112 protein-coding genes and 1 pseudogene (1 of these 113 running past the window's edge) are annotated in these 115,343 nt (G+C 48.6%); 34 read left to right on the forward strand and 79 right to left on the reverse strand.

Annotation, left to right across the window (positions count from 1 at the left end):
* The first annotated feature begins 85 nt into the window (after positions 1–85).
* Positions 86–1,275 (forward strand): IS3 family transposase gene (locus C3B52_RS12815; protein WP_103106485.1). Its coding sequence is split into 2 segments (ribosomal slippage): positions 86–374 and positions 374–1,275, totalling 1,191 coding nucleotides; the frame shifts between segments, so codons are not numbered across the junction.
* A gap of 63 nt (positions 1,276–1,338) precedes the next feature.
* On the opposite strand, the gene cysC is transcribed toward C3B52_RS12815, so the two are convergent.
* The 14 genes and pseudogenes from cysC to C3B52_RS12885 all read right to left on the reverse strand — a co-directional run bounded on the left by cysC (position 1,339) and on the right by C3B52_RS12885 (position 13,559).
* The gene (cysC, locus tag C3B52_RS12820) at positions 1,339–1,944 is read right to left on the reverse strand and encodes an adenylyl-sulfate kinase (protein WP_103106486.1); all 606 of its coding nucleotides are present in this window, start codon (positions 1,942–1,944) and stop codon (positions 1,339–1,341) included.
* A 25-nt stretch (positions 1,945–1,969) separates the two neighbouring features.
* The gene (gene sat / locus C3B52_RS12825) at positions 1,970–3,115 is read right to left on the reverse strand and encodes a sulfate adenylyltransferase (protein WP_103106487.1); all 1,146 of its coding nucleotides are present in this window, start codon (positions 3,113–3,115) and stop codon (positions 1,970–1,972) included.
* A gap of 56 nt (positions 3,116–3,171) precedes the next feature.
* On the reverse strand, positions 3,172–3,888 hold the full coding sequence (locus C3B52_RS12830) for a phosphoadenylyl-sulfate reductase (RefSeq protein WP_103106488.1): 717 nt from the start codon (positions 3,886–3,888) through the stop codon (positions 3,172–3,174).
* Complete coding sequence (locus C3B52_RS12835; protein WP_103106489.1) at positions 3,885–4,970, reverse strand: inorganic phosphate transporter; 1,086 nt, start codon at positions 4,968–4,970, stop codon at positions 3,885–3,887. The genes C3B52_RS12830 and C3B52_RS12835 overlap by 4 nt, the downstream gene beginning before the upstream one ends.
* A 28-nt stretch (positions 4,971–4,998) precedes the next feature.
* Complete coding sequence (gene cobA, locus C3B52_RS12840; protein ID WP_103106490.1) at positions 4,999–6,468, reverse strand: uroporphyrinogen-III C-methyltransferase; 1,470 nt, start codon at positions 6,466–6,468, stop codon at positions 4,999–5,001.
* Positions 6,469–6,518: 50 nt separating this feature from the next.
* Complete coding sequence (locus C3B52_RS12845) at positions 6,519–6,758, reverse strand: DUF3906 family protein (RefSeq protein WP_103106491.1); 240 nt, start codon at positions 6,756–6,758, stop codon at positions 6,519–6,521.
* Between the two features lie 40 nt (positions 6,759–6,798).
* Positions 6,799–8,415 carry a nitrite/sulfite reductase gene (locus tag C3B52_RS12850; protein ID WP_103106492.1) on the reverse strand — a complete coding sequence of 539 codons (1,617 nt, stop codon included), beginning with the start codon at positions 8,413–8,415 and terminating at the stop codon, positions 6,799–6,801.
* A complete protein-coding gene (locus C3B52_RS12855; protein ID WP_103106493.1) occupies positions 8,381–9,184 on the reverse strand; it encodes a sirohydrochlorin chelatase in 804 nt (267 codons plus the stop codon). Before C3B52_RS12855 ends, C3B52_RS12850 begins: the two co-directional genes overlap by 35 nt.
* Positions 9,185–9,386: 202 nt before the next feature.
* On the reverse strand, positions 9,387–10,154 hold the full coding sequence (locus C3B52_RS12860) for a potassium channel family protein (RefSeq protein ID WP_103106494.1): 768 nt from the start codon (positions 10,152–10,154) through the stop codon (positions 9,387–9,389).
* 54 nt (positions 10,155–10,208) lie between these two features.
* On the reverse strand, positions 10,209–10,646 hold the full coding sequence (locus C3B52_RS12865; protein ID WP_103106495.1) for a DUF350 domain-containing protein: 438 nt from the start codon (positions 10,644–10,646) through the stop codon (positions 10,209–10,211).
* 25 nt (positions 10,647–10,671) lie between these two features.
* Positions 10,672–11,913, reverse strand: coding sequence for a glutathionylspermidine synthase family protein (locus C3B52_RS12870; RefSeq protein WP_103106496.1), 1,242 nt, complete (start codon positions 11,911–11,913; stop codon positions 10,672–10,674).
* 3 nt (positions 11,914–11,916) lie between these two features.
* A complete protein-coding gene (locus C3B52_RS12875; RefSeq protein ID WP_103106497.1) occupies positions 11,917–12,183 on the reverse strand; it encodes a hypothetical protein in 267 nt (88 codons plus the stop codon).
* Positions 12,184–12,194: 11 nt separating this feature from the next.
* Positions 12,195–12,639 (reverse strand): annotated as a pseudogene (locus C3B52_RS12880) (hypothetical protein).
* Positions 12,640–12,782: 143 nt separating this feature from the next.
* Positions 12,783–13,559, reverse strand: a complete 777-nt coding sequence (locus tag C3B52_RS12885; protein ID WP_103106498.1) for an inositol monophosphatase family protein — start codon at positions 13,557–13,559, stop codon at positions 12,783–12,785.
* Between the two features lie 206 nt (positions 13,560–13,765).
* Between C3B52_RS12885 and C3B52_RS12890 the strand changes: the two genes are divergently transcribed.
* The gene (locus tag C3B52_RS12890; RefSeq protein ID WP_103106499.1) at positions 13,766–14,143 is read left to right on the forward strand and encodes a hypothetical protein; all 378 of its coding nucleotides are present in this window, start codon (positions 13,766–13,768) and stop codon (positions 14,141–14,143) included.
* 58 nt (positions 14,144–14,201) lie between these two features.
* On the opposite strand, the gene C3B52_RS12895 is transcribed toward C3B52_RS12890, so the two are convergent.
* On the reverse strand, positions 14,202–14,678 hold the full coding sequence (locus C3B52_RS12895) for a PaaI family thioesterase (protein WP_103106500.1): 477 nt from the start codon (positions 14,676–14,678) through the stop codon (positions 14,202–14,204).
* Positions 14,679–14,898: 220 nt separating this feature from the next.
* Between C3B52_RS12895 and ilvD the strand changes: the two genes are divergently transcribed.
* Entirely contained in the window at positions 14,899–16,575 is a 1,677-nt protein-coding gene (gene ilvD, locus C3B52_RS12900; RefSeq protein ID WP_103106501.1) for a dihydroxy-acid dehydratase, read from the forward strand.
* Between the two features lie 71 nt (positions 16,576–16,646).
* On the opposite strand, the gene C3B52_RS12905 is transcribed toward ilvD, so the two are convergent.
* The 4 genes from C3B52_RS12905 to C3B52_RS12920 form a co-directional block, all read right to left on the reverse strand.
* Positions 16,647–19,751, reverse strand: a complete 3,105-nt coding sequence (locus C3B52_RS12905) for an efflux RND transporter permease subunit (RefSeq protein ID WP_103106502.1) — start codon at positions 19,749–19,751, stop codon at positions 16,647–16,649.
* The gene (locus C3B52_RS12910) at positions 19,744–20,997 is read right to left on the reverse strand and encodes an efflux RND transporter periplasmic adaptor subunit (RefSeq protein ID WP_103106503.1); all 1,254 of its coding nucleotides are present in this window, start codon (positions 20,995–20,997) and stop codon (positions 19,744–19,746) included. The genes C3B52_RS12905 and C3B52_RS12910 overlap by 8 nt, the downstream gene beginning before the upstream one ends.
* An 84-nt stretch (positions 20,998–21,081) precedes the next feature.
* Positions 21,082–21,651, reverse strand: a complete 570-nt coding sequence (locus C3B52_RS12915; protein WP_103106504.1) for a TetR/AcrR family transcriptional regulator — start codon at positions 21,649–21,651, stop codon at positions 21,082–21,084.
* Between the two features lie 201 nt (positions 21,652–21,852).
* Positions 21,853–22,353: a C40 family peptidase gene (locus tag C3B52_RS12920; RefSeq protein ID WP_103106505.1), complete on the reverse strand. Its 501-nt coding sequence runs from the start codon at positions 22,351–22,353 to the stop codon at positions 21,853–21,855.
* Between the two features lie 492 nt (positions 22,354–22,845).
* Between C3B52_RS12920 and trmB the strand changes: the two genes are divergently transcribed.
* Positions 22,846–23,490, forward strand: a complete 645-nt coding sequence (gene trmB, locus C3B52_RS12925; RefSeq protein ID WP_103106738.1) for a tRNA (guanosine(46)-N7)-methyltransferase TrmB — start codon at positions 22,846–22,848, stop codon at positions 23,488–23,490.
* A 149-nt stretch (positions 23,491–23,639) separates the two neighbouring features.
* Entirely contained in the window at positions 23,640–23,825 is a 186-nt protein-coding gene (locus C3B52_RS12930) for a DUF4083 family protein (RefSeq protein ID WP_103106506.1), read from the forward strand.
* Between the two features lie 26 nt (positions 23,826–23,851).
* Here C3B52_RS12930 and C3B52_RS12935 read toward each other — a convergent pair whose 3' ends face one another.
* From C3B52_RS12935 to C3B52_RS12955, 5 genes are all read right to left on the reverse strand, one after another.
* Positions 23,852–24,712: an ABC transporter permease gene (locus C3B52_RS12935; protein ID WP_103106507.1), complete on the reverse strand. Its 861-nt coding sequence runs from the start codon at positions 24,710–24,712 to the stop codon at positions 23,852–23,854.
* Positions 24,684–25,646, reverse strand: a complete 963-nt coding sequence (locus C3B52_RS12940; RefSeq protein ID WP_103106508.1) for an ABC transporter ATP-binding protein — start codon at positions 25,644–25,646, stop codon at positions 24,684–24,686. The genes C3B52_RS12935 and C3B52_RS12940 overlap by 29 nt, the downstream gene beginning before the upstream one ends.
* A gap of 75 nt (positions 25,647–25,721) precedes the next feature.
* The gene (locus tag C3B52_RS12945; RefSeq protein ID WP_103106509.1) at positions 25,722–26,903 is read right to left on the reverse strand and encodes an anti-sigma factor family protein; all 1,182 of its coding nucleotides are present in this window, start codon (positions 26,901–26,903) and stop codon (positions 25,722–25,724) included.
* Positions 26,900–27,448: an RNA polymerase sigma factor SigX gene (locus tag C3B52_RS12950; RefSeq protein WP_103106510.1), complete on the reverse strand. Its 549-nt coding sequence runs from the start codon at positions 27,446–27,448 to the stop codon at positions 26,900–26,902. Before C3B52_RS12950 ends, C3B52_RS12945 begins: the two co-directional genes overlap by 4 nt.
* A gap of 141 nt (positions 27,449–27,589) precedes the next feature.
* Positions 27,590–28,312 carry an AAA family ATPase gene (locus C3B52_RS12955; RefSeq protein WP_103106511.1) on the reverse strand — a complete coding sequence of 241 codons (723 nt, stop codon included), beginning with the start codon at positions 28,310–28,312 and terminating at the stop codon, positions 27,590–27,592.
* A 67-nt stretch (positions 28,313–28,379) separates the two neighbouring features.
* On the opposite strand from C3B52_RS12955, the gene C3B52_RS12960 reads away from it, so the two are divergent.
* Positions 28,380–29,804 carry a L,D-transpeptidase family protein gene (locus tag C3B52_RS12960; protein WP_103106512.1) on the forward strand — a complete coding sequence of 475 codons (1,425 nt, stop codon included), beginning with the start codon at positions 28,380–28,382 and terminating at the stop codon, positions 29,802–29,804.
* A 131-nt stretch (positions 29,805–29,935) separates the two neighbouring features.
* On the opposite strand, the gene C3B52_RS12965 is transcribed toward C3B52_RS12960, so the two are convergent.
* The 3 genes from C3B52_RS12965 to tkt all read right to left on the reverse strand — a co-directional run bounded on the left by C3B52_RS12965 (position 29,936) and on the right by tkt (position 35,230).
* Positions 29,936–30,286: a hypothetical protein gene (locus C3B52_RS12965; RefSeq protein ID WP_103106513.1), complete on the reverse strand. Its 351-nt coding sequence runs from the start codon at positions 30,284–30,286 to the stop codon at positions 29,936–29,938.
* Positions 30,287–30,386: 100 nt separating this feature from the next.
* Entirely contained in the window at positions 30,387–32,948 is a 2,562-nt protein-coding gene (locus tag C3B52_RS12970) for a transglycosylase domain-containing protein (protein WP_103106514.1), read from the reverse strand.
* 275 nt (positions 32,949–33,223) lie between these two features.
* Entirely contained in the window at positions 33,224–35,230 is a 2,007-nt protein-coding gene (gene tkt, locus C3B52_RS12975) for a transketolase (protein WP_103106515.1), read from the reverse strand.
* Positions 35,231–35,357: 127 nt separating this feature from the next.
* Between tkt and C3B52_RS36425 the strand changes: the two genes are divergently transcribed.
* Positions 35,358–35,516: a hypothetical protein gene (locus C3B52_RS36425; RefSeq protein ID WP_164684771.1), complete on the forward strand. Its 159-nt coding sequence runs from the start codon at positions 35,358–35,360 to the stop codon at positions 35,514–35,516.
* Between the two features lie 20 nt (positions 35,517–35,536).
* Positions 35,537–35,992: an NUDIX hydrolase gene (locus C3B52_RS12980; RefSeq protein WP_103106516.1), complete on the forward strand. Its 456-nt coding sequence runs from the start codon at positions 35,537–35,539 to the stop codon at positions 35,990–35,992.
* A gap of 61 nt (positions 35,993–36,053) precedes the next feature.
* Here C3B52_RS12980 and C3B52_RS12985 read toward each other — a convergent pair whose 3' ends face one another.
* The 3 genes from C3B52_RS12985 to C3B52_RS12995 form a co-directional block, all read right to left on the reverse strand.
* Positions 36,054–36,626, reverse strand: a complete 573-nt coding sequence (locus C3B52_RS12985; RefSeq protein ID WP_103106517.1) for a DedA family protein — start codon at positions 36,624–36,626, stop codon at positions 36,054–36,056.
* Positions 36,627–36,811: 185 nt separating this feature from the next.
* Complete coding sequence (locus C3B52_RS12990; protein WP_103106518.1) at positions 36,812–37,018, reverse strand: YqgQ family protein; 207 nt, start codon at positions 37,016–37,018, stop codon at positions 36,812–36,814.
* Positions 37,015–37,413, reverse strand: coding sequence for a hypothetical protein (locus tag C3B52_RS12995; RefSeq protein ID WP_103106519.1), 399 nt, complete (start codon positions 37,411–37,413; stop codon positions 37,015–37,017). The genes C3B52_RS12990 and C3B52_RS12995 overlap by 4 nt, the downstream gene beginning before the upstream one ends.
* Positions 37,414–37,598: 185 nt before the next feature.
* Between C3B52_RS12995 and C3B52_RS13000 the strand changes: the two genes are divergently transcribed.
* A complete protein-coding gene (locus C3B52_RS13000) occupies positions 37,599–38,771 on the forward strand; it encodes an MFS transporter (RefSeq protein ID WP_103106520.1) in 1,173 nt (390 codons plus the stop codon).
* Positions 38,772–38,834: 63 nt separating this feature from the next.
* On the opposite strand, the gene abc-f is transcribed toward C3B52_RS13000, so the two are convergent.
* The 5 genes from abc-f to C3B52_RS13020 form a co-directional block, all read right to left on the reverse strand.
* Positions 38,835–40,778 carry a ribosomal protection-like ABC-F family protein gene (abc-f, locus tag C3B52_RS13005; protein WP_103106521.1) on the reverse strand — a complete coding sequence of 648 codons (1,944 nt, stop codon included), beginning with the start codon at positions 40,776–40,778 and terminating at the stop codon, positions 38,835–38,837.
* 129 nt (positions 40,779–40,907) lie between these two features.
* The gene (locus C3B52_RS36430) at positions 40,908–41,066 is read right to left on the reverse strand and encodes a hypothetical protein (protein WP_164684772.1); all 159 of its coding nucleotides are present in this window, start codon (positions 41,064–41,066) and stop codon (positions 40,908–40,910) included.
* Positions 41,067–41,143: 77 nt separating this feature from the next.
* Positions 41,144–41,908: a stalk domain-containing protein gene (locus tag C3B52_RS13010; protein ID WP_103106522.1), complete on the reverse strand. Its 765-nt coding sequence runs from the start codon at positions 41,906–41,908 to the stop codon at positions 41,144–41,146.
* A gap of 181 nt (positions 41,909–42,089) precedes the next feature.
* The gene (locus C3B52_RS13015; RefSeq protein WP_103106523.1) at positions 42,090–43,028 is read right to left on the reverse strand and encodes an AEC family transporter; all 939 of its coding nucleotides are present in this window, start codon (positions 43,026–43,028) and stop codon (positions 42,090–42,092) included.
* A 15-nt stretch (positions 43,029–43,043) separates the two neighbouring features.
* Entirely contained in the window at positions 43,044–43,448 is a 405-nt protein-coding gene (locus C3B52_RS13020; protein WP_103106524.1) for a hypothetical protein, read from the reverse strand.
* A 267-nt stretch (positions 43,449–43,715) separates the two neighbouring features.
* On the opposite strand from C3B52_RS13020, the gene C3B52_RS13025 reads away from it, so the two are divergent.
* The 4 genes from C3B52_RS13025 (at position 43,716) to C3B52_RS13040 (ending at position 46,934) form a co-directional block, all read left to right on the forward strand.
* The gene (locus tag C3B52_RS13025; protein WP_103106525.1) at positions 43,716–44,543 is read left to right on the forward strand and encodes an amino acid ABC transporter substrate-binding protein; all 828 of its coding nucleotides are present in this window, start codon (positions 43,716–43,718) and stop codon (positions 44,541–44,543) included.
* A gap of 117 nt (positions 44,544–44,660) precedes the next feature.
* Entirely contained in the window at positions 44,661–45,497 is an 837-nt protein-coding gene (locus tag C3B52_RS13030) for an amino acid ABC transporter substrate-binding protein (RefSeq protein WP_103106526.1), read from the forward strand.
* Entirely contained in the window at positions 45,484–46,179 is a 696-nt protein-coding gene (locus C3B52_RS13035) for an amino acid ABC transporter permease (RefSeq protein ID WP_103106527.1), read from the forward strand. Before C3B52_RS13030 ends, C3B52_RS13035 begins: the two co-directional genes overlap by 14 nt.
* Positions 46,180–46,196: 17 nt before the next feature.
* Positions 46,197–46,934, forward strand: a complete 738-nt coding sequence (locus tag C3B52_RS13040; protein WP_103106740.1) for an amino acid ABC transporter ATP-binding protein — start codon at positions 46,197–46,199, stop codon at positions 46,932–46,934.
* A 550-nt stretch (positions 46,935–47,484) separates the two neighbouring features.
* Here the strand turns inward: C3B52_RS13040 and C3B52_RS13045 are convergent.
* The 4 genes from C3B52_RS13045 to C3B52_RS13060 all read right to left on the reverse strand — a co-directional run bounded on the left by C3B52_RS13045 (position 47,485) and on the right by C3B52_RS13060 (position 50,849).
* A complete protein-coding gene (locus tag C3B52_RS13045) occupies positions 47,485–48,036 on the reverse strand; it encodes a nitroreductase family protein (RefSeq protein ID WP_213025002.1) in 552 nt (183 codons plus the stop codon).
* Positions 48,037–48,310: 274 nt separating this feature from the next.
* The gene (locus C3B52_RS13050) at positions 48,311–48,874 is read right to left on the reverse strand and encodes a GNAT family N-acetyltransferase (protein ID WP_235615698.1); all 564 of its coding nucleotides are present in this window, start codon (positions 48,872–48,874) and stop codon (positions 48,311–48,313) included.
* A 26-nt stretch (positions 48,875–48,900) separates the two neighbouring features.
* The gene (locus tag C3B52_RS13055) at positions 48,901–49,926 is read right to left on the reverse strand and encodes a phosphotransferase enzyme family protein (protein ID WP_103106529.1); all 1,026 of its coding nucleotides are present in this window, start codon (positions 49,924–49,926) and stop codon (positions 48,901–48,903) included.
* Between the two features lie 140 nt (positions 49,927–50,066).
* Complete coding sequence (locus tag C3B52_RS13060; protein WP_103106530.1) at positions 50,067–50,849, reverse strand: SagB/ThcOx family dehydrogenase; 783 nt, start codon at positions 50,847–50,849, stop codon at positions 50,067–50,069.
* A 137-nt stretch (positions 50,850–50,986) separates the two neighbouring features.
* On the opposite strand from C3B52_RS13060, the gene C3B52_RS13065 reads away from it, so the two are divergent.
* The gene (locus C3B52_RS13065; protein WP_103106531.1) at positions 50,987–51,883 is read left to right on the forward strand and encodes a LysR family transcriptional regulator; all 897 of its coding nucleotides are present in this window, start codon (positions 50,987–50,989) and stop codon (positions 51,881–51,883) included.
* A gap of 28 nt (positions 51,884–51,911) precedes the next feature.
* Here C3B52_RS13065 and pdxR (C3B52_RS13070) read toward each other — a convergent pair whose 3' ends face one another.
* Positions 51,912–53,360, reverse strand: coding sequence for a MocR-like pyridoxine biosynthesis transcription factor PdxR (gene pdxR / locus C3B52_RS13070; protein ID WP_103106532.1), 1,449 nt, complete (start codon positions 53,358–53,360; stop codon positions 51,912–51,914).
* Between the two features lie 165 nt (positions 53,361–53,525).
* Between pdxR (C3B52_RS13070) and C3B52_RS13075 the strand changes: the two genes are divergently transcribed.
* A complete protein-coding gene (locus tag C3B52_RS13075) occupies positions 53,526–54,455 on the forward strand; it encodes a DMT family transporter (protein ID WP_103106533.1) in 930 nt (309 codons plus the stop codon).
* 18 nt (positions 54,456–54,473) lie between these two features.
* On the opposite strand, the gene C3B52_RS13080 is transcribed toward C3B52_RS13075, so the two are convergent.
* Positions 54,474–55,220, reverse strand: a complete 747-nt coding sequence (locus C3B52_RS13080) for an MIP/aquaporin family protein (protein WP_103106534.1) — start codon at positions 55,218–55,220, stop codon at positions 54,474–54,476.
* A 17-nt stretch (positions 55,221–55,237) separates the two neighbouring features.
* Positions 55,238–56,455 carry a formaldehyde dehydrogenase, glutathione-independent gene (fdhA, locus tag C3B52_RS13085; RefSeq protein ID WP_103106535.1) on the reverse strand — a complete coding sequence of 406 codons (1,218 nt, stop codon included), beginning with the start codon at positions 56,453–56,455 and terminating at the stop codon, positions 55,238–55,240.
* A 253-nt stretch (positions 56,456–56,708) separates the two neighbouring features.
* Here fdhA and C3B52_RS13090 point away from each other — a divergent pair, with 253 nt between their 5' ends.
* Complete coding sequence (locus C3B52_RS13090) at positions 56,709–58,469, forward strand: sigma-54-dependent Fis family transcriptional regulator (protein WP_103106536.1); 1,761 nt, start codon at positions 56,709–56,711, stop codon at positions 58,467–58,469.
* 51 nt (positions 58,470–58,520) lie between these two features.
* On the opposite strand, the gene C3B52_RS13095 is transcribed toward C3B52_RS13090, so the two are convergent.
* From C3B52_RS13095 to C3B52_RS36435, 5 genes are all read right to left on the reverse strand, one after another.
* On the reverse strand, positions 58,521–59,606 hold the full coding sequence (locus tag C3B52_RS13095; protein ID WP_103106537.1) for a glycoside hydrolase family 15 protein: 1,086 nt from the start codon (positions 59,604–59,606) through the stop codon (positions 58,521–58,523).
* 244 nt (positions 59,607–59,850) lie between these two features.
* Positions 59,851–60,666, reverse strand: a complete 816-nt coding sequence (locus C3B52_RS13100) for an inositol monophosphatase family protein (protein WP_103106538.1) — start codon at positions 60,664–60,666, stop codon at positions 59,851–59,853.
* 204 nt (positions 60,667–60,870) lie between these two features.
* Positions 60,871–61,083 (reverse strand): CstA-like transporter-associated (seleno)protein, encoded by a 213-nt coding sequence (locus C3B52_RS13105; protein ID WP_103106539.1) that lies wholly within the window; start codon positions 61,081–61,083, stop codon positions 60,871–60,873.
* Positions 61,080–63,170, reverse strand: a complete 2,091-nt coding sequence (locus C3B52_RS13110; protein WP_103106540.1) for a carbon starvation CstA family protein — start codon at positions 63,168–63,170, stop codon at positions 61,080–61,082. Before C3B52_RS13110 ends, C3B52_RS13105 begins: the two co-directional genes overlap by 4 nt.
* 308 nt (positions 63,171–63,478) lie before the next feature.
* Complete coding sequence (locus C3B52_RS36435) at positions 63,479–63,652, reverse strand: hypothetical protein (RefSeq protein WP_164684773.1); 174 nt, start codon at positions 63,650–63,652, stop codon at positions 63,479–63,481.
* Between the two features lie 160 nt (positions 63,653–63,812).
* On the opposite strand from C3B52_RS36435, the gene C3B52_RS37775 reads away from it, so the two are divergent.
* Together C3B52_RS37775 and C3B52_RS13120 are read left to right on the forward strand one after the other, a co-directional pair.
* On the forward strand, positions 63,813–63,935 hold the full coding sequence (locus tag C3B52_RS37775) for a hypothetical protein (protein ID WP_268811885.1): 123 nt from the start codon (positions 63,813–63,815) through the stop codon (positions 63,933–63,935).
* A gap of 156 nt (positions 63,936–64,091) precedes the next feature.
* Positions 64,092–64,577 carry a hypothetical protein gene (locus tag C3B52_RS13120; RefSeq protein ID WP_103106542.1) on the forward strand — a complete coding sequence of 162 codons (486 nt, stop codon included), beginning with the start codon at positions 64,092–64,094 and terminating at the stop codon, positions 64,575–64,577.
* Positions 64,578–64,641: 64 nt separating this feature from the next.
* Here C3B52_RS13120 and C3B52_RS13125 read toward each other — a convergent pair whose 3' ends face one another.
* The 5 genes from C3B52_RS13125 to hppD form a co-directional block, all read right to left on the reverse strand.
* On the reverse strand, positions 64,642–64,971 hold the full coding sequence (locus C3B52_RS13125) for a hypothetical protein (protein ID WP_164684774.1): 330 nt from the start codon (positions 64,969–64,971) through the stop codon (positions 64,642–64,644).
* A 15-nt stretch (positions 64,972–64,986) separates the two neighbouring features.
* Positions 64,987–65,688: a pirin family protein gene (locus tag C3B52_RS13130; RefSeq protein ID WP_103106544.1), complete on the reverse strand. Its 702-nt coding sequence runs from the start codon at positions 65,686–65,688 to the stop codon at positions 64,987–64,989.
* Positions 65,689–65,935: 247 nt separating this feature from the next.
* Positions 65,936–66,727: a LytR/AlgR family response regulator transcription factor gene (locus tag C3B52_RS13135; RefSeq protein ID WP_235615699.1), complete on the reverse strand. Its 792-nt coding sequence runs from the start codon at positions 66,725–66,727 to the stop codon at positions 65,936–65,938.
* A complete protein-coding gene (locus C3B52_RS13140; protein ID WP_103106546.1) occupies positions 66,696–68,423 on the reverse strand; it encodes a sensor histidine kinase in 1,728 nt (575 codons plus the stop codon). Before C3B52_RS13140 ends, C3B52_RS13135 begins: the two co-directional genes overlap by 32 nt.
* 158 nt (positions 68,424–68,581) lie before the next feature.
* Positions 68,582–69,673 carry a 4-hydroxyphenylpyruvate dioxygenase gene (hppD, locus tag C3B52_RS13145; protein WP_103106547.1) on the reverse strand — a complete coding sequence of 364 codons (1,092 nt, stop codon included), beginning with the start codon at positions 69,671–69,673 and terminating at the stop codon, positions 68,582–68,584.
* 219 nt (positions 69,674–69,892) lie between these two features.
* Here hppD and C3B52_RS13150 point away from each other — a divergent pair, with 219 nt between their 5' ends.
* Together C3B52_RS13150 and C3B52_RS13155 are read left to right on the forward strand one after the other, a co-directional pair.
* Positions 69,893–70,582, forward strand: a complete 690-nt coding sequence (locus C3B52_RS13150; protein ID WP_103106548.1) for a class I SAM-dependent methyltransferase — start codon at positions 69,893–69,895, stop codon at positions 70,580–70,582.
* A gap of 185 nt (positions 70,583–70,767) precedes the next feature.
* On the forward strand, positions 70,768–72,468 hold the full coding sequence (locus C3B52_RS13155; protein WP_103106549.1) for a M14 family metallopeptidase: 1,701 nt from the start codon (positions 70,768–70,770) through the stop codon (positions 72,466–72,468).
* Positions 72,469–72,549: 81 nt separating this feature from the next.
* On the opposite strand, the gene C3B52_RS37305 is transcribed toward C3B52_RS13155, so the two are convergent.
* The 10 genes from C3B52_RS37305 to C3B52_RS13205 all read right to left on the reverse strand — a co-directional run bounded on the left by C3B52_RS37305 (position 72,550) and on the right by C3B52_RS13205 (position 81,970).
* Positions 72,550–73,497 (reverse strand): methyl-accepting chemotaxis protein, encoded by a 948-nt coding sequence (locus tag C3B52_RS37305; protein ID WP_103106550.1) that lies wholly within the window; start codon positions 73,495–73,497, stop codon positions 72,550–72,552.
* Positions 73,498–73,523: 26 nt separating this feature from the next.
* A complete protein-coding gene (locus tag C3B52_RS13165; RefSeq protein ID WP_103106551.1) occupies positions 73,524–74,276 on the reverse strand; it encodes a hypothetical protein in 753 nt (250 codons plus the stop codon).
* Between the two features lie 161 nt (positions 74,277–74,437).
* Entirely contained in the window at positions 74,438–74,677 is a 240-nt protein-coding gene (locus C3B52_RS13170) for a helix-turn-helix domain-containing protein (RefSeq protein ID WP_103106552.1), read from the reverse strand.
* A 98-nt stretch (positions 74,678–74,775) separates the two neighbouring features.
* Positions 74,776–75,396: a LysE family transporter gene (locus C3B52_RS13175; RefSeq protein WP_103106553.1), complete on the reverse strand. Its 621-nt coding sequence runs from the start codon at positions 75,394–75,396 to the stop codon at positions 74,776–74,778.
* 5 nt (positions 75,397–75,401) lie between these two features.
* Positions 75,402–75,836, reverse strand: coding sequence for an Lrp/AsnC family transcriptional regulator (locus C3B52_RS13180; protein WP_103106554.1), 435 nt, complete (start codon positions 75,834–75,836; stop codon positions 75,402–75,404).
* Positions 75,837–76,045: 209 nt separating this feature from the next.
* Positions 76,046–77,533 (reverse strand): DEAD/DEAH box helicase, encoded by a 1,488-nt coding sequence (locus tag C3B52_RS13185; protein WP_103106555.1) that lies wholly within the window; start codon positions 77,531–77,533, stop codon positions 76,046–76,048.
* A 280-nt stretch (positions 77,534–77,813) separates the two neighbouring features.
* Entirely contained in the window at positions 77,814–78,887 is a 1,074-nt protein-coding gene (locus C3B52_RS13190; RefSeq protein WP_103106556.1) for a M42 family metallopeptidase, read from the reverse strand.
* Between the two features lie 125 nt (positions 78,888–79,012).
* On the reverse strand, positions 79,013–80,299 hold the full coding sequence (locus C3B52_RS13195; protein ID WP_103106557.1) for an MFS transporter: 1,287 nt from the start codon (positions 80,297–80,299) through the stop codon (positions 79,013–79,015).
* A gap of 69 nt (positions 80,300–80,368) precedes the next feature.
* Positions 80,369–80,971, reverse strand: a complete 603-nt coding sequence (locus C3B52_RS13200) for a TetR/AcrR family transcriptional regulator (protein ID WP_103106558.1) — start codon at positions 80,969–80,971, stop codon at positions 80,369–80,371.
* Positions 80,972–81,040: 69 nt separating this feature from the next.
* Entirely contained in the window at positions 81,041–81,970 is a 930-nt protein-coding gene (locus C3B52_RS13205) for a LysR family transcriptional regulator (protein WP_306418813.1), read from the reverse strand.
* Between the two features lie 122 nt (positions 81,971–82,092).
* Here C3B52_RS13205 and C3B52_RS13210 point away from each other — a divergent pair, with 122 nt between their 5' ends.
* Both C3B52_RS13210 and C3B52_RS13215 read left to right on the forward strand, forming a co-directional pair.
* On the forward strand, positions 82,093–82,554 hold the full coding sequence (locus C3B52_RS13210) for a nucleoside deaminase (protein WP_201264883.1): 462 nt from the start codon (positions 82,093–82,095) through the stop codon (positions 82,552–82,554).
* Complete coding sequence (locus C3B52_RS13215) at positions 82,547–83,743, forward strand: MFS transporter (RefSeq protein WP_373419724.1); 1,197 nt, start codon at positions 82,547–82,549, stop codon at positions 83,741–83,743. The genes C3B52_RS13210 and C3B52_RS13215 overlap by 8 nt, the downstream gene beginning before the upstream one ends.
* 67 nt (positions 83,744–83,810) lie before the next feature.
* Here C3B52_RS13215 and pepV read toward each other — a convergent pair whose 3' ends face one another.
* The 4 genes from pepV to C3B52_RS13235 all read right to left on the reverse strand — a co-directional run bounded on the left by pepV (position 83,811) and on the right by C3B52_RS13235 (position 89,518).
* On the reverse strand, positions 83,811–85,247 hold the full coding sequence (gene pepV / locus C3B52_RS13220; RefSeq protein WP_103106747.1) for a dipeptidase PepV: 1,437 nt from the start codon (positions 85,245–85,247) through the stop codon (positions 83,811–83,813).
* Positions 85,234–85,965, reverse strand: coding sequence for a GTP pyrophosphokinase (locus C3B52_RS13225; RefSeq protein WP_103106560.1), 732 nt, complete (start codon positions 85,963–85,965; stop codon positions 85,234–85,236). Before C3B52_RS13225 ends, pepV begins: the two co-directional genes overlap by 14 nt.
* 890 nt (positions 85,966–86,855) lie before the next feature.
* A complete protein-coding gene (locus tag C3B52_RS13230) occupies positions 86,856–88,934 on the reverse strand; it encodes a methyl-accepting chemotaxis protein (protein WP_103106561.1) in 2,079 nt (692 codons plus the stop codon).
* A gap of 110 nt (positions 88,935–89,044) precedes the next feature.
* Positions 89,045–89,518, reverse strand: coding sequence for an N-acetyltransferase (locus C3B52_RS13235; protein WP_103106562.1), 474 nt, complete (start codon positions 89,516–89,518; stop codon positions 89,045–89,047).
* A 199-nt stretch (positions 89,519–89,717) separates the two neighbouring features.
* Between C3B52_RS13235 and C3B52_RS13240 the strand changes: the two genes are divergently transcribed.
* Positions 89,718–90,317 carry a TetR/AcrR family transcriptional regulator gene (locus C3B52_RS13240; RefSeq protein ID WP_103106563.1) on the forward strand — a complete coding sequence of 200 codons (600 nt, stop codon included), beginning with the start codon at positions 89,718–89,720 and terminating at the stop codon, positions 90,315–90,317.
* 30 nt (positions 90,318–90,347) lie between these two features.
* Here C3B52_RS13240 and C3B52_RS13245 read toward each other — a convergent pair whose 3' ends face one another.
* The 3 genes from C3B52_RS13245 to C3B52_RS13250 are packed head-to-tail and all read right to left on the reverse strand — an operon-like array spanning position 90,348 to position 93,509.
* Positions 90,348–92,036 carry a peptide ABC transporter substrate-binding protein gene (locus C3B52_RS13245; protein WP_103106564.1) on the reverse strand — a complete coding sequence of 563 codons (1,689 nt, stop codon included), beginning with the start codon at positions 92,034–92,036 and terminating at the stop codon, positions 90,348–90,350.
* A 3-nt stretch (positions 92,037–92,039) separates the two neighbouring features.
* Entirely contained in the window at positions 92,040–92,213 is a 174-nt protein-coding gene (locus C3B52_RS36440) for a hypothetical protein (RefSeq protein ID WP_164684775.1), read from the reverse strand.
* 18 nt (positions 92,214–92,231) lie between these two features.
* Positions 92,232–93,509 (reverse strand): ATP-binding protein, encoded by a 1,278-nt coding sequence (locus tag C3B52_RS13250; RefSeq protein WP_235615700.1) that lies wholly within the window; start codon positions 93,507–93,509, stop codon positions 92,232–92,234.
* 182 nt (positions 93,510–93,691) lie between these two features.
* On the opposite strand from C3B52_RS13250, the gene C3B52_RS13255 reads away from it, so the two are divergent.
* Together C3B52_RS13255 and C3B52_RS13260 are read left to right on the forward strand one after the other, a co-directional pair.
* A complete protein-coding gene (locus tag C3B52_RS13255) occupies positions 93,692–96,184 on the forward strand; it encodes a DUF3656 domain-containing U32 family peptidase (protein WP_103106565.1) in 2,493 nt (830 codons plus the stop codon).
* Positions 96,185–96,212: 28 nt separating this feature from the next.
* The gene (locus C3B52_RS13260) at positions 96,213–96,443 is read left to right on the forward strand and encodes a DUF1128 domain-containing protein (RefSeq protein ID WP_103106566.1); all 231 of its coding nucleotides are present in this window, start codon (positions 96,213–96,215) and stop codon (positions 96,441–96,443) included.
* Between the two features lie 83 nt (positions 96,444–96,526).
* On the opposite strand, the gene C3B52_RS13265 is transcribed toward C3B52_RS13260, so the two are convergent.
* Entirely contained in the window at positions 96,527–98,023 is a 1,497-nt protein-coding gene (locus C3B52_RS13265) for a DHA2 family efflux MFS transporter permease subunit (protein ID WP_103106567.1), read from the reverse strand.
* A 177-nt stretch (positions 98,024–98,200) separates the two neighbouring features.
* Entirely contained in the window at positions 98,201–99,445 is a 1,245-nt protein-coding gene (gene fabF / locus C3B52_RS13270; protein ID WP_103106568.1) for a beta-ketoacyl-ACP synthase II, read from the reverse strand.
* Positions 99,446–99,576: 131 nt separating this feature from the next.
* On the opposite strand from fabF, the gene C3B52_RS13275 reads away from it, so the two are divergent.
* Both C3B52_RS13275 and C3B52_RS13280 read left to right on the forward strand, forming a co-directional pair.
* A complete protein-coding gene (locus C3B52_RS13275; protein WP_103106569.1) occupies positions 99,577–100,449 on the forward strand; it encodes a helix-turn-helix transcriptional regulator in 873 nt (290 codons plus the stop codon).
* Between the two features lie 91 nt (positions 100,450–100,540).
* A protein-coding gene (locus C3B52_RS13280) for an IS3 family transposase (RefSeq protein ID WP_103106485.1) occupies positions 100,541–101,730 on the forward strand; the annotation gives its coding sequence in 2 pieces (ribosomal slippage) (positions 100,541–100,829 and positions 100,829–101,730; 1,191 coding nt in all).
* A 68-nt stretch (positions 101,731–101,798) separates the two neighbouring features.
* Here the strand turns inward: C3B52_RS13280 and cimA are convergent.
* The 5 genes from cimA to C3B52_RS13305 all read right to left on the reverse strand — a co-directional run bounded on the left by cimA (position 101,799) and on the right by C3B52_RS13305 (position 108,113).
* Positions 101,799–103,421, reverse strand: a complete 1,623-nt coding sequence (cimA, locus tag C3B52_RS13285; protein ID WP_103106570.1) for a citramalate synthase — start codon at positions 103,419–103,421, stop codon at positions 101,799–101,801.
* A gap of 172 nt (positions 103,422–103,593) precedes the next feature.
* A complete protein-coding gene (locus C3B52_RS13290; protein WP_103106571.1) occupies positions 103,594–104,433 on the reverse strand; it encodes an alpha/beta hydrolase in 840 nt (279 codons plus the stop codon).
* Positions 104,434–104,610: 177 nt separating this feature from the next.
* The gene (locus C3B52_RS13295) at positions 104,611–105,732 is read right to left on the reverse strand and encodes a YheC/YheD family endospore coat-associated protein (RefSeq protein ID WP_103106572.1); all 1,122 of its coding nucleotides are present in this window, start codon (positions 105,730–105,732) and stop codon (positions 104,611–104,613) included.
* 110 nt (positions 105,733–105,842) lie between these two features.
* A complete protein-coding gene (locus C3B52_RS13300; protein WP_103106573.1) occupies positions 105,843–107,036 on the reverse strand; it encodes a M20 metallopeptidase family protein in 1,194 nt (397 codons plus the stop codon).
* Between the two features lie 81 nt (positions 107,037–107,117).
* On the reverse strand, positions 107,118–108,113 hold the full coding sequence (locus tag C3B52_RS13305; RefSeq protein ID WP_103106574.1) for a PHP domain-containing protein: 996 nt from the start codon (positions 108,111–108,113) through the stop codon (positions 107,118–107,120).
* Between the two features lie 179 nt (positions 108,114–108,292).
* Between C3B52_RS13305 and C3B52_RS13310 the strand changes: the two genes are divergently transcribed.
* Genes C3B52_RS13310 through C3B52_RS13320 form a run of 3 tightly spaced genes read left to right on the forward strand, consistent with a single transcriptional unit; the run spans position 108,293 to position 109,963 of the window.
* Positions 108,293–108,478 carry a hypothetical protein gene (locus C3B52_RS13310; protein WP_103106575.1) on the forward strand — a complete coding sequence of 62 codons (186 nt, stop codon included), beginning with the start codon at positions 108,293–108,295 and terminating at the stop codon, positions 108,476–108,478.
* 21 nt (positions 108,479–108,499) lie between these two features.
* Positions 108,500–109,129, forward strand: coding sequence for a bis(5'-nucleosyl)-tetraphosphatase (symmetrical) YqeK (gene yqeK / locus C3B52_RS13315; protein WP_103106576.1), 630 nt, complete (start codon positions 108,500–108,502; stop codon positions 109,127–109,129).
* 6 nt (positions 109,130–109,135) lie between these two features.
* Complete coding sequence (locus tag C3B52_RS13320) at positions 109,136–109,963, forward strand: class I SAM-dependent methyltransferase (protein ID WP_103106577.1); 828 nt, start codon at positions 109,136–109,138, stop codon at positions 109,961–109,963.
* A 70-nt stretch (positions 109,964–110,033) separates the two neighbouring features.
* Here the strand turns inward: C3B52_RS13320 and C3B52_RS13325 are convergent, their stop codons facing one another.
* Together C3B52_RS13325 and C3B52_RS13330 are read right to left on the reverse strand one after the other, a co-directional pair.
* The gene (locus C3B52_RS13325; protein ID WP_103106578.1) at positions 110,034–110,507 is read right to left on the reverse strand and encodes a dihydrofolate reductase; all 474 of its coding nucleotides are present in this window, start codon (positions 110,505–110,507) and stop codon (positions 110,034–110,036) included.
* Positions 110,504–111,298: a thymidylate synthase gene (locus C3B52_RS13330; RefSeq protein WP_103106579.1), complete on the reverse strand. Its 795-nt coding sequence runs from the start codon at positions 111,296–111,298 to the stop codon at positions 110,504–110,506. Before C3B52_RS13330 ends, C3B52_RS13325 begins: the two co-directional genes overlap by 4 nt.
* A 129-nt stretch (positions 111,299–111,427) precedes the next feature.
* On the opposite strand from C3B52_RS13330, the gene pdxR (C3B52_RS13335) reads away from it, so the two are divergent.
* The gene (gene pdxR, locus C3B52_RS13335; RefSeq protein ID WP_103106580.1) at positions 111,428–112,858 is read left to right on the forward strand and encodes a MocR-like pyridoxine biosynthesis transcription factor PdxR; all 1,431 of its coding nucleotides are present in this window, start codon (positions 111,428–111,430) and stop codon (positions 112,856–112,858) included.
* Positions 112,859–112,988: 130 nt separating this feature from the next.
* Entirely contained in the window at positions 112,989–113,186 is a 198-nt protein-coding gene (locus C3B52_RS13340; protein ID WP_103106581.1) for a hypothetical protein, read from the forward strand.
* 96 nt (positions 113,187–113,282) lie between these two features.
* On the opposite strand, the gene C3B52_RS13345 is transcribed toward C3B52_RS13340, so the two are convergent.
* Positions 113,283–113,489: a cold-shock protein gene (locus tag C3B52_RS13345; protein ID WP_103106582.1), complete on the reverse strand. Its 207-nt coding sequence runs from the start codon at positions 113,487–113,489 to the stop codon at positions 113,283–113,285.
* Between the two features lie 185 nt (positions 113,490–113,674).
* Between C3B52_RS13345 and C3B52_RS13350 the strand changes: the two genes are divergently transcribed.
* Together C3B52_RS13350 and putP are read left to right on the forward strand one after the other, a co-directional pair.
* Positions 113,675–114,136, forward strand: a complete 462-nt coding sequence (locus C3B52_RS13350) for a hypothetical protein (protein WP_235615701.1) — start codon at positions 113,675–113,677, stop codon at positions 114,134–114,136.
* Positions 114,137–114,323: 187 nt separating this feature from the next.
* Positions 114,324–115,343, forward strand: partial view of a sodium/proline symporter PutP gene (gene putP, locus C3B52_RS13355; RefSeq protein ID WP_164684776.1) — the 5' portion only. 444 nt of this gene lie beyond the right edge of the window; only the first 1,020 of its 1,464 coding nucleotides appear in the window; it begins with the start codon at positions 114,324–114,326; its stop codon lies beyond the right edge, outside the window.

Below are 115,343 nucleotides of genomic sequence, written 5' to 3' on the forward strand. Positions count from 1 at the left end.
TGATATTATCCCCTTTGAGTAGACAGTGTAAAAAGCCCGCCCACCTAACGGTGGGTGGTACACTCTACTTGGAGGGGATTTTTCCATGGCTAAAAAAGGTCAAACATTCAAGCGATATTCCGAGGAGTTTAAGCTGAGGGCAGTAAACATGTATCAAGAGGAAGGGATGGGTTATGAAGCAATAGCTAAAGAATTAGGGATACCTAGTAAAACTCAAGTTCGACAATGGGTACGAAAAAAGAATAGCGGCGAAAGTTTTGTGGATCAAAGAGGAAGGAATCGTTCGAGTGACACCCCATTTGTTGGTCGTCCAAGAACCAAGTTTACTACTGTTGAAGAGGAAAGGGACTATTTAAAGGCGCAGGTAGAATACCTAAAAAAGCGCAATCCCAGTCTACATCTGGGGGGAAGGTATGGAAAATAACTCGGTTTATGATCATGCACGAGATGCGTAAAAAATATCCACTTACTTGGTTGGTAGAAATCGCGCAAGTGTCACGGTCGGGTTTTTACAAATGGCTTAGCACCAAAGGAAGGCCGTCAGCAAGAAATGAGTCCAATCAAAATTTGAAAAAGCATATGATGGCGATTCATTTGGAGCATCCATACTACGGCTATCCACGAATGCAGATAGCATTAAAGAAGAAAGGATTGAATGCGAATCACAAGCGAATATACCGCCTGATGAAAGAATTAAACCTTCAATCCATCATCAGAAAGAAGCGCCGCTATTTTGGTAAAGCTCCTTCCATTGTATATCCTAACTTACTTAACCGTAAGTTTAGAGTGGATAAGCCCAATAAGGTATTTGTAACAGATATAACGTATGTTGCACTTCATAACCGTTACTATTACCTTTCGGTCATTCAAGACCTATTTAACAACGAAGTTGTTGCCTGGAAAATTTCCAAGCGAAATGATTTACAACTTGTGTTAGACACTGTAGAACAGCTAAACGATGAAAGAGACGTGCAGAAGGCAACCCTACATTCAGATCAGGGCTTCCAATACACGTCTCGACAGTACAATAAGCGAATAAAGGAACTTGGCATAAGTGGCAGCCACTCTCGCAAAGGAAACTGCCTTGATAACGCCTGCATCGAATCCTTTTTTTCGCATCTCAAAACTGAGACATTGTACTTTACTGAGTGTAAGACAGAAGAAGACCTCTTTCAAGCTATTGAAAAATACATATGGTTTTATAACCATGAACGGTTTCAGAAAAAATTAAACCAGTGTGCCCCGGTAGAATACCGAAACACACTGGCTGCTTAGGCTTTTTTAATTGTGTCTACTTGACAGGGGTAAGACCACCCTGCGTCGTGCTTTTTCTATGCTCTAGATGACTCCTCGTTTTTCGAGATAGGCAATAACCATTTGAACAGATTCCTCAATCGTTTGCTCATGGCTCTCGATGACTAGCTCGGCTGAGACCGGCTCCTCATAGGGGGAAGATATTCCTGTAAACTGGCTGATTTCCCCGTTCCTCGCTTTTTGATACAGCCCTTTTACATCACGTCGTTCGCACTCTTCCAACGGGCATTTTACATAGACCTCGATGAATTCTCCCTCGTCCACCAGACTGCGGGCCAGCTCCCTGTCTTCCCGGTACGGGGAAATGAAGGCTGTCAACGTGATGACGCCTGCATCCACAAACAGCTTGGCGACTTCACCGATTCGGCGTATGTTTTCTTTTCGATCATCTGGACCAAAGCCCAATCCCCGATTCAGGCCATGCCGTATATTATCGCCATCGAGTACATAGCTCGCCAAGCCCCGCTGATGCAGCTCATACTCCACTGCGTTGGCCAGCGTAGACTTGCCTGCACCCGACAAACCGGTAAACCAAAGGATTGCGCTCTTGTGGCCAGTCCGCTGTTGTCGATCTGTTTTCGTTACAGTAGTCGGATGCCATACGATATTAGCGGTAGTATCTCTGCTCAAAAGTATCACTTCCTCTCTCTTCTCCCTATCCAACAGAAAGCGGTCGCAAGCCCTCAATCAATACCCTCGCCACCTCAGGTCGGCTAAATTCCGGCGGCGGGGCTTCTCCTCGCGACAACATCTCTCTGACTTTGGTCCCGGACAGAGCAACATGATGCTCGACTCCATGCGGGCAAGTTTTCGTCGATGCCATATTTCCGCAGGTACGGCAGTAAAAGCTGTTTTCAAAAAATAACGGGGTGATCCCCAGCTCTTCTGGTGTAAAGTTGTGAAAAATGTGCTGGGCGTCATATGTACCGTAGTAGTTGCCGACACCAGCGTGATCCCGTCCGACAATAAAATGCGTGCAGCCGTAATTTTTTCGGACCAGTGCATGAAAAATTGCTTCACGCGGACCAGCATAGCGCATCGCGGCAGGAAAAACGGCAAGCTGAACCCGGCTTTGCGGATAATACTTTTGCAGCAGCACCTGATAGCTCTCCATCCGCACATTCGCCGGAATATCGTCCGCTTTTGTTTCTCCTACGAGCGGATTTAAGAACAGGCCGTCCACAATCTCCAGCGCTGACTTTTGGATATACTCATGTGCGCGATGTACGGGGTTACGGGTCTGGAAGCCTACAATCGTTTTCCAGCCCTTCTCGCTAAACTGCGCTCTCGTTTCGACGGGGTCGTAGTAGTGACTGGCAAACTCGCCTTTCTCGGTTCGTTTTACGAGTGTAATGGGACCGCCAAGATAGACATCTGGCCGCTCCAGCAGCTTTTTCACACCAGGGTGGTTCTCATCATCTGTACCATATACCTGCTGAGCCTCTCGCTGCTTATCTGGGTAAAAAATATCCACAATATCCAATAACCCGTAAACGATTCCATGATGGGTCAAGCGCACCTGCTGACCAATCTGCAGTGCTTCGGCTTTTTCTCGAGAGACAGGGAGCGTAATCGGTATACTCCATACGCTTCCATCAGCAAGCCTCATCCTTTCGACCACAGAGTCGTAATTTTTCTGATCGAGAAAACCGGTAATCGGGCTATAGCCCCCGATCGCAATCAGCTCAAGATCTGACAAGGAAAAGGCATCGATCTCCACATCGTGGGTCTGCAGCGACAAGTCTGCTTCTGGATCAAAACGATTTACCAAAATATCGTTGCGCTTGGTACTCTGACTCACTTGCACTCACTCCTCATCCCTATTTCGTACATGTTGACGCACAGTCGTCATCGCCATCATTTGGCGAGATGAAGACCACATTCCGTTTTGCCAAGCTGTGACCAGCGACCCGCGCGAGAATCCTCTCCTTCTTTGACAGGACGTGTACACGGTGCACAGCCTATGCTTGGATAGCTTTGGTCATGCAGCGGGTTGTACGGCAGATCAAACATGCGGATGTACTGCCAGACCTCATCTGTTTTCCAATGGATGAGCGGACAGATTTTCAGCGATTGAAACTTCTCATCACGATTGACGAATTGTACATCAGCTCTTGTCGCAGATTGCTCCCTGCGCAGGCCAGACATCCAGGCGACGGCGCCTTTCAGCACGCTTTCCATCGGGTCGACCTTGCGAATTTGGCAGCAAAGATCAGGCTGGCTTTTCCATAGCTCTTCCCCATGAATCTCAGCTTGTTGTGTAAGCGAAAGCACAGGCTCTTTGATCGTTAAGCGAAGCCCCGGATACTTGGCTCGAATCTGCTCGATCAGGGCGTACGTCTGCGGGAAATGAAGATGAGTGTCCAAAAATGTGACACGTGCATCCTTTTTGACTCCACTAATCATATCCAAGAGCACCATTGCTTCTGCCCCAAAGCTGCAGGAATAGATCAATTCATCGGAAAACGTCTCGTATGCCCATTTGATTACATCGATCGTGTCACCTTTTCCCAAGCTTTTATTGATTTGTGTGAGCTGTTCATGGGTTGCCGACGAATAACGCAAACTGCTCATATGCCTCCCCCTTGATCGTTGATCGAACTATTCTCCCTGCGTATCAACCGAATCAGTGCGACGAAGCCGAGCGTCGCGATAAAGACACTGACTAAAACTGCCAGCGTATACAGATCAAATCGCAGAAAAAGATGGACAAACGCAAACGATACGACTAGCGACGATACAGGTGAAACAATCCAGACCATCATGATCTGCTTGATGATTCCCTTTTGCCACAAAGCAAAGCCCTTTTCGGCCGTTCCGACCCCAAGTATGGCGCAGGTCGTTGCCTGTGTGAGCGGGACGGGTATGCCGAACAAGGAAGCGATGATGACGAGCGTCCCACCAGTAAAAGAGACGGCACTGCCCTGAAGCAGTGAGAGCGATGTGATTTTTTTCCCGTTCGTTTCCAGCACTTTTCCACCTAGCAGCATACATCCTAAGGCAACGGCAAAGCCGCCAAGCCACACGCCGGAATTACTCGTCATCAAGCCAGCCCCAACCAATGGACCAACGGCATTGGCAACATTGTTCATCCCAGCTGAAAAGGCTTCATAAACACCGCAACCCACCAGTAAAATGGACAGCCAGCGCTCTCCCTTTGAACCGGGCTCTTGCAGATGTGGCCAGCGCTTTTGCACGCGTCTGATCAGCTTGCCGGAGAAATAGGCTCCAATAAAAGCGACAGCAGGTACGAGCAGCCAAAAAGCAACAATAACGAGCAAATGCCCTGCGAAAAGCGATTGATAGGCAAGTCCCACACCTACGATCGAGCCTACTGTTACCTCACTCGTCGACAACGGAATTCCTAGCAGATTCGCTCCGAATAAAGTAAGCGTAGCGGAGGCAAGAACAATGACGACGACCTCGACACTCATCAAAGTGACCGGAATAATTCCGCCGCTGATTGTCTTGACTACCTCTTTTCCGCCCAAAACAGCTCCCAGAAGCGCCGCAATCGCTACCAGAAGCATTGCCGTACGTCTGTTTTTGATAGCACCACTACCATATGCTGCGCCCATAGATGCGGCTGTCCCGCTCGCTCCGATATTCATGGCGAAAAACAATGCAATGGCGATCGCGACATAACTCCAATCCACGAGCTGTACTACCTCCTGTCATGCGAATCTAGCAGCTTACCGTCTTTTCCGGTTCGAGTGAGGTCTGCTCAAGCTGTTCGAGTGAGAAGACATGCCAGCCTAGCTCTCTCGCTTTCCTCTCAGTCTCCTTGCCGGCGCATATCATCGGCTTTGTTTGCCAATCTGCGCCCGCAAATGACTTCAGCGCGGGCAAGTCGTAGCTGTCATCTGTCGCAAGCCAGTCAACCGGTTGCTTCAAAAGCCATTTGGCAGCTGGATGTGTCTGGCTCCACTCTAGCTCTCCTGCTTGGACAGTATGCGTTACCGTTCCGAGTGCGTGCAGCACAACCATGCTATCTCCATTTCTGAGATAGAGCAGACGCTCCCCTTTTCGCAGAGCGAGGTAGTGATGCAGGTGAGCCGGCTCCATCGCTTCATCCACAATTTCATCGGGGTAAAGTCCGTTTTGCTCCAAAGCCTCTGCTGTCTCCGCCCCTCGTGCTGCCAGCTTGCCTTTGAGCTGCCTGAGGTCGAATTTGCGACGACGCAGCTCTTGCAGGAAAAACGAAACTTGCCGCGCATCATCAAATACAAGCCATTGGTAGGAGAAGAAATCTGCAGGAATCCCCCTGTCGCTAGCTATTGCCCCTGAGCTTTCCACTAGTGGAATCGAGATCACTTCTGCTCCCAGCTGCTCTAGCCTGCTAGCGAGATTTTCAGCGTTTGATTCAGCCCGCTTCGATGCAACCGCGATCCTCTTGCCAAACAGCGGCCGTGACTCAAACCAATTCAGTGACTCCCGCAGTCGGACTACCTCCCCGATGACAATTATGGCTGGCGCTGTAAAGCCCGCAAAAGCCACCTCCTGATCAATCGTTTCCAGCTTACCCACGAGTGTTTGCTGCTCCCCCAGCGTGCCCCAGCGAACCAGTGCGACAGGAGTTTCCTTTGCCTTGCCGTGTGTCAGGAGACGTTCTTTCATACGCGAGAGATTTTTTACGCCCATATAGATGACGATCGTTTCTACTGAGGACAGGGCAGCCCAATCAGGCTCCTTCCCCGCATTTTTGTCGCAAAGATGACCCGTAACAAACGCAACAGAGGAGTTGTAATCCCTGTGCGTCAGCGGAATTCCAGCATACAGCGGAGCTGCCATCCCGGAGGTGACCCCGGGTACGATCTCAAACGGAATGGCATGCGCTACGCAAATCTGTGCCTCTTCGCCCACTCTGCCGAACATGCTCGGGTCACCCCCTTTCAGGCGAACCACTGTCTGCCCCTTTTGGGCTTCCTCAATCAATAGACGGTTGATCTCATCCTGTGGCAGTGTATGACGATCCGCTTCCTTGCCGCAGTAAATCAGCTTGGCTTCCTTATTGACATGAGTGAGGAGCAACGGATTGGCAAGTCGGTCATAAATGACAACGTCCGCCCGTTCCAGCGCTTCTTTTCCGCGGATCGTGAGCAGCTTTGGATCACCGGGCCCTGCTCCTACAAACAAGACACTGCCTGTCTTCATCCTGTCGTACCTCCTTGGTGCCATTTATGACCTGAATGATTACTCATGAATTAGCTGAAATGGGAGGTTTCCACTACGTACCCAACGCCTTGGCGGCCAAGCGGCTTCTTCTCAACCAGACTAAGCTCCTTGATGCGTGGGGGAGCTACCGTATGTCGCAAAATATTGTTCTCGGCGGTCGAAAACGCACGCTCATCTGATTTTGCTATCACGACTACTGTCAGCAGCCTGCCTTCCTCCAGCACGGCTTCTAGCTTGTAAAGATAGCTCTCTGCCTGTTCTTCTGCCATCGCATGTCCCTCTTTTCGTATGCCTTGGTCGCGGACGCTTTTACGCCGTTTGCAAAATGCTGTCCACCTGCTCCTGGATATGTGTTAGCCCTACACGTTCTACATAGCGCCAGTACTGCTCGCCTTCTTGACGTTCTTCCTTGTAGAGCGTAATCAATTGAGCGAGGAATGGGCCTAAGCGATCTACCGTAATGCGGGCATTCAGCTTGCGGTTAAATTGGGCTTCCTCCAGCGTTCCTCCTACATGGATGTCAAACGCCTCCACCATTCCGCTCGGAGTCTTCACGAGCGCACCTTGCAAGCCGATATCGGCAATCTGCCTTTGACCGCATGAATTTGGACAGCCAATCATATGAATGCGCAGTGGCGTATCCAAAACAACTGTGTCATCCAGATACTGTGCCAGTGAACGCATCCGCTCTTTCGTTTCGACGATAGCCAGATTGCAGTATTCTGTTCCGGTGCATGATACTGCATACCCGACAAATGTACTTGGAGTTAATTTGAATCGATTGACGATCAGCGTTTCTTCACGGAAAGCTTCGACTTTATCTTTTGCAATATTGCGAATCAAAACATTTTGCGTGTTGCACGTACCGATTGTTCCATCCCCGTACTCATCTGCGAGACGCGCCAGCTCGATCAGCTCTTCTGCATTCATCCGACCAACTGGAACCGACAAGCCCGCATAGTACAGACCCTCCTGACGCTGTTCATGAATCCCGTAAAAATAGCCACCATTCCAGCCCTTGAGCAAATCCTCACCGCCAGCCTCCAGCTCACCTACCAGCTGGATCAGCTCGTCTTTGAATTTCTCTGCGCCCCAGTCGGCTACGAGGAATTTTAGACGGGCATGAGTCCGTTTTTGCCGATAACCGAAATCGCGGAAGAGCGTCGTTACTCCTTCGGCTACCTTCACCACTTCTTCTGGGCGGACAAATATATCGAGCTGTTTGGCAAGATGGGGCTTTGCAGATAATCCCCCGCCTACCCATACATGGAATCCGATGATTTCCTCACCTGCAATCGTCTTCTTCGCAGGGGTGAAGGCGAGGTCGTTGATTTGGGCGTGAGCAGCATTGTGTATATTAGCCGATATGGACATTTTGTATTTGCGTGGCAAGTTGGAGAACTCGCGATTTAGCAAAAAGAATTTCTCCAGCTCTGATACGAGAGGACGTGTATCGATTACTTCGTGTGGATCAATCCCTGCCAATGGATTCCCCATAATTTGGCGCGGGCAGTCTCCACATGCCTCGAACGAGGATAGCCCGACAGAGGCCAGTCGATCAAAAATATCAGCCAGTGTCTCTACTGTTAGCCAGTGAAACTGAACGGCCTGGCGAGTCGTGACGTCTACCAGATCGCGTCCGTAGTCCTGGGCGATACGCGCAAGCACCCGTGCCTGCTCACTGCTCAATATCCCGCCGGGAATACGCACGCGCATCATAAAGTGACCGTCTTTTGGCCGCTGCTGGTAGACACCCGCCCATTTGAAGCGGTCCATATCAGAAGATTCAATCGATTGAAAGCCTTCTTTGGAATAGGTATTGACGATCGTCTCGATAACATCCAACCCGTCCTTTTCCAGCTTGGTGAACTCCATCTTGTTCAAGGAAGGATCATCTGCCCATTTCCACTGCTTTCTCTCTGCCATACTCATACACGCTCCTTTGTGTGTTTACTAGCGCCATCCGAATCGATTGGGCAATCCATTCTGCAATCAATGGATGGGGCAAATATGCACTACCCTCATAGCGATACGACAAGCCTTGCAGCCGTTCAGGGATCGCTCGACGAGTGAAGTAGCCTTGGCTGACGAACAACGGAAGTACAATGACCTCTCCTTTTTCCGCAAGCAGACGTGCCTGTTCCCGCAACGTATCGGGACGCAGGGTTGCATAGCCCGCCGCCGTGAAAGAATAACGATTTTGCAAGCGAAAGGTTAAACGCAGAAGCAGCTTCTCCCAGCGTTCGTGACAGCCTGGCAAATCACTGCCATGGCCCACAAGCAGCAGGGATTCGTGCGCAGGCTCGCTGGATAGTTCAGCTATTCGCTGGGCAACAATTTGCTCCACTACAGGATGGTCCTCAAGCGGGGGACACCAGAGAATCCGTGCACGTGTCTCCACCGGAACTAGCTCTGTCTCTCCAGTGGTCCAGGCATCCAAGCCGAGCATACTGCGAATTTCCCCTACATGGTTACTCCCAGCTGTGGCAAATAGTGGCACAACTACAATCCTGCGTGCTCCTGCAGCCTCCAATCTCTCCCATTCATCATGAATGCTTCGCCCCTCTACTCCTCCCAGATAGGCTACCCGGATTGGCAAATGAATACGGCACTGCTGGACGGCTGATTCCACAAGGGCCAGCCAATCTGGATCGGGTGAACCATGAGCAATTACCAATACCGCTGTTTTTGACATCGGATAGTCCCCTTAATCGAATTTAATTTCTATTTCATATATGTTTACTCGGAATTATATAGGCGATTATTTTCCTCGTCAACAGCAATTTCCAATCTCCCATCAAGTTCATCCTTACTGCCTATTTCAGTTAGTTTGCACATAAAGAAACCAGTCCTACCCCGGTTAGGTATAGGACTGGTCCTCGCTTACATCTTCTTTTTTACTCCTCATCCTTTTTCCTCGTTCGACGATAGAGTAAATCTATGCTTTCCTTCAAGGTTTCATATTCTTGCTCGTTCAAGCTTTCGATTTGCTGTATGTGTCCGATCACCTGCTGCTTCATCTCTGCTGTCAATCGATCTGGCTCTTTCGGGGCTTTGGAATCATGCGTTTCTGTCCAATGGGTGGCAAAGTTAGCGGTCAATGCCCCTAGCATGCCGATTCCCGTCAGCATCAGAATCGCTGCCATAATCCTCCCGCCTGAAGTCACTGGAGAAATATCGCCATACCCTACCGTTGTTGTGGTAACGATCGACCACCAGAGTGCATCCTGAAAGCTCTTGATATTATCATTCACGCCGTATTCCAGCAAATAGATGGCGGTCGAGCTCCACAGCATGATAATCGTCACGACACCAAACACACGGCGCATGTTGCCGGACCGAACGATTCCCCACAAAAACGGGGATGCCCGAACAATACGAATCAATCGGACAACACGCATAATTCGTGCAATATAAAAGTACGAATCCAGTGGAATCATCGCAACCAGATCAAACCAGTTGGTCACTACGAATTTTCGCTTATTTGGCGCCAGCCATAGCCGGACCACGTATTCCACAACCAATAAGGCAATGAGAGCGTTGTCTACCACATGCATGAGTTCGTCCGTCAACAATGGATGATTGGAAAAGTCCGCAGACAAAAGAATCGCATACGTAATCACGAGCATGATCACAAAAATCTCATACATGATGCGCCAAAACACTTTTGACTCCTCCTAGATTCTCAGGTGTCTCACAAGCTGCCGCTAGTCGCTTACTTAGTAGCTGATGAGCGCTGCCATCAACAAGCCAGCTGCAATGCTGAGACGGGAGGCGAAAATGCCGACAGATACGTTTCCATTCGGAATTTCGGAGACGACTTTAAAAGGGGTAACCCATTCAAATAAATAAAAGATAAGCACTTGGAAAACCATGCCAACGAATCCCCATACGACCAGATCCAGCAGATTGACCGAGTGATACACAGCCGAAGCGAGGACAATGGCTAGACCAATGATCTTGCCTCCCAGATCGTGCGCGGCTGCTTTTGCAGCTGCCATTTTCTTTGGATCGTCAGTCTGTGAGCCTTGTTTGATCAGATCAAATTCCTTGTAAGGAGTGGTAAATGTAAAAACAAAAATCCCGATAACCAAAATCGGCAGCGTCACCGCCAAATACATCAAAAAATTGAGGATATACCCCCATTGAGAAAGCATACTGCTCTCCTCTCCTTTCCAATCCTTATCCGTCGATGCCTACCGGCAAATAATAGGACATATTGTTCGTAATGGGACCTCCGACACGGGCGACTAGTGCTGACGCTTTTCCGCCTATCCAAAAAGACCCCCAGAGCAGATGACCAGCATATGGCCCTTGCGCTGTTTGCACGCGAATATCCGGCAGCACCACCCGTTTTTGATAAATCATGGGCTGCTCCCAGTAAAACTCCTCCTGATCTTTTTCCAGGACGTCACCTTGTGCATCAAAAATCACGACTCCGCCGCCCTCCCGTCCAAAGATAGGCTTGGTTACGTAATCCGCAATCCCCGCAAAACGATTTTCAAAGTAAGTCGGCAGCATGTACTTCTCGATACTGTCCTGCTCCTCTGACGTAAAAAACTGATTGGTCTCATGCAAATTCCAGATGAGTGCCTGAAGTGCTTTTGTCTGAATAAGAAAGGCCGATGGCGGATTGATGATCGCCAGCTTGCGCTTCTCAATCAGGGAAAGAACATGCTCCCCAGTGGGATATCCATCTTCGTCCTGCTCCGTCGCCAGCTTTTCCAGCGCATGCAATCGATAGAGGACATCTACCGGAATCAGCTCATCGCCCTCTTTTACGTACAAACGATCTTCCCACACACGCAGCTGTTCCAGCGGAGCAAATCGCGCCGGAAGACCCGAGACGCCTAGCAAATACTGAGTCGTGCCTTTATCCTCCTCATGCCAGTCCAAGGAGCTAAACCAAATATTCTCAGTCCGGTAGCCACGAAGCTGATAATCCTTCAGAGCACCTGCAAATGCGGAGGTGAGATCAGCTTCCATCCCGGCATTTGGATCTTCGTGCCCAAAAAAGCGGCAAGCACGAGCATTCACATAAAAAGCTTCGACAATGCCTGTCGGGGTATCGCTGTTACATTCCAGCATTTTCAAGCCTTCGTTTGTTTGCGCAAAATCAAATCTCCCAATCACGGTTGGCTGTATCTCGTTCACGACTGTCCGGACTGCACCCAATGCCTCTCTCGGCACTCCCAGCTCAAGCAACAAAGAATCGTCTGCCCGCTGTAGCACAGGGACGACTTTGGAAAAAATATGTCCCAAACACTCGGTTGCCATAGACAGCTCTCGCCTGAAATCGCGTGTGATCAGGTGGATATCTGCCAGCGCATATTCTTCTCCATACATCCAGTCCCATGTAAATACGCCTTCCTCACGCATCGGTCTATACAGCTGTTCACGCCGATCCTGATCAGATGTCTTCATGAGTCACCCCGAGCTGGACGAGCCAGAGCTGCCGATTCCGCCTTTGGAGCCGCTCGTAATACCAGACGAATTGCTGTTGTACTTGCTGCCGCCTGAACCTACGTAGGTGGATGAGCCTCCACCTCTGCTGCCGCCATCGTCACAATATCCATCATTATTGGAATCGTAGCAATCATCGTCATATCCGTTCGCTCCAGACGAGCAGCCACTGACCGTCAAAGCAGCAGCAACGAACAGGCCGACTACTTTGGCAGACTTTGTTTGTGCCATTTTTCTTCCCCCTACGCTGTCGGCTGTGCGTAATAAATATACACATGCCTGTCTTCATCCACTTCTGCCGATGTTTTTTCCCATTCCATTTAGGAGCAAATAATCGCTTTGCAGATGCAAAAGCGCATCGTCATCATCCTTGAAATAATAGGTATGAACCAGTGGATAATCAGCTGTTCCTTCCTTATAGTGCCGCAGCTCGATCTGAATGCTCCCCCAACGTTTTGCCGCGTGGTGGAAGTAATCGACTGCTTGTTCCTCTGTTGAGCGCTTCACATAAATTACGTAGCAATTCGGCTCAATCGCGCAGGACGTTTTTTCATAGACGACATGCCCCTTGACCAAATAATCGCAGGCAAAACGCAATGATACCTCGTCCTTATTGATGTGATCGTAATAAAATAGCAACGGAAAGCCGTTTGCCTCATCCAGAAGCCGGTATTCTAGCCTCGCCAACCTATTCACCTCTTTGTCTCAAGTTGAAGGATAACCATATATACGCACCTCGAAATAAATGGTTGCCCTCAATTGAAAAAATCTGGAAAATCAGGAAAAAACTGATTCGCCAGACCTAATTCACTCGCGTCGTTCCTGCTTCTTTATTCGTGGATCATTCCGCGAATCTCCTCGTGCAGCGGTCCATTGCTGGCAACTAACGAACGCATATGCTCCGATTCAAATGCCTCATGCTGATAAGGAACTCCCTGCCAATCTGTGATGGTTGCTCCTGCTTCCTGGGCAATGACAATCCCTGCGGCGACATCCATAATCCCTGAGCGCTGCATCACGATATACTCAATCCAGCCATTTGCCAGCAAGCACCAATCAAGCGCTGGACCTACATTGCGCAAAACGCGTTTCGTTTCCATGACGAACGGCTTTGTAAACGCCAGCTCCTGTTCCTTGGTAATACTGTTTCGTCCACGAATGTACGTGCCCACAGCTCTTGTTTTATCCGTTCTTTTATTAACCGAGATACGCTTTCCATTTAAATAGGCACCCTTGCCTTTTTCCGCCCAAAACATCTGACCCGCGACCGGATTGTAAACGACCCCGAGGACAAGCTCCCCACGGTGCTGCAAGGCAATCGATACCGAGAAATAAGGGTAACCGATAAAGTAATTATTGGTCCCATCGAGCGGGTCGACGATCCATAAATACTCTTCATCTCGTGAAACCATTCCCACTTCCTCGGAGAAAATCGTATGGGTAGGAAAATGACGGTGCAATACCTCGATGATCCGCCGTTCGCTTTCTTTGTCCTCTGGCAGCTTTACATCGTTATGCAGCTCCTCGTCCGGAATGAGCTGTTCTAAAAAGCGTTCCTTTAGAAATTCTCCCGCCACGCTCGCTGCCTCTTTAGCAATCTCCAGCAATGATTCCATCTCCTTCTTCGTTTCCCGATTGTTTTCCCTTGCACTTATGCAGCAAGCTTTTCTATTATAGAGAGATACCCAGCGCCATGTCGATGAAGCGATCCTTCATCAGCCATAAAAACGATCCTATTTAAGGATGTCACGGCGTATTTGCGAGGGGCTAGACAAATGATAGAGATGCCCGACGCTGATCAAGGAGGGGAATTATGAACAGTAACTTCATTCGTCTGAAAAACATGGAGGGTGAGCTCAAATTCACCCAAATGAACAATAGTCTTGGCTGCACGGTCACGAGCAAGGAGCTGGTGTTTTTCAAGCCGCACATGACGTACCACCTGTTCCTGCACGATATCGTGAGTATGGTTCCGATCAAATTAAACGCAGCTCCCGTATCATTTCGCCAGCAAAGTGAAACGATTCAAGCGTCTTTCGGCTCGGATTATTACAAGCTCAACGTAAAATGGGTGCGTCTCATCTCCCGCTCTGGCATTGTCGAAAAGGAAAATATGGAATTTATCGTTCCGCTCTCCCCTAAATTGTTGTCCTACATTTCCCAATACAGCGGGCTGGTTGTGATTCGCTAAGCAAGCAGGAGAGAAAACAGGAGAAAACGCTCCTGGCTTTCTCTCCCCAGCTTTTCCCCTATTTCTTCAGCACGATAAAAGTCCCCGTTCCATGCGCTACCCGCTTGTTCCGCTCATCGTAAACGGTACTTTCCATGACGACCAGTGTTTGTCCCCGATGCAAGAAAGTCGCCTCAGCGCGAAGCCTCTTTCCTTTTCCTGGGCGCAAGTAATTGATTTTTAGCTCGGTTGTCACAGCGTACTCAGCAGGTGACAAGGACCGATTGATCAATGATCCCATCGCCGAATCAATCAGCGTGGCGAGGATTCCACCATGAACAGCCCCGCCTGAGTTGTGCATGTAAACAGTCAAGGGCACGTCGAATTGGTAGGTCTGCTTGGCTTCATCGACAAACTCGCCCTTTAGCCCGAGAAAACCGGATACATAGGAGCTACTGCGCTCGCGTTTCTGACGGATGGCTTGAACCGCCAGTTCTAAAATTTTGCGCTCGTCCTCTGTCCCTTCTTCCCATATATTTTTTAATTTCTCTATCATTTCGTTCACTCCAACAAAAAATATATTCGTTTTTCTATTTTAGCTCAAACGCACGATTTTTGCTATGATACCAAAGCTTATCTCGGTCGGAAGTGCCGCTGTCAAAGTGCTGGACTGAGCAAATGTTCAGACTTTTACGGTTGTTTCTAGTAATAAAAATTGATAAGATAGTCAAAACAAAAAGACAGGTATTTTTCTAACTGGAAGGGAGATTTTCAAATTGGCTAGACAACGCAGCGATATGATCAAAAAAGGCTTTGACCGTGCACCACATCGTAGCTTATTGCGCGCAGCAGGCGTAAAGGACGAGGATTTCGACAAACCGTTTATCGCGATTTGCAACTCGTACATCGATATTATTCCAGGTCACGTGCATTTGCAGGAGTTTGGTAAAATCGTCAAGGAAGCTGTTCGTGCAGCGGGCATGGTTCCGTTTGAATTCAATACCATCGGAGTAGATGATGGGATCGCCATGGGACATATCGGTATGCGCTACTCCCTGCCAAGCCGTGAAATCATCGCAGACAGCTTGGAAACCGTTGTAGCCGCTCACTGGTTCGACGGCATGATCTGCATTCCGAACTGTGACAAGATCACTCCTGGTATGATCATGGGTGCCTTGCGTGTGAACATCCCTACTGTATTTGTTACTGGCGGCCCGATGAAAGCCGGTAAAACAAGCGATGGCCGTTCCATTTCCCTCTCTTCTGTATTTGAAGGGGTAGGTGCGTATCAGGCAGGTCTGATTGACGATAAACAACTGGACGAGCTAGAGCAATATGGATGTCCGACTTGCGGTTCCTGTTCCGGTATGTTTACTGCCAACTCGATGAACTGCCTGCTTGAGGCTATCGGTCTGGCACTGCCTGGAAACGGTACTGTTCTCGCGGTTTCTCCAGAGCGCAAAGAACTGGTTAAAGCATCTGCTGAAAAACTGAAAAATCTGATCGAGCGTGATATTAAGCCACGTGACATCGTGACACTCGAAGCGATTGATGATGCATTCGCACTCGATATGGCGATGGGTGGTTCTACTAACACCGTTCTGCACACGCTGGCGATCGCGCAAGAAGCTGGCTTTGAATACCCAATCGAACGCATCAACGAAGTAGCGAAGCGCATCCCGCATATTTGCAAGCTCGCTCCTTCCTCTGACTATCATATCGAGGATTGCCACGAGGCTGGCGGCGTGTCTGCCGTTCTCAACGAAATCGCGAAAAAACCAGGTGCGATCCATCCAGACCGCATCACGGTTACTGGTCAAACACTGGCTGAGAACATCGCCAATGCCGAAATCAAAAACGATCAGGTAATCCGTCGTTTGGACAACCCGTACAGCGCTTCCGGCGGACTGGCGGTTCTGTTCGGAAACCTGGCGGAGCAAGGCTCCATCATTAAAACGGGTGGCGTAGATCCTTCTATTAAAAAGCACGAAGGTCCGGCGATTTGCTTCGACTCCCAAGAAGACGCACTCGCAGGAATCGCAGCTGGCAAAATCAAATCCGGCCATGTTGTTGTCATCCGCTACGAAGGTCCAAAAGGCGGCCCAGGTATGCCTGAAATGCTGGCTCCTACCTCGCAAATCGTAGGGATGGGACTGGGTAAAGAGGTTGCTCTCGTCACAGACGGACGCTTCTCTGGCGCTTCTCGCGGTATCAGTATCGGTCACGTATCTCCAGAAGCGGCTGAGGGTGGTCCAATCGCTTTCGTACAAGATGGAGACATCATCTCGATCGATCTGGAAGAACGCACGATTCATCTGAACGTAGACGAGAAAGAGCTGGCTCGTCGCGCAGAAGGCTGGAAAGAGTTTGAGCCAAAAGTGAAGACTGGTTACCTGGCTCGTTACTCCAAAATGGTTACCAATGCGAGCATGGGTGGTATTTTGAAAATCTAATCCGTGCCAATCACAAAAGCTCTTGTATGACGGGATCTCCCTCATGCAAGAGCTTTTTTTGATGCAGCGGATTAAACCGTGGCTTCAACCTGCCCGTCAGCCACTTGATCGCCTCGCCCCTTCTTCTCCTTTTTTTGCTTCTGAATGGCCAGTACGGTATACAAAGCAGGAACAACAACGAGCGTGAGCATCATGGAGAACAGCAGTCCCGATATAATCGTAATCGCCAGCGGTTTAAACAAGACGCTTCCGGCGATCGCCATAGGCATGAGTCCTGCGACTGCTGCAAAGCTGGTCAGCAGGATCGGCCTCAACCGAGCTTTACCCGCCCCAATAACGGCTTCTTTCAGCTCAGTACCAGCATGTCTTGCCTCCTCGATAAATTCGATCAGCACAATCCCGTTACGCACGACAAGACCTGCCAAGGAGATAAAGCCTGCTACGGTCATAAATCCAATCGGAATTCCTGTAAGCCACAGCCCAATCAGGCTACCAGCAATCGCCAGATAAACGGTGCTCATCACTAACACAGGAATCGATAGCGAATGAAACTGCACGAGTATAAGCAGGAAAATCAGGCATACTGCAACAACAGCCAGCATCCCCAAATCCAATAAAATATCTGTTTCCTCTTCTGATTCTCCTGTGACATTCCACGCGTAGCCTTTTGGCCAATCCAGTTTGTCCAGCTTTCCTTTCAGCTCCGTCATCACATCATCTGCGGTGCGGTCTTTCACATCACTCGTAATCGTTACACTGCGTGACATATTGTAGCGGGGAATACTCTGTATCGTTAAGGCTGGCTTTATTTCTGCCACCTGCGAGACAGGAATGAGCTGCCCCCGGGCATTTGGAACTGTGAGCTGAGAAATGACTTGCTGTGTATCCATTCCCGACTGTTCTGCAAACAACGTGATATCTATCAAGTTTTTGCTGTTATCGAATTGGCCTACAGGAATCCCTTGGCTAACAAGACGCAAGGTTCTAGTCAAATCAGCCTCATTGATAAATGCTTGATCCATTTTTCCTTGGTTCAGATGAAATTGGAGAGCATATTGTTCATTGCCAAGAGTGTCTGCTACATTGTAAGTACCCTTGGTCTCCAAAATCAGCCGCTTCACTTGTTCGGAAAGAGAGTACAACTCGTGCAAATCCTCTCCATACACCCGTATGGCTACAGGGCTGCCCGAATACATCCCCGCCTTTACACTGTACGGAATGATATTTCCTTCCGGGTACATTTGCTTGAACTCTTCCATCCACGGTTCTACTATTTTTCTCGCATCCATCCGTGTGTTATCGAAGGTCACGATGATTTGCGCTACATTTTCTCCTGATCCAACCCGCGGCGCACTTGTAAGCATTTGCGGTGCGTCCCCGCCGACAAAGGCAGAAACCTTTTCGATGTGTGGCTGCTGCTCTATCCAGTCTGAAACCCCTCTGGCGATCCGATCCGTTTCTATTAAATTACTTCCGATCGGCGTAGTAATATTGACAACCATCTGTGGCCTGTCATCATCGGGAAAAAGCTGAATCGGGATGAACGCAGCCAGTCCATAGAACGCGGTAGCAATCAATACTCCTGCCATTCCCGTTTTTAACGGGTTCTTCAGAATGATCGGCATCATCCGATCCCCGTACCAGTTTGTCAATGAAGTAATTTGTTTCCCCAATAACCCGGCTGGCTTGCGATAGTCCTTCTGCTTTCTGTTCCGCTTCTCGTTCCATTCTCTGTAAATCGGAATAATCGTGAGCGACATGAGCATAGACGCGAGCATCGTAAACATGATGATGACCGGAACCGGGTAAATAAACTGACCTGCGTCACCAGTCAGGAACATGATTGGTCCAAATGCAGACATGGTGGCAAGCGTCGCGGTAAGAATTGATACCGAAACCTCTTTCGTCCCCAGCAAAGCCGCCTTGGACGGTTCTTCCCCCAAGACAGACAGCCTTCTTTCAATGTTGTCATTCACAACGACAGCGTCGTCCACCAGGATACCGAGTACGATGATCAGTCCAAACACTGTCATCTGATTCAGCGTAATCCCCAAAAAAGGCAGGACGGCCATTCCAGCAGCCAATGAAATCGGGATCGCAAGTGCTACCATCAGCGATGTCGTCACATTCAAGCCTAATGTGCAGATGAATAATACGGCGGCAATGGCAATCACCATTTCATGCAGCAGATCGGAAAAGAGGTCATCAATGCGCTCCACCTGAGCATAGACAGGTTCTTTCTTGGCCCAGGATGGCAGCATCTCCTGCAATGTCTCCAGCTTTTGATCAACAGCCTTCTGGACGCGGGGAACGTCGCTTCCCAATTCGGCATTAATACTGACCGTAGCAGCAGGCTTTCCATTATAGTACGTTCGATATTCCAGTCTCTTTGTACCGTCTACGATCGTGGCAATATCCTGTAAATAGACGGGTGCTCCCTCGCTTGTACGTGACACAACGACTTTGTTAAAGATACTTACATCGTAGTTGACTGGCAATGTAAGCTGATACTTGCGGCTATCGATATTGACATCCCCGAGAGGTGTCGTTTCATTTTTGGTTTGAACAGCATTCATGACCTGTCCCCACGAAATGCCGTACTGTTGCAGTTTTTGTGCATGGACGCTGATTTTGACCTCCTGCTTGGGCAAACCAAGGATAGAGACATCCGAGACACCAGGCACTGTCCGCAGCTGATCCTTCCATAGATCCAACGTATCTCTCAGCTGTAAAATTTGTTCAAACGATTGCGCCGTAATCTGGAAGGACTGAATGAACGTTCTGCTCATGTCATCATTGATCGCTGGCTGCTCTGCATCCTCTGGTAAATCAGCTTCGGCATCCTTTACTTTTTTTCGCAGCTCTTCAAATACTTTTTTCGGCACGACGTTATTTTCAGTCTTGATCTCAATAATCGAGACACCTGAACGGGATTCGGATTGAATCGACTTGATGCCCTGTACCTCATTGATCTTTTGTTCAAGCTTTTTCGTGACGGTCTGCTCTACCTTCTCCGGAGTCGCTCCCGGGTAGATAGTCGTGACTACTGCCGTTCCGACAATGATGTCAGGCTGTTCCTGCTTCGGCAGAGTAAAGGTGACAAAAGCCCCCATCAAAACGATCATCGCAAAGAAGACCAAGGTTATTTTTCGCTTTTTGATGAAAAACTCAATCATGCTGGTTTCCTCCCTTTAAAGAAACCGCATCTCCATCGAGCAATCGATCCGCTCCTTTCAGAATCAACTGATCCCCGACGTGTAAACCAGCAGTAATTTCGAATTGATTGTCAATGAATTTCCCCAGTGAAACAGGTGTCTTTACTGCCTTGCCCTCTTTATATAGAAAGACAAATGGTTCGGAACCACGGCTAAACACGGACTCTGAGCGAACGAAGATCCCTTCTGCTTTCGCCATGCTGTGCACCGCGCTGACTACTTGCCCAGCAAACCAGTCCTGCTTAGTATTATTCAATACCACTTCTACACTGATCGTGCCCGTCTGCTCGTTTGTAGAAGGATAGATTTTGGTGACCTGCCCCGTTCGCCCACTCTCATATAATGTAAGCTCAACAGCATCACCCACCTTCCATGACCCGATTTGACTATCCAGTACAGGGAGTATCGTTTTCAGCTGCGTGATCGTACCGATGCGATAAACGGGAGTCCCAGGACTTGCTAGCTGGCCTACGTCCGTTAATTTTGACAAAATGGTACCTGCAATAGGGGCTTTTAGCTGGGCTTTTGCCAAGGTGCTTGCTGCTTGCTCCCTCGTCACAACGGCTCCCTGGTAGCTCGCTTGCGTCTGGCCGACATCCTCCGTGCGCGCCCCTGATGCTACAAGCGCGTATGCTTCCTCGGCTGCTGCTACGTCTTTTTCCGCAAGCTCGACTGCATTTTTCACATCTTCAAACTCCGTCTGGGAGATCGCGCCATTCTTATAAAGCTGCTCCATTCGCTGATAATCCTTTTGTACTTTGGCAAGTGTGATGCTCTTTGCCTCTACTACCACTTTTGCTTGCTGGATTTCTTGAAGCCTGGCACCATTTTTTACTTTCGCCAAATTAGCCCCTGCACCGTGTACATCCGCATTCGCCAAGGCTAGCTGGAGCGAGTAGTCAGTAGCATCCAGACTAGCGAGTACCTCACCCTTTTTTACAGTGTCTCCTTCTTCAAAGGGCAGTGAATTGATCTGTCCCGAAATTTCAAAAGACACAGTCGTTTCTTCGATCGGGGCCAGCGTTCCTGACAATTCGCTTACTTGCCCCAGCCTTTGCAGCTGGATCGGTACTGCTTCCACCAGCTTGGCTTGCAATTGTACCTCTTCAGTAGCTGCTGAAGACCCCTTCGTATTGCATCCCGTCCCTAAGAGGGCAATGGAGACAATTAATACAAGCCCAGCATATTTTCTCGCAGTGAATTTCATGATCTCCTCACTCCTGTTTTTTCTCTCTTCAAATCAAACGGAATGAACATTCATTCCGTTTTTACTTAAAAAGGAGGATCAGAATTAAATAACTCTGATCGCATCCCAGCACGCCTCTTCAATACCTGCCAGCAGTTCTGGCGACTCGTTCATTTCGCCATCCTGAAACGCTTTGCACAGTGCAATAAAGGTACCTCCAACGATTGCAATCAGCGCCTCAGCAGGTAATGGACGAATCTTATTCTTTTGCTGGCCTTGATCAATGAATACAAAAAGAAACTCTTTAAATCTCTTGTAAGAATCACGGCTGGCATCGTCCAAAAAATAACCGTTTGCATGTGCATCCAGAAACAGCACCGCATTCATGTTTGTTTTGGAGTAGGTAATCACGCTATTGAGAATATGATGGAACTGCTTGCGCACGTCATCAGACGAATGCGGATAGCCATTTTTCAAAGCGTCCAGCAGATCATCCATGCATTTTTGAAACAGCGTATTGACCAGGGCTTCCTTATTTTCAAAATAGCGATAAAGGGTGCCTGCACCGACTCCCGCTTTTTCTACAATCATCGGAACGGTCGTTCCGTCAAAGCCACGTTGTTCAAAAAGGACAAGCGAAGCATCCAAGATCAAATCTCGTTTCGTTTCCGACACACTCAATGCCCCCTCAAGTAAATCGGAATGAATTTTCATTCCGATTCGAATTATATAAAAGGATGCCCTCGTTTGTCAAATATCGCCACGCAAAGAGGAGAACCCTTCTCGGATTCTCCTCTCTCCTGATTATTTACAAATATTACTTTCGACCTAGACGCAACATCTTGCGTTTTCAGACGTATTATTAAGTAGAGTAGATTACAGGACGCGACGCGCTGAGACAAAGCGCTTCTCCCAAGACGTTCCTTTGAAAGAAGAGAAGGTAACGCCAGGTTGTCCATAGGTATGTAAGAGCTTGTTGTTACCCGCATAGATCGCCACATGTGTGATGCGCTTGGAGGTCGTAGTCTGGCTCGCCTTGAAGAAGATCAGATCGCCCTTTTTCAAATTGCTTTTGGACACGCTTATCCCCTTTTTTGATTGGGCACGTGAATCACGAGGCAATTCTTTTCCGACCGCTACACGAAATACGCGTTGTGTAAAGGATGAGCAGTCAAATACAGCCGTTGTATTTTTGCTCGCACCAAATTTATAAGGTGTACCCAAATATCTTTTCCCAGTCGTAATGACTTTGTCAGCCTTCGCTTGTGTCCAAGCTGCATGTGCTACGTTTTGATCTCCCGGCAATGGCGCTACGATAGCGGTCATACCTAATGTTAGGCCCATCAGGATTCCTACGAATGCTTTATGTAATTTCATGTTGTTCATCCTCCCTTTTGTTCGTGTTGAAAAGGTATCGTACGTGTATCGTACAAAAAGCTGCTAAGCTTCCCTTTCCGAAACGCGTTGCATGGTTTTATATGCAAAGTTTGGCTGACCTCTCACTTGTTCTCTACTTTACCAAAGCTATCACGCCTTGAAATTACCAAATTATTGCCAAATTACGTAACCACTTCTGGATATTTTTTCCCCTTGACGGCCTGAAGCCTTATTTTACAGGCATTCCTCAAATTTTCAGTAAATTTTATTTCCAAGATGTTCCTCGCAATTGTGCTAAATTTATCCTGCGCTTTTCCTCAAAACCCACTCGTCATGCGACTTATGTCCTAGTGCTCTTTGTAAAAAATTCCTAACTATCGATGCGGTCGGTGGACTTTGCTGGAATCCATAAACTCTTTCTTCTCTAGGCTTGCAACCTAGCAAGACTCATCGTAAAGTAGATAGGAGTTCGTTTTCATGAAGGAGGCACATATGCGACTGCGCAACATTCCAGGTGCCGAATCGGCCCTGCGTGAATATCCGACATTCGTTGATAACCCCGTTAGCTACAAGGGACGGTGGAAGGATCGCTTCGGAAATGACAATCCGATCCACATCGAAATCGGCTGTGGAAAAGGACGTTTCATTAATACACTGGCCGAGCGCCACCCTGACGTAAACTTCATTGCTGTTGAGCTAAAGGCTGAGGTCGTCCTGCGCGCTGTTCAGCGTACAGAATACCGTGAGATTCCCAATCTGGCTTTTGTTCAGTTTGATGCTTCAAAACTGACTGAACTGTTCGCTGATCATGAAGTTTCTCGTCTTTATCTCAATTTCAGCGATCCTTGGCCAAAAACACGTCATGCCAAGCGCAGACTTACCTACGCGAGCTTCCTCCAGACGTATCGCCAAGTGTTGAAAGAGGACGGCGAGATTCATCTCAAGACAGACAATGAGCCATTGTTTGAGTTCTCCCTCAACCAATTTGCTGGCGAGCGTTTCCAGATGCGCAATATTACGTTCGATCTGCATCAGTCCAAGCTCGCAGCAGATAATGTAATGACCGAGTACGAAGAGCGCTTCTCCTCTCGCGGACAACGCATCTACCGCGTAGAAGCCAGCTGTCAGATCAAGTAAACGGCACCAAAAACAAAATCGCCTGATCATCCAGAAGAGTGAAAATCTCTTCCAGTGAGGTCAGGCGATTTTTATTACTTTTTTCCCCATATCAAAGAAAGAAATGATAGAATAATGGGAACCTAAATTTTCCAGTTGGAGGTTGCATTATGTCATCACTCGGATTCACTCCTTTTCTCCCAGTAATCATTATGCTGGCGTTTTATGCGCTGGTTGTGTACTTGATCATCTGCGTCATCCGTTTTATGAAAAACAAGACCTTACACGACCAACAACAAAATGAGAAGCTGGACCAATTAATTCAGCTACTAAAGGAAAGAGAACGGCAGCAATAGCCGTTCTCTTTTTATTGATCATCCGCCTACACATCGCGTTTCTGAAAAACCCGAACCGCCAAGAGCAAAGCAACTACACCATAGCAGAGTGTGTAAATAAACATCGCCGTGCTCGGAGCAGACGCTGTCCCAAAAATTCCTTGTGACGCAAACGAAATAGGGTCATCAGCCGTATCAAACAACGCAATGGTCGATTGTCTGAACAGCGAATCGGTAGGAAATAGCAGGCTGGAGATGATACCTATATTCATCAACGAGCTATTGCCAATAATCGTGCCCAATTGCTCAATAAAGCCGCCAATAAAGCTGATGCCGTACAGGATGATCAAGATAATCCCGCCGGTCACCGTAGTTGTCATACTGCTGAGAAGCAGGGAGACGCATACAAGAATGACAGGCATCAACACAAAGTAGAAAAGGGAAGAGAAAATTTGTCCCACACTGACATCAACAGCCAGAACTCCTCCACCGACCCATTGATTAATCCCTAGCAGACCGACAAACATCAGAGTCGAATAAATGATGAGCATACTAGCGAGTCCGCCAAACTTCCCGAGCAGATACTTGTGCCGGGGCAGAGCACGCGCGAGCCATGTATCGATCTGATGACTTTCTACCTCAGACGCGATGCTGCCAACACTGCTGAGTATCGCCAGCAACGCCGTAATAAAGGAACCGAAATACAATCCCATCCCAAGCAGTTGGGTAGAGAAAAAGCCCTGCTGCAGCAGCATATCGCTGCCTCCGGTCATTTCGCCCATTTCCCGAGAAGCGTACCAGGTAGCCACCCCAAACAAGATCAGAAAAGCAATTGACATCAGGATCGTAATCGCAAATATCCGCTTGGAAATCATCTCTCTATACGTGATTTTTACGATCGGCCACATGCTCTTCCCCCTCCTTTTTCTGCACCCAGTACAGGAATACTTCCTCTAGCGACTGCTGCTTCTTGATCACCTCATGAACGGCGGCACCGGCTGCAATCAATTCTGCCAAAAGGGCTGGGACACGCCCCTCTTCGTCCAACGTGAACAGCCACGTCGCCTGCCCTTCGTTCTGCCTGAGCAGCCGCATATCCGTGACATAGGATGGGACATTGGCTGGCAGCCTGTCACTCACTTGCTCCAGCGTCAGCTCAATTTGCGGCAGAACCGCACTCAGCTTACGCCATTCCCCGTGAACGACCAGCTCTCCTCGATGAATAATGCCGACATGATCACACACAGTCTCCATTTCGCTTAGCAGATGACTGTTGAGAAAAATCGTCTTCCCTTGATCACGCAGCCTCGCTATCAATTCACGTACTTCCTTTCTCCCAATCGGGTCCAAGGCGGACGTCGGTTCATCCAAAAAAATCAGCTCCGGGTCAGACAGTAGTGCACATGCGAGACCGATACGCTGCTGCATACCTTTTGAAAAGCCACGGATTCGCTCTTTTTCCCGCCCTGCCATGCCGACCAGCTCTACGACATCGCGAATGACCGTTTTGCGCTCGCTGCGGGACAATCCACATAGCTCCGCATGATGCTCCAGCAGCTGCGTACCGGTCAACCAGTCAGGATATCGGAACAGCTCTGGCAAGTACCCGACCTTTTTGCGTGACTCTACACTCCCGATCGGGTGCCCAAGCATGACCGCTTTTCCATTCGTCGGATGCAAGAGCCCAAGCATCGTACGGACAAACGTACTTTTTCCCGCCCCATTTTGTCCAAGAAAGCCAAAAACAGAGCCTCGTGGTACTTGAAGGGTAATGTTTTTACAGCCTGCTTTGCCGCCATACTGCTTGGACAGCTCCCAGGTTTCGATAACGAAATCAGACATCCGTCTCCTCCACTTCCGCCAAAAACAGGATAAAGCAGAGTCTCCCTGATGGAAAACTCTGCTATCTCACTGTATTTACTTCAAATTTTTTGCCAATGCCAGCAGCTCTTCTTCCGTTGAATTACTGCCGCCTAGTGTATGGATTTGACCATTTTCCTGCCAGATCAACTGCTTGTGATACGAATTCGTGATCAGAACGCCTGCCTGACCGTGTACTTTTACTTCTTTCATTTTGCTATCGCCGTCTTCCAGATACGGAAGCGGGAGAGTGTGCTGCCAATCATCAATGCTTAGCATTTGTTTTTTCACGTTATTCGGGATAAAAGGCAAGGACAGCATGGTGTCTCGAAGCTGCGCCATGTCTACTCCCTCTGGCGCCTGCAGCTCAGGTGCGCTCACTACGGAATAAGCGATGCTATCCTTATCGTTTTTCATCCAGATGTTTTGCATGTTGGCTACGTGGAGCGAGAACCGTTTTCCGCTCAAATTTTCGTCAAAACGGTTTTCAACCTTCAGCTGTGCCAAAAGCTTGTTTGCTTTCTCGACATTCATTTCAAAATGGATCGTATACGGTGTGCTGACGTCTACACCCTCGAACGTCATATCACTTGGGATGGCTGGCAGCTTCACACCTGCTTTTTCCGCTGATTCTCTACTATTGTAGTATTTATTGTGCTCGCCTTTCTCGATCTTACCCTGTTCAGCCTCGTCAATCCACAGCTTGCCGATGCCCGCAAGCTCCATCTCGCCTGCCTTGCCGCTATTCAACCAGCCTTCAACCTGCGCCAGATCTTCTTGCGTCACTTTTACGAACTCGACTTTATCCATTCTGAAAATGGACAGGAAATCACTCGCAGCCGCCTGCACTTGTGGAAACGATAGCGATACAACGAGAACCGCTGCTACTGATGATCCTGTTACCCATTTCTTTGTCTTTTGATTCATGTTCTTCCAGCTCCTTTTTGCCACATGCTCTTGATTCGTAGTCTGATTTTGTGGAACAAAGCTTGTATTTTGCCCGATTCGTTGTGAAAAGGTCTGCCAGGCTGCCTCTGTATTTACCTTTACTTGATCGGTCGGACGAAATAGCTGCTGCTTAAGCGTCCCGTGGGTCCAGGAATCAAGCGCAGACAATGCTTCCAGCTGCTCGCTGCATTCTGTGCATGTCTCCAAGTGGGCGATGAACCGCTCGCTTTCCTGAAGTCCGCATTCTCCATCCAAAAATGACTGCATAAAGCCCGTATCTGCACATTTCATCCTTCTTCCCCCCTTAGCAGGTCGTACAGCTTGCGGAATTTACTCTTGGCTCTTGATAGGATCGTCCCCACGGAGCTGACCTCAACCCCTGTGGCCTTTGCCAATTCCGTATATGGATAGCCTGAGTATTTCATGACGAGCAAGGTTCGCTCTCTTTCGTCCAGCTGTGCCAGAACGTCACGCACCTGATCAATCGCTTCCTTTTCCAAGCACATCTCTTCTGAGGAAGGAGACACCCTCTCCTCTTCAGCTGCTCCACGCTCTTGTCTATCGTACCTGCGCTTTTCTGAACGCAAGTAGTTATAGGACGCATACAGGGCTGATTTAGTGAGCCATGCCGGGATGTGCTCAATAGCCGAACGATCTGTATGATAAAAGGAGAGGAAAACGTCCTGGGCGATATCCTCAGCCGTTTGCTGGTCTTTGACAATCCGCATGATCTGCCTGACGACAAAGGGATAGTACGTCGTAAACAAATCCTTGAAGGAATCTGTCTCATCTTGGACATGCACTCGATTCATCATCAGTTTTGCATGCACCTCCACTAGCTCTCCCTCCCCTCACTCATTTGCCTGCCATACGCTACTGACTCGTGCCAGCCGTGTATGGAGAGGCTGCTTTTTTGCTTCGTTCATCTAATAGAAACCGCCGAAGCCTTTTTTGTGACAGTCAGGAGAGAAATTTTTTTATTCCATCAGAAATTTGGCGGGATTCTCGAGAAATCGCCTTGTAATTTGATAATGCTCCGTCTCTTCGTAACGAATCTCTGTAAGCGGAGAAGCATCGAAGTTTAAGATAGTAGCACCCGGCAATCCCATCAAAATCGGAGAGTGAGTGGCAATCAAAAACTGCGCCCCCTCTGCAACCAGATCCTGCATGACATACAGGAATGCTAATTGACGCATGGGCGACAAGGCAGCCTCGGGCTCGTCCAAAAGATAGATCCCTCTTCCTTCGAATCGATGCGAAAACAAGGAGAGAAACGATTCCCCGTGTGACTGCTCGTGGAGGGAGCGACCGCCGTAATTTTTATAGCGTGTGGGACGAGGACGAGTTCGCTCCGTTTCATCTATATGACTGGCAAACTGATAGAAGCTCTCTGCCCGCAGAAAAAAGCCATTGGTCAGCTTGGGCATCCAGGAGAGGCGTATGTAGTCGCCAAGGCTCGCGTCTGACTTGTCTACGTCGTAAAAATTGTTCCTGGACCCGCCCGCAGTATGAAACCCGCATTGATAGGCGATCGCTTCAAGCAGTGTCGACTTGCCCGATCCATTCTCCCCCACAAAAAAGGTGACCGGATTCTCCAGCTCGATTTCCTCGATGGACTGCAGAGAGCCAAGTCCGAACGGATATTGTTTCGTATCGGGAAATTCGTCTCGAAGAAGCTTGATCGTTCGCAAGTAAACCATCTTTTTCTCCTCCATCCTCACTATTTTGCTCATCTGTGCCGATACAACCTAATAAGGGGGAGTATCGGTGGACAAGGTTTCGTTTTTACAAGAAAAAAGCGCGTTTCATATGAAATATCCGGATCAAAGCGACCTCTCCTTTTACCGGTGGTTTACCGAACAGCATCCCGATGAGGCGATCGGTTGGTATCATCTTGGCCGTGAGCGAGAAGCGCGAGGAGAGCCAGAGCTGGCACTTGCCGCACACAGACGCGCATTGCGCGCAGGGCAAGGCCCCTTCTACGATGATGCAAGAGAAGCTTATCAAACACTACTGCGAGCAAAACGACAGCAGGACATGAGAAAAAGAATGCGTTTTCTGCTGGCCTCGATGCTCTTTCTCTTCTTCCAGTTTGCCTATTCGCCAGGACTGTTGACCGAGCCTGACCAGGAGGCAACCTCTCCACAAACGGCTATACCAAAACCGGCGGCGGTTCCTGACCGGCCCCATGTAGAAGTCATTGCCGTTCCATCGAATCTCAGCATAGAAGAGAGAGCAAAGCAATTACGTCGCTATATGGAAGCACGGCGTCCGGTGCTCTCACAGCCATTTACAGTAATTGCTGTGCCTGAGGTTCCTGGCAGCCCATTATTTACGCCGCTTTTGTTTTATCAGCCAAGAGAAGTGCTTGGAGTCATGCAGTACAATCCCGTGAATCGAACCGTCACGAATCAAAAATGGTTTGACCATCCTGGTCGTTACGAACAGGAGCCGTTAGTTCTCGCGGCAAGAGCCGCACTTGAGCAGGAGCAAATGACACTCCAGCATGTTCTGACACTGCGCAACGCACTGTATCGAACGTATCAGCAAACAGGCTCGTTGCCTGCTCGCTTGGCTGATTTGGCGGCAGCCTACCCGAGCAACACACTGCCACAAATCCCAGCGCCACTAACGGAATTAGGTCTGCTCTCTTATGAATATCGACCGGGATTGTTCCGCCCTGAGACTGCCTGGGCAAGCATACGTGATGTTCTGCCTCTCCCTGGGTATCCCGAGCCGCTGCATGCACTGGAGCCGCTCCAGATTCAGCTGTCACAGTCGACCCGAACGATGCGGCTTGTAAGCGGCTCACATGTGGTTCGCAGCTATCCTGCTGGTATCGGTAAAAACGGCTCTACACCTGAAGGCTATTATACGATTCAGCAAAAAATCAGTCGCCCACGTGGTCATGACAACATCTATGGCACACGCGGCATGGTTTTTTCCGGTGATGGATACGCCATTCATGGTACCAATCATCCCGAGAGCATCGGGAGTGAGGTCTCACTCGGGTGCATTCGCTTGCTTAATAAAGATGTCGAAGAGCTATACAGCTTTGTCTCATTGGGAACAGAGGTAGTCATTTCAGATATAACGGCACCCGCTAAGCCGTGGAGCAACCCAGCCCTTTTCATACTGGCCGCAGGTCCAAAAGAGGAAACACCAACCATTACGTACAATTGGCTGCATTGAGGTACTTCACTCGCGCCCCCTTTGTAGGAAAGACGAGAGAGAATGGATTTCGTTACGCTAGAAAGTTTCTCCAGCAACCAGGAATCAACCAAAAAAGCGCGCTCCCTTTTCGTGGGAACGCGCTTTTATTATTATTTTTCTTCCTCAAGCTGGCTTATCGTTTCTTCTTGTTCTTCTTCCGCTTTCCAATAATCGAGCACTTTTCCTTGTAGAACTTTCCCTTTGATGAATTCCACTTGCTGCTCACTGAAATCCTGTGTCCATTCGACGCCCAGTTCCTCAGCCAGACGTACCACAGTCAATAGCTCCGACCATGCGACGTATCGTTTGTACCAGAAAAACTGAGGCTGTTCATTCATGTATGGGTATAGATCGTCAAAATCGGTGTGTTTACAGTCGAGAGCTCGCTCAAAATTCACCTTAGTTTGGCGCAATTGTTCAATGAAAAATGTGGGTAAATCCCTTTTTGCGTAGTCAGACATGGACTGTCCCCCCTGTCTCCCGATTTATTGGTATTGTACCACGCGGAAGAAGATGTGCAAATAGGTGAATCTGTTTGAGTGGTTCATTCTATGCTAGACGTCACCCATTTGTTCCTTCGGGAAATGTCTGCTGTGAGCCATCCTCAGGTGGTGGAGGTAATTCAATCCCCCCGGAGGAAGATCCTGGTTGATTTCCATTCGGATTCCCGATATCAGGTGGCGGTGCTTCTCCACCATTTGAGTTTCCTTGATTGCCTTGATTTCCCTGGTTGCCAGAATTGCCTTGGCCATCTGTTGGCTGACCATTTGTCTGGTCGCCGTTACCTGTGTCAGGCGGAAGCTGGCCGGAATCTCCATTTCCATTTTCTTCTGGTATACCACCTTGATTATTGCCGTCCTCGTGATGGTCCTGGCCGTCATTTATCAAGTTTTCCAGCTGCTTCGTGTTGATATCAACAATTGGCGAAGGTGTCTGTTCCTGCCCGTCCTTATTGCGTGGAATAACCATGTAGCGATATTTCACTGGGCTATCCAATACGTCTATATAGATCGTATCTTTAACATCAGCGGCGATTTTTTGGCTTTGACCATTCTCTTTCACTCGGTAGACGTCATAGGTGTAGTCAGGTTCGCCACCAATCCAGCTTAAAAGGACTTGCAGCTGCTGAGTGTTGCTATCCATCGTCATGGTCGCTTCCAATTGAATCGGCGGAGTTGTTTCTTCCTCTGGCTCTTCTTCTACTGCTCCACCAGGTCGGACAAAGTCTGTAGACTTCACGCCTTTAAGCCCCTCTGCCAATACTTTGGAAAACATCTGAGCTGTCAGACTGCTACCTTGACGCATCAAGTGATTTTTATCCTCTTTATCAAAGCCCATCCATACTGCACCCACGTATTCAGGGGTGTAGCCTACAAACCAGGCGTCCTTGTTGACGCTGCTGTCTCCGATCGTGGATTGGGTTGTACCTGTTTTCCCTGCTACATGACGCCCGGAGATACGAGCTGCTTTACCGGTCCCCTCTTGAACGGCCCTTTCCAGCATAGTGTGGACAGTCCACGCTGTCTGCGGCTTCAGAACCTCGGTTTGTTTTACTTCATACTCGCGCAAAATACCAACGGCTTTGTTTTCAATCTTGGTGATGGTGTGTCCCTCAGAGACGACGCCTCCATTCACAAAAGCCGTGTAGGCTTGCGCCATTTTCAACGGAGACGTTCCTTTGCTTAGACCACCCAGCGCGATAGCCAGGTTGCGGTCCTCAGGCTCCATTTCAATGCCGAATTTCTCTAAATATTTTAATGCAGTCGGGACTTTAATCTCGTTCAACAGCCAAACAACAGGAATGTTCAGTGAGTCAATCAATGCCCGGTTCATGCTTACAGTCTCACTGTACTTGTTGTTGTAGTTGCGCGGCTCATAGCCGTTAAAGCTCTGCTTTTTGTTGCTGAGAGATGAATTTGGACCCCATTTTTTACTATCGATATCAATCGCCGGAGCGTATACCGCGATTGGCTTGAAGCTCGAGCCTGGCTGACGCTTCATATCTGTCGCAAGGTTGAAGCCTTTTACAGCGTAATTGCGTCCGCCCATCATGCCTGCAATCCCGCCATTTTTAGCATCTAACACAATCATGGCAGACTCTACACTGCGCTCTGTTCCGTCTTTCGGGAAGTTTTTCGGATTGTCATACTCTTTGACCATGGCATCCTGGATTTTTGGATCAAACGTCGTGTATACAGACCAGCCGCCGCGGTACAGTTCTTCCTCTGTCACGCCATACGTCGCTTCTGCTTCCTCTACCATGTGATCAAAAAATGCCCGATAGCCTTTTTTCAGTCCCGATGAGCCTGGCACTTCAGACGGTTCCGTCGGCAGTGGCTCTGCCTGTGCCTCGATCTTTTGTGCTTCCGTAATGATGCCTTGCTCTGCCATCAGACGAATAACTGTATCCCGGCGAAGCTTTGCCTTTTCAGGATTGTTGAATGGGTTGTAGGTGGTCGGTGCTTTTGGGATCGCAGCCAGCATCGCTGCTTTTGCGATCGTAAACTTATCACTGTCAACAGACATTCCAAAGTAATAGCGGGAAGCATCCTCGACCCCGAATTCCCCTTTACCCAAATACACGCGGTTCAGATACATCTCCAAGATTTGATCCTTGGAGTATTTCCGCTCCAATCCGATTGCGATACTCATTTCTTTCGTTTTACGCCAAAATGTTTGATCTAGGGTGAGAAATACGTTTCTAGCTAATTGCTGGGTAATGGTGCTGCCGCCCTCTGCCAACGACCCTTTTTTGATGTCATTGATGATGGCTCCACCAATCCGAACCATGTCCACGCCTTTGTGATCATAAAAGCGTCGATCCTCAACGGCGAGGAAGGCATTGGTTAATATTTTTGGCATTTCACTAATCGACTTGTACTCACGGTTTTTTTCACGTATCAAGCTTGTGAGCTCGACACCGTTTTTGTCATAAATTACGGTTGGTTCTGCTTTTAGATCCTTCAGCTTTTGCTCATTTTCCGCAATCATCCGGTCTCCCGCGTACAGCAGCGAAAAGTATCCCCCGATGACGCTTAAAAGAAGGAAGACTGCAAACGATACGGCAATCATCAGCAAGCTGCTTTTTTTCTTCTTGACCTTCTTCTTGGCCTTTGTTGCCATTTTTTACCTCCTGAATTCTCTCTCCCCCACATCATTATAGACGATTGCATTCGAAAAAAGTTTCTTTGCGCGGGTAGCTATCTATCACTTGGTTGTATTTTGGCTGCTCAAACGAGGCTGCGGGCTGCTTTTTGGCTACCACGGGCTTCCTTTATGGTCGGCCAAAGACTGGCTGCCTATATCCTACCATTCTTTTTCGCGTTGTACGGTGGAAAAGTATTGGAAAAAGCCTATCTTCCATAATAGAAGATAGGCCTGCCCAGGAATCCGCTCGTTTACTTCAGCAATTTTTCAGCTTCTGCTACTACATTTTCAACCGTAAAGCCGTATTCTTTCATGATGCGATCTCCAGGTGCAGATGCGCCAAACTGGTTGATGCCGATTACTGTACCGCCATCTCCCGCATAGCGCTCCCAGCCCATTGGGGAGCCCATCTCTACTGCTACACGCGCTTTAACAGCTGGTGGAATTACGGAGTCACGATATTCCTTGGATTGACGCTCGAACAGGTTCCAGCTTGGCAGAGAAACCACGCGCGTTTCTACTCCACGAGACTGGAGCTGTTCACGTGCTTGCATCACTAGGGATACTTCTGAGCCAGTCGCAATCAGGATGAGCTGTGGCTTGCCGCTTGGTGCGTCTGCGAGTACATAACCACCCTTGCTCACGCCTTCTGCTGCTTTTTCCAGCGTTTCTGGCAAGACTGGCAGGTTTTGACGAGTCAATACCAAAACAGTTGGCTCATCTGTGCGAGATACTGCATATTTCCATGCTTCATTCGTTTCCACCGCATCTGCTGGACGCAGTATGTTCAAGCCTGGCATCGCACGCAGAGACGCCAATTGCTCGATAGGCTCATGGGTTGGTCCATCTTCACCGACAGCGATGGAATCGTGCGTGAAGACGTACACCACTGGCTGCTTCATCAGTGCAGAGAGGCGGATAGCTGGACGTACATAGTCAGAGAAGACGAAGAATGTACCGCCGTACACTTTTACGCCCCCATGCAGCGCCATACCATTCAGAGCCGCTCCCATCGCGAACTCACGAACCCCGAACCAGATGTTGCGGCCTTCGTATGTGCCCGGCAGGAAGTTGCCAGCGTCTTTGATCACAGTATTATTGGAATGTGCCAGGTCTGCAGAACCGCCCAGGAAGAACGGAACGCTCGTTGCCAAAGCGTTGATCGCATTACCGGATGCTACACGGGTAGCCAGCTTTGCGCCTGCTTCATACGTTGGCATATGGTTGTCCCAGCCTGCTGGCAGGTGACCTTCCCCAGCAGTAGTAAACTGTGCAGCCAGATCAGGATACGCTTTGGCATATTCAGCAAACTGGTCGTTCCAGGAAGCTTCAGCCTTTACGCCCGCTGCTGCCAGTCCTGCATACAGTTCTGCTACTTCTTCAGGCACATGGAATTCATTTTCATGTGTCCAAGCGTAACTTGCTTTTGTCAATTTTACTTCGTCTTTACCCAACGGTGCACCGTGGGAAGCACTGGAACCGCCTTTATTCGGGCTACCATAACCGATCACGGTTTTTACCTCGATCAGGGTAGGACGATCCAAATCCTGCTTCGCCTCAGCAATCGCTGCTTCAATCGCAGCCAAATCATTTCCATCCTCTACACGCAGGTACTGCCAGCCATAGGCTTGGTAGCGTCCAGCTACATTTTCGGAGAAGGAACGAGACAGCTCGCCATCCAAAGAGATATCATTAGAATCGTACAAAACGATCATTTTGCCCAATTTCAGGTGAGCTGCCAGTGAAGAAGCCTCGCTGGAAACACCCTCCATCAAGTCGCCATCGCCACAAATCACGTAGGTGAAGTGGTTTACAATGTCGAATTTGTCACGGTTGTATACAGCAGCCATATGCTTTTCAGCCATTGCCATCCCTACAGCCATCGCGATACCTTGTCCAAGAGGACCAGTCGTGGCATCAACACCAGCAGTATGACCAAACTCAGGATGCCCAGGTGTTTTGCTGCCCCATTGGCGGAAATTATGTAGATCTTCCAGAGAAACATCGTATTTCATTAAGTGCAGCATCGAGTATAATAGCATGGAGCCATGTCCTGCTGACAGGACAAAACGGTCACGGTCAATCCACTTCGGATTGCTCGGGTTTACCTTCATAAAACGGCTATACAGCACGTGTGCCATGGGAGCTGCGCCCATCGGCATTCCTGGGTGGCCGGAGTTGGCCTTTTCGATGGCATCGATAGCCAGCGTGCGGATGGTATTAATGGAAAGCTGATCAACAGATGTATGCTGAGTCATCTCGAAAAATCCTCCCTGCTTGTTCTTGAAATCACTACCTGTAACCGAATGAAAACATACTGTGCAATTATAGCACAGTTCAAGCCCATAATCATGTCTGCTTTCACGAAAAAAGGAGGTACCTATTATGTCTACTTTATATCTTATTATCGGAATTGTGCTGGGTGTCGCAGGCTTTGGCATGCTGCTTTTCGCCATGACAAGCTCCCCACTCGTGAAACAAAGGAAGCTGGAGCGCCAGCGCAAAGCGGCTGAAAATCACCGTCCAGAAGAAGGCGGCTTCTAAAAAGGGAGAGATAAAGGCACATGAACAAGGATCGCTTTACCATGCCGGTAGCCGTTCATCTTTTTCTAGTACGCGGCACCGAAATATTGCTGCTTCGCCGTTACAACACTGGCTATGAGGACGGCAATTACAGCGTGCCTGCTGGTCATTTGGATGGAGGCGAGGAAGTGGTGGCAGGAGCCATCCGTGAAGCAAAAGAAGAATGTGGCATCGCAATCGAGCCTTCAGATCTGCAAGTCGCAGGCGTCATGCATCGCCGTTCTCTGGACGAGCGAATTGACTTTTTTCTGGTCACCTCCCGCTGGAGCGGTGAAATCAGCAATTGCGAGCCTGAAAAATGCGATGAGCTGCGCTGGGTGGACATGGATCAACTGCCGACTAACGTCATTCCTTACGTTCGCCAGGGCATCAGCAATTACAGAACTGGGCAATGGTTTGACAGCTTTGGCTGGGTAAAGTCCTCCTCTATCGTATAAACCGAGAAAACGAAAAAGCAAACAACCACAATGGGATATTCGTTCCCGGTTGTTTGCTTCTTTATCCTTTCTCTATCCGATGAAGCTGCCGAATCACGGTATATACAGCGCCAATCACGCAAAGCCCGACCAGAGTAATTTTGCTGTACGCATAGACACCCGCCACCATTTCATCCATCCGATCTGCGAACAAATAACCTGCCAAATAATAATGAAAACTCCACAAGATGCTGCTCGGGAAAAAATACAGGCAAAACACCCGAAGCGGCAGACGGGCTGCCCCGACTACAAACGGAACCAAATGACGAACAACCGGAAAAAAGAAGCCAAGGCAAAGCATCCACCCCAGATATCGGTTCCACTCTTCCCGAGTTCTCTCCAATCCTGCCGGGATGATCCTTCTCATGCGCAGCCAGTCGACGATGGGGCTTCCTATTAATGCCCCGACTATGTATCCTGTTACTAGCACTATCGACACTCCCGCGTAAACCGAGAAAAATGCTAGCCATACATGTAAATCTATATGGGCAACCTGTGCACCTAATGACATCACTGTGATCTCATCTGGAATCGGCTTTTCTACCATACCTTTTACCATTGTGGCGAAAAGAGTAACATAGTCTGCTCCTACCACGATTTATCCCTCCCTTGCTCCCTGTCTCTATCCTACCGGGGAAACCTTTCAAAAAGAGAGAGATTCGTTTAAGAATGTTTAAAGGATTTCTGAAGAATTTCTTACGGAAATGCCAGTCCGGTACTGAAACGGAAAAAGGCGTGCTTATCGCCAGACCCCTGCCTGATGATAAACACGCCTTTTCTTTACTGTCGCCCCTCTGCCTTTCGCCTGTCACGCAAAGCAGACAATGCCTCCAGAAACTCTTCCTTGTCGATGACATTCAACTCGTAAAGCTCCCGGATTTCATCTTCTATCAGCAGCAAATCCCCCTCGGGATCTCCCGTATAAATGAACAGACCGAAGCGGTGCAAAAACGCTTTTAAATCGAAATCATTCGAGCCAGCTTTCAATTTGCTCCCTCCAGATCGCTTTCCATCCTAGCGAGGACGGCGTCGTAGTCAAATTCGACAGCAAAGCCAGTAATTACAATGATCTTTGCGGTTGGATACGCTTCGCGCCACGCCTCCTCCTCTTCTGGCTTCAAACCGACGATGTACAAAGGATCTGATGATAGCTGTTCATGCTCTAAACAAAGCTGTAAAAATGCGCGGCATCTTTCTTGTTCCTCTGCCGCATTCAGGACGAGTACCGCTCGTGTTACCTCCCCTGACTGCCTTTTCTCGGCTAGCATCTCAAAGGTTTTCGCGGTCGGGACAAGCGCATTCACCTCGGGAAAACGATCGAGGACTTCATCCAGCCAATCATCTTCATGCCAGGCCAGGTAGTACATCATCGCAGTAGACATGATCACAAACACCTCATGGATATATACTTGACAACATTCTGAACGATTCTTGTTTCTTTTCCATTATAACATGGATCATGCCCACATGCTTATGTTGCTGGCTTGACTTCCCATGAACCATCACGTAAGGTGGAAAAAGTAAACAACATCCTGAATCGATTTTTGTGTGAAAAGAGGTATTTTTTGTGAATAAGAAGCATCTGGCCCTCTTGTTCTTGATTGCTTTTCTCACGATGCTGGGCTTTGGTATTATTATCCCGATCCTACCATTTTTTGCGGAACAGCTGGGCGCGTCTTCCTTTCAAATCGGCGTCCTGTTCGCCAGCTACAATATTATGCAGTTGGTGTTTGCTCCGATCTGGGGAACACTTTCAGACCGCATCGGAAGAAAACCTTTAGTTGCGTTTGGCCTGCTTGGATTTTCCATCACCTTTATCCTGTTTGGAATCGCAGGCAGTTATACAGAAATGCTCATTTACCGGATTTTGGGTGGAATCGTCTCTGCCGCTGCACTGCCTACTGTGACTGCGATGGTAGCTGACCTGTTCCCCTCCAATGAACGCGCAAAGGGCATGGGTGTAATCGGCGCAGGGATTGGTCTCAGCTTTGTTTTTGGACCAGTGATCGGCGGATTGTTAAGCGCTTACGGATTTGCGGTTCCATTTTACGCTTCCGGTATCGTGGCCCTTCTCACGTTTTTTGTCATTTTGTTTGCGCTGCCAGAGAGCTTACCAAAAGAAAAGCGGGCTTCCTACAAGCGCGAGGCACAAGGAAATCCGTTTGTGTCTTTATTCGGCTCGTTGCATCTGCTTTATGCCATTCTGTTTATTGTCTCTTTTGCTTTTTCGGGACTGGAGACGACTTTTGCCCTGTACATTCATGATCTGTACGGCTTTACCTCCAAAGATCTGGGCTATATGTTTTTGGTCATGGGGATTATTGCTGCCTTCGTCCAAGGCGGGCTGATCGGCAAAATGGTGAAGCGACTAGGCGAAGCGGCCGTTCTTACTCTGGGAATGATCCTGTACGGAATCGGTTTTTTCGCTATTCCGCTCTCCGGGAACTTCTGGGTCCTCGCCCTGATACTCTCCCTGTTTGGAGCTGGACAAGGCATGATCCGAGCAACAGCTACGGCCATGATCACACAGAGAACCACGCAGGGCCAAGGCGTTACGTCTGGAGCCATCAGCTCTATGGACAGCTTGGGCCGAATTTTGGGTCCGCTCGCAGGTGGTGCTGTCTATCAATTCACGTACAGCGGTCCGTTCTTCCTCGGAGGAGTATTAATGGTCCTGATCCTACTCTGGTTCAGAAGTAGCTACCGTCGCTTGCCAGAGCCGAGTGTACATCAAGCGTAAATACATACAAGAAGATCCGCCAGTGTTGAGCATATGCTGGCGGATCTTTTTCTGTTCTTTTCTCTATGCTTCTTGCAGCGCAAGCCAAGCTGAATACGTGGCATCCATCTCGTTTTGCACCTGCTCCATCTCTTGCTGCCATGCAACAAGCTGCTGATAGTCTGCTGCATCATTGTGGAGAAGATCTGTTAATTCTCCCTTTTTCGCTTCCAGACTCGCGATTTTTTGTTCCAGCTCTGCCAGCTTGTAAGCGTTGGGACGCTTGGCTGGAGCTTGTGCAACGGCTTGCACAGGCGCGCTTTCGACTACTGGAGCTGGCTTTTCGGGTACGACCTTTTTCGCTCGCTCCTCACTTTCCACCGTCTGGGCGAGGCTGCGCTGCTTTTGCTTTTCCCGCGCTTCTTCATAAGAACCGACATCGTGGACCAGCGCTCTATTTTCCACCCAGAATACACCATCGACCATCTTTTGCAGGAAATAGCGGTCATGCGAGATGATAAACAGCGAGCCTTTAAAATCAGCCAGCGCTTCCTCCAGTGTTTCGCGAGCCTCGATGTCTAGATGATTCGTCGGTTCATCAAGAATCAGGAGATTGATTTCCTGATGCATCATCTGGGCGAGCCGCAGACGCATCCTCTCCCCACCGCTCAGCTGCCCAATTCGTTTAAACACATGCTCTCCGTAAAAAAGGAAACGGGCAAGCAGATGTCGTGCTTCAGGCTCTGTGACGCGAGCCACCTCCCGAAATACGTCAATCAGCCTTTGATTCTGGTCACCCTCCAGTGCTTGCTGTGATAAATAGCCGACCTTTACGCTGCTGCCTATCTTCAGCGTACCGCTATCTGGTGCCAGCTCGCCGAGTAACAGCTTGATCAATGTGGATTTGCCGCAACCGTTTGGACCGAGCAGTGCTTTTCTTTCGCCAAAACGAAGCAGGAAGCTCGCGTCTTCAAACAGGCGTTTCCCTCCAAATGACTTGTATACGCTATTTGCTACCAGCACATCCTGACCGCTGCGCTCCGTCTTTTGAAATTGCAGGCCCATGCGATCTGCTTCCATCCTCGGTCTTTCGATTCTTTCGATCCGCGCCAGTGCCTTTTCCATGCTTTTTGCCCGGCGATGAAATGCTTCGTTTGGCGGATTAGAGCGATTTCCCCATTCCTTCAGCCGCTTAATCGTCTCTTTCATTTTCTTGATTTTCTTCTGCTGCTCTTGGTAAGCAGCAAACTGACGCAAAAGCCGCTCTTCGCGCTCCGTCACGAACGCACTGTAGTTCCCGATATAAAACTCTGCCTCGCCTCCGTCTACATGATAGACCGAGGTTACGACCGCATCAAGGAAGTAGCGATCGTGAGAAATAATCAGGACCGTGCCAGGATAGCTTTTTAGAAACTCCTCCAGCCATTCCATCGAATGCACGTCCAAATGGTTTGTCGGCTCATCGAGCAAAAGAACATCACTGCGCTGACACAGCAGCTTGGCAAGACCCGCTTTGGTTTTCTCTCCGCCACTTAACTGGGCAAAAGGGGTAGCCAGCAGCTCAGGGGAGATTCCCAAGCCTTCTGTCACTTGCGCCATTCTCGTCTCCCATTGATATCCGTCCATTTGCTCAAATTCGTCCTGCCATCTCTGATAGCGCTGCATCAGGAGGTTCAGCTCTTGTTCGTCTTCATAGGACACCCCCATCTGCTGTTCCAGCTCGCGCATTTGCTGCTCAAGCTTGCGTACTTCCGTAAATGCACTTGCAACTACATCTTCTCCTGTCCACTCTGCTGGATAAGAAGGGGTCTGCGGCAAATAAGCCCATACCGTCCCTTTTGCGCGGTACAGCTCACCTGCGTCAGGGCTTTCGATTCCTGCCAGCAGCTTGAACAACGTGGTTTTTCCAGCACCGTTTGGCCCTACGATTCCGACCCGCTCGCCTGCTTTTATTTCCAAAGTAATATCCTGCAAAACCGGATCTGCTCCATACGATTTCTGGATCTGTTGAGTAGCTACGATTATCATGATAAATTCCTCCCTGGTATGGTGAAACGACTAAAAATGGACGCAAAAAAGCCGCAGGCATAATACCTGCGGCATCGTGAAAGGCTGACTGCACAGCAAAAAGCTGGTGCTAGTCAGTAGCCTTAAAATTTACAAGAACAAATTGTTCCCGCTAAGATGCATGGTACGCCTCTGGATACTCCGTTCAGTTGTATGACTGAAAAAGGACAGACTGATCCCGTTAGGCGCTACATCATGCGTCATGCTGGAAGTTTCTACCACAAACCAAGCTTGAAGAGTTCCGAACACGTACCTACACCTCCATTCCAAAAAAGTAATCTTATCCCACATCATACATCAGGGAGTGGAAAATAACAATAGCCATGTTACTTAAATGGTTGATTCGTATCTACATCGATGACAACCAGCGTCGTGTATGGCGCAAGCTTTGCCTTTCCTACCAAATACGGATAGGTGATTACCTGCGGATACATCCGATCAGGATCAGGCGAGGTCTGCTTCACGTATACGATCAGCTGCTCCCAGCTTTGCTGAACCTTGACCACTTGCAGGCCATAACCCGGATGCGGGGATTCGCCTCGGGCGATGACATACAAATCGCCCTGATTATGCACCCCCTTTTCCTTTTTCACAGACTCAACGAAAGCCTGCTGCTCTGCCGTCAGCTTCTCGGCATCCACAAGCACAAATTTATCTTCAGACTGCGCTGCGATGATTTCCACCGCCCTTTTTTCGGCATTCCATTCGATTTTGTAGCCTGCTTGTTCTGCCATCCATCTCAGCGGCAAGTAAACCGTACCATCACGAACAATAGCGGGCTGCCCATCCTCTTTCCACGTTCCGTTCACTGCCACTTTCCCCGAATCGAGCTGAAACATCAGGGTAGCTTGCCCACGTGTTAATTTTCCTGTATTTCCTTCCTGCTTCCATTCTGCCTGCAAAAGGCGCTTCGCATCCTCGGCAGACACATAGGTACGCTGGTTAGCGAGAATCGAAGCCTTTTGCATCGATGCTTGCTTTCCGTCTACCATGATCACCGGAGTAGCAGACGACGCTGGTGCGGCCATGATCGGTTGTGCTGCGAATAGCGACATCCCTAGTACAGCAGCGAGTGCAATCTTTCTTTTCATCGCCATTCCTCCATTCCTGTATTTTCACTGTCTCTATCTTGTTAGACAGAGCGCCCCTCTTATTCGTTTCAGTGTCAAAAGAAATAGTCGCACCTGTACAAAAAACCCGCTCTTCTCCCAACTGCGACAAGACCGGGTTTCTGTTGTTCGAATTTGATTGGCAGCTGCTGCTACTGCGCGTTTAATGCAATAGCCAGTTTCCCATGAGTACAACTGCCGGTATTGAGAGCAGTGCAAGCAGAGTGGAGAATACCGTCGTCATCGCACCCATCTCTTCATCCGCAGAATAGCGTGCAAACAGGATGGAGGCAAGCGTCAACGTAGGCATCGCTACCTGCACCAGCGTTACGCTGACAATGTCTTGATTCAGCGGAAAGGTCGACAATAAAAACGCAGTGAGCAACGGGAACAAAAACAGTTTAAACGCAATCGGCATCCCAAGCAGTGGCAAGGATACTTGCGGCTTGTTGCGTAAAAAAAGCGGCAGCAGCATCCCGATGTACATCATTGCCAGCGGAGAAGCCAGCTTGGACAGCGTACCGAACAAGCTTTTGACCGGTTCTGGAGGAGCAAAGCCGATCAATGCCGAGCCGAGTCCGAGCACAATTGCGATCATCGGAATATTGACGAGTGTTTTCAAGCCCTTCAACGAAAACGAGCCTTTTTCCTGGAGCATCATAACCCCTACAGTCCACAGGACAACATCCACACCCGCATCAAAGATTGCTGCAAGCAGTGCCCCCTTTGGACCAAACAGGGCGGCACAAAGCGGCAGGCCGATAAATCCCGTATTGCCTAGACCCGACAGAATCGCAATTTCACGCCGTTTTTTAGCCGGCAAGGGAAGAGTCCGCGCGCCTGCCCAGCCAAGAAAAATTCCTAAACAATTTAAGAAAATAGAAATGAGGAATATTGTGAAAATTTGCGTGATGACTTGCTTGTCCATCGGCGTTTGAAAAATCCCGTCCAAAATAATACAGGGCATGGCCACATTAATAATAATGGTGATAACCAGCTGGCGGGAATCGGCCGTCAGTGGCTGTCGGTAACCAATCAGGCTACCGATCCCAATAATGACGGCCATCACAAGTATGGACTGTTGCAGTGTTTGCAGTTCCATCGTACTCTCCCCCGCCTACATTTCTACAGGGAGCCATTGCAGCTGCTTCGGCTCACCTTTATCGCATGTACGCAGCACATCACCACATAAAGGCACTACCTGTTCTAATGGTACGCACCAGGAGACCGGGAATGCCACTTCACTTCCCTCGATCACGAGCGATGCCATCACCGCAGCTCTTTGCTCGTCTGTCGTCAAAACAAAATGCTTCTCAGAAGGCTCATGCTCCTTCCACTGAACGAGCACCAAGCCGTTATTTCCACCTGCAACCACAAGGTCTACGTGGTCGCCATAGGCAGCATGCACCAAAGTCCGATCGACACCGTTTAGTTGGGCAATCTCCTTTAAAACCTCATGCCAAGCGACGTGCTTTTGCTCGACGCCACTCTCATCTGTATAGATACGCCAATCGTTTAACATAATTACGAACTCCTTTTGAAAAACGCCCAAGATTCGTACCTAATTGTACGCTTCTTCTGTAGGAACCTCAACCACTAGTTGTCCAGTCCCCGCTACTTTTCAACATAACCTGTGAGGAAAAGGCAAATCCTTATGAGGTGGGCAAACACAATCGGATCACCAAATACATAGTATTATGATCGGAATTTAAATATTTTTCGTTGACAAAGCCTTTGTCTGCCACTACTATGAATCCATGAAATCAGATCAACAAAAGGGGATTTTCAAATGAAGAAGGTCGTTTTCTCCACTCTATTATCTTGTCTGCTCCTGGGAATGGTTGGTTGTAGCAGCTCCAGCGCCCCTTCCCAGCCTAATAACGCTACACCTCCAACCGAGCAAGCTTCTGCTCAAAATTTGCTCGAAAAGGTCAAAAGCGAGAATAAGCTCGTTATCGGAACAGAAGGAACATACTCTCCATTTACGTTCCATGATCAGTCCGGCAAATTGACCGGCTACGATGTGGATGTTGTAACCGAGGTAGCTAAACGTCTCGGTGTTGAACCCGAATTTCAGGAAACCCAATGGGATGCCATGTTTGCAGGTCTGGATTCCAAGCGCTTTGATGTGATTGCGAATCAGGTAGGCATCCGTCCTGACCGTCAGGAGAAATACGATTTTTCCAAGCCTTACTCCATTTCCCGCGCCGTTCTCGTGACGCACAAGGACAATACTACTGTAAAAGATTTTAAAGACATTAAAGGATTAAAAGCAGGACAATCGATGACGAGCAACTACGCTGATCTCGCACGCGCCAGTGAAGCAGAAATCGTCGGTGTAGACAACTTTAACCAGGCCATCGATTTGATTGCGCAAAAACGCGTGGATGTCGTCATCAATGATAACTTGTCCGTACTCGATTTCCTGAAGCATAAGCCAGATACGCCAATCAAGGTCGTAGCGAAAAACGAACAAGGACAGCCAACCGGCTTTATGTACCGCAAAGGCAGCACCGAGCTGGCAGATGCCATGAACAAGGTGCTGGATGAAATGCAACAGGATGGCACACTCAAGTCGATCTCCGAAAAGTGGTTCGGTGAGGATATCTCCAAGTAACTTCCTTGTTGGTTTCATGCCATCAAGCATTAAATTTTTCTTATACGTTGACAAAACAGCTTGGCCCTTTTAGTATGGGTCTAAATTAATTCACATCGGTTTAGTGGGGGATCATTTATGAAAAAACTATTGCTTTCCGTTCTCGTTTCTGGATTATTCGTCGCACTTACAGGCTGCGGTGCTTCATCTACCGATCAATCTCAGCCAAATAACAATGCTTCCACCCCAGCAAAGGAAGAAAAGAAAGAGCAAAGCTTGTTGGATAAAGTAAAAGCAGACGGCAAAATACTCATCGGTACAGAAGGAACCTACGCTCCATTTACTTTCCACGATCAATCCGGCAAGCTGACTGGCTATGATGTAGATGTAGTAACCGAGGTAGCGAAGCGGATCGGTGTGGAGCCTGTTTTCCAGGAAACGCAGTGGGATGCAATGTTTGCGGGACTCGATTCCAAACGCTTTGACGTGGTAGCAAACCAAGTAGGTATCCGTCCTGATCGCCAGGAAAAATACGATTTCTCCAACCCGTACACCGTTTCTACCGCAGTTCTCGTAGCGCATAAAGACAACACCACGGTAAAAGGCTTCGAAGATATCAAAGGGCTGAAAGCTGGTCAAACCTTGACGAGCAACCTGACTGACATCGCTAAGAAAAATGGCGCTGAAATCGTTGCTGTTGAAGGCTTCAACCAAGCAATCGATCTGCTCGTTACCAAACGGGTAGACATCACGATCAATGACGGATTGTCCTTGCTCGACTTCCTGAAGCAAAAGCCAGACACTCCAATCAAGGTCATTGCTAAAGATCCGAACGTATCGAAAAACGGATTCTTGTTCCGCAAAGGCAGCACTGATCTCGTAGAAGCTTTCAACAAAGCCCTCGACGAAATGGAAAAAGACGGTACAAGTGCAAAAATTTCCGAGAAATGGTTTGGTGCAGATGTTTCTAAATAACTTTTTTGACAACCCTGAACGCCTGAACCGTTGGATCGATATCGCGCAAAGCTCCTTTCTGCCTCTTTTGAAAGGAGCCTTGCTCTATTCTTTGACACTTGCCCTCGTTTCCTTTTTCTTTGGTCTGATCATTGCGATTTTGACAGCGCTGGCTCGCCTCTCCGGGATTAAGCCGTTGATCGGCCTCGCTCGATTTTATGTCTCTCTCATTCGCGGGACGCCTCTATTAGTCCAGCTGTTTATCATCTTCTTTGGTTTGCCGAGTGTCGGAATTATGATTGATCCGTTTCCTTCTGCAGTAATCGGCTTCTCACTCAGTGTCGGTGCTTATTCCTCCGAGGTCGTGCGCGCGGCGATTTTGTCTATCCACAAAGGGCAATGGGAAGCTGCGTACTCGCTTGGAATGACGTACTGGCAAGCGCTTCGTCGTGTCGTTCTGCCACAGGCTGCCCGTGTCTCGGTTCCGCCTTTGTCCAACTCGTTTATCAGCTTGGTCAAGGATACGTCACTGGCAGCTGCTATCCTCGTTCCAGAGATGTTTCGCAAAGCTCAGGAGATCGTGGCCGCTACATACGAACCGCTTTTGGTCTATTCAGAGGCCGCTCTCATTTACTGGATGATCTGCTTTGTCCTCTCGATCGTTCAGGACCGTATCGAAAACAAATTGGACCGTTATGTATAAGAAGTAGGTGAATGCTCATGATTACGATTACGAATTTGCATAAACAGTTTGCCAGCCTCGAAGTATTAAAAGGGATCTCGCTAAACGTCGAAAAAGGAAAAGTAGTCGTTATCATCGGTCCTTCCGGCTCTGGCAAAACGACTCTGCTCCGCTGCCTCAACGCCTTGGAAATCCCCACGAACGGCAGTGTCCAAATCGGCGAGGTCAAGCTGGATTTCTCTCAAAAGGTTGAACGATCAAGTATTCCGCGCCTTCGCAAACAAACCGGGATGGTTTTTCAGAGCTACAACCTGTTCCCCCACATGACTGCACTGGAAAACGTCATGGAAGGTCCTGTGACCGTAAAAAAGGAAGACAGGGAGAAAGCAAAAACAAAAGCGGCTGCATTGCTTGCAAAAGTAGGACTGGGAGACAAGCTGGACCATTTTCCGGCCCAGCTCTCTGGCGGTCAGCAGCAGCGCGTAGGTATTGCCCGTGCATTGGCGATGGACCCGCAGGTTATGCTGTTTGACGAGCCTACCTCTGCTCTTGACCCTGAGCTGGTCGGCGAGGTTCTGAAGGTCATGAAGGAGCTCGCACTGGAAGGCATGACGATGGTCGTGGTGACTCATGAGATGGGATTCGCTCGCGAGGTTGCTGATGAAGTCATTTTCATGGATCAGGGTGTTATCGTGGAGCGCGACAGCCCTCAACAGCTGTTTAGCCAACCACGCGAGGACCGGACTCGCCAATTTCTACAGCATCTTAAATCGTAAATTGCTTAAGTAAAAAAGACTCTGCGTTCGCTTTTTGAACACAGAGTCTTTTTCCATTTCGATTAGGCCTTAGTCATCCAAGAAACTCGCTACCAGAAGAATAATCAGAATGATCCACAAAAAGCCGCCGTTACCGAATCCAAAGCCGCGTCCGCATCCCATCTGCTTCACTCCTCTCGTCTCATGCCATGATAGAAGCACCTCGCTCTTGAATCAAAAGCGCTTCACGTTAGCATATGACGAACCTTGCTTGCCTGCATGGATGCCTGTCTATAGAAAAAGGATTTACGAAAAAAAGGGTGCTTGCCCTCTTTCGTGGGATGAGTCTAAAAATTAACAAATGCTTTATGATGTCTCTACTCTACCTTAATATCCAGCATCTATCATATAAATTGTCAGACCCTACGATGGACATAACGTCCTCCATTTACCGCCCGTATAGCCCCCTTCTAGATCGGGCGGGCTTTTTTATTTTTTCTGGATTGCAAGCAAAATGCATCAATTGCACAAAAAAAGCGAGATCTCCCATGGGTGGCCTCGCTTCTTGTGTTTATTCAAATCGGGTGAATTTCTCTTCTGCTGGTGTACGCGTTTTGGCAGCAGGAGGATTCTCTGTGTCGAAGAAGCCCAAGTGCAGGAAGCCGACAATTTTCTCTCCTGGCTGTACCCCGAGAATCGTATGGGCTTTGGGGTCCCAGTTGTGCGGGTTCGTTTTCCATACGACTCCCAGACCTCGCTCCCATGCAAGCAGCTGGAAGTTTTGAATCATGCAGCACACTGCGCTAAAATCTTCCTCCCATTGCTTTTGGCGAGGGTCCTCTTTCATGATGACGATCAAATATGCCGCTGGCTGGCTATACATTTCCCTGCGCTTGTCATGGACGTCAGGAGAATATACCGTAATCAGGCGCTCTACGAAAGCTTCCTTCTTTTCCGTAGAAACAAAAACGAAGCGCCACGGCTCGCGCAATCCATGGTTTGGCGCATATACTGCGTCATTTAACAGCTCCAGAACGAGCTCTTCTGAAACAGCATCTGGTTTATAATTGGTTTTGATAGAGCGGCGCTCTCTAATTACTTTGGCAATGGACACAGTCTTCACCTTCTTATGCATAGACATTGTCTTTTATTTTGATAATGGTTATCAATATCATATGTTATCTGTTACACGAAACAAAATCAAGTAAAAGTTACCTTTTAAAGCCACTTCTCTCCTACTTTCACTTTATTCAATCCCAGTCAAGCCTGCGACTTAATATGAGACAATTGCGCGTTTGTACTGTTATCCTTAAATATAATCACCCAACAAATGAAACAGCGGCTGAGCAAGACCTGAAAAAAGTCTTAGACAGCCGCCATTGTTATTAAACTAGCGTTTATTCATTCGAATTATTAAATCTAAAGACTAACTTATATCCATCAAATGTCATCTCAGACTCTTCATTGTATTTACCGCTCGTATAATTTGACACGGTTTTACGCCAAAATTTTTGTCCTATTGTATTTCGTTCTGATGGGTTGGTATGTAGCTCCCAATTACCTTTGAATTTATCAAACACTTGGATTGCTGAGTATTCTGCAACACCTTTTCCTCTGAATGGTTGCATCAGGAAAAAATCATTTACAAAATAGTCAGTTCCTTTTGCGCAATGTGGTGGTGTCGCAATGAGTGCAAATCCAGCAGGAATATCATCCACTCTTATTAAAAAGGGGTAGAGACAATTTGTTTTTTCCCACCAAATTTTTTGTACATCATATTGATCGGTAAGGGTTCTATACTCATTACTTTCTTCAAAAATTCCATGCAAATTGGGAATATGTCCAGGAATTAGTCCGTAATGCCCCGATAAATCATGTAGATAAAGAGGATACATATTTTTAATAATATATGCTTCATCTTGATCGGTTAACTTTACATTGATATTCATGAATCCTGTCATGGTCATCTCCCCTAAATCTAATCAAATTATGGTTGATCAACTTCTATGGGATCTATCCCCTTGAAAAGAAAGGTATTACCATGTAAGTACTCTTTGATATATGCCTGGGCATATTTTTGTTCATGGATCAAATTCGAAGTTTCAGTGGGGTCAGAAGAGTGATGACTATAATTTTCAATCATGATCATGACAAAAAAGCACTCTAATTTGTGAATATAATCCATATCTAAACTTTTAACGCTCTCATAACCTTGAATATATAATTGACGCTGTTTGGGGGAAAGTTCTAACAAAGCACCCGCCATGTCATACAAATAGTATCCGTAGCCACATCTTCCAAAATCGATTGGGTGTGGTTGTTCATTACAAAAGACAACGTTTCCTGAATGTAAGTCAGCATGAATAAGACCATAGTTCTGATCAGTCTGATCCATACCTTCAAGGTGGTCTATAATCTTATCTATAGCTAATTGATATTGATTCCAAGCACTGCTTGATAAAAATTTTGCATAATAACGTTCTAGTTTGCGGATATCGGAAAGAAAGCTAGTGATGCCCCAATGAGGTCGAACAAAATGATATGGTGTAACAAAACGAGAAGAAGCTTCGTGTAGTTTCCCCATCAAAACACCCATGCTATATACAAGGCTATCCGTAAATTCTCCACTTGAATGCTCTCCGTCCACCCAACTCATTAAGGTGACAAAAGGTCTATTATATCCCTCTTCAGTAACACACTCCAACACATAAGAATCATGAATGCTTGCAATTCCTACAGGGACAATGAAATCATGTGCGCTTCTTAGTTCATTAAGAAATAATAACTCAGAATAGATCTCTTCTTGATTCATTCGGTCCGAATGAATACGAAGCAAATAACTATTTGACGTGTTTGTTTCAATTTTATATGTAATGGTATCTGACAATTGAATGAAGCGGATGCAATTCCATTCTAGTTCATACTGTTGTAGAGCTGTTAAAGCAACTCTTCTCGCACGCGCGAGCAAGGCTTGTCTACTTTCCTCTGAATCAAAATGAAAAAATTTTTTCAAATGATTATTCTCCTTCTCTGTTTAGTTTAGAGCCTAACAAAAGTCACCATACAAAATGTTCGCGAAGAAACCAGATTTTCCTTTATTTGTAATTAAACAAAAAAGGATAGCTTGCTTCACACAAGCCATCCTCTACCTCCTTATTCCGGGCGCCGATCCTTCCGCCAATCTCCGCCCGCTATTTTCCCTACCGATGCCATCAGGACCGACAAGTGCGAGTTCCCATCGATTCCTAAATATTCGTTCATATCATGATCCATCCAGTGGCCGATTGTGCTTACTCCAAGGCCAAGGCTGTTGCCTGCCACATGCAGGTTTTGCGATACATGCCCGACATCCCACCAAATATAGCGATAGGCACGCTCTTTATACTTATCCTTGGTTCGGTCAACCACGGCTGTCCAGACAAAATTGACAGCTGCACGGCGTGTCATCTCTTGCTCCTCGGTAAACAAATAAACAGTTTCTGACGTGTCCTCCTGCTTCAATCCCTCCAATGTCCAGTTTTCAACATCGAGGTGATAGAGCCCCTTTTCCAAGCCTTCTACTTGATTGACAAACAAATACGTTTCGATCGGGTACAAAGCACCTGCAGAGGGTGTCGTCCGCAGCTGGTAGTCTCCCATGTCATCTGTAATGCCTTGGGTTGCCCAGAGCAATAGATTAAGCTCATTCAACGTCAATGGCTGTGGCAAAAAATTGCGCTTGGATCGCCGATTTGCCATTACCTCCCACACATTTGCTGCTGTAGGAAATTGTGGCTGACCTAATGGTACTCTAACGAATGCCTCCTCATATCGCATATAGGTTGCCGGTCGTTTGGAAAAATCGTAGCGTGAAGCCCATCCTTTTTCCAGCTCTCCTACTCGGTAAGAGGTTGCTTGGATAAAATCATTCGCGATTCGTTGCCAGTCGGGATGCAAATTATTCTCCTCCTTAGAATACCTGCTTGAAATGCTGCTTCTCGCCTTTTACTATAAGTAACTGCCTTCCATTAGTAAAACAATCGTTTATAATAATTAGTATTAGTTTTTACTAATAGTCAAAAGGAGGAGTACTCGTGACACTGGCACAATTGCAGGTGTTTGTCGCCGCGGCCAAGGCGGGTAGCTTCACAAGAGCTGCGGAGGAAATCGGCTTTACGCAATCGGCTGTCTCACAAATGATTCACGCCCTGGAAAAAGAGCTGGGCGTCTCCCTCTTTCACCGTAGTAGAAGCGGAATTACCCCCACTAGCATAGGTGAGCGTATGCTACAGCATGCGCGGGACATTTTGAACATCACCTCCTGCATGACTCAGGAAGCGAATATGGCTCGTGGTCTTGCCTCTGGGACACTTCGCATCGGGTCTATTCCAAGTGTAGCCTCCCGATTTTTACCTGGGCTACTCGGCAGCTTTCGCAAACGGTTCCCCGCTGTGGAAATTCTCCTGTTGGAGGGTGAAAATGACGAGATCAATTCGTGGTTAACCAACTCTGTCGTCGACATCGGCTTTACTGTTCACGCAGACAAAGACCTGCAAACCATTCCGCTGTTGCAGGACGAGATGATGGTCATTCTCCCCGATACGCATCCGTTAAAGGATCATGCCACTCTCAGCTTTTCGCAGATCGCCAATTACTGCTTTATCATGCCAAAGGACGGCTGTATCAAAAACATGCTGCACAAAAACAGCATCAGTCCCTCGATTACGTTTGAAGTTCGTGACGTCACCACCATTTTGACCATGGTGCAGGAATACGTCGGAGTCACAGTCATGCCTGAGCTCTACATTCCGCAAATTATCCCAAAAGTGATCTCCATTCCCCTGCATCCCACTATTACGCGTGAGGTCGTTCTTGCCGCGAGAGACTGGCAGGCGGTCTCTCCGATCACGGCGGAATTCGTTGTACACAGCCAGAAGTATGTAAAAGAATTGGAGCCAATTCACATAGCAAAACAGGGACAAAACCAATAGCCGTTTTGTCCCTGCCTCTTTCTATCTGTTATACACTTTGTAGACTGCGAATAATCTCGCTAAGTCGATGGATGCCTGTCTCCATATCTTGCAGCGACGCGTAACCATAGGAAATTCGCAGGTACCCCTCTGGCTCTTGTCCGTATATATTTCCTGGATTTAAAAGAATTCCTTGACGCAATGCCTTGCTAAACAGCTCCATCATGGATATTTTCCCGTTGATGTTCAGCCAGATCAGGAACCCTCCCTGCGGTATTTCCCACGTCGCCAGATCACTCATGTGCTTTTGCAGGGCGCAAATGACAGCTTCTCTCCGCACCACAAGCTGCTCCCGTACTTCACTCATATGCTTCTCGTACAGTCCGCTTGCCAGCCATTCTGCGGCAACACGGGAAGAAAGCGAGCTTGCACCATAATCCGTTTGCATTTTCAAATCGGACAGCCGCTCGATTACTGGCTCCGGCCCGACTACCCAGCCGATGCGAAGGCCCGGTGTCAGCGTCTTGGACAGGCTGCCCATATAAAGCACATGTCCGTGCCTGTCTTTCGCTTTTAACGGCGGAGGTGGTGGAGCATCGATCCATAGCTCGCGATAGATGTCGTCTTCAATAACCGGGAGCCGCTCAGTCTCGCAAACGCGCATGAGTTCTTCCCGACGACTATCAGACATCAGGATGCCCGTCGGATTATGAAAGCAGGGTATTGTGTATAAAATCGAGCTGTTTTCCTGCTTGCGCCGCTTGATGATCTCATCAGGCTTCAGTCCATGCTGATCGATCGGCAAGCCCGCCAGCTGCATGCCCGCAGATTGAAAAACGTGCAACGAATATAGGTAGGATGGCTGCTCCAGTAATACGGTAGAGCCTCGCTGCAAAAGTCCGACAGAGATTAGTTGGAGCGCTTGTAATGCTCCCGAAACAATCAGGATGGACGATGGTGATGCCTCAATTCCTTGTCGTCGCAAATAGTCGCTCAGCGCCTGTCGCAGAGGGTAGTATCCTCTAGGCTCCTCATACCCGAATCTCCCCAGCTCTCTTGTGACCTTATCCATAACATGCTTCATCATTTCCAAGGGAAAAATATCGGGAGAAAGCTCTCCTTTGCTGAGCTGAATCAAATCAGGATCAAATTCATCCTGATTGATCTTTTTAACAGCTGTCAGGCTCGGCTTGTGCAGCCCCGATTTGACGTACTCATTCCAATCGGGAGGAGGCGTCGCAGCAAGCAATGTCCACGTATTGTTGACCACGACCGTTCCCATCCCCATTTTACCCTCGATCAATCCGTCCGCCGTCAGCTCCTCCAATGCTGTGATGACCGTGCTTCTATTTACGCCAAACTGTTCTGCCAAAACACGTTGACTAGGAATTTTACTGCCAATTGGCCATTCCCCAGTAGAAATTTTGCCTCTGATATAGTCGATGATTTGCTGATATTTAGGCAGCTGACTTGCTTGGCTGCGCCGCTCTCTCGCCATCTCATCCCATCCCTTTATAAATTCGTCTACGTGCGAGTGGTTGGTTTTTTTGTCACGCAAGTGGTTGCAGATATTTTATCACTTGTTGATTACGATGGTAAAAAGAATGAGGCAATATGCACAAGGTGGTTGGTTTTACTTTACGTAAAGAGAGGAACGAGAGGCATGTCCAATCATACCCGAATTCGAGTTTTCGCTGCGCATGGAATCAGTATTTTTCTTTGGGCATCCGCCTTTGCCGGAATACGTGTTGGACTTGAGGCATACTCACCAGAGCATCTGTCCGTTTTGCGTTTTCTCGTAGGCTCTCTTTTCCTGGCAATCCTGGCGCCCTTTTTTCGTGTTCGCTTGCCTGCGCTACGAGATGTACCCTTCCTGCTATTATTGGGGGCTTTGGGCTTTACAGTCTACCATACGGCGCTCAATTACGGAGAGCAGACGATCAGTGCGGGGGTCGCAAGTCTGTTCGTAGCCACTACGCCTATCTTTGCTGCACTGCTTGCCCTCCTGTTCTTTCGAGAACGCTTTGGGATAAAAGGGTGGATCGGCGCTCTGATTGGTTTTACTGGTGTGGCACTGAGCTCTATCGGCACAGGTAAACCTATCCAGCTAAGCAGCGGAATCTTTCTGATTCTTTTGGCTTCTTTTTCGGAGAGCATTTACTTCGCCTTTCAAAAAAAGTATGTAGAAAAGTACGGATCGTTTGCCTTTACCGCTTACACGATTTGGGCGGGAACGCTGTTTATGCTCGTGTTTTTGCCGGGACTGGATACGGCAGTGATGCAAGCACCGCTTGACGTGACACTCAGTGTTTTGTATCTCGGCATTTTTCCGAGTGTCGTGGCTTATTTGACTCTTGCTTACGTGACATCGGTAGTCGGCACTTCGGAAGCAACCAGCTCGCTTTATCTCACTCCGGCTCTTGCCTTTTTGATTGCGTGGGTTTGGCTAAAGGAAGTGCCCTCGCTTCTCACGATCATCGGGGGAGTAGTTACGCTCGGGGGAGTTTTGCTCTCCACTGTTAAAACTGGCAAGACTGGCACTACGATACCCCAGACAGAAAAAAGAGGCACTGCTCACGTTAAAAATGTGTGAGCCTGTGCCTATGCTTTCTTATTGCTGCAAGGAATGATCCCTCCGACGAGAAAATGCGATTTTGTCATAGGTGAGCGCAGCCAGAATCGCTCCTGCAAGCGGTCCTATGAGATAAATCGGAAATTGGCTCCAGTAGACCTTGCCGCCCATCAACGAATCGATGACATATGGTCCAAATGTGCGAGCCGGATTGAAGGAAGAACCTGTCGGACCTGCCGTCATCATAATAATTCCTGCTACTGTCAAACCGATGATCAGACCCGCAAATCCTGCTGGTGCTCGCTGATCAACCGCAACACCCATGATCACGAGCATCAGTACGTAAGCCTCAATCGCTTCGATTACCATTCCGCGAATATAGCTCGTGTCTGCTGAAAGTACCGTTGCACCCAAATTTCCAATGACGGCGCCATCGCTGCCCAGTACAGCCACGATCCCTAGAGCACCAACTACCCCACCCACCAATTGGGCAGCGATATAAGCCGGGACCTCCTGCCAGGAGAACCGCCCGACAGATGCCAAAGCCACTGTGACAGCAGGATTGATATGGCACCCGGAGACTTTGCCAAACGTGTAGATCATCGCCGCCACAATCAATCCAAATGCCAGGCTAACCACACCTATATCTGCGAGAGTGGCCGCCTGATTGCTTTTGGCTGTCAAAATCCCTAAAAAAGCCGCTGTTCCTGGTCCGATCAGAACTAACAGAGCAGTTCCTATCAGCTCAGCAGCACTCCGCTTCCACAGAGAAGGGGGATGCTCCATTGTCCCCACCTTCCTCTCTAACGACGTACCAGCCCGTGCGGATCAATGACGAACTTCTTGGCTGCGCCACTGTCAAACTCGCTGTAGCCTTTCGGTGCATCATCGATCGAGATGAGCGTCGCATTGACAGCTTTGGCAATTTGCGCGCGTCCACTCAAAATGGACATCATCAGGCTATGGTTGTATTTCATGACAGGAGTTTGCCCAGTCACAAACGTATGCGCCTTTGCCCAGCCCAGTCCGAAGCGAATTTTCAGTGTTCCTTCCTGGGCATCGGCATCAATCCCGCCCGGGTCACCCGTCACGTACAGGCCAGGAATTCCCAGTCCTCCGCCTACACGCGTAACTGTCATGATCGAATTCAATACAGTTGCGGGCGCTTCTGAATGATTCGGTCCGTGACCATGCGCTTCAAAGCCCACGCAATCGACTGCGCAATCCACCACTGGCTCGCCCAGTATTTGCTCGATCAGCTCACCGAGATTGTCATGCTTGCCAAGGTCCACCGTCTCGCAGCCAAAGCTTCTCGCCTGCGCCAGCCTCTCTGGGTTGAGATCGCCGACAATCACGACCGAGGCACCTAGCAGCTGTGCGGAATGAGCTGCTGCCAAACCAACGGGACCAGCCCCTGCGATGTAGACTGTTGAGCCTGGCTTCACGCCTGCACTCACAGCACCGTGGAAGCCAGTCGGGAATATATCAGAGAGCATGGTCAGATCGAGAATTTTTTCCATCGCTTTTTCTTTGTCCGGGAATTTGAGCAATTGGAAATCGGCGTAAGGAACCATCACGTACTCCGATTGACCGCCTACCCATCCGCCCATGTCCACATATCCGTAGGCTGATCCAGGACGATCCGGGTTGACGTTTAGACATACATGTGTTTTTTGCTCCCGGCAGCTACGGCAACGACCACACGCAATATTAAACGGAACAGAAACGAGATCGCCTTTTTTAATAAATTCGACATCTCTGCCTACCTCGAGCACTTCCCCGGTAATTTCATGCCCCAGCACCAAGCCCTCTGGCGCGGTTGTCCGTCCACGTACCATATGCTGATCGCTACCGCATATATTAGTAGTAACAACCTTCAGAATCACTCCATGATCACACTTGCGTCCGACGTTCAGTGGGTTTACTCCAGGTCCATCGCGCAGAACCAAATCTGGATAACCAATGTCCTCCACACCTACTCTGCCCGTTCCTTTGTACACGACTGCTTTGTTTCCTGCCATCTATACCCCTCCTTAGATCGTTTCGCTCGTTAGGAAGCGATTACAGTGACTAGCTATAGCAGATTTTGTACCAACGGGAAAAATAGCAGTCAAATCCGCTTTCGTACACGCCCTGCTTCGCATAGTGTTACAAAACAGGACAAACGAGTGTGGATTTTCGTGACAACTGCTCAACTTTTGAAATTTTCTTACTTTTCTTGTGTTATACTATCTTTGAGTTGAGACATTCCATTTCCTGTAAGGAGGTGTAATTGTGTCTTCAGTCGTGTATTCCCATGAATTTGAAATGATTCGGGAATCATGGCAGCGCTGCTATGCCCAAGGCTTTCTTCCTACAGATTCTGTACGTGGTCAGTTGCTGTCTGAGAGTCAAATCCTCTCCCTACAAAAAGACTCCCGTTTCCTTTTGGAGCACGCAATCCCCGTTTTTGATTCCCTATATCCACTCTACAAGCATGCCGAGTACATCGCTGTTCTCACTGATCGCCACGGCACCATCATCCACACTGTTTCCACTCCGGAATTTCAGGAGCTGGCTGACTCAATCTACATGCTACCTGGAGCCAATTGGCTGGAGAATACGATGGGAACCAATGCCATGGGCGTAACGCTACTTGAGAAAAAGCCTGTTCTTGTCTATGGTGAGGATCATTTTTACCGGACCAATCATTTTCTCGCGTGTGCTGCCAGTCCCATCTTCAACTCTATGGGAGAATTGCTTGGAGCAGTAAACATCAGCTGCCGCATCGAGCAATATACGTCCTCTATTCTACCTTTGGTAACGATGCTTGCAGACAGCTTGCAAAATCGACTCTTGCTCAGCGAAGCCCGGCAAGAACACTTGCTTACTCTCAGACACATGGAAAAGCTGGAAAATGAACATCCCACTCCTCTACTCACTCTCGACAGCGATCAGCGTATCGTTCGTGCCAATCGTGCGGCAGAACGGATTATTGGCCGAGACTGTCTGGGTAAGGAGTTTAGCATAAAGGATGGCTACGTCATGGAAAGCATCTCGGACCATTCCCAGAGATTATGGCGTTCGATCACCATACGTCCGCGATCCACCGCCAAGCAAAAGCATTATGTGTTTGACGATATTTTTGGTACATGCCCGACCATCACACGTGTGAAGCAGCTTGCTATTAGAGCTGCCTCCATGGAAACGCCCCTTCTGCTCAGCGGAGAAAGCGGTACTGGCAAGGAATTATTTGCCCAAGCCATTCATTCCGCTAGCCCACGCAGTGATCAGCCCTTTATTGCCGTCAATTGCAGTGCGATTCCGGAAGACTTGGTTGAAAGCGAGCTGTTTGGTTATGAGCGCGGTGCATTTACCGGAGCAAAAGCCGAGGGCAGTATCGGAAAATTCGAAGCTGCTCACAACGGCACGCTGTTTCTCGATGAGATCGGTGATATGTCGCTTCGTGCCCAAGCCGCCTTGCTGCGAGCGGTGCAAGAAAAAGTCATTACGCCAGTCGGCAGTGTAAAAAGTAAGCATGTGAATGTGCGCATTATCGCTGCCACACACAAACATCTGCCCGACGAGATTCGCTCCAAGCGTTTTCGTGAGGATTTGTACTATCGGCTAAAAGGAATCCAGCTGACACTGCCTCCTCTGCGCAAGCGAAGCGACATCGGCGCACTGGCTACCCACTTGCTGCACAAGCTTGATGCTAGCACCTCTCTTTCTCACGAGGCGTTAGCGCATTTGCACCACCATTCGTGGCCTGGGAACGTCCGGGAGCTAAACAGCATCCTAGTCCAAGCTGCGTTTTTAGCGGAGGGAGGACAAATCGAGCCTGTCCATCTACAATGGGAGCAAGATTTACCCGAGGGAAACACCCTGTCTCCCCATCCTTCGCATAGACTATCGCTCGAAGAAACCGAGAAGGAAACGATTTTGCGTACATTGGATTCCACGCGCTGGAATATTAGTCGCGCGGCCCAGCTGCTTCAGGTTAGCCGCAATACCCTATATCGCAAGCTGACGGAGTACGGCTTTCATCGGCAGTAAACAAAAAATGCGGCACCTCCGAATGGGAGTGCCGCTCTTTACATATATGCTTCAGGCAAGCCCAAGCTCAGCTGCCAGAACAAGATACATCGCGTGAGACCAGAGCAGCGGGACAGCTGGTTCACCCGAGCGCTCTACCCAGGACGAATAGTCTGGCGGCGAAAGCAAATGCTCCTGCACTTGCTCAGGCAAGCCTGCATCTTTTCGCTGAGACACGATCCATGCGGCGATATCATATGCCTCCTGACCTCTACCTGTCCGGGCGTAGTACCATCCCAGCCACGCTGACAAAAGCAGCCATTGCCCGCCGCCATAGTACGTATCAGACGCGTAGCGATGAACACCGTGCCCTGCCAGCAGCTCCCTTTCAATCGCCTGTACCGTCTGAATCATACGTGGATCATCTACCTCTACCAAACCAAAGGGAAGTGTCAGCCATAAAAGACTGGCATCTACAGCAGTATTGCCGATCGACTTTACAAATTGACCGTTTGCCGTGCCGTTCGCAAAAACGAATTGTCGAATCGACTCTGCCAGCTGCACCAGCTCAGGTGCTCTTTCAGGCAAAAAAGCTTCCATTGCCTTGACTCCTGCAAAAATAGCTGCCAGCGTCACTGGATGCACCCGGTCACCTGCTTCTTCCCAGCAATCAAAATTGGGCAGCTGCCAACAGGCCGTCAAATAATCGAGTGTCAGCTCAATCGATGGCATCAGCTGCCTGATCAAATCGGCTTCTCCGCTATCGTGTACATGACGAGCCAGCCCCCACAGCCAGGTTCCGTATCCATCGAGTTGAAAGCTGCCCCAATCCCCGATGACTTCCTCTCCGTCCACAGTGTAGCGGGTATGCAAAAAACGGTCACTCCCTGTTTCTCCCCCGCGGTCCCCTGCCTTTACTGCATCTATCGCCGCTCTCGCCTTTTGTTCATGCCTGTTAATGACGCGATCACACCACTTATAGAAACGGCTTGCGCTCTCGTGCTGGCCAACACGATTCATTGCGTAAGCCGTAAAGGCTCCATCACGAAGCCATGCATACTTGTAATGAGTAAAGGCCGGTGAGGCGATATACGCCCCTGACGTAGCCTGGTGCCGCAAGATCAGCTGAATACTTTGTGTGCACAGGGTATTGGTCATCACACGATCCCCCCTCAGCAAAAGACAAGCCTGCGTCATAAGCAGCCTATGCGCGCTCGTCTTTTAGCCATGCTGCTATAGCATATGCGTCAATTTACATCATGTGTCCATGATGCCCTCTTCACAAGCATAGAAAACCTGACTGCGTCATTCCTTTGGGAAGGCTGCGACTGCACCTATCTGCACAAAAACCCCACTGGAAGAACTTATCCAGCAGGGTCACAGTGTGCTCTTGTATTAAGTTTTACGCGTCCGTCGACTCTGACAAATTCAAGTAATGCTGGAGTTCCTCGTAAAAAGTTGGATTGCAGGCCATGACACTGCTTTTTTGGTCATATGGCAACGGCTCTCCCATCATGTTGGTCACGCGGCCTCCCGCTTCCTCCACAATGATTCGTCCTGCTCCAAAATCCCACGCATTGAGCGAGAGGCTGACATAGCCATCCAGCCGTCCAGCAGCAACATAGGACATTTCCAGTGCTGCACTGCCCAGCAAACGCATCCCGCGTACTTTTCCAGCCAGCTTTTTTACAATCAGGTCAATACCCATCTGCTCGGCGCGCTTGTTCCAAAACACGCTTGTGCATAGAATAGCTTCCTCCAGACTCACAGTCCTGTCCAGATGAAGGGGACGGTCATTGAGAAATGCTCCCTCTCCCTTGACTGCGTAAAAAAGCTCGTCTCTGGATGGATCGTAAACGGCTCCGACGAGTCCCTCACCCTTATGGTAAACGGCAATGGAAACGGCAAAATTGATTTGCTGATGGACAAAATTAGTGGTGCCATCTATCGGATCAATGACCCACAGCGTATCGTAATTTCTGTAATCCTCGGCAAAGGTACTTTCTTCACCCAAGATACCGTGATCGGGAAAACGCTTCAGAATCATATCGATCACATGCTTCTCCACTTCTTTATCTACAGCTGTGACAAGATCGGAGGCAGATGTTTTATACTCGACAGTAAAAGGCTCCTTCATTCGCTTCATACTCAGCTCACCCGCTGAACGGGCGCAGCTCAGAGTCAGCTCTTTTAGCGCCGCCAGTGTTGATGCTTGCACTCGTATCGCCACCCAAAACATGACTTTTTTTTAGTGTACCATACTTTACCTGCTGTTACACTACACCTAAATGCCTGTAGGTCTGACTTCTTGCACCCGGAAAATCATGCAATAGGTATAGGAGCTATTGATACGAACAAAACAGGATGCCCCATCATCATTTTACTGACTGATGGGACATCCCTTTTCTCCTTCACTTGCTTCTTAGCAACAGCGTGTCACGCCGCCTTTTTCATATCGCTCTGTAAGTGCGTACATGTAATACTCTCGCTCCGTCATCGGAAATATGCCCGGAGCCGCATGTGTCACTAGCCAGTGCTGCAAATAGCGATCGTAGTCTGGCATTCCAAAAATAGTCTTGATGGCAGAGCTTACGCGGCGTAACGACTTTCGCATCGCTCTCCATTTACGCCTCATGCTACATGATGCCCTTTGCCGTCGATGAAGTCTCCTTTGGAATCGATATAAGGCGCTTCGTACAATGGGTACTTTTTACCTCGCAATATATTGATCCACAAGCGCGCACCATCGAGAATAATTCCAATCGTGATCACCATGAAAATTGCGCACACGGCGGCGTCGATCTGGTCGTTGAGAATCATTTTTTGTGCAGCCTCAATCGTTTTTACCCCGTTTGGCAACGTTCCTGCATCGAGTGCCTTTTGGAACGCCTCTGCATGCGCCAGGAAGCCGATTTTCGGATCTGTGTGGAACAGCTTCTGCCAGCCAGCTACGAGTGTAGCCGTCGTGAGCCACGCCATCGGGACCAGTGTAACCCACGAGTATCGTGCCTTGCCCATTTTAAAGATGAGGGTCGTTCCTACTGTAAACGCAATCGCGGCAAGCATCTGATTCGCGATACCGAAGAGTGGCCACAGGGTATAGATGCCTCCGAGCGGGTCCATGACACCCTGGAGCAGGAAGTAACCCCAACCGATTGTAATTAATCCAGAGCCGATCAAGTTTCCTGGAAGCCAGTTCACTTCCTTCATTTTCGGGAATACGTTGCCGAGCATATCTTGGACCATGAAGCGACCGACACGCGTCCCCGCATCAATCGTCGTCAAAATGAAAACGGCTTCAAACAAAATCGCAAAGTGATACCAGAATGCCATCAGTGCCTTGCCGCCCAGAATTCCGGAGAAAATGGTTGCCATCCCAATAGCAAGTGACGGTGCCCCGCCCGTTCGGGAGAGAATCGTTTTTTCCTGAATGTCATCCGCTAGCGTAGTCAGCTGATCAGGAGTGACGGTAAAGCCCCAGCTGGAAATCGTCGTCGCCGCTGCTGCTGCGTCTGCGCCAATCACGGCCCCCGGTGAGTTAATCGCAAAATAAATTCCTGGTGTAAGCACGCATGCTGCAATCATCGCCATGATCGCTACACCTGATTCCATCAGCATACCGCCGTAACCGATCAATGGAGCGTGCGATTCCTTGGCAATCATCTTCGGTGTCGTCCCTGAAGAAACGAGAGCGTGGAATCCCGACACGGCACCACAGGCGATGGTAATAAACAAGAACGGGAACAGATTACCCGCAAATACAGGACCCGTGCCATCGATAAACTTGGTCAATGCTGGCATGTGCAGCGGCGGCAGCGTGAGTATGATACCAACCGCCAAAATGGCAATGGTTCCGACTTTCAAAAAGGAGCTGAGGTAGTCACGCGGTGCCAGCAAGAGCCATACGGGAAGCACCGACGCTACAAAACCGTACACGATAATCATCCACGCAAGCTGTACTTTGGAAAACGTAAAGGCTGGACCCCATGTTGGCGACGCAGCTACAGCCTGCCCCAGCCAGAGAGAGAAGAACAGGAGAGCCAGACCGATCAGTGACCCCTCCATGACACGCCCTGGCCTGATATAGCGCATGTACAGTCCCATCAGGATCGCGATCGGCAGCGTCATAAATATCGTAAAGGTAGCCCATGGAGATTCGGCAAGCGCATTCACAACAACCATCGCCAAAACGGCAATCAAAATAATCATGATCGCGATGATGCCGACAAGCGCTAGCGCTCCGCCAAACGGACCGATTTCTTCTTTTGCAATTTGTCCGAGCGATTTCCCATTGCGGCGCATCGAACCAAATAGGATAATAAAGTCTTGAACCGCACCACCGATGACCACTCCGACAATGATCCAGAGTGTCCCCGGCAAATAACCCATCTGCGCAGCCAGGGTAGGTCCCACGAGTGGTCCTGCACCTGCAATCGCAGCGAAGTGATGTCCGAAGAGTACCCATTTGTTTGTGGGAACGAAGTCTTTTCCATCATTGTTGACTTCGGCTGGAGTAGCTCTCTTGTCATCGAGACCCATCAATTTTTTGGCAATAAAACGGCTGTAAAAACGATAAGCAACGGCATAAGTGCAAATTGCAGCTGTCAATAGCCAAAATGAGTTGACGGACTCTCCACGAGTCAGAGCTATAATTCCAAATCCAATTGCTCCTAGAGCGGCAATCCCACCCCAGATGAGGATGGAAAGAAGCCATTTCTTCATACATGCGCCTCCTTATCTATTTCTATAAAATTCAGGCAATTAGCCCTAGAACAAGGTATCATAAGGAAGAAGTTGTCTAAACGAATCTTGGCTGAACCGTACAAAAAAAGGCATGAGCGGTACCATTCTCGTATGAGTGAAAACGCATACAGGACAAATCGCACTTGCTGCGATACCAAGATCTGAAACCTTTCAGCTGGTCTATCGTATAGCATATCTACAGCATTTTTCTGCTTAGGAGGGACAAGATGCCATCTCGCCCCAACTCTTTCATACGTATTTGCTGGCTTGCACTTCTGGTTACGTGCTTATGCTTTTTCCCCAGCAGCTCGATTTCTACCGAGCCTACTGTTCATGATGCGCAGGCATCCTATACAGCTCTGCATAAAGGCGTGTTTCACCTCGTCAGCTACCGTCAGCACGCCCCTGTAAAAGTTTTCGTGCAAAAGCAGCAGACCCATTTTATGCCGGTCAAACAGCAAAGCACGCTATATTTGCTGCTTGCCCTTATCGTCAGCTTTTTGTTCATTGTCCAGACGAGACTAAAATGGATGATTCTGATGCCGATCAAGTACGGGTCCAAATTTGTGGACGATCTCCTCAAAGGAATGGCAAGAAAACCTGAGAGGAGAATGAATAGCAATGAGATATACAAAAAAAGAAGCAGACATGATTCAAGGAACGATCAGAGACATCAAAATTTTTTCTATCGCCCTAGTCGTAGTGGTGATCGGGTTGTTCGCTTTGAAATACTACATCGGATAGCTTGAATGCATTCTATCATTCCTCCCTTTTCCTCTTGGATTGGGAGGGTTTTTATGAGGAAAGGGAATGTCTCCGCCCCGAGACTGATTCTTGCCTTTACAACGTATGATAAAATGATACAAGAATTGGAAGGTTGACCAAAAGGAGAACATGCTCATGAGACATATCGGCGGCTATCTATTAATTGGGATCGGCGCGATGTTTGTAATGGCCACGTATTTCAACATCCCGCTTGCCATCGACAAGCTTTGGCCAGCATTTTTGCTTATCCCTGCCATCGCTTTTCACATTTTCTTTTTCATGAATCCAAAGCCCAATCGTGCAGGCTTACTGGTGCCAGGAGGAATCCTGCTTGTTTACGCCCCGCTCTTCTTCTTCAGTCAAATATTTATGGATGGCGACATGAGCACGACTTGGCCGTTCTTTCTGATTGGTCCCGCGGTCGGTCTTACGGAATTATACATTTTTGGCGGACGGAAAAAGGGTCTGTTGATCCCGATTGGTATTTTGACCACAGTAGCTGTCGTATTTTTGGCAGCGAATCTGTTATCGAGCCAGGTCGGTGGCCTTCTCGGATTGCTGTTGATCGTTTTGGGTGGTTACTTGGTATCACGAAAAAAAAGCGACGATTATTCGGTGTAAGTAGGAAAAAAGACCAGCTTGGCACAGGAGGTTTTCGCTCGTGTCATTCTGGTCTTTTTTTATTTTACAGCTGGGCATTAAACTGCTCGGGAATGTACTCGATTTTCGACTGCGCCACAATCGTTAGCTGACCGGATGCTGCATCGTATGCAACAGGACCGTTCTTCACGTAAAACCAGATCTTTTGGATAGGCTGTCCCTCTTGCTCCTGGAACAAAAAGACATTCAGCTCGTCTTTCCACTTCATGATCTCTTGTACGCGCTCGGGTGGTACCGACAGCACGAAGCGTGTCTCCTCGCCTGCTTGCTCCCATTGATAGGAAACGCCATCTTTTCCCGAATCAATAAAGGTTCTGCCTCCAACGGCATGCTTGACCAGTAATGTTTCTTTCATCATGCGTATCCTCCTTTACGGCAAGTCAATCAGCATGAAAAACGCCGCTTCTTCTGCTGCTGTAATCGTGAGGCTCTTCTCTGCCTCGATTCGTGCCGAGTCTCTCGTCCCCATCGCTTGCTCGTTCACAGAAAGCGCTCCTTCGATCACGAACAAAAACGTCCTGCGATCTTCTTTTTGCGAAAAGGAGAGCGTTTTTGCCGTCTCAAGCCGGCTCAAATAAATCGTCATATCCTGATGAATCGCAGCGATTTTCTCTCCCCCCTCGGGAGATACGACAGGAAGCAGCTTATTTTGCAGCCCTTGTTCATCGTAACGCTTTGTTTCAAAGGATGGTGTCAGCCCCCGCTCGGATGGCATAAACCAAAGCTGTAAAAAGTTCAGATCGTCCGTTTCCGATGCATTGTACTCGGCGTGGATAATCCCGCTTCCCGCACTCATCCGCTGAACCTCTCCGGCTGAAGTCACCTCGACATTTCCCAAATTGTCTTCATGCTTGATCGCCCCGCGCAAAACGACGGTTACGATTTCCATGTCACTGTGCGGATGCGGCCCAAAGCCTTTGCCACCCACTACCTCGTCGTCATTGCACACGCGCATGACGCCAAAGCCAGTATTATTCTCGTCAAAATACTCGCCAAATGAAAAGCTGAGATGACTGCGCAGCCATCCTAGATCAACGGAATATCTCAAATTTGAAGGATATAGTTGTATCATACCAATCTTCCTTTCCTCGCAGCTCTCTCTAGTTTACTAGGAAAAATCCGTTTCGACCAGTTTTTCAGCTGTGCGCGTTGCGAGTGCTGGGGTAATCAGCGTTAGTCCATGACCTCACAGATGCTGTTGATCTGGAGAGCGAGAAAGATGGGAGAGGAAATGAATGCTCCGGCTCCCTATCACATACCGTCTACTTGTAAATCTGTGGTTTTCGTCCCTGTATTTGTGTATCATCAGCCCTTGAGCTTCAAAACCCTAATCTTCTTTTGAGCTCCTTTACCACATTGCGGCTAACTGGCACCTCGGTTTTCCGAGTATCCTGCATCACCAAATGAATCGAGCCCTTGAACCATGGCACCAGCTCAGCTGTTCTGGAAAGATTGACGATATAAGCACGATGGGTCCGGAAAAATTGCTGTGGAGATAGCCTGCTCTCCAGCTCCTGCAAGGAAAAGGAGGTCGCGTATTGCTCGCATCCGGTATAAATGCTGGCGTATCTACCCTCCAGCGTAGCAAAGACGATTTCATTTGGGTCGATCAGTATGATTTTTCCATTTTTCTCTACCGGAACTCGACGTGGCTGCTGATCCGTCAGTACGCTCTGCAGCAAAAATTGTAGTCTTTCCTCAAATGGTGGCGTTTCTACCGCTTGCGCACCACTTGCTGTCCGCAGCAGTCGACGCACACGATTCATCGTCTTCTCCAGCCTCAGTTCGCTAAAGGGCTTGACAATATAATCGACGGCTTCTGTCTCAAACGCACGGACTGCGTGGATTTCATAAGCACTCGCAAAAATGATGACAGGGGGCTTCACCATAGATTCCAGCAGCTCCTGCCCCACATCAACACCATCGCGATCTTGCAAATGGATATCCAAGAAGACGGCATCAGGCTCAATCTGAACGATCGCATCGATTGCCTCTTCCCCGCTACTTGCCTCTCCGACTACAGAAACTTCGGGAAATTGTTCGATTAAATAGCGCAGCTCTTCTCTCGCTGGTGCTTCATCATCCACGATGAACACTTTTAGCACTCGCATTCACCCCTACCGGTAATTGTATCGTGCAGGTCGTGCCCCGCCCCGCTTCACTTTCAATGACGATTCCGTATGGCTCACCATAAATGGAACAAAGTCGGCTTCTTACGTTAGTAAGACCGATACCAGACAAACGCCGCTTTCCATCCTTTTGCGTCTGGGCCGTAAGAAAAGGGTCCTGATCCATGCCCACGCCATCATCAGCTACCGTCAGCTCCAAAGTCTGCGTGTCCAAACGCCGCGCCCTGATCTTCACCGTTCCGCCTTCCCGTTTGGGCAAAAGTCCGTGCTTCACCGCATTTTCAACGAGCGGCTGCAAAATGAGTCCTGGCACCGTTACTCGCTCGACTCCAGCTTCAATGTCGTACTCCACATGCAGCTTGTCTCCAAATCGGGCACGCTCGATTGCGAGGTATGCTTCGATATGCTCCAGCTCTCCAGCCAGACTGACATAGCCTCCGGAATCGTGCAGATTGCGTCTGAAATATTCCCCCAGATGAATCAACAGCTCACGTGCCTGCTCCGGACGAAATCGAATAAACGAAACGATTGTATTGAGTGCATTGAATAAAAAATGCGGATTGATCTGTGCATGTAGGGCCTTGATCTCTGCATCTGCCAATAAACGAGACTGCTTTTCCAGCTCTGCCAGCTCCAATTGGGTAGAGATAAAGTTCCCCAAACCACGAACCAGCTCCAGATCAACAGCCGACAGCTTGCGTGAACGATCCTGGTACAGCTTTAGGACACCTGCTACCTCCTGTCTGCGCATCAGGGGAACGAGAATCGCGTAGCGCAGCAAACAGTTTGGCTCCTTGCAGCCGATCTCCTCTTTTGTCCGGGCAATCATCATTTCCTTGGTCAAAATGACTTCCTTGGTTGCTTTTGTCGTAATTCCTTCTCCGACTACATGATGGGAGGAGCCCGCTCCGACATGCGCAAGCACCGTGCGCGTATCTGTGATCGCGACAGCCGCTACTCTCGTCGTGCGCAATATTTCCTCTGCCACTTTTTTCGCAGAATCGTAGTTCAAGCCTTGGCGCAAATAGGATAACGTCTTGTCAGCCACCTGCATCGTCCTTTGAGCCTGCAGCGCGCCGATGCGGTCTTCTTCCTTTTTCACCAAATCAATGATAATAATCAGGATCGCCACGCCTAGTGAATTCACGACGGACATCGGGATGCTGATCGACTTGACGAGGGCCAGTGCTTCTGCATAGGGACTTGCCAATAGCAAAATAATGCCCATTTGCATCCATTCGGCGATAAACCCTACACCGAGTGCTGTCGTCCAGCCAATTCCCTGATTCCGATTTCGCCGATACTGATAGATCAAGCCTGCGATCAGACCCTCACTGATGGTTGATACGGCACAAGCCAAATCGGTAAAGCCACCGAGCGAATAGCGATGGATTCCCGCTACCAGCCCCGTTAAAAGTCCTACCCAGGGTCCGGCCAATAGTCCGGCTACCACCGTTCCAATCACCCGCGAGTTGGCAATGGCATCCTGATACCAGATGCCATTGTAGGTACCCAAGATAGAAATGGCGGAAAAGATCAGCACCATGACCGCTTTTTCCCGCCAGGTTGCCTGTTGGTTCAAAATGCTGCGAAAGGCTCGTACACGTGTAAATAAAAGGGCGGCAACGATCAAGACAGCCGTCCGCTCTGCCAAAGGAACCATCAAGGCTACATTCATAACGCTTCCTCCTATAAACCACTCTTTCCTCATTATCCACATCAGACATATAGACGGTCAAGCGAATTGTCTGACAAGACTGACTACGGACAAAAAACCATCCTCAGTGCGCACGTGCCACGTTGAGGATGGTTTCCTTGGTCGAGGAAAAAGATGGCTTACAGATTCCCGCGTCTCTCTTGCTCGCGCTCCAGCGCTTCAAACAGCGCTTTAAAGTTGCCGTTGCCAAAGCCCCGTGCACCTTTACGCTGGATAACTTCAATAAACAAGGTCGGGCGGTCTACGATTGGCTTGCTGAACAGCTGCAGCAAATACCCCTCATCGTCTCGGTCTACGAGGACGCCGAGCTTTTTCAGTGCTTCAATATCCTCGTCGATTTCGCCCACACGGTCCTTCAGCTCTTCGTAATACGTATCTGGTACGGAAAGGAAGTCGACGCCATTGTCCTGAAGCTTGGAGACAGTTGTAATAATGTCATTGGTCAAAATCGCGATGTGCTGAACACCAGGCCCTTTGTAGAACTCGAGGAACTCCTGGATTTGCGACTTGCGGCGTCCTTCCGCAGGCTCGTTAATCGGGAACTTGATGCGTCCTGTTCCGCTTTGCATCACCTTGGACATGAGGGCGGAATACTCCGTCGAAATATCATCCTCGCTGAAGTTTTGAACAGCGGTGAAGCCCATGACCTTTTGATAATACTCGACCCACTCATCCATTACTTCCACGTTGCCTACGATGTGGTCAATTCCAACGATTCCTGTGCCTTCTGCTTTGATCGGGGATTCGTAGGAGATATAACCAGGAAAGAACGGCCCGTTGTAGTTTTTGCGCTCGATAAAGGAATGAATATTTTCACCGTACGTGCCGATGATTGCTTTTTTTACTGTGCCGAATTCGTCTGTGTATTCGGTTGGCTCCATGATCGGAATCGCGCCACGTGAAACCGCTTCTCGATAAGCTTGTTCACAGTCTTCTACACGCAGGGCAACGTCCTTAACTCCATCTCCATGCTTTTTCACGAATTCAGCAATCGGATGGTCGGGGTTTAATGCTCCGCTGATCACAAACGTCATATGATTTTGCTTCAGCACATACGAAACCTTGTCGCGAGAGCCTGTCTCCAGTCCGGAATAAGCGACTGCTTCAAAGCCAAATGCTTTTGTAAAATAGTGCATCGTTTGCTTGGCGTTTCCTGTGTAAAATTCGAGATAATCCCAGTCTTGAATTGGAAAAAAATCGGTGTTGCTCATTACTACCCCTCCATTTTTCCTGCTTTTTCAATTAATAAGACTTTTTGGGTTATTATGATTATTTTGTCGACATATTGAGATTACATTGGAAACGCTTACTCATGCAAGAACGTGAAACACCGCGAAAACGCTCAACCGCTTTTATCGATTAAAGTACGCATTTGAGCGGGCGCTTGGTACAATAAAGGTAAGATAGATTTGGAGGGGGACACATATTTTATGAGCCAATGGAGTGAACAAGCAGCCAAACAGTGGGATCAATTCGCAGCAGATTGGCATTCGAGAAGTGATGCTATGTGGGAAACAGGAAGTCGCCGTACCATTCTCCCCTTTTTCATGCAGCATATCTCCTCTCAGGTCGGACCCGTACTGGACGCAGGCTGTGGTGACGGATACGCGAGCTGCAAGCTTGCTGGGCAGGGCTATACGGTGGAGGGCGTAGACATTGCCGGGGAAATGATTCAACATGCCAATGACCGGGCAAAAGCAGAAGATGTCCACGTTCATTTTCAAACAGCAGACATTAGTCGCCTGCCTTTTTCTGATGAAAGGTTCGCAGGAGTACTCTCTATCAATGTGGTCGAATTCACACCCTCCCCACTGCGAGCATTGCAGGAGCTGCATCGTGTCCTCGCACCAGGAGGAATATTGGTTTTAGGCATTCTCGGCCCAACAGCAGGACCGCGTGCACATAGCTACCGGCGACTCTATGAGGAAGCGACGATCCAGAATACGATGATGCCATGGGAGGCCAAACAGCTGGCTCGCGAAAACGGCTTTTTGCTACTAGCCGAGGAGTCTGTTTACAAGGAAGGCATAACCCCTGACATCGCCGGTCGCTTGAGTGTGGAATTGCGTGAGGCAGTCAGCTTTTTGACACTGTTTGCCCTGCAAAAAGAAGCGAACTAAACTTGTACAGCAGCGGGCTGTTGGCTCCTCTACCAACGGCCAGCTCCCTGTTAGCCCTCTTTATGCTCACACGTTAGTCCTAATTTTCACCACCTAAAAATGGATAAACAGGCTGATTAACGTTTTTGTAATTATCTGATAATTCGTTATTAGATTTACTTTCATTCATTTTTAGGAGGGACGCAATGGGTAAGAAAATAGGTGTTGCTGTTTCAGCCGCTCTCATCATGTCCATGTTCGCCAGCGGTTCTGCCACTCCGACGATGTTTGCTGTCAGCCGAGCGCAAGCGGCAGAAGCCAAAACAGAAAAACAGTTTATCCCCTATTACGGATACGGTCCGAGTTATGTGCAGCCAGAGACCATCCAGACACTCTTTCCTAAACCAGAGATAGATTTTAAGACCCCCGCTTTTCAGTCAGGCAAGGTAGCCTTCACTTCCCAACAAGAAATGATCGATTACATAACGAAGCTAGCGGCAGGCAATAAGCAAATGAAGCTCGTCACGATCGGTACCTCTCTGGAGGGGCAGGACATTCCACTACTCCTGTTCAGCAAGGATCTGAATTCCATCAAGAAAAACAAAGAGAAGCCGCTGATCTGGCTGCAGGCGCAAATCCATGGCAATGAGCCAGCTGCAGGTGAATCGGCACTCGTTATCGCCAAATGGCTTGCAGAAGAAAAGCTTGGTACTGACCTCTTGGACAAGGTGAATATCGCGATCGTGCCACGGATCAATCCAGATGGGTCCTATGGCTTCAAGCGATATATCGCTACAGATTTGGATGCCAACCGCGATTACATGAAGGTCGAGTATCCCGAGGTGCAGGCGATTCACAAAGCCATTAACGAGTACGAGCCAGACGTCATTCTCGATGCTCATGAGTATGGCGTAAACTACAGTCAATTTGCCAATGTCGGGCCTAAAGGGGCGATTTCCTCGTACGACGTGCTGATATCATCGGCGAAAAACTTGAACATTCCGGAGTCGCTGCGCAAAATGTCTGACAATCTGCTACTAGCTGATGTGCAAAAAGCACTGGATCAGGAAGAGCTGTCTCACCACGCCTATTTTACACTCGCAAAAGGCAAGGACGGCAAAGTGACCGCCACTGAGGGCAGCACGGAAACCCGGATCGGACGAAATGCTCTCGGACTAAAAAATACACTGACATTTCTCGTAGAGACACGAGGAATTGGCATCGGACGTGCCGATTTTGAACGACGCGTGTACAGTCAGGCCGTTACGCACTCTTCCTTTATTCAGTCCGCCGCTGCCCACGCAAGCGAGATCAAAGCTACCGTTGCCTCTGCCCGCCAGGAGATCACAGAGAAAGGCAGAAAAGCAAATGACAACGACAAAATCGTGATTGTAAGTGAAAACAAGCGAGTGCCTGACCAATCACTCATGGTTGTTGATTTGGCTGCGGCAAAAAAAGTTTCTGCTCCGATCGATTGGGTCAGCTCTACTGATGCGTTTCCCGTGCTGGAGAGGGAGCGTCCGACAGCCTATTTGATGCCTCCTGCCTATCATGACATCGCGAGCAAGCTGGAGCAGCTCGGCGTCAAGGTAAGCAAGCTAGCCCAAGACACGACGGTTCCCGTAGAGAGCTATACGGTAAGTGAAAACAAAGTAAACACAACGTATGAAAATGGACATTTTACAAATCAGGTGACCACCAATGTATCTGAGCAAACCAAAACATTCCCGGCTGGCAGCTATGTGTTTCAGATGGACCAGCCAAACGCCAACTTTATTGCCTTGGCTCTGGAGCCTGAATCGGTCGATAGCTACGTTGCCTTTAATTTTATTGCCGTGGAAAAAGGAGACGAGGTGCCCGTATACCGTTACATGCTGGAGCAAGCCCTACCTCTCACCAAGCGTTAAGTTAACAAATGCCAAAAACGTCCCTCTCCTTCGTTCTGGAAAGGGACGTTTTCATATAAAGGGATAGATAGAAGACGAAAATTAGGCCAACACTTTTTTCACGTCTTTGAGGCTTGCTTGCAGAAGCTGGTCTACCTCACCCGCTTCTCTTACATGGCTCAGTAGATCATCATTCAGCTCGTCCAACAAGCTTTTCGCTTCATTCACTTGCTGTGATACTTCACTCGCAAAATGCTTTTGCTGCTGAATAATTTGCAAGACACCTGTAACCTCGTCATTGACCTTGTGAAAAGCCTGGACAATGCCTTCCATTTTGCCGGAAGCATCCTTGCTGATTGACAGGCCGTCTTTGATCGCCGCACTGCTCTTTTCACTGTTCGTCAGTGCTTCTTTTGTTTCTTCTTGTATTTTTCCAATCAAATCTGCGATGTCTTTGGTCGAATTTGCTGTCATTTCGGCCAGCTTGCGAACCTCGTCTGCCACCACAGCAAAGCCGCGTCCCTGCTCGCCTGCACGCGCTGCCTCGATCGCAGCATTCAGCGCCAGCAGGTTCGTCTGATTGGCAATATCGCTAATTACTTTGACGATGCTCGTAATTTCTGACGAACGATCCTCAAGCCTGCTCATGGAACGCGAGGTGTTCACCGAATCCTGTTCCAGCGTACTCATGACCTGCACGACTTCATTCATCGCTTTTTTGCCCGCATCTGCACGTTCAACCGATTCCTTGCAGATCGAGGTCAAGCGCTCCCCGCGCTGCAGCAATTGGTTTGCTGACTCGTCATCGCTCTCATTAATACGCTGGATTTTTTCTACCACCTGCATCATTTGTGAAGCCAGCTGCGCGAGACCGTCATGCTGTGCGTTTACTCCATCATGCGAGGTGATGATAGTACCCATCTGTTCATAGATTGCTACTAATTCTTTCTTCATCTCACGCTGCATTTCTTCTGCTTGGTTTACCTGAGTCGCTACTGCCGTTGCTGCTGTTTCCTTTTCTGCAAGTCCCTTGTCCTTTTTCCAAAACATGCCCGTCCACTCCTTTGTGTCCACAGTTAGTCATCACGGCGTGAAAACATACGGGATTCCACGATACCCGGATGCTGCTTCGCCAAGATCAGCAGATTCTCCAAAAAAAGGTAATGCCCTTCCAACAACTCCACGTCCTTGCGCTGAAATTGCTTCACCTGCAAATACTGCTGCATTTCGAGCGCGTAGCGTTCTAGCTTATCGTGAAAATCGTTGGCCCTGAGCATCTGCTCCACTTCAGGATACTCTGTTTTTAACCGGGTAATTTCCCCGTATACCTTGCTGCCCTCCAAAATCATCTGATAAGCAATCCGCTCCATGGATGCAGTCGTCGCAGCTTCTTGCTCCTCGCGATCTGCACGCACATCGGATAAGTAGGTGATGAAGTGGTAGACGGTTAAAAACAGTGGTCCCAAAAATAAAATGATCCCCGCTTTGTACACATGCTGATTGGACAAATTGCTGATGAGCAGGAACAAATGAAATAAGATCGCGCCCAGCCATACGTAAATGATGATCTGGTGGTTGACCTTCCCGGCCTTTTGATGGCGCGAAAAGGCAAAGGTTAGGCCTAGCAAATAAAAAGCGAGCAAGGTAAAGCTAGCCGAAAACAAGGCCATCTCCATCTCTTGCAGCCAAGTTGCATCAGCGGGAATCTCGATCAAAAATTCAAAAGCGAGCACCAGCAGTGAGAAAAGCAACCCCATGATCCAAAACCGGCTAACTTCTGTATCGTTCCTCCGCCGGGAGCGGTAACGTTCTGCACGGGATCCCTTCATGATCTTCTCACCTCAATCACTATGATTCGCCACGATTCTAGCTTTTCCTTTCATGTTCGGCCAAATTCTGACAAGATGAGCTTTTGTAGAAAAAAGCCCTCCTGCCTGCAATATACTTTCTTGCTTACTGGCAGTGGGCTTTCCCTAGTACCTATGTGCAGTTATCTCCCTCTTCGGGGGTGGTTGTCCACGACAGTCAAGGAACCATCCTTGATATAACGCAATATTTTCGATACGGAAATACCTGTCGCATTAGCAATTTGCATCGCATTCGAATTCGGGTAGCTTCTCACATAGTTTCGAATCATCCGATAGTCTTCCATATCGTTTTGCCCGCAAACCTGACAAGTGTACTCGCCAGGATTTAGTATATGTCCGCATTTAAAGCATTTATCCGTCATCGCTGGTTCTCCTCATACCCTGTACTTGGCATTATTTGGTCCAAAGGGCTCTATCTACCTATATATTACCCACAATATAGTAGGAGGAAAACACTATTTCACATAGAAAGTCCTTTTTGCAGCAATAGCAGGGCAAAGCCGATCAAGCATATGCCTACCAGCCTATTTACTATCCGCAGCCATTTGGGTACAAGATACCGCGCTAGCAGTTTTCCGAGCATCGCAACCAATCCGAGAAATACGAGCGTCGATAGCAAGCACCCAGCCGCAAATAAAAACAGCGTCGACATGTCTGGCAACTGACGTGAAGCCATCAAGGAACCAAAAACGCCCGACCAGAACAGAATCGTTAGCGGATTCGTTAGCGTCAGAGACAGTCCATACACAAAGCTGTTCTTCTCTGCTCTTGCCGTTGCTCCTCGTTTTGCCTCTGCACCTCCATCAGCTTGCTGGGAACGAAGGCTGTCTACTCCAAACCAGGCCAGTGTAGCAGCCCCTCCAATCAGCACGATTTGCTTGACCCACGTCAGCTGTAAAACAAGAGAAATCCCTCCAATCGCACCCGCCATATAAAAGGCATCCACCAACGCCACACCTGCAATCATCTTCCACGCATGAGCAATTCCACGTCTGATCGACAGCTGCAAGATCGCCAGGCATACGGGTCCTACAGAGAGCTGAAGAAGCATCCCGAACACGATGCCGTTCCATAAAGCCATTCGCCTCACAGCTCCTCTTTCATCGTTGACAAGGCGATCATCGTATTCGTCTTGCTGACTCCCTCGATTTGCTTGAGTGTCTCCGATATGAGCCGTTCCAGCTCGGCCGTTCCTTTTACCGCAACTTTTAACAAGTAATCATAGGAGCCTGCAAGATGATGGCATTCCAGTATATGATCGGTCTCTAAAATCTGCTTTCGAAAGCCCGCAATATGCTCTGTCTTTTCAAGCTGCACCATAATAAATGCGATCAGATGAAGCCCCATTTTCTCGCGATTTATTTTCAAAGTGAATTGGTCAATGACTCCCGTTTCCTCCAGCTTACGGATGCGTTCGGATACGGCTGGCACGGAGAGATGGACCAGTTTGCTTATTTCCGAGCTGGTCATTCGGCTGTTTTCTTTTAGCAATTGCAAAATTTGTTCATCGATACGATCCACGATATCCCTCCTTTCCTCCATTATACCAAGGAGTTAAATTATTTAAGTAATTTTCCACAAGAACGAAAAATATGTAGTTCTCATACCATTTTACCATTATTTTATTTTGTTTCGAGTTGCTTTACAGGCAGTTACTTAAAAAGATTAAGTCGGACAAAAAAAGACTGCCTCGATACAAAACGTATCAAGACAGTCTTGAGTGAGCTGAATTAGCCTCTTCCTTTGCCATTGCCTTTTCCCGCAGACGATTGAAACGGTCTTCCGCCTTTTGCTGGACGTCCAGCTCCGCCTTTGCCTGCTTTCTTGGCTGCAGGCTTCACGGTTTTTCCAGCTTTCCGTGCAGCGATTGCTTCCGCCTTTTTGCGGTTTTGCTCGTACTTGGTTTGCAATTCGTCAAGCTCACGAGCGAGCTTTTTCTTGTAGCCTGGTTTTACCTTTGCCTTTTTCTTCAAGGCTTCACGAACAGGAGCAAACTCCTTGTCCTTTTCCTTCTTTTGCTCCTTTTGCTGCTGCTGACGCAGTTCAACAAAATGCGCTTCCCGCTCCTCTGCACGCTGACGACGACCTGCATCCAAATGACGGCCTGCTTGCAGGATGCGTTCCTCAATGGATGCCTTGGTTGCTTTGGCGAAGCGGCCCATCAGGTTTTTCTGACGAGGAGAAATGAGCGAGATCGCTTTTCCCTTTTGTCCCGCACGTCCTGTACGTCCGACACGGTGAATGTAGCTCTCTACGTCGTTCGGCAAATCGTAGTTAATGACATGCGTCACGCCTTCTACATCAAGCCCGCGCGCTGCAATATCTGTGGCGATCAAATATTGGAAACGAATTTCGCGGAATTGCTTCATCAGCTGTTCACGCTTGTTTTGGGACAAATCTCCATAAAGCGCTTGGGCAGACAGTCCGTTCTCCTGCAAACGTGCAGTCAGCTGCTGCACACGAACTTGTGTATTGGCAAATACGATTGTTAAAAACGGCTGCTCCTGCTCCAGTACGTCCACGAGTGCATCCGTCTTGTCGCTTTGATTGGTTACGTAGTAAAACTGCTCGATTTGCTCAACTGTTTTTTGCTTGCCCTCAATCTTGATGTGTGGCGGCTGCTTCATGAAGCGATGCGCCAGCTTTTTCACCAGATCAGGCATAGTTGCGGAGAACAACAGAACCTGGCGTTGGGACGGCGTGTGGACGATAACTTGCTCCACATCCTCCAAAAAGCCCATCTCCATCATCTTGTCTGCTTCGTCCAGTACGAGCGTCGAGATACGTCCAAAGTGGAGCGAGCCGCGCTTCATATGATCCAATACACGTCCAGGTGTACCGACAACGACATGTACGGTCTCTTTCAGCTTGTTCAGCTGTCTGTCAATATCTGTTCCGCCGTGCAGCGACAGAACATTGATATCGAGATGCTTCCCTAGCTTTTCTACTTCTTTCGCAATCTGAATCGACAATTCGCGTGTCGGCGTCAGGATCAGCGCTTGAATATCCCGCTTTCCTGCCTCCAGACCGTTCAGGATCGGCAGCATGAATGCCGCTGTTTTTCCTGTACCCGTCTGTGCTTGTCCGATCACATCTTTTCCTTCCAGAATCAGTGGAATTGCTTCCTCCTGAATGGGGGTTGGTTCTTTATAATACAGGTCTTGAATCCCTTGCATCAGCTCCGGTCGAAAGCCAAAAGACGCAAACGATTTTGCCATGGAGTCCACTTCCTTTCACAAGCGGTCCGATTCGCCACACCAAAGACTGCATGGACAGTGGGGTGCGAAAAAACCGGCAACCGTCAATCACAATCATCCCAGGCAAAAGTACGCCCGCTCAGATTCCTATCCTACCTATACTAAATGAGTCGATGCAAAAAAACAACTGCCATATCGAAGCCTCCTCAAGGAGGAGCGAGGTAATGCAGAACGTCGACAAAGCCCTCTCCTTCACGTAGCTATCGCTGTACATGAAATAGAGAGGGCTTTTTTCAATTACCTAGTCTAAGAGATCCGCAACAGTTTCACGGTCGAGCTTCTTGATGACCGCAACCAGTAATTCAGCTGCCTGCTCAAAGTCTTTCTTGGCCATGATCGAATTATGACTGTGAATGTAGCGAGTGGCAAAACCGACAACGAGAGATGGACAGCCGATGCCGTTCGTATGGAATTTAGCCGCGTCTGTGCCTCCGCCAGCGAGTGCATCCACTTGTACGTTGATTCCGATTTCCTCTGCTGTATCCATCACCAGATCGCGCAGTCCAGTATGAGGAATCATCGTCGCGTCAAACAGCATGACAAGAGGTCCGTCACCGACGTTGCAAGTCATCGGGTACGATTCATTGCCCGGCGTATCATATGCAATCCCCACATCGAGAGCAAAAGCAATATCTGGATCTACCAGGTGCGCTACCGTTCCAGCACCGCGCGACCCTACTTCCTCCTGTACCGTTGCACCGGCGTAAACGACATTCGGGTGCTCTGTGTTTTGCAGTCGGTTCAGTACCTCTACTGCGAGCGCACAACCTGCCCGATTATCTAGAGCTTTTGCAACCCACAGCTCACCATCGCGCATGGTGGTAAAATCACTCACCGGAACGATCCAGTCACCGGGACGCACGCCCATCGCTTTGGCATCAGCTTCGTCCTTTGCCCCGATATCAATGTAGAGGTCCTTGAGCTTCATGACTTTTTCACGTTCTTCTTTTTCCAAAGCATGTGGAGGCTTGGAGCCGATGATTCCCAAGTGCTCCCCTTTTCGGGTCTTCACTTTGACACGCTGCGAAAGGATGTTGTGCGGCCACCATCCACCAAGCTGGATAAAACGCAGATAGCCTTTGGAGGTGATGTGTGTAACCATGAATCCGATCTCATCCAGGTGGCCAGCCAGCAAAATCTTTGGTCCATTCTGGGCACCTGCCTTTTTCCCGAGCACACCGCCCAATTTGTCCTTTAGCAGCTGTTCACTCAGTGGCTCCAGTAATTGCTCCATCTTTTTTCTGACTTCGCGCTCGTGTCCTGGAACGCCGTCTACTTCCGTCAATTCCTTGATCAATTTGGTTGTATCGTCCATATTCAGTCTCCTTTTCGAATCAGACCTATCCTCCTATCATTTCGCTAGCCGCCAGAAAAAAACCTTGAATTCCCAATTCTTTTTTAGCGCCAGAACTTTTTTGCTACTCATGTTGTCCTCATCTTTCATAGTCCTACTGCCTCTGCCTTCACTTCTTCAGGAGAGCTCTTCGTGATGTGGTGAAACAGCAGCATACTGATCAAACCCATCCCTGCAAAAACTCCGGTGATGACAAAAGGTGGCACCCACCCGCTCAAAAGAATGAATATCCCGGCACTGCTGGCTCCGAGAATGGACAGAAGTGAATACACGGCCATATACGTGCTACGAGCATGATCAGGTACCATGTTGGCCAAAAGCGCTTGTTTGACGGGAATATGGATGACCTCACCCAAGGTTGCGAGGAACATCGCAAGCAGCAAAATGACCGGAGAATTACTGAAGCTGATCACTGAATATCCTAAAAAGAACAGAAGCAAGCCAGACATCAGTACGACTCGCTCTTTGCAAGCCTTCAGTAGCGAAGAAGCAAGAACTGTTAAACAAACGACGAGAAGCGTATTTTCGGTTTTTAATATTCCTAGCATATTCATTCCGTCTACCGACAAGTCAAGAAACGAAAATAGGGGCTGTGGCTCTGGCATTTCCTGCACGAGTCGAATTCCGATCACGTTTGTCAATTGCTCTTCGACTGAAATAATGAGCAGATTGGCCAGTGCAAATAAAACAAACCAGCGATGCTTCAGCACATTCTTGTATGATCCGAGGATATCTTGTAAAAAGCTGCCACCCCTCTTTTTTGTTCCCTTCGTTTGTAGGGACAGCCCCTGTTTTACCGGTCTGTAGGTCTCCTCAATGAAAAGAACCGTAATGCCAAGTGATAGAGCCGTACTAAAAGCAACTCCCAGAAACAGATAAAAGTGATGCGTTTGAAACAGAAATGCGCCAGCCAATCCTCCAATCGCGACTGCCAAATTATTCAGCCAGTACGAAACTGTGAAAATCGTGCGTCTATTTTCAGGATGACTCGCATCGATGATCAACGCCTGATAAACCGGCCCGACAGCACCTATACACAAATGAATGAAGAGAAACAGAACAAAAGTCACATAAGGTAGCTGAAGCCAGGGAGAATTGACGAGAGCCACGCATACAAACCCGACAAAGACAATTGCTTCGCAGCATACAATCACTTTTTTCCTGCCGATCCTGTCCGCTGCATAGCCACCTGCAAAAGAACCGACAATACTCGCTGCCATCACCCCTAAAAACATAAAGCCTGTCACAAAGGTTCCGAGCTGCTTGGAGAAAAACACGATTAAATAAGGCGTCACTGACATGGTTGCCATGGATGTCACGAATTGGAGAGTAAGCCTGATTTGGATGTTTTTATTAAATGTCCAGAATTTCATGTGCAATCACTCCAGCTACAGAATAACGATTGATTAATCAATCATTTATAACCCAAAAAAATAGACCGACTAGCTCTTCTTCGGTCCAAATAGCTGCATCGCAAACGGAACAAAGTTCGTCCACATTTGACTTTCTGGCGAATCAGTCAAGTTCACCCGCAGCCCAATCAACAGGCTCATATACGCTGTTGCCACGTATTTGGTGTCTTGCTCATATAAGGCCCCCTGCTTTTGCCCATTTTTTAAAAGCTCCCCAACTTTCGCCCGAAATGTATCATGAAACTGATCCAGCTCCTGAAACGGCTCGGGAAAACGATTATGGTAGCCAATGACTTGAACGACCAGACGTAGATAAGTATCAAATTTAGCGATTATACGCAGTTGATTTGTAACCATTTTCTCCAGCTCCAAAACAGCGTCCTGAGCTGCAGGATCAAAGTCTAGCAACTGCTCGGAATACTCGCGAAGAGGCTCCACGACGGCTGCGTAAAAAAGCTGGTCTTTATTTTCAAAATACGTAAAGACACTTCCAAAGCTGACGTTGGATGCCTTAGCGACTTTTGCAATCGTCGTATCGTTATAACCGTGCTCAGCAAACAGCTGGATGGCTTGCTCTAAAATGTTTTCACGTTTCTGCTTCATTTTTTGTACCTGTTGATCAGATAGCGGCATACTACAAGCTCCTCACAAATGATTAATCAATCAATCGTTATTAGCATTATAAAAGATTCTCCATTTTTTTCAAGCATTTTGCTCGTTTGCTTGTCCGACTCCCGGTGTCGACGCTCTCAGCTGTTCAATAAAGTTTCTCGCCGCAACAGATAGGTAGTGGTCCTTCAGCCAAATCAGACCCGAGCCCGCACTCAAATTCGGCTCCGCAATTCGGGTGACTTTTAGTGCATGTCCCTTGTGCATTTTCAGAACGACCTCCGGAACGATGGTTGCACCAAAACCCGAAGACACCAGCTCCAGTAGCAAAGGAATATCCGAGCATTCGGACAGTAGGTTGATTTCAAGCTTGCGACGGGCGAATTCCTCCAAAATCAGGTGGTACACTCCTAGTCCCCCAGTGCTCGGCAATATCATCGGATAAGCTTGCATTTCCTCAAAGCTGATCGTATTTGCGTACCGAGCATCCTGCGCCGAAGAAACGAAGAAAAAAGGCTCCTGTTTCAAATGCAAAATCGAAAAATCCTCAAGTGCAAGCGGAAAACGCACAATGGCAAGCTCGATCGTACGTTCCTTTATCAGCTTGCAGAGCTGCGCTGACTCGTTTTGTTGAATTTTATACGTCATGAGCGGATAGCGCTCACTAAATTTGCGTAATTGTGGCGCGAGTAACTCCGAGGAAAGGGTATTGACGCCAATGCTTAGTTTCCCGCGCACGCCCTCACTGACCTCTTTTACCTCCATACGCGACTCTTCCATGTATTTCACCATTTGCAAGGCGTGCTTGTACAGGTTATTCCCTGCTTCCGTCAGCTCCAAGCCTTTTTGATGCCGGATCACCAATTCTACTCCGAGATCCTGCTCCAAATTTTTCAACTGCTGGCTTAATGGAGGCTGAGCCATATGCAGCTTTTTGGCTGCTGCCGATATTTTTTTCTCCTCTGCAATGACGATGAAGTAGCGCAGTTGCTTGATATCCAGATAGAAGCACCTCCAATCCACTATACGAAAAAGATTATCAAAATGAATTTCATTAATATTTTTCGTATACCTTTCTCCATGGTAGCATAATGACATGGAGCACAAAAGGAGTTTTCCATCTATGCCATCAGGAGGAACCCATTATGAAAGCCAATTCATTCATGCAGCAAGCAATCGAATTAGCGTACGAAAATACACGCAAGAATCAAGGAAAGCCGTTTGGTGCTGTGATTGTAAAGGACGGTGTGGTGATCGGAACCGGAGTCAACGACGTTCTCGCAACACATGATGTAACCGCTCATGCGGAAATGCAGGCGATCCGCGAGGCGTGCAAAACATTGGACAGTGTTTCACTCGAAGGCTGCGAGGTATACGCAAGTGGACAGCCTTGCCCGATGTGTCTTGCTGCCATCTATTGGACAGGAGCCAAAACCGTTTATTATGCCTACACGGAAAAGGATGCAGCTGAGGTAGGGATGAGCACCAAGCATGTGTATGAGCAGCTGGCGCTTCCGTTTGACAAACAGGTGCTGCCCATCGTGCATATGGAAAACGAGGACGAGGGTAAAAATCCATTTGCCCTCTGGAAGCAAACTCGTGGGTAACCAGAAAACGTTTCCTCTCCTTTTAGTAAATATGTTTCTCGCCATGCTTGGTATCGGACTCGTCATCCCGGTGCTGCCTCAATTTTTGCATGAATTTGGCGCAGGCGGACAAGCAGCGGGATATTTGGTTTCCTGCTTCGGGCTGACCCAGTTTCTTTTCTCCCCCATTGCGGGCAATCTGGCGGACAAGTACGGTCGAAAGCCAATGATTGTTCTTGGTCTCGGCCTGTTTGCTCTCTCCAACCTCTGTGCTGCTATCGCTGATAATCTGTGGTTTTTGTTCTTGTCACGCCTTATCGGCGGTGCTGGCTCTGCTGCGTTGGTCCCTTCGATTATGGCATACGCAGCAGATATCACAACAAACGAGCAGCGGACAAAAGCCATGTCCTACATCGGAGCATCCATGTCCTCCGGTTTTATCATCGGGCCAGGTGTCGGAGGCTTGCTCGCTGAGTTTGGCATGCGAGCGCCTTTTTTCGCATCGGCATGCATTGGTGTACTGGCGATGCTCGGCAGCATGATCGTGCTGCCGGAGCCTCTTTCGCTAGAAACGAGATTGAAACGGCAGCAGTCCACTGTAAAAAAGCCAAACGTTTTCGTTCAGCTCGCTCTTTCGATCAAATCCCGGTTTTTCGTCCTGCTCTTTCTCGTTTTTGCCCTTACCTTCGGGCTTACACACTTCGAAGCGATTTACCCGCTGTACGTCGTGCAGAGCTATGGCTTTACTACCCTTGATATCGCCATTTTGTTTACGGTCTGCTCCTTGATCGGCACGGTCAATCAAGTCCTTCTCACAACTAAACTGATTCACCGCTTCGGGGAAAAGAAGACCATCAATTACACCTTGCTGCTGTCCTCGATCTCGCTAGTTTTTCTGCTTTTCTCCGGAAATTTTTGGTATGTGATGTTCGTTACGATGATGTTTTTCACCTGTAACAACATTTTACGGCCGACGATTAATACGCTTCTCTCCAAGGGAGCAGGAGAACAGCAAGGCTTTGTCGCAGGAATGAACAATGCTTACATGAGTCTTGGCAATATTTTCGGACCCGTACTAGCCGGCATACTGTTTGACATTCAAATTAATCTGCCTTATTTGTTTGGAGCCTTTGTGCTGCTCATCGCCTACTTCGTCTCCGTCAAATGGATCGAGAGCAAAAGAGCGATCACGAGCCTCGAAATGAGCTAGAACGGTACATGCAAAAAAGACGACTGGAGTGTGCGATCTTGCTGCATCTCCGTCGTCTTTTGTTTTTTTACTTTGCCAGCTCGTAAATCGCTTGGGCGTAAATCGCCGTCGCTTTGATCAAATCATCTACAAGGATATGCTCATCGCGCTGATGGGCACTGTCTGCACGTCCAGGGAACAACGGTCCGAATGCAACTCCTACATCCAGAGAACGTCCATAGGTTGCACCACCGATGGCGATAATACCTGCTTCTTCGCCCGTTTGCTCTGTATATACACGCTGCAGGGTAGTGACCAGTGGATGCTGTGGGTCAACCCGATGTGGTGTCAAATGCTCCGCTACTTCCAAAACAAATCCCGCTTCTGCTCCATGGCTTGTCAGCAATGCCGACCATTTCTCAAATGAAATCGAGTGGGGGTAACGAATATTGAGACGGAACAGAGCGTCCTTGTCTGCCTCGTATTCCAGCACCCCCGTATTTACTGTCAGGGCTCCCATTTCCTCATCGACATGGGCGATTCCCAAAGCCTCTCCGCCATGCTGACGGTACAGATAGCGGTCAGCGAAGTCTATGTAGACAGCGCCTCGCTCATCCAAGACAAGTGTTTGCAAGAAATGCGTCAGCTCTGTACCTGCATTGACACCTTTACTAGGGTCCATCCCGTGTACAGAAACGCCCTCCATATGAAGCTCGACTGAGCCATCTTTTTCCACGGCTTTGCCCGTAAGGCCGTTTTCCTCCAGATGTTTCTGATAACGCTCTATGATAGCCTGAGCTTCCAGCCCACGTGGCTCAAGCACAGCTACGCCTTTATCCGGCACCATATTCATGCGCAGGCCTGCCTGCAAGGAAATGAGACTCGCCTGAACATTTTCCGCTGCCGATAGCCCCAAGCTCTGGAAGGCTACCTTTGTCTGGCGCAGCGTGAGGTCTGTCAGTCCTTTTTCAGCATAAATGAGCGGGAAATCTGCGTCCGGTGTAAAGCCCATCGTCGGCATTTCCTCTGTTTCAAAATAGGTTTTCACGCATTGCCAGCTCGATTCCTCATCGGTTCCCAAAATGAAGCGGACTCGCTTGGTGAGCGGCAATCCCAGCTCCATCACGATCTTGGCTGCAAAAATGGCTGCCATCGTTGGTCCTTTGTCATCAATCGCACCACGAGCCACCAGACGGCCGTCTACAATCTCTGCTGCATACGGAGGCGTACTCCAGCCATCGCCCTCCGGCACGACATCCACGTGGCTCAAAATCCCGATCAATTCCTCGCCTTGACCGAACTCTGCATGTGCTGCATAGCCTCCAACGTCTTTGATTGTCATCCCTGCTTTTTCGCAGACACCCAGGGCATAGTCCAATGCTTCGCGAATGCCTTCTCCAAACGGCGCACCTTCACGCGCGGTTGCCGGATCGAGTACACTTTTAATTCGCAAAAAGGCTTGGGTAGTAGAAAGGAGGTCTTCCTTGCGCTTATTCGTTTCCTCCAGCCAATTAATGGTTTTCATCATCTTGTTCTTTCCCTTCTGTTATGCTCATATCGTCCATCCCCGCATCGATGTCCAGGTCCAGCTCGACCAAGGACAGTAGCGATTCCATCGGGACTTCCTTTTTAGTAAATTCGGCCTGCGCCTCTTTGATTTCGTCTCGGATGTTGTTCATTTCACTATCCAGCTTATAAGATGCCTTGGCAGCCTCGAATAATCGCTGACGAACATTTGACGGGATAATGCCCTCGTACTTGTAATTCAGAGAATGCTCAATTGTCGCCCAAAAATTCATCCCTAGCGTGCGAATCTGGATTTCCACCGGGATGGTCATTTGCCCGCCCGCCATCATAATCGGATACTCAACCGCCAGATGATAGCCGCGATACCCGCTTTCTTTTGGTGTGGACACGTAATCCTTTTCCAGGTAGACTCGCATATCTCCGCGCTTGCGTATCATTTCGACAACAGCGGGTATGTCATCAATAAACTGGCAAATAACACGGACACCGGCGATGTCGCGCAGCTCCCAGCAGATGTTCTCATCAATCGGAAATTGCAGGCGATTTGCCTTGTTATATATGCTAGGGATTGATTTTACCCTGCCAACAGCAAACTCAATCGGCGAATGTTCCTTGCGCTTGCGCAGCTCATTACGGATATTTTTAATTTTGACTTTGATTTCTTCAACAGCTTGCTCGAACGGCAGCAAATATAGTTCCCAATCTAGTTTGTGCACGCTTACGTCCCTCCGGCCCAAAACTCTCCATCGTCCTTATCATTCAACATTTTGGTTAAGATATCCTTCAAAATCGTAACAAAGACGTCTTTCTTCTTGAAAGCGGCGTCTTTGTTTGCTGTTGTACGCGGCTTCAGTGGCGGGGAGGAAACAGGAGAAAACGCTCCAGGTACTTGGGCCTCTAGCGGGGAGGGGGCTCTGCCCGCTTACAGGGAAAAAGGGAAACCGCGTCCAAAGTGAGATGATTGTTCAGAGGTGGACGCTTAAGGGCGTGTTTCCCTTTTTCCCCTCCAGCTTGGTAGGAGTCCCAAAGACCTTCTCTTTTTTCTCCTGTTTCCTCTGCAAGCTTTAGAGACATTTGAAGCTTGAATGACATTGCTTGTTAAACACGGATGAATAGCTTGGGTCAGCCAAGACAGTGAAGCATTTTTCAAGGGTTAGGGAATGTGGCTATCGAAAGCTCTTTTAATGGAATCTTTGCAAGCTAGCTTCGTCCCAAAAAGCAAATCTGCTGATGAGGAAAGAGAAGAAAAAAGTAAGAGCTCTTTGGGATACCAGCCGATGCGGAGAAATGGACGCGGTTTCGTTTTTTCTTCGGAGCTGAGCTCGGACACTCCCAGCTAGTATCCTAAGAAGCTAGAGCATTTTCTCCTCTTTCCTCTCCTCCACCAATAGCAACGATCCAGTATTCTTTACTTCCTTCGCCTGAACCGCTGTACAAGTATTCGAGGGTAGAGAACGAGCAGTTCGCTTAAGAAAACCTAAATCGAAGCTTCCTCAAGGGGGAGCGGACACTGAGGTACCTTGTCATGCGCTCCAGAATTCATAAGCCTCACGCTTATAAATTCCTATACGATAAAAAGAGACCAGTCTCCCGGCCTCCATATTTCTTAATTTTCAGTTAAAACAAATGATGATAACGATAAACGTAAATCCTCCGCCATTTTTGCCAGCTGATCAGCAGATTGTGCGATGAGCTCCATAGCTGCGCTCTGCTCCTCTACTGCTGCGGAAATACTTTGTACCCCTGCGGCAGCCTGCATCGAGGCTGACGACACTTCTTGCGCGACCGTGACTACCTGCTTGGCATCAGGAGCCATACGGGTAAAGGCATCACTGACTCTCTCCATCTCCTGTGACACGCGGATAATGTTTTCCTCGATCCGCTGGAACATTTCTCCCGATTCTCTTGCTGTTTTCATTCCGTGCGCTGTTGTTTGAGCGCCCTCCAGCATTTTTGCCACGACTGCTTTTGTATCTTTTTGAATATCGCCGATCATGCTCACAATCTGTTGGGTTGCCTCATTGGTACCCTCTGAAAGCTTGCGCACCTCTCCTGCGACGACTGCAAATCCTTTGCCGTGCTCTCCGGCACGTGCCGCTTCGATCGCTGCATTCAAAGCTAGCAAATTCGTCTGTCTGGCAATCTCGGTAATGACGGAAATGATCCGGGAAATGTCTTGTGACCGTTGCTCCAGCGTATGTATGACATCCGTAGCCCCTTTTACCGAGCGATCGATTTCTTCCATACTGTCCATGACGGCAGTTACTGCTTGTCTACCTGCCTCTGCATGGTCCTTCATCTGCTGGGAAGACACAAAGACCTGCTCTACATTTTCTGTTACGCCTGCCACATCATTCGTCAAATCAACAGCGAGCTGCAAGGTCATTCCCATTTTCTCCATCTGACTTTCAGCAGACGAGGCTACTGTATCCACTACCTGCACGATTTGCTGACTCGACTGTGCGATCTCTCCCGTATTTCCATGAATGTCGCGTACTGCATGAGAAACGGATGTCGCTGCTTGCCGCACTTGCTCAAGTATCGTATGCAATTGATCGCGCATCACTTGGAGCGAGCGTGCCAGCTCTCCCAGCTCATCCTTTCGCTTCAGCAGCTTTTTGGGGAATGGACTGGAAAAATCCCCATGCCCGATCCGATCAGCTATCAAGAGAAGCGCACGAAATGACTTACGCAGCCAATTCGCTGTAAACAAAGAGATCACGACAATCAGAAAGAGGACGACGCCATTAAATACAATCATGGCATTTTTGATCCGGTTCGGTCCTGACAATATTTCGGTCATGCCCATCTCCGCAAGGATCGCCCACTTTGCATTTCCTACCTGTACCTGATCGTAGGAGACAAGCACCTGCTCCCCCAAATAATCCACACTCTGCTCGGTTCCGGAAACCTGTTCTTGACTCATCATTTTTTCGGTAATCGGGGTTTCGACCTTTTGCGTCAGGAGCATATCTTGTCCCGATCCAATCTGGGAGCGCATCAGCTTGTCAGAGCCAACGAGATAAATTTTACCCGTCTGCCCCAGTCCTTCTCGTTGATTCAGTTGACGAGAAATGTACTCGAGTGGAACCTCGACAGCCAGTTGTCCGAGAATATACCCTTTTTCGTAAATAGGAGCCGCGATGTACACACTCGGCGTATCACCGGAAGGCTCATAGCGTCCTAAATCCGACATTTCCGCGCTTTGCACCTTCAACACCTTTTGTACGGTTTGCCCGAGCACCGAGCTAGCATGCTGTCCGTTTAGCAAATTCGTCCCCAGGTCAGCCTGTGGTTTCGTCTGGTAGACGATGTCGCCCTTGTCGTTTAAGAGAAAGGCGTTAGCGAAGCCGTAGCGAGCTACCTCCATTTTCAATTCTTTCGTATAGCTGCTCTCTGCCTCCTGATAAGCTGCTGAATCCTTGCCCTGCTGCCAGATTCCTTCGAAGGAAGAAAGGGCAGATATGACAGTGCCTGATGCAGCCAGCGTATCTACGTTTCGTGCCCGCTCGCGAAAGTAATTTTCGACCTGCTCCTTCTTGCTGTTCCGCAGTGCTTCCAGGGTAGCCGCACTTTCACCTAGCAATTCCTGCTTGGTTTCTTGATAAGCAAATACGCCTGCCGCTGTTAATGGTAAGATACCAGCAAGCAACAAGACTATGAGTACGCGCGCCCCCAATTTCATAGAAAAGCCCCCCAAATATCAATCTGTTCTGGCAAACTATTCTCTATATTTGTGTACTTCTCATAAATATAGTCGCTGAACAGAAAAAATGGAAGGCTCTACCTTAAATATCAAGCAGTTTCCATTATCATGGCAATTTCATCACACATTGGCAGCTTGGAGCAATTGATACAATCCTTCCAAGTCTTTTGGGGTAATGTTTCTTTTGCAACGATCCAGAACCCGCATTTTTCAAAGAACTCTTTTTGGTACGTCAAGGCCAGTACGCGTTTGATGCCGATCACCCTGCATTGTTCAACCAAATGCAAGACGAGATGTTTTCCAACGCCTTTTCCTTTTGCCTTTTCAGAGATCGCGAGGGAACGGATTTCGGCCAGGTCTTCCCACAAAATATGCAGTCCTGCTACACCGACTACATTGTCCCCGTCATGAGCGACGATGAATGACTGCAAATTTTCACAGACAGACAATTTGGTGCGCGGCAGCATCAGCCCTTGTTGTGCATATTCATTAATGATTTCCAACATCGCATCGACATCTTTCATAGTTGCCTGACGTACCGTCAGCGCTTTAGTGACACTCATTCTATTCTCCTCCACTCCATGCTCTGGCAGCTTGGTTTGATTTAATATTTATTCATTATAGTATATAAATATACAATCGACTTTGGCAGAAGTCTATCCCTTTTTTTGGCGTTTTTTGCCCGATCTTTATGGATCAATTCTTTTGTAGGTAACGGTTGTGTTATAATCAAGCATACGTACCTTGGGAGGTGTTTCTTTTTTGACGACTAGACGGGAACGAAAAAAGCGCGAGACTCGCGATAAAATCTTTAGCTCGGCGATCAAGCTATTCAAAACATATGGCTTTGAAGCAACCACCATCGACATGATTTCAGAAGAAGCAGATGTCGCTCGCGGCACGATCTTTCTGCATTTCACGTCAAAAGAAGCAATCCTTGCCAATTGGGGCTATGAACGGCTGCACGAGATCGAGGAGCGGCGAAGTGAGTGGGATTTCGGGGACGATTGCAAAGCGAAGGTATTGCGCATTTATAAAATCATGAATGAAGTGACAATCACAAACTTTGATTTTATCAAGGTAGTGGTTGAATCTTCGATGAAGCATCGCAAAGTGCTGGAAAATGAGAAGAACATGTACTTTGAGCTACGCCAGCTCTTTGCGGACTTAATCGAGGAGGCCCAGGAAAAGGGACAGCTGAAAAGCAAATTCAATTCTCTGGTAGCTGCCAACATGCTGGAGAATATTTACTACAACGCCCTGTATGACTGGGTTCGCAGTGAAGGTGCCTGGGCTTTGGAAGAAATCATGGAAGAAAAGGTCTCAATCGTATTCGAAGGGCTGGTCGTGGAAGAATCCTAGCAACCAGCCCTTCATGTTCTCATTTATTCCTTATTCAAAATAAGCCCATTTGTATTGAACATTCCCCAGTCCTGAAATGACGACGCCTTTCAGATTGGGGTTTTTTGCATATACAGTTGACTTGAAGTAGAACGGGATTACCGGCATATCGTCAACTAACAGCTTTTCTGCATTCTGCAAAATCGCTTTGCGCTTCGCCGCATCCCCTTCCTTGGAAGAAGCTGCGAGCAAGTCTGCATATTCTTTCTTCTCCCATCCTGTATGGTTGTTTCCTTCCTTAGTTCGGAAAATCTCCAGGAAGTTGATCGGATCATTGAAGTCACCCGTCCAGCCCATACGCGCTACCTGATACTTGCCGTTTTTGATGTTTTCGTAGTAAACGTTCCATTCCTGGTTTTCCAGCTTCACATGGACGCCAAGATTTTTTTGCCACATGTCCTGTACAGCCTGAGCAATTTTCGTTTGCGCTTCTTCTGTATTATAGGAAAGGGTAATTGGCGGCAATGCTTCCACGCTTGCATATCCTTCTTCTTTCATACCCTCTGCCAGCAGCTGCTTCGCTTTTTCCACATCATTGTCCACGAACAAGCCCTTTTCATTCTCCGCAAACATCGTTGGCGGTACGATTGCCGTAGCAACCAGCTCGCCACCCTGTGTCACGTTGTCTACGATGTCTTTCCGGCTGATCGCGTAGGCGAATGCCTGTCTGATTTTCTTGTTGTTAAACGGCTTCTGCTCCGTATTGAACTCATACCAGTACGTACCTGCCTTTGGCGTGATTTCGAGCAAGCCTTTTTCCTTGAGCGTTTCCATGGCATCAAGCGGTACGTTTCCTGTCGGAGCACCCGCCCAGTCCAGGTCTCCGTTTTCCAGCATGGACAGCTCGGTATTGGCATCGTTAATGATATTCATTTCAATTTTGCTTAGTTTCACATTTTGCGCGTCCCAGTAATGCTCGTTCTTTTCCAAAACGAGTTTGGTCTTATGCTCCCACTGTGTCAGCTTGAATGGACCGTTGGATGTATACTTAGGACCGGCTTCCTTGGCCCAGTCCGGATTTGCACTCACGACCTTCGTATTCAATGGAAAATAGCTGTAAAAAGCTGTAAGCTCCAGAAAGAACGGAGTCGGATTTTCCAGTGTTACTACCAAGGTTTTATCATCTGTAGCCTTGACCCCGATATCCTCTGGCTTCGCCTTGCCGCTAAAAGCTGCTTCTGCATTTTTTACATAAAAGAGCTGATAGGCATACTCCGAGCCATTTTTCGCATCCAACACCCATTTCCAGGCGTTTTCAAAATCATGGGCAGTAACCGGGTCACCATTGGACCACTTGGCATTGTCCCGAATCGTAAAGGTGTAGGTCAAAAGATCGTCCGATGCCTTGATTTCACTTGCAATCGCTGGCTGCGGCACACCGTCTTTATCGGTTCGAGTCAACCCTTCAAACGTCTGGAAAATAACGTTGGAGGACCATACATCCGTAATCAGCCCCGGATGCAGAGAAAGCGGCTCTGTAAAGTTGTTTAGACGCAGCACTTGATCGGGAGTCTTGGCAGCTGGTGCTGGCTCCGTTGTTGTCGTGCCAGGTGCCTGCGGCTGCTCCGCCGGTTTTGCTGCTTCATTCGTTTGTCCGCATGCGGCAAGCGATACAGATAGTCCTGCGACGAGGACTGCCTTGATCGTCTTATTCCACCATGCATTTTGTGATTTACCCATCTGTTATTCCCCTTTGTCTGGGAGCCGTTGTTGCGCTGTTCGTTGTTGCCATTCTTTCAGCTCAGCTTTGATTTGATAGAGCTCTGCCCTGGTTTCTAGCTTGAACGCCTTCATTTCACTGCGTATGCAGGCAAGCTCGTAAAAAAGCTTGTCCCACAGCTCTTGATCCTTCTCCATGTTCGCCTCCTTTCCAGGTCAAGGTACAGCCGGTAGACGCACCGTCACCAATGTACCTTTCCCAAGCTCGCTTTTGATTTGGACACTGCCCTCCATGGACTCGATGATGCGGCAAGTCACCATGAGGCCAAGCCCGGTTCCCTTTTCCTTTGTCGAGTAAAAAGGAAGACCGATTTGGGCAATCTGCTCTTTAGACATGCCTGATCCTTCGTCACGTATGGTGATGATGATGTGTGCGTCGACTTGCTCTACCTTTATATACAACACGCCTCCATTCTCCTGCATGGCCTCAATGCCGTTTTTCATCAGATTCATCAAAGCCTGCTTCACCTTGGAGGAGTTACTGTATATAAACATCTCCGCTTTCGTGCTGGTGACGATCTCTATTCCATTAATCACGGCATATGAAGCCATGAGAGCAGATACTTCCTTGACGATCAGCGTAATATCCAGACGGTCCTTTACCTCCGCCTGAGGCTTCGCCAAATTCAGATAGTCTGAGATGATGAATTCAGCTCGGTCCAGTTCGTTTAAAACCAGTTTTATGTATTCATTCTTATGCGGCTTGGTCTCTTCCCCCAGCAGCTGGACGAAGCCGCGCACAACCGTTAGCGGATTGCGGACTTCATGAGCTACACTGGCAACCAGCTCACTAATCAGATTCAGTTTCTCGGATCGCTCCACCTGAATGCGAATGATGTACGATTCCCGGATGTATTCCATTAAATAAGTAACGACACCCAATACAACCAGGCTGAGAAGCCCTATCTCTGCAATCGGCTTGAGATGCGCGTACATTTGAATCGTGGTGTACCCCTTCACAAGTTGTATCCAAAAGAGGCCGATCAATATGGACACTTGCTTCACGAAGCCAACAAACAGGATGACGCCCATTCTTTTTCGAAAGGAATAGCTAAACCATCCCTTCACCCAAAAGCTCGCAGCGCCAGCATAGATGATGCAGCTAAAAATCGTCAGAAAGATGCCTGCCCCTGATCCTCCCTGAGAAATCCGAAAAGCAATCATGACGAGAATCGTTAATAAACCTGGGATATACCCAGCGTAAAGAATGGTAATAATGATAGGTAAGGCACGAAAATCAAACACCGAGTCTTCGCCAAACTGTATAGGAAAGCTCATGCATAAAATGACACTTATCGAACTAAGCAACACGACGAAGGATGTTTGGACATCCAGTCTGTTTAAATTTGAACGATCCAGCCAGACACCCTTAAACAATAGGACAGGGACGATAATGAATAAAAATTGCAATAATATGTCTTTGATGATTGGCATATCGGTTCCTCTGATCGTTATCAAATTTTTTGCACTTTTCTTTCAGAATACCATTATATCCAGTCTGTCTGGAAGCGACATTTTCAACATCTGGCAGAGACGATGTTTTCCTTGCGGTGACCTGCACATTTCCCTATGATGAAGAAGAGCTTGTTTGAAGACCTTGGAGGTAAGACATACACATGCGAAATGGTATCAAGCGTGAAGATATTGAATTGTTGGCCCCTGCCGGTAACTGGGACTGTTTGAAGGCTGCTGTTGCAAACGGCGCCAATGCGATTTTCTTTGGTGTAGAAAAGTTCAACGCCCGTGCGCGAGCAGAGAACTTCCATATGGCGGAACTGCCTGAGATTATGTCCTATTTGCACATGTACGGTGTAAAAGGATTTCTTACTTTTAACATTCTGGTGTTTGAAAACGAATTGGAGGATGCTCGTGAGCTGATTGACGCCTGTATTCATGCCGGGGTAGATGCGGTTATCGTGCAAGACCTCGGTCTGGTAAAGCTGATTCGTGAAATCTCTCCTGACTTCCCGATTCACGGCTCGACACAGATGACGATCACCTCACCAGAAGCTGTTGAGTTCACCAAGCCTTTTGACATTGAGCGTGTCGTACTTGGCCGTGAAAACTCTCTGAAAGAAATTAAAAAAATCGGCGAAAAGGCAAAGCTACCGATGGAAGTGTTTGTCCACGGTGCCCTGTGTGTTTCCTACTCAGGCCAATGCCTGACCTCGGAAATGTGGGGAGGCCGCTCTGCAAACCGCGGTGAATGTGCACAAGCCTGCCGCTTGCCGTATGATCTGATGGTGGATGGCGTACAAAAAGAGATGGGCAACATCGCTTACGTGCTCTCTCCGAAAGACCTGGCTGCTATCGACCTCGTACCGGAGCTGATCGAGGCTGGCGTCACTTCCTTTAAAATCGAAGGACGTCTCAAATCTCCGGAATATGTAGCTAACGTTGTGAGCAAATACAATGCAGCGATTGAACGTTATTTTGCAGGACAAGACACAGGACCAAGCGAGCAGGAGGTTCGCGAGCTGCAGCAAAGCTTTTCCCGTGGCTTCACTCATGGCTTCCTGACCGGAACCAACAACAAACAGCTGGTCGACGGGTCGTTTCCAAAAAGCCGTGGCGTGTTTTTGGGTACTGTCAAAAAGCTCCTGGGCAACGCTGTGCTCGTTGAAATCACATCCCCTGTCAAACGCGGGGATGGAATCGTATTTGACGCGGGCGACCCGACGCAAAAAGAAGAAGGCGGACGCATCTACGACATTCTTTCCCGTGGCAAAAAAGTAGAAGGCGAAGTCCAAAAAGGCATGTACGAAATCGTGATGGGTCGAAACGATGTCAACCTGAAGCGTCTTCACGTAGGGGATCGCGTCTGGAAAACGAGCGATCCTGAGCTGGACAAACGACTGCGTAAAACATTTGAGACGGAAAAGCCGTACCACACCTTCCCGTTAGCCGTGCATGTGAGCGGCAAGCTTGGCGAAAAACTGAGTGTCACTTGGGTAGACAAGCTAGCTAATCATGCAGTCTCAGTCCCATCTGAAAAGCCTGTGGAGGCAGCTCTCAAACGGCCATTGACCACAGAGCTGTTGCATGATCAATTAAGCCGTCTCGGTGGCACCTTGTTCCATCTGGAGCCAGGTGATTTGACTGCTGATCTCGATGGTCATCTAATCGTCCCTGTCAGCGAGTTGAACCGGATGCGCCGGGAAGCAGTAGAGCAACTGACGTTCCTGCGTTCCAAGCCACCTGTCTATCGCCATCAGGATGTGAACGTGTACGCGGATGTTCCGAAAAAGCAGCAAGTAGAAAAGCCATTGTTGACCGCTCTGTGCCGTTCCCTGGAGCAATTGGAGGCCGCTGCTCAAACAGACGTAGATTTCCTCTACGCTGACTTTGAGTTCGTCAAGCAGTATCCAGAAGGGGTCAAGCTGGCACATAAATACGGCAAGAAGATCGGAATCGCGACCATGCGCATTCATATGCCGGATGAAAACGGCGTTCTGGCACTGATCGCCAAAAGCAAGCCGGATGCGATTTTGGTGCGCAATACCGGGGCACTCTACTACTATCTCTCTCGTCGGGACGAAATTGACATCCCATTGATCGGCGATTTTTCGCTCAATGTTGCCAACCATAAGGCCGTCGAGCTGTTCCTGGAGGCTGGTCTGTCGCGCGTCACGCCGTCGTATGATTTGAATATCCAGCAGATGGTTGATTTGCTCGGCCGCTCCAATGCAGCAAACATGGAGCTCGTCATTCACCAGCACATGCCGATGTTCCATACCGAGCACTGCGTCTACTGCACCTTCATGAGTGAAGGAACAGATCACACCAACTGCGGAACGCCTTGTGAGACGTCCCGTATCTCCCTCAAGGACCGCGTTGGCTTCTCTCATCCGGTTCGCGTCGATACTGGCTGCCGCAATACGGTCTACAATGCGATCGACCAGTCTGGTGCGGAGTATTTGAAGGAATTCCAAGGCCTTCAGGTTGGAAGCTATCGGATCGAGTTTTTGGAAGAAGAGCCTGAGCGGGTAAAAGAAGTCATCGACCTTTATCGCAAAGCATTGCGCGGAGAAGTAAGCGGCACACATGTATGGCGCACCCTCAAGTCAACTAACCAACTGGGCGTCACGCGTGGACAGCTGACGAAATAAACACCTTTTCTCGGGAGGAGAGAAAACAATGGCTGATCTGAACCAACCTACAGTGGAGAACCTCACTGTCATCATCGAGGGCATCAAAGCAAAGCTGAATATGGCAAACACAGCTGTCATGCGCCCAGAGGATTTTGATTTGGAGCATTATGAGGACCTGTTGTATCTGTACAACATGGTGCAGAAAAAAACAGCTTTCGGCATCAACGAAATGACTGCGATCGTCGAAGAGCTGGGTGCTATGCGAAAGCAAGCATAATCATAAACGAAAAAAAGCGTCGCTCCCTGATTGGTGGGGCGGCGCTTTTTCCTTTTGAATGATGACTTTTGGCAACTAATCGCTCAGGAAAGCTGCGGGACGCGTTTTTTCTCTGTGACCTCATTTCTGCGCGGGGTGTTGTTACGCATAAATAGAGCCAATATCAGTGCAATGACCGTAAATAGCGTCGCGATCCAAAACGCATCGCTCGTTCCCATCGCCATGCCCTGCATGGTAGCCAGGCCCATATGTGCCTGATCGGCTGGATTGATATGCTCACTTCTGACGATGTCCGCTGTATGTGCTGCACTTTTCGTCGTCATGATCGTCACGAACAATGCTGTCCCCAATGCTCCGCCAATCGCATTAATCGTATTGGACATAGCGGTTCCATGCGGATTCAATTTCAGCGGCAGGGCGTTCAAGCCTGAGGTCATGACAGGCATCATCAGCATCGACAGACCAAACATGCGAACGGTATACAAAGTCACTAAATAAGTGTAGGTCGTATACAAGCTCAGCTTGGTAAACCCAAAGGTCGTGACGATGGTGATGACAAGTCCAGTCAGTGCCAGACCCTTCGCCCCAAACTTGTCAAACAGCCTGCCTGTTATCGGCGACATAATCCCCATGATAATACTGCCGGGCAATAGCAGCAGACCTGATTGAACAGGAGTAAAATGCAGGATATTTTGCACATAGACAGGCAGCAGAATCATGCCTGAATACATCGACATGTTGACCATCAGGCTGATGAGGACCGCCAGTGTATAGGTCGGTGTCTGGAAAATACGGAACTCCAGCATGGCATGATCAATCGTTAGCTGCCGCCACACAAACACTCCCAGACTGATACAGCCAATGGCCAGCATAATGATTACTTCCGTATTTCTCCAGCCCAAGCCTCCCGCAGAGCTAAATCCGTACAACAAGCTTCCAAATCCGATTGTCGAGAGCATGACTCCCCACACATCCAGCCTTGGACTGCTTGTCTCGGTGACATTTTTCAATACAAAAGAGGAAATGATCAGGACGATAATAGCTATCGGCAGGACAATGAAAAACAACAGTCGCCATGAGTAATGCTCCACAATCCATCCGGAAAGCGTAGGACCAATCGCCGGGGCAAACACCATCGCGATACCGACGATGCCCATAGCCGATCCCCTTTTTTCAAGCGGGAACATATTGAAAATCACATTCGTCATGAGCGGCATGAGAATGCCCGCGCCTGATGCCTGTACGACACGCCCGACCAGCATGATTGAAAAGCTTGGCGAGATGCCGCAAATAAGTGTTCCGGCGGCAAACAGACTCATGGCGGTAATGAACAGCTGTCTCGTCGTAAATTTTTGCATCAGAAAGGCTGTGGTCGGAATCAAGACACCATTGACCAGCATGTAGATCGTAATGACCCATTGTGCGGTCGAGGTCGTGATATGGAACTGCTCCATCAGTTTCGGCAAGGCGACATTTAATAGCGTCTGATTGAGCAAAGCGGCGATGGCACCCGCAATAATGACAGCGAGAATCGGCCCTCTACGTATCGAATTGCCTTCCACTGCTTGATGTTTTGCCATGATCGTCTTACTCCTTCTCCGCCTACAGGTAATGGTTTTCCAATCCTCGATAGTATGTAACGAGGAAGTGTTTGCCATTCTCATTCAGCAAAAAAGGACAGGCTGCTTAAATAAAAGCCTGACCAATACGGCCAGGCTTTCCCAATATCTTTTTATAGAGTTTGATTGTGACTTAGACTATATTGTTTCATACTTTTTCAAAACAATCACTGCATTATGCCCACCAAAACCGAATGAATTGGAGATGCCAATATTCAGATTCGGTTGTCGGCGTACCTGATTCGGCACATAATCCAAATCACAGAGAGGATCACGTTCTTCCTGATTGATCGTAGGCGGAATCAGCCCTTCCTGCAAGCTTTTGGTAAGCGCAATCGCTTCAGCGCCACCAGCAGCTCCAAACATGTGCCCGATCATCGATTTATTCGCAGTAACAGGAATCCGGTAGGCGCTCTCCCCAAACAAACGCTTGATGGCTGCTGTTTCTGACCGATCACCGATTTCGGTGCTGGTAGCGTGCGCACTGATCAGATCTACCTCCTCTGGCCCTATCTGCGCTTCCCGTAGCGCCGATTTCATCGCTAGATAAGCACCGGTGCCTTCTGGATGAGTCGCGACCATATGATAAGCGTCCGAGCTGGCTCCGTAGCCAATCACTTCAGCGTAAATACGAGCATTGCGGCGCTGTGCATGTGAGAGCGACTCCAGAATCAGTATCCCTGCGCCTTCTGCCATCACGAAGCCATCTCGATTGGCATCGAATGGTCTGCTCGCTTTGGTAGGCTCCTCATTTCTCGCGGACAAAGCGGTGGCATTCCCAAAGCTGGCAAGAGAAATTTCGGTAACTGCCGCTTCCGCCCCGCCTGCTACGACGACATCCGCTCCCCCCATTTTGATCAGCCGAAATGCTTCCCCGATCGCTGTATTGCCAATCGAGCAGGCTGTTACAGGTGACATCGTTGGACCCTGGACACCGAGCTTGATGCTGATCATGGCCGCAGCCATATTAGAGATCATCATGGGCACAAGTGTAGGGCTGACACGCTCCGGGCCTCTTTCCTGCAAAACGGCATGCTGGTCGAGAAGCGTTTGCACCCCGCCAATTCCAGAACCAACATAGACGCCTACACGCTCACGATCTAGCTGGTCAAGATTCATACCTGAGTCGGTTATCGCTTCTTCTGTTGCTGCTAGCGCATATTGGCAAAAACGGTCCATTCTCCGTGCTTCCTTGCGTCCGAAACGCCCCTCCGCATCGAAATCTCGAACGATCCCCGCTATTTTCGTTTTAAATCTCGTAGTATCAAATGTATCAATGCGGGATATGCCCGACTTCCCTTGAACCAAGCTATTCCAAAATTGGTCAACCTGATTTCCATTTGGTGAAATGACTCCTAGTCCAGTAATAACGACCCGTTCCATCGTGATCCCCCTATCGTAATTATCCTTATGGACACCATCTTGTCACACCTGTTATCCTATTACAAGTTGTTGTTTATCCTAGTATAATGAATACCAGAATGACCACCACTACCAAGGATTGGATGAAAACGATGAATCATCAGACAAGATTGCAGGCTTTGTCTACGTTTTTAAAAACGCAACGAGCGAAAATATTGCCCCAATCAGTCGGACTTGCTCCCGGGACCCGCAGACGCACGCCTGGTTTGCGCAGAGAAGAGGTAGCCCAACTAGCAGGTGTTAGTGCTACTTGGTATACATGGCTTGAGCAAGGACGCGACATCAAGGTGTCTGCGTCTGTTTTGGACGCGGTCGCCAAAGCATTACAGCTAACCGTAGATGAGCGAAAATACCTGTATGCACTCGCAATGGAAACAGGTACCGGAGTCAGTATCCAAAAAGAAGAGGCCCCGCAGATCAGCCCCTCGCTTTCGCGGATTTTAAAGGAGCTACGCTCTTGTCCGTGCATCATTTCAGACAGACGCTTGCACATCGTCGGGTGGAATGATGCCGCCTCGCACGTGTTTATGGATTTTGAACAGATCCCATATGAACAGCGAAATATGCTGCGCCTTTTGTTTTCGCGAAAAGAATTTCAACGACTGGCTGTCAATTGGGAGCATTTTATGAGCGGCTTTCTCGCCATTTTCCGTGCCTATTACGGACAGTATGTGGAGGATGAGTGGTACGAGCAATTTTTAGCAGAAATGAAAGAAGTACATCCTGATTTTCTCGCTCTCTGGGAAAAAAGTGAAGTCAGCTCGGCTCCTGAGGTTTCGATTGAATTTCGTCATGCAAAAGCCGGAAAGATGCTTTTCCATCTAACGTCACTACAAGTACAGGGCAGTGCAGATTTGCGCTGCAGTATTTATACGCCGGACCCAGACTCTGCTACTGAAACGAAGCTGAGGCAGCTAATGGAACGGCCCGAGCAAACAAATACCGCTTATGAAGAAAAAGCCTGACCACAGTGATATTATCCCCTTTGAGTAGACAGTGTAAAAAGCCCGCCCACCTAACGGTGGGTGGTACACTCTACTTGGAGGGGATTTTTCCATGGCTAAAAAAGGTCAAACATTCAAGCGATATTCCGAGGAGTTTAAGCTGAGGGCAGTAAACATGTATCAAGAGGAAGGGATGGGTTATGAAGCAATAGCTAAAGAATTAGGGATACCTAGTAAAACTCAAGTTCGACAATGGGTACGAAAAAAGAATAGCGGCGAAAGTTTTGTGGATCAAAGAGGAAGGAATCGTTCGAGTGACACCCCATTTGTTGGTCGTCCAAGAACCAAGTTTACTACTGTTGAAGAGGAAAGGGACTATTTAAAGGCGCAGGTAGAATACCTAAAAAAGCGCAATCCCAGTCTACATCTGGGGGGAAGGTATGGAAAATAACTCGGTTTATGATCATGCACGAGATGCGTAAAAAATATCCACTTACTTGGTTGGTAGAAATCGCGCAAGTGTCACGGTCGGGTTTTTACAAATGGCTTAGCACCAAAGGAAGGCCGTCAGCAAGAAATGAGTCCAATCAAAATTTGAAAAAGCATATGATGGCGATTCATTTGGAGCATCCATACTACGGCTATCCACGAATGCAGATAGCATTAAAGAAGAAAGGATTGAATGCGAATCACAAGCGAATATACCGCCTGATGAAAGAATTAAACCTTCAATCCATCATCAGAAAGAAGCGCCGCTATTTTGGTAAAGCTCCTTCCATTGTATATCCTAACTTACTTAACCGTAAGTTTAGAGTGGATAAGCCCAATAAGGTATTTGTAACAGATATAACGTATGTTGCACTTCATAACCGTTACTATTACCTTTCGGTCATTCAAGACCTATTTAACAACGAAGTTGTTGCCTGGAAAATTTCCAAGCGAAATGATTTACAACTTGTGTTAGACACTGTAGAACAGCTAAACGATGAAAGAGACGTGCAGAAGGCAACCCTACATTCAGATCAGGGCTTCCAATACACGTCTCGACAGTACAATAAGCGAATAAAGGAACTTGGCATAAGTGGCAGCCACTCTCGCAAAGGAAACTGCCTTGATAACGCCTGCATCGAATCCTTTTTTTCGCATCTCAAAACTGAGACATTGTACTTTACTGAGTGTAAGACAGAAGAAGACCTCTTTCAAGCTATTGAAAAATACATATGGTTTTATAACCATGAACGGTTTCAGAAAAAATTAAACCAGTGTGCCCCGGTAGAATACCGAAACACACTGGCTGCTTAGGCTTTTTTAATTGTGTCTACTTGACAGGGGTAAGACCACAGTGGCCAGGCTTTTGGTTCCAATTTTGTTTAGTGATTGATGATGCCTACACGCGCTCCTGCTGCAGCGTGATTGTCGGCTTCCACACAGCCTTCCTTCCACAGCATGTAGCGAATACTGTCAGCCAATGCTTCCCAGCTCGCTTCGATCACGTTTGTAGACACGCCGACTGTACTCCATTTTTCCCCGTTGCTTGCCGATTCGATCAAAACGCGAACCTTTGCTGCCGTTGCACCATTCTCATCGAGTACGCGTACCTTGTAATCGGCGAGATGCATATTGGCGATGCAAGGATAATAGCCTTCCAGCGCTTTTCGCATGGCATTGTCGAGGGCGTTGACCGGACCGTTGCCATCTGCTGCTGTATGAACGGTTTCGCCATTGACGCTAAGCTTTACTGTAGCCTCCGAAGTGATCGATTGCACAGCCGCTTTTTCCATCAAAATTTTGAACGAGTCGAGTGTGAACAGGTTTTTCAGCTTGCCTGCTGCTTCCAAAAGCATCAGTGTTAGTGAAGCTTCCGCCCCTTCATACTGATAGCCCTGGAACTCGCGCTCTTTAATCCGGGTAATCACCTCGCGTGCTTTTTCACGATCCAGCGAGAGATCGATTTCCAGCTCCTCCATTTTTGCCAGCAGATTGCTTTGACCCGCCAGCTCGGAAACGAGAACGCGCCTTTTGTTGCCGATATTTTCCGGCTCGATATGCTCATACGTTTTTGGATCACGCAGCACGGCGCTCACGTGGATACCACCCTTGTGCGCAAATGCACTATGTCCAACAAACGGTTGATTGTTAGGCAGTGTCATATTAGCAATCTCTGCAACATAACGAGAGAGCTGCGTTAAATCTTGCAGTTGTTCATTCGAAATGCAGGTAAACCCGAGCTTCAGCTGCAAATTCGGTACAACAGAGATCAGGTTGACGTTTCCACAGCGTTCGCCGATTCCATTGATCGTGCCCTGTACCTGCTTTGCTCCCGCCTGAACTGCTGCCAGAGCGTTCGCGACCGCTACCCCGCTGTCGTTGTGTGGATGAATCCCAATCGGAACACGCAGCTGGTTCACGGCGTTTTTCACAATATCATAGACCTCATGTGGCAGGCTTCCGCCATTTGTATCACACAGAACAATCCAGTCTGCGCCAGCTTCCTCAGCAGCCTCGAGTACCCGTAGGGCGTAGCGAGGGTTCGCCTTGTAGCCATCAAAGAAGTGCTCCGCCAAAAAGAGCGTCGTCAGGCCTTTTTCTTTGAGGAAAGCAACGGAATCAGCTACCATTCGAATATTTTCTTCCAGTGTCGTTTTTAGAGCGTCTGTAACGTGCAAATCCCAAGACTTCCCAAAAATTGCAGCTGCCGAGACACCACTGGCGATCAGCGCCTGCAAATTCTCGTCCTCGGATGCAGCTACGTTCGGACGACAGGTGCTACCAAAAGCCGTAATCTTGGCATGCTGCAGCGGAATCTCCCGGACGCGCTCGAAAAATGCCATGTCCTTTGGATTGCTGCCTGGCCATCCACCCTCGATAAAATCGATACCAAACTGATCCAGCCGCAGTGCGATCTTTATCTTGTCTTCCACTGACAGGCTGATCCCTTCCCCCTGCGTACCATCTCGCAGGGTCGTATCATACAGATACACCTTGCTCTCCATGTCTCCACCCATTTCCATTGTTTTTAAGCTTTTTATACGCTCCAGAATTTATTAGCATTCACGATACTGAAATCTGGAACTTTCAGAATAATCCCACCATTTGAAACTTTGGATGTTACCCAGTATAACATAGCCTAAATGGAAAGAAAACGCGCGAAATCACTGGTTTTTTCTATGTCCTTGGGTGGAGGACAAAAGCTGCCGTTTGCTCGATTGCTGCCTCGAGCTGAGGCGAAGTTCCCGAAAACGGATGACGCGTGTTAAACGTATGATCGGCGCCCTCTATCCAGTGCAGCTCACTGTTTTTGGCAACCGCGTGCAGGCGTTTTGCACCCTCTACCAGACGGACAAAATCTTTTTCGCCAATGATGATGCACAGAGGCTGCTGCATCACAGAAACCTTTTCCAAGAGGTCGTATTCCTGCTGATTGTTATCCACATCATCAATAACTACGCGTGTAATAGGCATGTTTTGGCCTGTACGCGCATTCGGTATGTAGCCTACTCCGTTTTCCTCAATTTGCTGGCGCAGCTTTTCATCAAACAAATTGACATGGGCGATTCCGTTCCAGGTGACGATGCCTGTGACATGCGGGTTGCCTGCACCAAACAGAATCGCGTCTCCTCCGCCCTTGCTATGCCCGAGTACATATAGGCTTGTTTTGTCTACATAGCTCGGTAAAGGAATTTTGCCAGCTGTAATCCATTCCGTCAGCACGGTTAAATCTGCAATCTCTCGTGCGTATGTATTGCGCCCGAACTTCTCCAGCTCGTCAAAATCAGTCAAGCTCTCCCCTACACCGTTGCAGCTAAAGTTGAACCGGATCGTCGCAATTCCCCGTTTTGCCAGCTCCTCTGCTACATACGGAAAGCTACCCCAATCCTTGAAGCCCTTAAAGCCATGGCAAAAAATAAGCAGTGGCTGTTTGGACCCACTGGACTCAATTGCGTGTAGATCACCACGGATGATCAAATCGTCTCCTGCCGGAATGGAAAAAGTAGTATGGATCATTGATCGTTCACTCCTTCATGAATATGCCTCGATTTTACTTTTCTTCTAGTATGCTATGTTCCCTTCATAAAAGAAACAACAGCAATAAGAAAAGCTCTAGATGAGCAGAAGGTTATGCTTGCTTGATCAGGAAGCGAGTATGCAAGAAAAAAAAGACCTTCCGTTGACCGGAAGATCCTAGTATTGTGAACGGGCTTGAGCTTGCTCTTGCTCTTGCTCTTCTATTTGATTGGCGAGGTATAAAGCGTACTCCAATGGTCTGCGCACAGCCTGCAAGTATCGCTTATGCTGTCCCAGCTGTCGAAATATTTCCCGTCCCGGCTTGGGATTGATCTCGATGATCCATACTCTACCCTGAATATCGATACCAAGATCAAATCCAAATTCCATCATCTGTCCATAATGCTTCTCGATGCGTGACACCGTTTTAAGCGCCAGCTCCTTGCACTCCAAAATGATGCGCTCTGCTTCTTCCCGCCCGAAATGATTAATCAAAAAAGCAGCCGCCGGCACCGCAGAACCTCCCCCGTGCAGATTGGAGGTCGATGAACGACTTGCCCCTATGCGTATGCCCATGCCTGTCAGGCGCCATTCGCCACTGCCGTCCTTTTGTACCAGCAGCCGTGCATCCACCGTTCTCCCTGGTATTAAGGACAGCTGAAGTCCTTGCTGCAAGAAAAACTGCTCATTCCCGCTCTTCTCTGAATCCATCCAGCTCTCCAGTCTTTTGCATAAATCAGCAAGGGTGTACAGTCTTTCCCTGCTTTTGGCCTGCTGCTTGGTCCTGCCGTGTAGCACGTATCCGCTCGACTGTCGTTCCACTCGCAAAATACTGCGTCCTCCCGTGCCGTTCGTTGGCTTTAAGTAAACCATGCGGTGCTGCTCAAGCATGGAAAACAACGTTTCTTTGGAATAAGGACACGTCTCTGGCAACCATCGCGCAAGCTCTGGGTCCTGCACGAGTACCTGGTGTACGCGATATTTATTGGAGAAGCGATTATTCGCATAGCGAAACCATGGCTGCTTGCGAAAAGGCAGATACATACTATGCTTAGCTAACGGATAATAGCGATATCGGTCGATGACTATGTCGGGCCAATCGTACCAGTCACTCGTCCAGCCGGTCTCCAGCGGGACATAGCCTCTGATTTGGCGGATTGAATAACGGACATCCTGCGGACTGAACAAAAAGACCTCAGCGCCCATTTTCACTCCTTCCTTTACCAGCCGGCTCAGAAAACCTGGTTCAACAAATCCTGTTTCTCCTCGGTAGGTTAGTATGCCAATCCGTTTCCGCACCGGGGGCAACACCCTCCTTTGTGTACATTCGCCCTATCTCCCTATCAGTTTATGGCTGAAAGTAAAAAAAGCGCCTTTACCCTTGATAGGCAAAAGCGCATTTTCATAGGTTAGCCCTGATGTTTTTCCAAATAGTGAAGCGCTGTACGTCCCAACAGCTCCCCAGCAATCAGCATGCAATCCTCGTCAATATCGAAGCGAGGATGGTGATGTGGATATTTTGCCAGTTTGTCCGGATTGCCAGCACCGACGAATAAATAGGCTCCCGGAACCTTTTCCAAATAGTAGGAAAAGTCTTCACCGCCCATCAACGGCTTCATCGGCTGCACACGATCTGCCCCAAACGCAGCAATAGCCGCTTCCTGGGCGATTTGCGCTTCTTTTTCATTGTTAATTACTGCAGGATAGCCGCGCTCATAATACACGGTTGCACTACCCCCGAGCATCGCCGCGGTCCCTTCTGCAATCTCTGTCAAACGCTGTTCGGCACGATCACGAACATCCGGCAAGAAGGTGCGGACTGTTCCCGTGAGGCGGCAGCTGTCGGCAATAATATTGTTGTTGTCTCCACCGTTAAATGTACCCACGGTCACGACTACACTAGCCAGTGGGCTGACGTTGCGGCTGGCAATCGTCTGCAAGCTGCCTACGATTTGCGACCCGATCACGATGGAGTCAACTGTTTCTTCCGGTACAGCACCGTGACCGCCCTGTCCTTTAATTTCGATCACGAAATCATCCGTGTTTGCCATAATCGGGCCTGGGCTGATAAATACTTTGCCCACAGGCAGCATGGACCAGAGATGAACACCAAATACTGCATCGACCCCATCAACCGCTCCATCTGCAGCCATCTGGATCGCTCCGCCTGGCGATTCTTCCTCCGCATGCTGGAACAAAAAGCGAATCTCCCCGGCAAACTGATCACGTCTGGGTGCCAAAACACTGGCCAACCCCAGCAACTGAGAGGTGTGCGCATCATGGCCACAAGCATGCATTACACCTGGAACCGTCGATTTGTACTCGACTTCTTTTTGGTCCTGGATTGGCAGAGCATCGAAGTCAGCGCGGAGGGCAACTACTGCTCCCGGCCTGCTGCCCCGAAGGACGCCTACTACGCCTCGTCCGCCTACACCTGTGCGCACTTCGTCAAAGCCTAGTCCTGTCAAAATTTCTGCTATCATCGCCGGCGTTTTCTCTTCCTGGAAAGACAGTTCTGGATGTTGATGCAGATGGCGTCGCCAGCTAATGATTTGTGGCTCCATCTCTGCCAGCAGCTCTTTTAATTGCGCTTGTAAAGACATCGTTTTTCTCCCCCCACAAGGTGCACTTTTCGTTTCTCGTCCTTTTATCATAACAGAAACGAAAGCGAAATGGGGGCTTGACTAATCGAGCGGCAGGAGACTGCGCTTTCTTCTTTCAAATATGGAAATGGCTGCAATGCCTGAACGTTTGAGCAGAGCATGTACTTCATCGAGATGCTTCCCCACCTGATCAGGGAAAAACGCATTGGACGATGTCGTGATCGGCACCTCATGATGGGCTAGCATTTCCAGCAGGCGATAGCTGGACGAAGTCTCCCTCACTGGTTGATGAAAGCCGCCTGTCGTGATTTCTGTCGCAACATTCCACCGACTGAGAGCTCGCGCCACGCGCTGGTAGTACGGCAAAAGGGCTGTCTCATCAGGGCGATAGCCGAATGCCTTGATAGCGTCTATGTGCGCAATCACGTCAAACAGTCTGCTTTCGATCGCTTGCTCCACGAGATCAAAATAACGGCTGTACAAGACAGACAAGTCCATTCGAGCAAACTTGTCCTTTGCTTCGGGATGATGAAGACAAAGGCCTTGGATGAAATGGACGGAGCCCATACATACATCCCATGGGTGAGCTTCGATGACGCCCGCTAGCACATCCTCTGCGCCCGGAAAATATTCCAGCTCGATGCCAATCCGCAGCTCCACTCCATCGTCTCTCCAGCGCTTTTTTTCTCCCTCCAAAAAAGCCGTGTAGGCGCCCAAGGAATCGTTCATTACACAATCCAGCCAGCTGCGCTGTATTTGTCCTAAGCGATCCTGAGCGAGGTGCAGCCTTTGCTCATACAGCGATCTGAATTCTTCAAACCGGTATAGATGTTCAACCATACATACCACTTCAATCCCTGCTTGCTTTGCGCGTGCCCGATACAGATCGAGCCACTCCCTTGAATAAGGACCTTGTCTGAGCCTTTTGGCAAGCTGACCGACCATCTCGTATGCCCATTCGCGTTTGCCCTGATTATGCTCATCGCCAAGCGTCGGTCCAAACGATTCAGCGAGTTGATGCAGCCACTGCGACGAGTATGGTCCTTCTTCTAGATGCACATGAAAATCAACTCTCATCCCGATCCCCTCCATGGGATTGTCCACAGCTATTTTCTATTGTTTTTATGCTGACAAAGCAGGACATATGTCGCATATCTATAGCAGGAAAATGGTGGATGAAGGGCGTATAATGAGAAATGGAATAAAAAGGAATTTGTTTTACATGAGGAATCGATTCGCAAAAAGGAGGACCTGTCATGTTGTGGATGGTTTTCGGAGGCATACTTGCATGTATTCTTGCACTCTCCTACGTCAGCAGTCTGATGAAGCAAAACCGTTATGGGCAGCCCGAGCATTTGTCTGGTGAAAGCTTACCGCGGGCACACACCATGGCGACCGATACAGAAGCACAGAACGCGAATCATTCCGTAGACAAGCCTTGATAGCGAAAGGAGGATTTGACGATGGAGACATACGCACAGCTGCGAGAAGGCTGGCTGCAGGTTCATGATGTTTCTACCGATTCAGAAAGCTTGCTGCGCCTGCATGGTTGTGAGCATACTGCCCTACATTCCAAGCACGTAGCCGAGGAGGCTGCTCGTTTGGCTAACCGTTTTGGCATTGATCCGATTTGTGCCAGGATTGCTGGATACTTGCATGACATTAGCGCGATTATCCCTAACCATCAGCGGATTGCGATTGCAGAGGAGCTCGGCATCAAGATTTTGCCCGAAGAGCGCACCTTTCCCATGATCATTCATCAGAAAATTTCAAAAGCTATAGCGCGTGATTTGTTTTCCATACAAGATGCGGCTGTATTGGATGCCATTGAGTGTCATACCACATTAAAGGCGCAGCCCTCGCGTATGGACCTTGTCCTCTTTGTTGCTGACAAGATCGCGTGGGATCAAGCAGGCACGCCACCCTATCTTCATCAGCTTCAATCTGCTTTGGACAAATCTATAGAGCACGCCGCTCTTGTCTACCTATCCTATATGTGGGAGCAGCGGGAGAAGCTTCGGGTCGTGCATCCCTGGTTGAAAGAGGCGTATAGCTACCTTTGTCAAACGAAACCATCCTTAGAAGGCAGGTGAGCACAGGTGAGTCATGTAGTAGATTACTATTCTTTCTTTGGGGAAGGGGAATGGACAAGACTTGATCGCGAGCCGCTTGAGTTTCTTATTAACTGGCACTACATGAAGCAGCACTTGCCTGAATCAGGAGCTGTGCTGGATATCGGTGCTGGCCCAGGAAAATACTCCATGCAACTAGCGAAAAAAGGCTATCAGGTAACACTTGCTGATCTCACCCCCAAGCTTGTGGACATCGCGCGTCAAAAGGCAACTGAATTTGGATTGCTGCATCAGTTTCAAGGGTTTCACGTGTCAGACGCTTGCAATCTCAGCCAATTCTCTACTGAATTCTTTGATTCCTCTCTCATGCTTGGTCCTATGTACCATTTGCAAAAGGAAGAGGATCGTGTCACTGCTGCAAGCGAGTTGTACCGTGTTACCAAAAGCGATGGGATCGTGTTTGTCGCCTTTCGCTCGAGGACTAATCAGATCATGTCCTCGTTAATGGCTCCAGAAAACTGGAAGCCCCATCATCAAATAGATGCCGTCTATGATTTTTATCAAACAGGAACCTTTAATCACGCAGAGGAAGGTCGCTTTACAGGGGCCTATTTTTATCATGTCGATGAAATTAGGCCATTTATGGAGTCTATCGGTTTTCAAACTATGCAGTTGATTGGTTCAACAAACATCGGGGCCGTTTTGACTCCGGATCACTGGCGTTATTGGCAGGAACGCGGGGAAGCAGAGAAAGTCATACAAATATTGATTGAAACAGCAAAGGATCCTGCTCTACTCGGGATGTCTTCACATCTGCTTTATATTGGGAAAAAGGGCAACTGGCTAGCAAAATAGACCTCTTGAACAACCGTGCAGCTGTTCTAAGAGGTCTTTTTCTTTTCCTATTTTCAAAGCCATTCAGAACTTATTTCTTCCGATCAAACGTATAAAACGTATGCGGAACCTGATTTTTCTCATCCACAATCCCTTCACGCTTGTCCACCATGGTGTACGCCTCGCGATCCCACTGTGGGAAAAACGTGTCGCCCTCTGTTTCCAGATCAATCTCGGTAATGTACAGGCGATCGACGACATCGAGAAATTGCCGGTAAATCTCCGCTCCCCCAAAAATGATGACGTCTCCAAGAGCCATTACCTCTTCCTTGGTATGCACGACAACGACGCCTTCAGGGTGAAAATCACGACTTCTCGTCAGTACGACATTACGCCGGTTCGGCAGTGGCTTTCCGATTGATTCGAATGTCTTGCGGCCCATCACGATCGTTTTGCCTGTCGTCAATTCCTTGACGTTTTTCAAATCAGCGGGCAGATGCCATGGCATGTCTCCATCCTTGCCAATCACTTGACCTTTCGCATACGCGACGATGAGACTGATCATACAGCCACCTCGCCTTTGATATGCGGATGAGATTCATAGTCGACGATTTCTATGTCATCAAAGGTAAAGTCAAAAATTGATTTCACGTCCGGATTGAGCTTCAGCTTTGGCAATGCCATAGGCTCACGGCTAAGCTGCAGCTTGACCTGCTCCAGATGATTCGTATACAGATGTGCATCTCCGAGCGTATGGACGAAATCGCCTGCTTCCAGGCCTGTCACATGCGCAATCATGTGAGTGAGCAGTGCATAGCTTGCGATATTGAACGGTACCCCCAAAAACGTGTCTGCACTGCGTTGATACAGCTGGCAGGAAAGCTTGCCATTTGCCACATAAAACTGAAATAGCAGGTGGCATGGTGGCAAGGCCATTTTGTCAAGCTCGGCAGGATTCCACGCGCTGACTACCAAGCGGCGCGAATCAGGGTTGCGCTTGATCTCGTCAATCACCCATTGGATCTGGTCTACCGTTTTGCCGTCGCGCCCTGCAAAAGAACGCCACTGTTTGCCGTAGACTGGCCCCAGTTCGCCGTTCTCATCGGCCCATTCGTTCCAGATGCGAACACCATTTTCCTGCAGATAGCGAATATTGGTATCTCCTGACAAAAACCACAAAAGCTCATGAATGATCGATCTCGTGTGTAATTTTTTGGTTGTTACCAAAGGAAAGCCCTCACTCAGATCAAAGCGCATTTGGTGCCCAAAAACGCTGATCGTGCCCGTACCTGTCCGGTCTTCCTTGGTGACACCCTCGTCCAAAATTCGCTGGCACAAGTCCAGATATTGTTTCATCTCGCAACACTCCTTCCACCCATCTATACTAAACCAAACCGCGGCAAAATTGAATGATGAAATCCATGCTATAATGAGCAGGATAGTTATGGCATACACACCGTATTTTAGAAAGAAGGCGTGATGGTCATGGATGAAAAAATGACGTCGTCAACCAAGCCGATCTACAAACAGATAGCAGAGAGAATTGAACAACGGATTAGCAGTGGAGAGTTTGGGCCAGGCAGCTTTTTGCCATCAGAACGCTCCTTGGCCAAAGAGCTTCACGTCAATCGTTCCACAATTGTAGCGGCGTATGATGAATTGCAGGCGGCTGGCGTCGTTGAACGCAGGCAAGGCAGCGGCACCCTCGTGAGCCGGGATATTTGGGGTCTGGCTCGCACACGCGTTCCGAATTGGCGCCATTTGACGGAGACAGGCTCCTTTCGCCCGAACCTGCCCCTGATCCAGAAAATTCGCCGGGAAACACATGAGCATGAACTGATCGATCTGGCAAGTGGTGAGCTGTCACCGGATCTCGTTCCCCACCAATCCATCAAGCAATTAATGACTGCCAATGATTTTCCCGATCATTTGGGCTACGAGCATCCACTTGGGAACTGGTCCTTGCGCGAAACCTTGAGTGGACATATGAAGACATGGAGAAGCATCGATGCGCCTCCCACCTCGATACTTGTTACCTCTGGCGCACAACAGGCACTGCATCTAGTTGTACAATGTCTGCTCAAGCCAGGCGATGCTGTAGCCATCGAGGAGCCTTCGTATTGCTACTCGCTGCCGCTCTTTCATTCTGCCGGCTTACGCACGTTTCCGCTGCCGATGGACGATGAGGGGATCGATCCGGATCAGCTGGCAGATTTGCATCGCAAGCATCGGATCAAAATGGTATTTCTCAATCCCAACTTTCAAAATCCAACAGGTACCTTGCTGTCGCTTCCGAGACGAATTCGGCTTCTTGAAATCTCGGCTGAAAACGGGATTCCCATTATCGAGGATGATCCATACAGTCTGACATCCTTTTCCAATGAGCCTGTTCCCACTCTAAAATCGCTCGACAAGCATGGCACCGTCCTCTATATCAGCTCGTTGACGAAGATCGTAGCGTCGGGCCTTCGCATCGGCTGGATTGTCGGCCCTCAAACCGTCATCGAGCGACTGGCTGATGCCAAGCAGCAATTTGATTTCGGGCATAGCATCTTTCCTCAGTGGCTAGCTGACCGCTTCTTGCAGTCACCTGATTTTGTCCATCATATTAACAAGCTGCGCACACAGTTATCCATCCGCTGCGATCAGCTGGCTTTTTCCTTGCAGGATCAGTTTGAAGATCAGGTCAAGCTGATCAGTCCAGAGGGCGGCATCCATTTGTGGTGTCAGCTGGCTGGCGATTGGAGCGAGCAGCGCTTGCTTACCGAGTCGGTAAAACGGGGTGTCGTCTTTGTTCCCGGCCATCTCTTTGGGGCGCAAAAGGGGTTTGTCCGCTTCACCTTTGGTCGTGCCGAGCTGGATTATATCCCCGAAGCAGTCGCCCGTTTTAAAGATGCTTTCACTACCAGTGGATGAGCAAAAAAACCTTGAAGTGGATGACCATTTTTTTCGTTGATCGTTATATGATCGAAGAAAGAAAACATAAGCATCCCCGGATACGCAAGCGGAGGATGACTGTTATCTGCAGAAAGGACGATACACTACTATGTCAGTTACGCCATTTATTATTGCTGTTTTCGTTCTGGTTTTCGTCGCTTTCGTTTTGACCTTCCGCATCGGACTCAATCCAGAAGAAGCTACCAACCGAAGCTTTGTACATCGTTCGCGGAACCTGCTTCTTATTTATGGGATCATTACCTTGATTCTGCTGATTGCCTTGTCAGTCTATCTCTATAATCTATAGGCGCAACAAAGACGCCGTCCCATCCAAAAAGATGAGATGGCGTCTAGATTATGGAGAGGTATAAAGTCACCCTGTTGCTACTGTCAGGATATATCCCTACACTGCTTTGCGAGCTACGTTTGCTGCTTGCAGTCCTCGCTGTCCATTCACGATTTCGAACACGACCTGCTCGCCTTCTTCCAGGTTACGATAACCTGATCCAGTAATGGCGGAATAGTGAACGAAAACGTCAGGACCTCCTTCTCTCTCAATAAAGCCATAGCCTTTTTCTTTGCTGAACCATTTTACTTTCCCTTGAATCATTGTGTTTCCTCCCTGTAATCAATGCAGCTCTTACGCTTACCCCATCATATGCGGATGGCTAGAAAGTGGAGATACACCATCACAAATTTTCACGACAAATATGCACGATTTCTTATATAACGAAACGTTTCCCTTTTCTGTTCGTAAATAATGAGTAAGACCAGTAGCAAAAAAGGGGGACATAGATGATGCGCAAGGCATTGATTGTTGTTTGCGCGTTGATGCTTACCGCCTGTTCGGAAATTTCCGAAGGGGTACAGACAGCACAGCAGGCCGTAGAAACAGGGAAACAGGCCATAGAAACAGGAAAACAGGTGGTTGAGGCAGGCAAACAGCTGGCAGAATCAGAGGTAGCCCAACAATTAAAAACGTATTTACAGCAAAAATACGAGTCCTCGGAGCAATTACGCAACGCCATGTTTAGTGGAGACGGTAAGCTTTTGACCGAGGAATTGCAAAAAACAGAGCTGGCGAACTTCAGTTTTTACAAATCGGATTTGTTTTCAGTGGAGTACAAGGGTCAACTAAATGCAGATGGTACCTTTAAGGTCGTTAAACAAGATTTGAGCAACCCGAATGCAGAGCCAACTGTCGTGAAAGAATTCAAGGTCAGCTTGGATAACAGTGGTCAAGTTCAGGTAGAATAAGGATATTGAGCAAGTCAAAAGCCTGCGTAAGCGAAAACGCAGGCTTTTTTATTTTGATTAAAAACTTTTTATTGAAGCTCTACGAAATTTTCAGTATTTCCTTATAGATTTTTATAAATATACATGATATTGTGTATTTTGTTCATATTATTTTTATAAATATTAAACACAACAAGAGGTGCTGCCAATGAATATGCTGCTCACGTCCATTATTGTGTACATGGCCGGAATGCTTTTAATCGGTTATTACGCCTACAAGCGTACCTCCAATTTGACGGACTACATGCTTGGCGGTCGTTCACTCGGGCCAGCGGTCACTGCACTAAGTGCAGGCGCCTCCGATATGAGTGGCTGGCTGATGATGGGCCTTCCAGGTGCGATGTTTGCCCAAGGGTTAAGCGCTTCCTGGATCGCCATCGGTCTGACACTCGGCGCATATGCAAACTGGCTCTATGTCGCTCCCCGCTTGCGTACGTACACGGAGGTCGCCAACAACTCTATTACCATTCCTGCTTTTTTAGAAAACCGCTTCGGGGACGGGTCCCGGATGCTGCGCCTCGTCTCTGCTCTTGTTATCATGATCTTTTTTACGTTCTATGTCTCATCCGGTCTTGTCTCTGGTGGCGTTTTGTTCGAAAACACGTTTCACATGAACTATCATACTGGTTTGTGGATCGTCGGGCTGGTGACGATCGCATACACGCTGTTTGGCGGGTTTCTCGCGGTTAGCTGGACGGATGCGGTACAAGGCATGATCATGGTGCTTGCCCTGATTATGGTTCCTCTCGTTACACTGCTGACTGTCGGTGGCATCGGACCTACCTTTACCGAAATTCATGCGATTGATCCTTCTTTGCTCGATATTTTTAAAGGGACGAGCCTCGTCGGAATTATTTCCTTGTTCGCATGGGGACTCGGTTACTTCGGGCAGCCACATATCATCGTCCGTTTTATGGCGATTACCTCTACCAAAGAAATTAAAAAAGCGCGCAGTATCGGCATGAGCTGGATGATTTTTTCCGTTGCTGGCGCTATGCTAACCGGTCTAATCGGTATCGCGCTTTATTCCAAGCAAGGCTGGACACTCAGCGATCCGGAAACGATCTTCATTCAATTAGGAACAATTCTGTTCCATCCACTGATCACCGGGTTTCTGCTTGCAGCGATTCTCGCTGCGATCATGAGTACGATTTCTTCCCAATTGCTC

This window comes from Brevibacillus reuszeri (assembly GCF_002897295.1).
Classification (GTDB): Bacteria; Bacillota; Bacilli; order Brevibacillales; family Brevibacillaceae; genus Brevibacillus; species Brevibacillus reuszeri_A.

Coding starts and splice junctions, on each gene's coding strand:
- C3B52_RS12980 (WP_103106516.1), top strand. CDS start 35,537: ATGAACAAGGATCGCTTTACCATGCCGGTAGCCGTTCATCTTTTTCTA.
- C3B52_RS13350 (WP_235615701.1), top strand. CDS start 113,675: ATGATGCGCAAGGCATTGATTGTTGTTTGCGCGTTGATGCTTACCGCC.
- C3B52_RS13030 (WP_103106526.1), top strand. CDS start 44,661: ATGAAAAAACTATTGCTTTCCGTTCTCGTTTCTGGATTATTCGTCGCA.
- C3B52_RS13015 (WP_103106523.1), bottom strand. CDS start 43,028: ATGGAACTGCAAACACTGCAACAGTCCATACTTGTGATGGCCGTCATT.
- C3B52_RS12905 (WP_103106502.1), bottom strand. CDS start 19,751: ATGATTGAGTTTTTCATCAAAAAGCGAAAAATAACCTTGGTCTTCTTT.
- C3B52_RS12890 (WP_103106499.1), top strand. CDS start 13,766: ATGAACAGTAACTTCATTCGTCTGAAAAACATGGAGGGTGAGCTCAAA.
- C3B52_RS13235 (WP_103106562.1), bottom strand. CDS start 89,518: ATGAGTGTCACTAAAGCGCTGACGGTACGTCAGGCAACTATGAAAGAT.
- C3B52_RS13210 (WP_201264883.1), top strand. CDS start 82,093: ATGAAAGCCAATTCATTCATGCAGCAAGCAATCGAATTAGCGTACGAA.
- C3B52_RS13130 (WP_103106544.1), bottom strand. CDS start 65,688: ATGATACAACTATATCCTTCAAATTTGAGATATTCCGTTGATCTAGGA.
- C3B52_RS13185 (WP_103106555.1), bottom strand. CDS start 77,533: ATGGCAAAATCGTTTGCGTCTTTTGGCTTTCGACCGGAGCTGATGCAA.
- C3B52_RS13200 (WP_103106558.1), bottom strand. CDS start 80,971: ATGCCGCTATCTGATCAACAGGTACAAAAAATGAAGCAGAAACGTGAA.
- C3B52_RS13025 (WP_103106525.1), top strand. CDS start 43,716: ATGAAGAAGGTCGTTTTCTCCACTCTATTATCTTGTCTGCTCCTGGGA.
- C3B52_RS13075 (WP_103106533.1), top strand. CDS start 53,526: ATGTCCAATCATACCCGAATTCGAGTTTTCGCTGCGCATGGAATCAGT.
- C3B52_RS13105 (WP_103106539.1), bottom strand. CDS start 61,083: ATGAGGCGTAAATGGAGAGCGATGCGAAAGTCGTTACGCCGCGTAAGC.
- C3B52_RS13310 (WP_103106575.1), top strand. CDS start 108,293: ATGTTGTGGATGGTTTTCGGAGGCATACTTGCATGTATTCTTGCACTC.
- fdhA (WP_103106535.1), bottom strand. CDS start 56,455: ATGGCAGGAAACAAAGCAGTCGTGTACAAAGGAACGGGCAGAGTAGGT.
- C3B52_RS12920 (WP_103106505.1), bottom strand. CDS start 22,353: ATGAAATTACATAAAGCATTCGTAGGAATCCTGATGGGCCTAACATTA.
- C3B52_RS12910 (WP_103106503.1), bottom strand. CDS start 20,997: ATGAAATTCACTGCGAGAAAATATGCTGGGCTTGTATTAATTGTCTCC.
- C3B52_RS13325 (WP_103106578.1), bottom strand. CDS start 110,507: ATGATCAGTCTCATCGTCGCGTATGCGAAAGGTCAAGTGATTGGCAAG.
- C3B52_RS12830 (WP_103106488.1), bottom strand. CDS start 3,888: ATGAGCAGTTTGCGTTATTCGTCGGCAACCCATGAACAGCTCACACAA.
- C3B52_RS12875 (WP_103106497.1), bottom strand. CDS start 12,183: ATGGCACAAACAAAGTCTGCCAAAGTAGTCGGCCTGTTCGTTGCTGCT.
- C3B52_RS36440 (WP_164684775.1), bottom strand. CDS start 92,213: ATGGAGAAGGATCAAGAGCTGTGGGACAAGCTTTTTTACGAGCTTGCC.
- pdxR (WP_103106532.1), bottom strand. CDS start 53,360: ATGGCGAGAGAGCGGCGCAGCCAAGCAAGTCAGCTGCCTAAATATCAG.
- C3B52_RS13230 (WP_103106561.1), bottom strand. CDS start 88,934: ATGAAATTGGGGGCGCGCGTACTCATAGTCTTGTTGCTTGCTGGTATC.
- C3B52_RS13175 (WP_103106553.1), bottom strand. CDS start 75,396: ATGGCTTTATGGAACGGCATCGTGTTCGGGATGCTTCTTCAGCTCTCT.
- C3B52_RS12935 (WP_103106507.1), bottom strand. CDS start 24,712: ATGTGGCCGATCGTAAAAATCACGTATAGAGAGATGATTTCCAAGCGG.
- C3B52_RS37775 (WP_268811885.1), top strand. CDS start 63,813: ATGAGATATACAAAAAAAGAAGCAGACATGATTCAAGGAACGATCAGA.
- C3B52_RS36425 (WP_164684771.1), top strand. CDS start 35,358: ATGTCTACTTTATATCTTATTATCGGAATTGTGCTGGGTGTCGCAGGC.
- C3B52_RS13340 (WP_103106581.1), top strand. CDS start 112,989: ATGTCAGTTACGCCATTTATTATTGCTGTTTTCGTTCTGGTTTTCGTC.
- C3B52_RS12865 (WP_103106495.1), bottom strand. CDS start 10,646: ATGCTTTCTCAATGGGGGTATATCCTCAATTTTTTGATGTATTTGGCG.
- C3B52_RS12850 (WP_103106492.1), bottom strand. CDS start 8,415: ATGGCAGAGAGAAAGCAGTGGAAATGGGCAGATGATCCTTCCTTGAAC.
- C3B52_RS12845 (WP_103106491.1), bottom strand. CDS start 6,758: ATGGCAGAAGAACAGGCAGAGAGCTATCTTTACAAGCTAGAAGCCGTG.
- C3B52_RS13140 (WP_103106546.1), bottom strand. CDS start 68,423: ATGAATGTAGCCTTGATGGTTCCTTTGGCAGAGCGGACGGCTGTCTTG.
- C3B52_RS13155 (WP_103106549.1), top strand. CDS start 70,768: ATGGGTAAGAAAATAGGTGTTGCTGTTTCAGCCGCTCTCATCATGTCC.
- C3B52_RS13195 (WP_103106557.1), bottom strand. CDS start 80,299: ATGAAATTCTGGACATTTAATAAAAACATCCAAATCAGGCTTACTCTC.
- cimA (WP_103106570.1), bottom strand. CDS start 103,421: ATGGAGAGCAAGGTGTATCTGTATGATACGACCCTGCGAGATGGTACG.
- C3B52_RS12940 (WP_103106508.1), bottom strand. CDS start 25,646: ATGTCTGATTTCGTTATCGAAACCTGGGAGCTGTCCAAGCAGTATGGC.
- C3B52_RS13040 (WP_103106740.1), top strand. CDS start 46,197: ATGATTACGATTACGAATTTGCATAAACAGTTTGCCAGCCTCGAAGTA.
- C3B52_RS13170 (WP_103106552.1), bottom strand. CDS start 74,677: ATGACGGATAAATGCTTTAAATGCGGACATATACTAAATCCTGGCGAG.
- C3B52_RS13135 (WP_235615699.1), bottom strand. CDS start 66,727: ATGCGAGTGCTAAAAGTGTTCATCGTGGATGATGAAGCACCAGCGAGA.
- C3B52_RS13290 (WP_103106571.1), bottom strand. CDS start 104,433: ATGATCCATACTACTTTTTCCATTCCGGCAGGAGACGATTTGATCATC.
- cobA (WP_103106490.1), bottom strand. CDS start 6,468: ATGAAGACAGGCAGTGTCTTGTTTGTAGGAGCAGGGCCCGGTGATCCA.
- tkt (WP_103106515.1), bottom strand. CDS start 35,230: ATGACTCAGCATACATCTGTTGATCAGCTTTCCATTAATACCATCCGC.
- C3B52_RS13125 (WP_164684774.1), bottom strand. CDS start 64,971: ATGAAAGAAACATTACTGGTCAAGCATGCCGTTGGAGGCAGAACCTTT.
- C3B52_RS12855 (WP_103106493.1), bottom strand. CDS start 9,184: ATGTCAAAAACAGCGGTATTGGTAATTGCTCATGGTTCACCCGATCCA.
- C3B52_RS12895 (WP_103106500.1), bottom strand. CDS start 14,678: ATGATAGAGAAATTAAAAAATATATGGGAAGAAGGGACAGAGGACGAG.
- C3B52_RS12955 (WP_103106511.1), bottom strand. CDS start 28,312: ATGGTTTACTTGCGAACGATCAAGCTTCTTCGAGACGAATTTCCCGAT.
- C3B52_RS12870 (WP_103106496.1), bottom strand. CDS start 11,913: ATGAAGACATCTGATCAGGATCGGCGTGAACAGCTGTATAGACCGATG.
- C3B52_RS13245 (WP_103106564.1), bottom strand. CDS start 92,036: ATGGGTAAATCACAAAATGCATGGTGGAATAAGACGATCAAGGCAGTC.
- C3B52_RS13300 (WP_103106573.1), bottom strand. CDS start 107,036: ATGTCTTTACAAGCGCAATTAAAAGAGCTGCTGGCAGAGATGGAGCCA.
- C3B52_RS13150 (WP_103106548.1), top strand. CDS start 69,893: ATGAGCCAATGGAGTGAACAAGCAGCCAAACAGTGGGATCAATTCGCA.
- C3B52_RS12970 (WP_103106514.1), bottom strand. CDS start 32,948: ATGGCAACAAAGGCCAAGAAGAAGGTCAAGAAGAAAAAAAGCAGCTTG.
- yqeK (WP_103106576.1), top strand. CDS start 108,500: ATGGAGACATACGCACAGCTGCGAGAAGGCTGGCTGCAGGTTCATGAT.
- C3B52_RS13305 (WP_103106574.1), bottom strand. CDS start 108,113: ATGAGAGTTGATTTTCATGTGCATCTAGAAGAAGGACCATACTCGTCG.
- C3B52_RS13110 (WP_103106540.1), bottom strand. CDS start 63,170: ATGAAGAAATGGCTTCTTTCCATCCTCATCTGGGGTGGGATTGCCGCT.
- C3B52_RS13020 (WP_103106524.1), bottom strand. CDS start 43,448: ATGTTAAACGATTGGCGTATCTATACAGATGAGAGTGGCGTCGAGCAA.
- C3B52_RS13260 (WP_103106566.1), top strand. CDS start 96,213: ATGGCTGATCTGAACCAACCTACAGTGGAGAACCTCACTGTCATCATC.
- C3B52_RS13330 (WP_103106579.1), bottom strand. CDS start 111,298: ATGAAACAATATCTGGACTTGTGCCAGCGAATTTTGGACGAGGGTGTC.
- C3B52_RS37305 (WP_103106550.1), bottom strand. CDS start 73,497: ATGTTTTGGAAAAAGGACAAGGGACTTGCAGAAAAGGAAACAGCAGCA.
- C3B52_RS12995 (WP_103106519.1), bottom strand. CDS start 37,413: ATGTCTACTGCGATGATGTACTACCTGGCCTGGCATGAAGATGATTGG.
- C3B52_RS13120 (WP_103106542.1), top strand. CDS start 64,092: ATGAGACATATCGGCGGCTATCTATTAATTGGGATCGGCGCGATGTTT.
- C3B52_RS13190 (WP_103106556.1), bottom strand. CDS start 78,887: ATGGACGATACAACCAAATTGATCAAGGAATTGACGGAAGTAGACGGC.
- hppD (WP_103106547.1), bottom strand. CDS start 69,673: ATGAGCAACACCGATTTTTTTCCAATTCAAGACTGGGATTATCTCGAA.
- C3B52_RS13050 (WP_235615698.1), bottom strand. CDS start 48,874: ATGACAGGATTCATGAATATCAATGTAAAGTTAACCGATCAAGATGAA.
- C3B52_RS13035 (WP_103106527.1), top strand. CDS start 45,484: ATGTTTCTAAATAACTTTTTTGACAACCCTGAACGCCTGAACCGTTGG.
- C3B52_RS13255 (WP_103106565.1), top strand. CDS start 93,692: ATGCGAAATGGTATCAAGCGTGAAGATATTGAATTGTTGGCCCCTGCC.
- C3B52_RS13165 (WP_103106551.1), bottom strand. CDS start 74,276: ATGAAGGGATCCCGTGCAGAACGTTACCGCTCCCGGCGGAGGAACGAT.
- fabF (WP_103106568.1), bottom strand. CDS start 99,445: ATGGAACGGGTCGTTATTACTGGACTAGGAGTCATTTCACCAAATGGA.
- C3B52_RS13345 (WP_103106582.1), bottom strand. CDS start 113,489: ATGATTCAAGGGAAAGTAAAATGGTTCAGCAAAGAAAAAGGCTATGGC.
- pepV (WP_103106747.1), bottom strand. CDS start 85,247: ATGAAAACCATTAATTGGCTGGAGGAAACGAATAAGCGCAAGGAAGAC.
- trmB (WP_103106738.1), top strand. CDS start 22,846: ATGCGACTGCGCAACATTCCAGGTGCCGAATCGGCCCTGCGTGAATAT.
- C3B52_RS13095 (WP_103106537.1), bottom strand. CDS start 59,606: ATGACCAATACCCTGTGCACACAAAGTATTCAGCTGATCTTGCGGCAC.
- C3B52_RS12945 (WP_103106509.1), bottom strand. CDS start 26,903: ATGAAATGTGCAGATACGGGCTTTATGCAGTCATTTTTGGATGGAGAA.
- C3B52_RS13010 (WP_103106522.1), bottom strand. CDS start 41,908: ATGAAAAGAAAGATTGCACTCGCTGCTGTACTAGGGATGTCGCTATTC.
- C3B52_RS13265 (WP_103106567.1), bottom strand. CDS start 98,023: ATGGCAAAACATCAAGCAGTGGAAGGCAATTCGATACGTAGAGGGCCG.
- C3B52_RS12930 (WP_103106506.1), top strand. CDS start 23,640: ATGTCATCACTCGGATTCACTCCTTTTCTCCCAGTAATCATTATGCTG.
- C3B52_RS13275 (WP_103106569.1), top strand. CDS start 99,577: ATGAATCATCAGACAAGATTGCAGGCTTTGTCTACGTTTTTAAAAACG.
- C3B52_RS13080 (WP_103106534.1), bottom strand. CDS start 55,220: ATGGAGCATCCCCCTTCTCTGTGGAAGCGGAGTGCTGCTGAGCTGATA.
- abc-f (WP_103106521.1), bottom strand. CDS start 40,778: ATGATAATCGTAGCTACTCAACAGATCCAGAAATCGTATGGAGCAGAT.
- C3B52_RS12965 (WP_103106513.1), bottom strand. CDS start 30,286: ATGTCTGACTACGCAAAAAGGGATTTACCCACATTTTTCATTGAACAA.
- pdxR (WP_103106580.1), top strand. CDS start 111,428: ATGGATGAAAAAATGACGTCGTCAACCAAGCCGATCTACAAACAGATA.
- C3B52_RS13250 (WP_235615700.1), bottom strand. CDS start 93,509: ATGCCAATCATCAAAGACATATTATTGCAATTTTTATTCATTATCGTC.